Annotated in this window: 94 protein-coding genes, 1 pseudogene and 2 riboswitches; of the genes and pseudogenes, 49 read left to right on the forward strand and 46 right to left on the reverse strand. The window is 65.6% G+C overall.

Annotation, left to right across the window (positions count from 1 at the left end):
* The first annotated feature begins 26 nt into the window (after nt 1-26).
* Nucleotides 27-458, forward strand: a complete 432-nt coding sequence (locus NJH59_RS18190; RefSeq protein WP_043861374.1) for a hypothetical protein — start codon at nt 27-29, stop codon at nt 456-458.
* Nucleotides 459-510: 52 nt separating this feature from the next.
* Here NJH59_RS18190 and NJH59_RS18195 read toward each other — a convergent pair whose 3' ends face one another.
* Complete coding sequence (locus tag NJH59_RS18195) at nt 511-1,257, reverse strand: hypothetical protein (RefSeq protein ID WP_253087137.1); 747 nt, start codon at nt 1,255-1,257, stop codon at nt 511-513.
* Nucleotides 1,258-1,423: 166 nt separating this feature from the next.
* On the opposite strand from NJH59_RS18195, the gene NJH59_RS18200 reads away from it, so the two are divergent.
* From NJH59_RS18200 to NJH59_RS18220, 5 genes are all read left to right on the forward strand, one after another.
* Nucleotides 1,424-1,933, forward strand: coding sequence for a sigma-70 family RNA polymerase sigma factor (locus tag NJH59_RS18200; RefSeq protein WP_043861372.1), 510 nt, complete (start codon nt 1,424-1,426; stop codon nt 1,931-1,933).
* On the forward strand, nt 1,930-2,895 hold the full coding sequence (locus NJH59_RS18205) for a DUF4880 domain-containing protein (protein WP_043861371.1): 966 nt from the start codon (nt 1,930-1,932) through the stop codon (nt 2,893-2,895). The genes NJH59_RS18200 and NJH59_RS18205 overlap by 4 nt, the downstream gene beginning before the upstream one ends.
* A gap of 110 nt (nt 2,896-3,005) precedes the next feature.
* Complete coding sequence (locus NJH59_RS18210) at nt 3,006-5,411, forward strand: TonB-dependent siderophore receptor (RefSeq protein WP_253087138.1); 2,406 nt, start codon at nt 3,006-3,008, stop codon at nt 5,409-5,411.
* A 166-nt stretch (nt 5,412-5,577) separates the two neighbouring features.
* Nucleotides 5,578-6,675, forward strand: coding sequence for a carboxynorspermidine decarboxylase (gene nspC, locus NJH59_RS18215; protein ID WP_043861418.1), 1,098 nt, complete (start codon nt 5,578-5,580; stop codon nt 6,673-6,675).
* A 26-nt stretch (nt 6,676-6,701) separates the two neighbouring features.
* Entirely contained in the window at nt 6,702-7,937 is a 1,236-nt protein-coding gene (locus NJH59_RS18220; RefSeq protein ID WP_043861369.1) for a saccharopine dehydrogenase family protein, read from the forward strand.
* Between the two features lie 201 nt (nt 7,938-8,138).
* On the opposite strand, the gene NJH59_RS18225 is transcribed toward NJH59_RS18220, so the two are convergent.
* Nucleotides 8,139-9,851, reverse strand: a complete 1,713-nt coding sequence (locus tag NJH59_RS18225; protein WP_043861368.1) for an amidase — start codon at nt 9,849-9,851, stop codon at nt 8,139-8,141.
* A gap of 217 nt (nt 9,852-10,068) precedes the next feature.
* Between NJH59_RS18225 and NJH59_RS18230 the strand changes: the two genes are divergently transcribed.
* From NJH59_RS18230 to NJH59_RS18265, 8 genes are all read left to right on the forward strand, one after another.
* A complete protein-coding gene (locus tag NJH59_RS18230) occupies nt 10,069-11,412 on the forward strand; it encodes a gluconate:H+ symporter (protein WP_210014905.1) in 1,344 nt (447 codons plus the stop codon).
* 37 nt (nt 11,413-11,449) lie between these two features.
* The gene (locus tag NJH59_RS18235) at nt 11,450-12,802 is read left to right on the forward strand and encodes a D-serine ammonia-lyase (RefSeq protein ID WP_253087139.1); all 1,353 of its coding nucleotides are present in this window, start codon (nt 11,450-11,452) and stop codon (nt 12,800-12,802) included.
* 14 nt (nt 12,803-12,816) lie between these two features.
* Nucleotides 12,817-13,755, forward strand: a complete 939-nt coding sequence (gene dsdC, locus NJH59_RS18240; protein ID WP_054914605.1) for a DNA-binding transcriptional regulator DsdC — start codon at nt 12,817-12,819, stop codon at nt 13,753-13,755.
* Between the two features lie 37 nt (nt 13,756-13,792).
* Nucleotides 13,793-14,290 carry a VOC family protein gene (locus tag NJH59_RS18245; RefSeq protein WP_058540117.1) on the forward strand — a complete coding sequence of 166 codons (498 nt, stop codon included), beginning with the start codon at nt 13,793-13,795 and terminating at the stop codon, nt 14,288-14,290.
* A 161-nt stretch (nt 14,291-14,451) separates the two neighbouring features.
* Complete coding sequence (locus NJH59_RS18250) at nt 14,452-15,168, forward strand: AzlC family ABC transporter permease (protein WP_043861363.1); 717 nt, start codon at nt 14,452-14,454, stop codon at nt 15,166-15,168.
* Nucleotides 15,158-15,466 (forward strand): AzlD domain-containing protein, encoded by a 309-nt coding sequence (locus NJH59_RS18255; protein ID WP_043861362.1) that lies wholly within the window; start codon nt 15,158-15,160, stop codon nt 15,464-15,466. The genes NJH59_RS18250 and NJH59_RS18255 overlap by 11 nt, the downstream gene beginning before the upstream one ends.
* Nucleotides 15,467-15,591: 125 nt before the next feature.
* The gene (locus NJH59_RS18260) at nt 15,592-16,566 is read left to right on the forward strand and encodes a quinone oxidoreductase (RefSeq protein ID WP_058540118.1); all 975 of its coding nucleotides are present in this window, start codon (nt 15,592-15,594) and stop codon (nt 16,564-16,566) included.
* Between the two features lie 27 nt (nt 16,567-16,593).
* The gene (locus NJH59_RS18265; protein WP_253087140.1) at nt 16,594-17,532 is read left to right on the forward strand and encodes a LysR family transcriptional regulator; all 939 of its coding nucleotides are present in this window, start codon (nt 16,594-16,596) and stop codon (nt 17,530-17,532) included.
* Between the two features lie 3 nt (nt 17,533-17,535).
* Here NJH59_RS18265 and NJH59_RS18270 read toward each other — a convergent pair whose 3' ends face one another.
* Nucleotides 17,536-19,017, reverse strand: coding sequence for a PucR family transcriptional regulator ligand-binding domain-containing protein (locus NJH59_RS18270; RefSeq protein ID WP_253087141.1), 1,482 nt, complete (start codon nt 19,015-19,017; stop codon nt 17,536-17,538).
* Nucleotides 19,018-19,193: 176 nt separating this feature from the next.
* Between NJH59_RS18270 and NJH59_RS18275 the strand changes: the two genes are divergently transcribed.
* The 4 genes from NJH59_RS18275 (at nt 19,194) to NJH59_RS18290 (ending at nt 22,984) form a co-directional block, all read left to right on the forward strand.
* Entirely contained in the window at nt 19,194-20,225 is a 1,032-nt protein-coding gene (locus tag NJH59_RS18275; protein WP_043861358.1) for an ABC transporter substrate-binding protein, read from the forward strand.
* A complete protein-coding gene (locus tag NJH59_RS18280) occupies nt 20,222-21,628 on the forward strand; it encodes an FAD-binding oxidoreductase (protein WP_054914599.1) in 1,407 nt (468 codons plus the stop codon). Before NJH59_RS18275 ends, NJH59_RS18280 begins: the two co-directional genes overlap by 4 nt.
* Nucleotides 21,629-21,637: 9 nt before the next feature.
* Complete coding sequence (locus NJH59_RS18285; RefSeq protein WP_043861356.1) at nt 21,638-21,985, forward strand: cupin domain-containing protein; 348 nt, start codon at nt 21,638-21,640, stop codon at nt 21,983-21,985.
* 105 nt (nt 21,986-22,090) lie between these two features.
* The gene (locus NJH59_RS18290; RefSeq protein WP_054914598.1) at nt 22,091-22,984 is read left to right on the forward strand and encodes an AraC family transcriptional regulator; all 894 of its coding nucleotides are present in this window, start codon (nt 22,091-22,093) and stop codon (nt 22,982-22,984) included.
* Nucleotides 22,985-23,049: 65 nt separating this feature from the next.
* Here the strand turns inward: NJH59_RS18290 and NJH59_RS18295 are convergent, their stop codons facing one another.
* Both NJH59_RS18295 and thpR read right to left on the reverse strand, forming a co-directional pair.
* Entirely contained in the window at nt 23,050-23,760 is a 711-nt protein-coding gene (locus NJH59_RS18295) for a hypothetical protein (protein ID WP_253087142.1), read from the reverse strand.
* Nucleotides 23,761-23,804: 44 nt separating this feature from the next.
* Complete coding sequence (gene thpR / locus NJH59_RS18300) at nt 23,805-24,347, reverse strand: RNA 2',3'-cyclic phosphodiesterase (protein ID WP_043861354.1); 543 nt, start codon at nt 24,345-24,347, stop codon at nt 23,805-23,807.
* Between the two features lie 125 nt (nt 24,348-24,472).
* Between thpR and NJH59_RS18305 the strand changes: the two genes are divergently transcribed.
* Nucleotides 24,473-25,495 (forward strand): hypothetical protein, encoded by a 1,023-nt coding sequence (locus NJH59_RS18305; RefSeq protein ID WP_054914596.1) that lies wholly within the window; start codon nt 24,473-24,475, stop codon nt 25,493-25,495.
* Nucleotides 25,496-25,504: 9 nt separating this feature from the next.
* On the opposite strand, the gene NJH59_RS18310 is transcribed toward NJH59_RS18305, so the two are convergent.
* On the reverse strand, nt 25,505-26,578 hold the full coding sequence (locus NJH59_RS18310) for an NAD(P)-dependent alcohol dehydrogenase (RefSeq protein WP_043861352.1): 1,074 nt from the start codon (nt 26,576-26,578) through the stop codon (nt 25,505-25,507).
* Between the two features lie 319 nt (nt 26,579-26,897).
* On the opposite strand from NJH59_RS18310, the gene NJH59_RS18315 reads away from it, so the two are divergent.
* Together NJH59_RS18315 and NJH59_RS25610 are read left to right on the forward strand one after the other, a co-directional pair.
* Nucleotides 26,898-27,227, forward strand: a complete 330-nt coding sequence (locus NJH59_RS18315) for a hypothetical protein (protein WP_043861351.1) — start codon at nt 26,898-26,900, stop codon at nt 27,225-27,227.
* 34 nt (nt 27,228-27,261) lie between these two features.
* Complete coding sequence (locus tag NJH59_RS25610) at nt 27,262-28,884, forward strand: ankyrin repeat domain-containing protein (RefSeq protein ID WP_253087143.1); 1,623 nt, start codon at nt 27,262-27,264, stop codon at nt 28,882-28,884.
* 67 nt (nt 28,885-28,951) lie between these two features.
* Here the strand turns inward: NJH59_RS25610 and NJH59_RS18325 are convergent, their stop codons facing one another.
* From NJH59_RS18325 to araD1, 4 genes are read right to left on the reverse strand one after another with little or no spacing between them, the layout of a single operon-like run.
* Nucleotides 28,952-30,538: an aldehyde dehydrogenase (NADP(+)) gene (locus tag NJH59_RS18325; protein ID WP_253087144.1), complete on the reverse strand. Its 1,587-nt coding sequence runs from the start codon at nt 30,536-30,538 to the stop codon at nt 28,952-28,954.
* A 31-nt stretch (nt 30,539-30,569) separates the two neighbouring features.
* Entirely contained in the window at nt 30,570-32,126 is a 1,557-nt protein-coding gene (locus NJH59_RS18330) for a UxaA family hydrolase (RefSeq protein WP_054914593.1), read from the reverse strand.
* Nucleotides 32,127-32,156: 30 nt separating this feature from the next.
* Complete coding sequence (locus tag NJH59_RS18335) at nt 32,157-33,479, reverse strand: MFS transporter (protein ID WP_054914592.1); 1,323 nt, start codon at nt 33,477-33,479, stop codon at nt 32,157-32,159.
* Between the two features lie 57 nt (nt 33,480-33,536).
* Nucleotides 33,537-34,535, reverse strand: coding sequence for an AraD1 family protein (gene araD1 / locus NJH59_RS18340; protein WP_253087145.1), 999 nt, complete (start codon nt 34,533-34,535; stop codon nt 33,537-33,539).
* 112 nt (nt 34,536-34,647) lie between these two features.
* On the opposite strand from araD1, the gene NJH59_RS18345 reads away from it, so the two are divergent.
* Nucleotides 34,648-35,565, forward strand: coding sequence for a LysR family transcriptional regulator (locus tag NJH59_RS18345; protein ID WP_043861345.1), 918 nt, complete (start codon nt 34,648-34,650; stop codon nt 35,563-35,565).
* A gap of 80 nt (nt 35,566-35,645) precedes the next feature.
* Here the strand turns inward: NJH59_RS18345 and NJH59_RS18350 are convergent, their stop codons facing one another.
* From NJH59_RS18350 to NJH59_RS18370, 5 genes are all read right to left on the reverse strand, one after another.
* Nucleotides 35,646-36,461 carry a gamma-glutamyl-gamma-aminobutyrate hydrolase family protein gene (locus NJH59_RS18350; protein ID WP_043861344.1) on the reverse strand — a complete coding sequence of 272 codons (816 nt, stop codon included), beginning with the start codon at nt 36,459-36,461 and terminating at the stop codon, nt 35,646-35,648.
* A gap of 306 nt (nt 36,462-36,767) precedes the next feature.
* On the reverse strand, nt 36,768-37,229 hold the full coding sequence (locus NJH59_RS18355) for a hypothetical protein (RefSeq protein WP_253087146.1): 462 nt from the start codon (nt 37,227-37,229) through the stop codon (nt 36,768-36,770).
* Nucleotides 37,230-37,259: 30 nt separating this feature from the next.
* Nucleotides 37,260-37,898, reverse strand: a complete 639-nt coding sequence (locus NJH59_RS18360) for a glycine zipper domain-containing protein (RefSeq protein WP_058540130.1) — start codon at nt 37,896-37,898, stop codon at nt 37,260-37,262.
* 37 nt (nt 37,899-37,935) lie between these two features.
* Nucleotides 37,936-39,576: a hypothetical protein gene (locus NJH59_RS18365; protein ID WP_054914588.1), complete on the reverse strand. Its 1,641-nt coding sequence runs from the start codon at nt 39,574-39,576 to the stop codon at nt 37,936-37,938.
* Nucleotides 39,577-39,578: 2 nt separating this feature from the next.
* The gene (locus tag NJH59_RS18370; protein ID WP_253087163.1) at nt 39,579-40,370 is read right to left on the reverse strand and encodes a hypothetical protein; all 792 of its coding nucleotides are present in this window, start codon (nt 40,368-40,370) and stop codon (nt 39,579-39,581) included.
* A gap of 197 nt (nt 40,371-40,567) precedes the next feature.
* On the opposite strand from NJH59_RS18370, the gene NJH59_RS18375 reads away from it, so the two are divergent.
* On the forward strand, nt 40,568-42,298 hold the full coding sequence (locus NJH59_RS18375; RefSeq protein ID WP_253087147.1) for a zinc finger-like domain-containing protein: 1,731 nt from the start codon (nt 40,568-40,570) through the stop codon (nt 42,296-42,298).
* A 158-nt stretch (nt 42,299-42,456) separates the two neighbouring features.
* Complete coding sequence (locus NJH59_RS18380) at nt 42,457-42,750, forward strand: hypothetical protein (RefSeq protein WP_058540134.1); 294 nt, start codon at nt 42,457-42,459, stop codon at nt 42,748-42,750.
* Between the two features lie 99 nt (nt 42,751-42,849).
* On the opposite strand, the gene NJH59_RS18385 is transcribed toward NJH59_RS18380, so the two are convergent.
* The 6 genes from NJH59_RS18385 to NJH59_RS18410 all read right to left on the reverse strand — a co-directional run bounded on the left by NJH59_RS18385 (nt 42,850) and on the right by NJH59_RS18410 (nt 48,120).
* On the reverse strand, nt 42,850-43,638 hold the full coding sequence (locus tag NJH59_RS18385) for an amino acid ABC transporter ATP-binding protein (RefSeq protein ID WP_290445943.1): 789 nt from the start codon (nt 43,636-43,638) through the stop codon (nt 42,850-42,852).
* Between the two features lie 19 nt (nt 43,639-43,657).
* The gene (locus tag NJH59_RS18390; RefSeq protein ID WP_043861425.1) at nt 43,658-44,902 is read right to left on the reverse strand and encodes an FAD-binding oxidoreductase; all 1,245 of its coding nucleotides are present in this window, start codon (nt 44,900-44,902) and stop codon (nt 43,658-43,660) included.
* A 24-nt stretch (nt 44,903-44,926) separates the two neighbouring features.
* Nucleotides 44,927-45,637 carry an ABC transporter permease subunit gene (locus tag NJH59_RS18395; protein ID WP_253087148.1) on the reverse strand — a complete coding sequence of 237 codons (711 nt, stop codon included), beginning with the start codon at nt 45,635-45,637 and terminating at the stop codon, nt 44,927-44,929.
* On the reverse strand, nt 45,634-46,353 hold the full coding sequence (locus NJH59_RS18400) for an ABC transporter permease subunit (RefSeq protein WP_043861427.1): 720 nt from the start codon (nt 46,351-46,353) through the stop codon (nt 45,634-45,636). Before NJH59_RS18400 ends, NJH59_RS18395 begins: the two co-directional genes overlap by 4 nt.
* A gap of 109 nt (nt 46,354-46,462) precedes the next feature.
* Complete coding sequence (locus tag NJH59_RS18405; RefSeq protein WP_253087149.1) at nt 46,463-47,221, reverse strand: transporter substrate-binding domain-containing protein; 759 nt, start codon at nt 47,219-47,221, stop codon at nt 46,463-46,465.
* A gap of 29 nt (nt 47,222-47,250) precedes the next feature.
* A complete protein-coding gene (locus NJH59_RS18410; protein WP_043861429.1) occupies nt 47,251-48,120 on the reverse strand; it encodes a MurR/RpiR family transcriptional regulator in 870 nt (289 codons plus the stop codon).
* Nucleotides 48,121-48,268: 148 nt separating this feature from the next.
* On the opposite strand from NJH59_RS18410, the gene NJH59_RS18415 reads away from it, so the two are divergent.
* From NJH59_RS18415 to NJH59_RS18455, 9 genes are all read left to right on the forward strand, one after another.
* Nucleotides 48,269-49,285 (forward strand): Ldh family oxidoreductase, encoded by a 1,017-nt coding sequence (locus NJH59_RS18415; RefSeq protein WP_054914582.1) that lies wholly within the window; start codon nt 48,269-48,271, stop codon nt 49,283-49,285.
* Between the two features lie 137 nt (nt 49,286-49,422).
* Nucleotides 49,423-50,625: an amino acid aminotransferase gene (locus tag NJH59_RS18420; RefSeq protein WP_253087150.1), complete on the forward strand. Its 1,203-nt coding sequence runs from the start codon at nt 49,423-49,425 to the stop codon at nt 50,623-50,625.
* A gap of 228 nt (nt 50,626-50,853) precedes the next feature.
* Nucleotides 50,854-52,131 carry a serine/threonine transporter gene (locus tag NJH59_RS18425; RefSeq protein ID WP_043861432.1) on the forward strand — a complete coding sequence of 426 codons (1,278 nt, stop codon included), beginning with the start codon at nt 50,854-50,856 and terminating at the stop codon, nt 52,129-52,131.
* A 152-nt stretch (nt 52,132-52,283) separates the two neighbouring features.
* Nucleotides 52,284-52,784, forward strand: a complete 501-nt coding sequence (gene tpx, locus NJH59_RS18430; RefSeq protein WP_043861433.1) for a thiol peroxidase — start codon at nt 52,284-52,286, stop codon at nt 52,782-52,784.
* A gap of 256 nt (nt 52,785-53,040) precedes the next feature.
* On the forward strand, nt 53,041-54,327 hold the full coding sequence (locus NJH59_RS18435) for an MdtA/MuxA family multidrug efflux RND transporter periplasmic adaptor subunit (protein WP_043861434.1): 1,287 nt from the start codon (nt 53,041-53,043) through the stop codon (nt 54,325-54,327).
* A complete protein-coding gene (locus tag NJH59_RS18440; RefSeq protein WP_253087151.1) occupies nt 54,324-57,422 on the forward strand; it encodes an MdtB/MuxB family multidrug efflux RND transporter permease subunit in 3,099 nt (1,032 codons plus the stop codon). Before NJH59_RS18435 ends, NJH59_RS18440 begins: the two co-directional genes overlap by 4 nt.
* On the forward strand, nt 57,419-60,526 hold the full coding sequence (locus NJH59_RS18445) for an efflux RND transporter permease subunit (RefSeq protein ID WP_043861436.1): 3,108 nt from the start codon (nt 57,419-57,421) through the stop codon (nt 60,524-60,526). Before NJH59_RS18440 ends, NJH59_RS18445 begins: the two co-directional genes overlap by 4 nt.
* A complete protein-coding gene (locus NJH59_RS18450; protein ID WP_253087152.1) occupies nt 60,523-62,025 on the forward strand; it encodes an efflux transporter outer membrane subunit in 1,503 nt (500 codons plus the stop codon). Before NJH59_RS18445 ends, NJH59_RS18450 begins: the two co-directional genes overlap by 4 nt.
* A gap of 229 nt (nt 62,026-62,254) precedes the next feature.
* Complete coding sequence (locus tag NJH59_RS18455) at nt 62,255-64,333, forward strand: EAL domain-containing protein (RefSeq protein ID WP_058540139.1); 2,079 nt, start codon at nt 62,255-62,257, stop codon at nt 64,331-64,333.
* Nucleotides 64,334-64,342: 9 nt separating this feature from the next.
* On the opposite strand, the gene NJH59_RS18460 is transcribed toward NJH59_RS18455, so the two are convergent.
* Nucleotides 64,343-64,600, reverse strand: coding sequence for a DUF1652 domain-containing protein (locus NJH59_RS18460; protein ID WP_043861439.1), 258 nt, complete (start codon nt 64,598-64,600; stop codon nt 64,343-64,345).
* Nucleotides 64,601-64,878: 278 nt separating this feature from the next.
* Nucleotides 64,879-65,526, reverse strand: a complete 648-nt coding sequence (locus NJH59_RS18465; protein WP_054914577.1) for a DUF1345 domain-containing protein — start codon at nt 65,524-65,526, stop codon at nt 64,879-64,881.
* A gap of 81 nt (nt 65,527-65,607) precedes the next feature.
* On the opposite strand from NJH59_RS18465, the gene NJH59_RS18470 reads away from it, so the two are divergent.
* From NJH59_RS18470 to yiaY, 4 genes are all read left to right on the forward strand, one after another.
* The gene (locus tag NJH59_RS18470) at nt 65,608-66,279 is read left to right on the forward strand and encodes a DUF3313 domain-containing protein (protein WP_253087153.1); all 672 of its coding nucleotides are present in this window, start codon (nt 65,608-65,610) and stop codon (nt 66,277-66,279) included.
* A gap of 158 nt (nt 66,280-66,437) precedes the next feature.
* Nucleotides 66,438-66,890: a PACE efflux transporter gene (locus tag NJH59_RS18475; protein ID WP_043861441.1), complete on the forward strand. Its 453-nt coding sequence runs from the start codon at nt 66,438-66,440 to the stop codon at nt 66,888-66,890.
* A 190-nt stretch (nt 66,891-67,080) separates the two neighbouring features.
* Nucleotides 67,081-68,643: a threonine ammonia-lyase, biosynthetic gene (gene ilvA / locus NJH59_RS18480; protein WP_043861442.1), complete on the forward strand. Its 1,563-nt coding sequence runs from the start codon at nt 67,081-67,083 to the stop codon at nt 68,641-68,643.
* Nucleotides 68,644-68,721: 78 nt separating this feature from the next.
* Nucleotides 68,722-69,870 (forward strand): L-threonine dehydrogenase, encoded by a 1,149-nt coding sequence (yiaY, locus tag NJH59_RS18485; protein WP_054914574.1) that lies wholly within the window; start codon nt 68,722-68,724, stop codon nt 69,868-69,870.
* 80 nt (nt 69,871-69,950) lie between these two features.
* Here the strand turns inward: yiaY and NJH59_RS18490 are convergent, their stop codons facing one another.
* Both NJH59_RS18490 and NJH59_RS18495 read right to left on the reverse strand, forming a co-directional pair.
* Nucleotides 69,951-71,303, reverse strand: coding sequence for a GntP family permease (locus NJH59_RS18490; protein WP_043861444.1), 1,353 nt, complete (start codon nt 71,301-71,303; stop codon nt 69,951-69,953).
* A 100-nt stretch (nt 71,304-71,403) separates the two neighbouring features.
* On the reverse strand, nt 71,404-71,943 hold the full coding sequence (locus NJH59_RS18495) for a gluconokinase (RefSeq protein ID WP_043861445.1): 540 nt from the start codon (nt 71,941-71,943) through the stop codon (nt 71,404-71,406).
* A gap of 207 nt (nt 71,944-72,150) precedes the next feature.
* Here NJH59_RS18495 and NJH59_RS18500 point away from each other — a divergent pair, with 207 nt between their 5' ends.
* Entirely contained in the window at nt 72,151-73,170 is a 1,020-nt protein-coding gene (locus NJH59_RS18500; protein WP_054914573.1) for a LacI family DNA-binding transcriptional regulator, read from the forward strand.
* An 89-nt stretch (nt 73,171-73,259) separates the two neighbouring features.
* The gene (locus tag NJH59_RS18505) at nt 73,260-74,579 is read left to right on the forward strand and encodes a PAS domain-containing methyl-accepting chemotaxis protein (protein WP_058540141.1); all 1,320 of its coding nucleotides are present in this window, start codon (nt 73,260-73,262) and stop codon (nt 74,577-74,579) included.
* A gap of 8 nt (nt 74,580-74,587) precedes the next feature.
* On the opposite strand, the gene NJH59_RS18510 is transcribed toward NJH59_RS18505, so the two are convergent.
* From NJH59_RS18510 to NJH59_RS18535, 6 genes are all read right to left on the reverse strand, one after another.
* Nucleotides 74,588-77,884, reverse strand: a complete 3,297-nt coding sequence (locus tag NJH59_RS18510; RefSeq protein WP_253087154.1) for a transporter substrate-binding domain-containing protein — start codon at nt 77,882-77,884, stop codon at nt 74,588-74,590.
* 7 nt (nt 77,885-77,891) lie between these two features.
* Nucleotides 77,892-78,506 carry a response regulator transcription factor gene (locus NJH59_RS18515; RefSeq protein WP_043861449.1) on the reverse strand — a complete coding sequence of 205 codons (615 nt, stop codon included), beginning with the start codon at nt 78,504-78,506 and terminating at the stop codon, nt 77,892-77,894.
* A gap of 295 nt (nt 78,507-78,801) precedes the next feature.
* The gene (cobM, locus tag NJH59_RS18520; RefSeq protein WP_253087155.1) at nt 78,802-79,548 is read right to left on the reverse strand and encodes a precorrin-4 C(11)-methyltransferase; all 747 of its coding nucleotides are present in this window, start codon (nt 79,546-79,548) and stop codon (nt 78,802-78,804) included.
* 28 nt (nt 79,549-79,576) lie between these two features.
* Nucleotides 79,577-79,981 carry a cobalamin biosynthesis protein gene (locus tag NJH59_RS18525; RefSeq protein WP_253087156.1) on the reverse strand — a complete coding sequence of 135 codons (405 nt, stop codon included), beginning with the start codon at nt 79,979-79,981 and terminating at the stop codon, nt 79,577-79,579.
* Nucleotides 79,981-80,670, reverse strand: a complete 690-nt coding sequence (locus tag NJH59_RS18530) for a CbtA family protein (RefSeq protein ID WP_054914568.1) — start codon at nt 80,668-80,670, stop codon at nt 79,981-79,983. The genes NJH59_RS18525 and NJH59_RS18530 overlap by 1 nt, the downstream gene beginning before the upstream one ends.
* Nucleotides 80,671-80,681: 11 nt before the next feature.
* The gene (locus NJH59_RS18535) at nt 80,682-80,867 is read right to left on the reverse strand and encodes a CbtB domain-containing protein (protein ID WP_043861453.1); all 186 of its coding nucleotides are present in this window, start codon (nt 80,865-80,867) and stop codon (nt 80,682-80,684) included.
* Between the two features lie 112 nt (nt 80,868-80,979).
* Nucleotides 80,980-81,209, reverse strand: a riboswitch (cobalamin riboswitch).
* A gap of 56 nt (nt 81,210-81,265) precedes the next feature.
* A riboswitch (cobalamin riboswitch) is annotated at nt 81,266-81,465 on the forward strand.
* A 97-nt stretch (nt 81,466-81,562) separates the two neighbouring features.
* Between NJH59_RS18535 and cobW the strand changes: the two genes are divergently transcribed.
* The 4 genes from cobW to NJH59_RS18555 are packed head-to-tail and all read left to right on the forward strand — an operon-like array spanning nt 81,563 to nt 88,066.
* Nucleotides 81,563-82,633: a cobalamin biosynthesis protein CobW gene (gene cobW / locus NJH59_RS18540; RefSeq protein WP_043861454.1), complete on the forward strand. Its 1,071-nt coding sequence runs from the start codon at nt 81,563-81,565 to the stop codon at nt 82,631-82,633.
* Between the two features lie 3 nt (nt 82,634-82,636).
* Nucleotides 82,637-86,386 carry a cobaltochelatase subunit CobN gene (gene cobN / locus NJH59_RS18545; RefSeq protein WP_253087157.1) on the forward strand — a complete coding sequence of 1,250 codons (3,750 nt, stop codon included), beginning with the start codon at nt 82,637-82,639 and terminating at the stop codon, nt 86,384-86,386.
* A gap of 7 nt (nt 86,387-86,393) precedes the next feature.
* The gene (locus tag NJH59_RS18550; protein WP_054914566.1) at nt 86,394-87,401 is read left to right on the forward strand and encodes an ATP-binding protein; all 1,008 of its coding nucleotides are present in this window, start codon (nt 86,394-86,396) and stop codon (nt 87,399-87,401) included.
* On the forward strand, nt 87,398-88,066 hold the full coding sequence (locus NJH59_RS18555; RefSeq protein WP_253087158.1) for a VWA domain-containing protein: 669 nt from the start codon (nt 87,398-87,400) through the stop codon (nt 88,064-88,066). The genes NJH59_RS18550 and NJH59_RS18555 overlap by 4 nt, the downstream gene beginning before the upstream one ends.
* A gap of 117 nt (nt 88,067-88,183) precedes the next feature.
* Here the strand turns inward: NJH59_RS18555 and NJH59_RS18560 are convergent, their stop codons facing one another.
* A complete protein-coding gene (locus NJH59_RS18560) occupies nt 88,184-88,450 on the reverse strand; it encodes a hypothetical protein (RefSeq protein WP_054914565.1) in 267 nt (88 codons plus the stop codon).
* Between the two features lie 323 nt (nt 88,451-88,773).
* Between NJH59_RS18560 and NJH59_RS18565 the strand changes: the two genes are divergently transcribed.
* Nucleotides 88,774-90,099, forward strand: a complete 1,326-nt coding sequence (locus NJH59_RS18565) for a sigma-54 dependent transcriptional regulator (RefSeq protein WP_043861458.1) — start codon at nt 88,774-88,776, stop codon at nt 90,097-90,099.
* Between the two features lie 88 nt (nt 90,100-90,187).
* Here NJH59_RS18565 and NJH59_RS18570 read toward each other — a convergent pair whose 3' ends face one another.
* The 9 genes from NJH59_RS18570 to NJH59_RS18610 form a co-directional block, all read right to left on the reverse strand.
* Nucleotides 90,188-91,474, reverse strand: a complete 1,287-nt coding sequence (locus tag NJH59_RS18570) for a hypothetical protein (protein WP_123752581.1) — start codon at nt 91,472-91,474, stop codon at nt 90,188-90,190.
* Nucleotides 91,475-91,521: 47 nt separating this feature from the next.
* Nucleotides 91,522-92,262 (reverse strand): hypothetical protein, encoded by a 741-nt coding sequence (locus tag NJH59_RS18575; RefSeq protein WP_054914563.1) that lies wholly within the window; start codon nt 92,260-92,262, stop codon nt 91,522-91,524.
* Between the two features lie 33 nt (nt 92,263-92,295).
* Nucleotides 92,296-92,976, reverse strand: coding sequence for a C39 family peptidase (locus tag NJH59_RS18580; RefSeq protein WP_043861461.1), 681 nt, complete (start codon nt 92,974-92,976; stop codon nt 92,296-92,298).
* Between the two features lie 60 nt (nt 92,977-93,036).
* The gene (locus NJH59_RS18585) at nt 93,037-94,032 is read right to left on the reverse strand and encodes a hypothetical protein (RefSeq protein ID WP_043861462.1); all 996 of its coding nucleotides are present in this window, start codon (nt 94,030-94,032) and stop codon (nt 93,037-93,039) included.
* 65 nt (nt 94,033-94,097) lie between these two features.
* Complete coding sequence (locus tag NJH59_RS18590; RefSeq protein ID WP_253087159.1) at nt 94,098-94,670, reverse strand: adhesin; 573 nt, start codon at nt 94,668-94,670, stop codon at nt 94,098-94,100.
* Between the two features lies 1 nt (nt 94,671).
* The gene (locus NJH59_RS18595) at nt 94,672-95,085 is read right to left on the reverse strand and encodes a hypothetical protein (RefSeq protein WP_054914659.1); all 414 of its coding nucleotides are present in this window, start codon (nt 95,083-95,085) and stop codon (nt 94,672-94,674) included.
* A gap of 334 nt (nt 95,086-95,419) precedes the next feature.
* Entirely contained in the window at nt 95,420-95,971 is a 552-nt protein-coding gene (locus NJH59_RS18600; RefSeq protein WP_253087160.1) for an AAA family ATPase, read from the reverse strand.
* Nucleotides 95,968-96,534: a nicotinamide riboside transporter PnuC gene (gene pnuC / locus NJH59_RS18605; protein WP_100632791.1), complete on the reverse strand. Its 567-nt coding sequence runs from the start codon at nt 96,532-96,534 to the stop codon at nt 95,968-95,970. Before pnuC ends, NJH59_RS18600 begins: the two co-directional genes overlap by 4 nt.
* Nucleotides 96,535-96,685: 151 nt before the next feature.
* The gene (locus NJH59_RS18610; protein ID WP_043861500.1) at nt 96,686-98,320 is read right to left on the reverse strand and encodes a methyl-accepting chemotaxis protein; all 1,635 of its coding nucleotides are present in this window, start codon (nt 98,318-98,320) and stop codon (nt 96,686-96,688) included.
* 284 nt (nt 98,321-98,604) lie between these two features.
* Between NJH59_RS18610 and NJH59_RS18615 the strand changes: the two genes are divergently transcribed.
* Together NJH59_RS18615 and NJH59_RS18620 are read left to right on the forward strand one after the other, a co-directional pair.
* Nucleotides 98,605-99,435, forward strand: a complete 831-nt coding sequence (locus NJH59_RS18615) for an undecaprenyl-diphosphate phosphatase (RefSeq protein WP_054914658.1) — start codon at nt 98,605-98,607, stop codon at nt 99,433-99,435.
* 1 nt (nt 99,436) lies between these two features.
* The gene (locus NJH59_RS18620; protein WP_054914559.1) at nt 99,437-99,838 is read left to right on the forward strand and encodes a DUF1294 domain-containing protein; all 402 of its coding nucleotides are present in this window, start codon (nt 99,437-99,439) and stop codon (nt 99,836-99,838) included.
* A 63-nt stretch (nt 99,839-99,901) separates the two neighbouring features.
* Here the strand turns inward: NJH59_RS18620 and NJH59_RS18625 are convergent, their stop codons facing one another.
* Both NJH59_RS18625 and NJH59_RS18630 read right to left on the reverse strand, forming a co-directional pair.
* Complete coding sequence (locus NJH59_RS18625; RefSeq protein ID WP_043861467.1) at nt 99,902-100,261, reverse strand: MmcQ/YjbR family DNA-binding protein; 360 nt, start codon at nt 100,259-100,261, stop codon at nt 99,902-99,904.
* Nucleotides 100,254-101,162 carry a LysR substrate-binding domain-containing protein gene (locus tag NJH59_RS18630; protein ID WP_043861502.1) on the reverse strand — a complete coding sequence of 303 codons (909 nt, stop codon included), beginning with the start codon at nt 101,160-101,162 and terminating at the stop codon, nt 100,254-100,256. The genes NJH59_RS18625 and NJH59_RS18630 overlap by 8 nt, the downstream gene beginning before the upstream one ends.
* Nucleotides 101,163-101,290: 128 nt before the next feature.
* On the opposite strand from NJH59_RS18630, the gene NJH59_RS18635 reads away from it, so the two are divergent.
* Nucleotides 101,291-101,902 (forward strand): FMN-dependent NADH-azoreductase, encoded by a 612-nt coding sequence (locus NJH59_RS18635; RefSeq protein ID WP_054914558.1) that lies wholly within the window; start codon nt 101,291-101,293, stop codon nt 101,900-101,902.
* Nucleotides 101,903-102,059: 157 nt separating this feature from the next.
* On the forward strand, nt 102,060-103,067 hold the full coding sequence (locus NJH59_RS18640) for a dienelactone hydrolase (protein ID WP_236066269.1): 1,008 nt from the start codon (nt 102,060-102,062) through the stop codon (nt 103,065-103,067).
* On the opposite strand, the gene NJH59_RS18645 is transcribed toward NJH59_RS18640, so the two are convergent.
* The 3 genes and pseudogenes from NJH59_RS18645 to NJH59_RS25615 form a co-directional block, all read right to left on the reverse strand.
* Nucleotides 103,061-104,254: an MFS transporter gene (locus tag NJH59_RS18645; RefSeq protein WP_054914556.1), complete on the reverse strand. Its 1,194-nt coding sequence runs from the start codon at nt 104,252-104,254 to the stop codon at nt 103,061-103,063. The two genes, NJH59_RS18640 and NJH59_RS18645, sit on opposite strands and share 7 nt — an antisense overlap.
* 171 nt (nt 104,255-104,425) lie before the next feature.
* Nucleotides 104,426-106,012 carry an ABC-F family ATPase gene (locus NJH59_RS18650; RefSeq protein WP_043861471.1) on the reverse strand — a complete coding sequence of 529 codons (1,587 nt, stop codon included), beginning with the start codon at nt 106,010-106,012 and terminating at the stop codon, nt 104,426-104,428.
* Between the two features lie 71 nt (nt 106,013-106,083).
* Nucleotides 106,084-106,395 (reverse strand): annotated as a pseudogene (locus NJH59_RS25615) (integrase).
* Between the two features lie 225 nt (nt 106,396-106,620).
* Between NJH59_RS25615 and NJH59_RS18655 the strand changes: the two are divergent.
* Nucleotides 106,621-106,791, forward strand: coding sequence for a hypothetical protein (locus NJH59_RS18655; RefSeq protein WP_167400192.1), 171 nt, complete (start codon nt 106,621-106,623; stop codon nt 106,789-106,791).
* Nucleotides 106,792-107,016: the final 225 nt, after the last annotated feature.

Here is a 107,016-nt window from a genome sequence, read left to right on the forward strand (position 1 = left end):
GCCGGCTCCTACAAGGAAGAACCGTTATGGCAGGTGAATACAATCTGGCGCTGGTGATTGCCGCGGCGCTCAGCGCGCTGGCGGCCGTGCTGCACGTGGGTACGATCATCGCGGGGCCGTCCTGGTATCGCCTGTTCGGGGCGGGTGAGCGCTTCATCCGGGCGGCGGAGGCGGGCCGGACCTTTCCGGCGGTGGTCACGGCAGCGATTGCGCTGGTGCTGCTGAGCTGGGCGGCCTTTGCATTGTCGGGGGCGGGCGTGATCGCGCCGCTGCCGTTGCTGCTGCCGGCGTTGTGCGCGATCACGCTGGTGTACCTGCTGCGCGGTATCGCCGGGCCCTTCGTGCTGGCCAATACCGGGCGCAGCCAGCGCTTCATCGTGGTGAGCTCGCTGGTGTGCCTGGGGTTCGGGGTGGTGCACCTGGTGGGGCTGGTGCAGGTCTGGGGCCGCCTGGGCTGATCCGCGAATGGCCGGGCGGGGGCGCCGGGCCGGTGCCGCCACCCGGTCGGCCTCAGGCCTGTGCAGCCACACTGGCCATGAACAACCCCAGTTTTTTCTGGAAGTCGGCCACCTGCTGGTTGCCGGTGTCCTCGTTGCAGCGCAGCTCCCATTTCAGGCGTGATACCTGGCGCTGCACCGTATCGCACTCGGTATCCAGTTGCACCAGCCGGTTCAACTGTTCGCTGCGTTGCCCGGCCTGCTGGCTCAGCTCCACGAACCGCCAGGATTTGCCCGGCTGGATGTGGGTCTTGCGATAGCTGACCTGCAACGTGGGGCGTTCATCGTGCAGGTTGAGGTTGAGGTAGAACTTGATCTGCTTTTTCAGCACGCTCTGCAGGTTGAGATCGTCCACCACCTCGCGACGACCGCTCAGGTAGTCCTCGATGAACGGCAGGTTGTCGCGGTTCTGCTCACTGAAAGTCGCCGGTTCGATCAGTGCCGGGGTCAGGTTGACGGCAATCTTCTCGAACTCCAGAAAGTAGGTGTGGATGTCGTCGAGCAGCGCCTTGCGCTCGTCGTGAAGCCGCTGCAGGTGCTGTTCGCTGTCGTGCAGTGCCTGGGCCAGCGCCGGCGATGTCTTGTCCGGGCTGTGCTTGCCCTGCAACGAGCGGAAGGCATAGCGGGCGAGGAAGTCGGACAGTGCCTCTTCCCCCCGGGCCGCCAGTGCCACTGCCTGGGCCTGCAGGTCGGCGGCCGCGCCCTCGAGGTCGCAATTGCGGAGCTTGGTCAACAAGGTGGTGAGTGTCGCTTGATCCATATGCAGCCCTCCCTTTGGCTGCCTCGCACAGTACTGCACCTGAGCGCTGGCCTGCCAGTGTCGGTGAAGCAGGTTGTTTCGGCGGCAATCATAAAAATCCACCGCAAGCTAATGAGAAGTATTACCATGCACGGCTCCCGTCAGCCTGCGTCCCGGAACCCTGCCGATGCATCCACTTTCCAGCACCCACCATGCGGTGGGCGAACTCTACGTTCAACACCACAGCTGGTTGACGCAGATGCTGCGCCGCAAGCTGGGCAACCGGGAGCAGGCGCTGGACCTGGCGCAGGACACCTTCGTGCGCATCCTGCGCAGCGAGGCACCGCCGGTGTACCGCGAGCCGCGCGCCTACCTCACCACCGTGGCCAGCCGCCTGTGCATCCAGTACTTTCGGCGCCATGCGCTGGAGAAGGCCTACATGGAGTCGCTGGCGCATCTTGAACCGGCGCTGGTGCCGTCCCCGGAAACTCGCCTGCTGGTGCTCGAGGCGCTGGATGCGGTGGGCCAGGTGCTCGATGGGCTGGGCAGCAAGGTGCGCGAGATCTTCCTGCTGTCACAGCTTGACGGTCTGACCTACGCGCAGATCGCCGAACACCAGGGCCTGACGGTGAACGTGGTGCAAAAGGCCATGCTCAAGGCCTACCGCCACTGCTATGCGGCGGTCTACGGCGCATGAGCCGCTTCGCCCGGATCGACAACCAGCCGCTGGACCCCGGCGTGGTAGAGCAGGCCATGCTGTGGATGGTCACCCTGCAGTCGGGTGTCAGCAGCCTGGCCGAGCAGCAGGCCTGCCAGCACTGGCGCAATGAAAACCCCCAGCATGAACTGGCCTGGCAGCGTCTTGCCGGGCTCACCCATGACCTGCGCCAGGGCACCAGGACGTTACCGGCCGCCGGCGCGCGCGGATTGCTGCAGGCACGTGGCACTGCGTCGCGGCGCAATGTGCTCAAGGGCTTCGCCGGGCTGGGGGTGGTACTGGCGGCTGGCCTGAGCGTGCGTGAGCGGGTGCTGCTGCCGGAACTGTTCAGTGACTACCGCACCACCACCGGCGAGCGTCATCACGTGGCGTTGTCTGGCGAGGTGGAGCTGACCCTGGATACCCGCACCGGCGTGGATGCGCACGCAGACGTGCTGGCGCTCAACCTGGGGCGGATCATGCTCACCCTGGGGCAAGGTGCTTCGCTGGCGGTGCGCACCGCCAATGGCTGGGTACGCCCCGAGCCCGCCTCGCGGCTGGTGGTCAGCCAGGGCCTGCCCGGGGTGTCGGGTACCCAGGTGCAGGTGCTGGCAGGCAGTGCCTCGATCGCCTGGGCCGGCAGCACCCGCATGACCTTGAGCGCCGGCCAGCAGGTGGCGTTCGGGCAGCAGGTCGGCAGTGTCGAACCCCTCGACGCGGGCGCCCAGGCCTGGGTTGACGGCCTGCTGATTGCCGAGCGCATGCCACTGGGCCAGGTGTTGGCCCAGCTCGACCGCTACCGGCGCGGCGTACTGCGCTGCGATCCGGCGGTGGCGGCCTTGCAGGTGTCGGGTTCGTTCTCCCTCGATCGGCCCGATGCCAGCCTCGACCTGCTGGCCAGTGTGTTGCCGATACGGGTACAGCGTGTGTTCGGCTACTGGGCAAACGTGGTCGTGGCCTGAGAACGATTATTTTTAACAGCGGCGGCAGTTTTTTCCATCTCATGCATCAAGACCAGGGAAGACGCTGAAAAACAGCGCATCGCCAACACCCTCAACCCATGGAATTGTTTATGCACAGCCGCCTCACTCCGCTTGCCGGTGCCTTGCGCACGGCCATCCTCGGGCTTTCCCTCGTGTGCGCCAGCCAGGGCGTACTGGCCGGCGCCGATGCCCACGCCACCCACGCCTTCCATATCGGCGCCGGCAACCTCGATCGCGTGCTCGGCGCATTCGGCCAGCAGGCCGGGGTGATGATCGCGGTCGACTCGGCCCTGACCCAAGGCATCCACAGCAGCGGCCTGGACGGCAGCTACGCAATCGCCGAGGGCCTTGAGCGACTGCTCGCGCCCCAGGGCCTGCAGGCGATGCCCGAAGGCGAGGGCTACCGGGTAATGCCAAGGCTGGCCACCGGCAGTGCGCAGCTGGAGCTGCAGGCCACCGAAGTCAGAGCCAACCAGCTGGGCACCATCACCGAAGGCACCGGCTCCTACACGCCGGGCACCATCGCCACCGCCACGCGCATGGTGCTGACCCCGCGGGAAACCCCGCAATCGATCTCGGTGGTCACGCGCCAGGCCATGGACGATTTCGGCCTGAACGCCATCGACGATGTGATGCGCCACACCCCCGGCATCACCGTGTCGACCTACGACAGTGAACGTACCAACTACTATTCGCGCGGCTTCTCCATCGTCAACTTCCAGTACGACGGCATCCCGACCCTGCGTGACGCGCAGTACTCGGCCGGGCAGACCCTTACCGACATGGCGATCTATGACCGGGTCGAGGTGCTCAAGGGCGCCACCGGCCTGCTCACCGGCGCGGGCGGCCCCGGTGGCACGATCAACCTGATCCGCAAGAAGCCGACGGCCGACTTCAGGGGGCATGTGGACCTGGGCGCCGGCTCCTGGGACAACTACCGCTCGGAGATCGACCTCAGCGGCCCGCTGACCGACAGTGGCAACGTGCGGGGCCGGGCGGTGGCCGCCTATCAGGACAAGCACTCGTTCATGGACCATTACGAGCGCAAGACCAGCGTGTACTACGGCATCCTGGAAGTGGACCTGGACGAAGACACCCTGCTGACCCTGGGCGCCGACTACCAGGACAGCGACCCCAGGGGCTCGGGCTGGTCGGGCAGCCGTCCGGTGTACGACTCCCAGGGTAACCCCATCAGCCTGCCGCGTTCGTTCAACAATGGCGCCAAGTGGAGCAGTTGGGAGCAGTACTCGCGCACGCTGTTCGCCACCCTGGAGCATCGCCTGGCCAATGACTGGGTCATCAAGGGTCAGTACAACCACCAGATCAATGGTTATGACGCGCCACTGGGCTCGGTGTCGCCCGACACCCCGACCGTGTCGTCGATCTATTCGCGCAAGTACACCGGCGAAACCACCAGCGACAGCGGCGACCTCTACGCTACCGGGCCGTTCAGCCTGTTCGGGCGCGAACACCAACTGGTGGTGGGTGGCTCGGTGTCCAGCTCGCACTGGAAGGGCGACAACTACAACAACGTCACCTACTTCGACAACGAATACGATCTGGAGAGCTGGCACGGCCAGGCCATCGAGCCGGACTGGGGCTCGGTGACAAAGCGCAACGACGAAACCACCCGGCAAAGTGGCGGCTACCTGACTGCGCGCTTCAGTGTCACCGATGACCTTTCGCTGCTGCTGGGCAGCCGCCTGGCAAACTTTCAGGTCACCGGCACCAGCGACAGCCAGGAGAGCGGACGGCTGGTGCCCTATGCCGGGGTGGTGTACGACCTCAACAGCAACTTCTCTGCGTATGCCAGCTACACCGATATCTTCCTGCCGCAGACGGCCTACCGTGACAGCCGCAACAGGATGCTCGAGCCCAACGAGGGCCAGAACTACGAGGTGGGCATCAAGGGTGAGTTCTACGACGGTCGCCTGAACACCAGCCTGGCCTACTTCGAAGTGCACGAAGATAACCGCCCGCAGGCCGACACGTTCTACAACGCCAGGCCAACCAACCCCGACATCGACTACGCCTACATGGGCATCAAGTCCAGAACCAAGGGCTACGAGGCAGAGGTGTCCGGGGAACTGGCGCCCGGCTGGCAGGTGCAGGCCGGCTACACGCACAAGGTCAGCCGCGACCAGGGCGGGGCCAAGGTAGCTACCTGGGAGCCCGAAGATCAGCTCAACCTCTACACCACCTACAAACTTGGCGGGCGCCTCGACAAGCTCACCGTGGGGGGTGGGGCACGCTGGCAGGGCAAGGGCTGGCAGGTCCTCAACAACTACGCCAAGGGCACCAATGACACTTTCACCCAGACCCCGTACTGGCTGGTCGACCTGATGGCGCGCTACCAGTTCACCGAGCACCTGTCGGCGTCGGTCAACGTCTACAACCTGTTCGACAAGTACTACTACACCAACATCGGCTTCTATAACTCCTCGTACTACGGTGACCCGCGCAACGTGATGTTCAGCACTCGCTGGGACTTCTGACGTCCAGGCCCGCTCCCAGGGTGATCGTGTGGGGGCGGGCTCGACCTGCGATGGGTGCACCCGAAAAATCCGCGTCGGGCAAAAATCACTTCCGAGCTTTCGATTCCCGTGCAGTGAAGGCACAATGCGTGTCCTTTTTTTGGCCGGCCTTGCCGGGGGCCTCGAAATGATCAAGACGCCGTACTACCTCATCGACAAAACCAAGCTGCTGCACAACATGCAGAAGATCGCCTATGTGCGCGAACAGTCCGGGGCCAAGGCCCTGCTGGCGCTCAAGTGCTTCGCCACCTGGTCGGTGTTCGACCTGATGCAGCAGTACATGGACGGCACCACCTCGTCCTCGCTCTACGAGCTCAAGCTCGGCCGCCAGAAGTTCGAAGGCGAGACCCACGCCTACAGCGTGGCCTGGGCCGACGATGAAATCGACGAGATGATCGAGAACTGCGACAAGATCATCTTCAACTCCATCGGCCAGCTGCAGCGCTACGCCCAGGCCACCGAAGGCAAGGTGCGCGGCCTGCGCGTCAACCCGCAGGTGAGCAGCTCGGACTACCTGCTGGCCGACCCGGCGCGCCCGTTCAGCCGCCTGGGCGAATGGGACCCGGTCAAGATCGATGCGGTCATGTCGCAGATCTCCGGCTTCATGTTCCACAACAACTGCGAGAACGGCGATTTCGGCCTGTTCGACCAGATGCTCAACACCATCGAAGAGCGCTTCGGCGAGCTGCTGCACAAGGTCGAGTGGGTGAGCCTGGGCGGCGGTATCCACTTCACCGGCGAAGACTATGCACTGGATGCATTCTGCGCGCGCCTGAAGGCGTTCTCGCAGAAGTACGGCGTGCAGGTGTACCTGGAGCCGGGCGAAGCGGCGATCACCCAGAGCGCTTCGCTGGAAGTGACCGTGCTCGACACCCTGTACAACGGCAAGCACCTGGCCGTGGTCGACAGCTCCATCGAGGCGCACATGCTCGACCTGCTGATCTATCGCCTCAACGCCAAGCTGGCGCCCAGCGAGGGTGAGCACACCTACATGGTATGCGGCAAATCCTGCCTGGCCGGGGATATCTTCGGCGAGTATCAATTCGATCGTCCGCTGGCCATCGGCGATCGGCTGTCGTTCATCGACGCGGCAGGCTACACCATGGTCAAGAAAAACTGGTTCAACGGTTTGAAGATGCCATCCATCGTAGTGAAACAACTTGACGGTACTGTCGAGGTGGTTCGCGAATTTGGTTTTGACGACTACCTGTCCAGCCTCTCGTAAGCTGGCGGAAAGGAGAGATAAAGAAATTGAAGAAAAACGTTCTTATCATTGGTGCAGGAGGTGTCGCCAAGGTGGTGGCCCACAAGTGCGCGCAGCACAACGACGAACTCGGTCGTATTGCCATCGCGTCACGCAACATCTCCAAATGCCAGGCCATCATCGACAGCGTCAAGGCCAAGGGTAGCCTGAAGGTACCCGCCGACATCACGGCCTTTTCGCTCAATGCTCTGGATGTCGAGGCAACCAAGGCGCTGATCCGCGAAACCGAATCGCAGATCGTGATCAACGTCGGTTCCGCCTTCCTCAACATGTCGGTGCTGCGTGCCTGCATCGATACCGGCGTGGCCTACCTGGACACCGCCATTCACGAAGAACCGGGCAAGATCTGCGAGACGCCGCCCTGGTATGGCAACTACGAGTGGAAGCACCTCGAGGAATGCCAGCAGAAGAACATCACCGCCATTCTTGGCGTGGGCTTCGACCCGGGTGTGGTCAATGCCTATGCAGCACTGGCGCAACAACAGTATTTCGACCGCATTGATTCGATCGACATTCTCGACGTCAATGCCGGCTCCCATGGCAAGTATTTCGCCACCAATTTCGACCCGGAAATCAATTTCCGTGAATTCACCGGACAGGTGTGGAGCTGGCAGAACAGCCAGTGGACCAGCAACACCATGTTCGAAGTCAAGCGTACCGACGACCTGCCGGTGGTGGGTTCGCAGAACCTGTACCTGACCGGCCATGACGAAGTGCACTCGCTGTCCAAGAACCTCGACGTGCCGAACGTGCGTTTCTGGATGAGCTTCGGCGAGCACTACATCAATGTGTTCACCGTACTGAAGAACCTGGGCCTGCTGTCCGAGCAACCGGTGAAGACCGCCGAGGGCCTGGAAGTGGTGCCGCTCAAGGTGGTCAAGGCCGTGCTGCCGGATCCGTCTTCGCTGGCGCCGGGCTACACCGGCAAGACCTGCATTGGCGACCTGGTCAAGGGCACCAAGGACGGCCAGCCACGCGAAGTGTTCATCTACAACGTGGCTGATCACGAAGAGGCCTATGCCGAGACCGACAGCCAGGGCATCTCCTACACCGCGGGCGTGCCGCCGGTGGCGGCGGCCCTGCTGGTGGCCCGTGGCGAGTGGGACGTGCAGCGCATGGCCAACGTCGAGGAACTGCCGGCCGAGCCGTTCCTGAAGGCGCTGGACGTGATGGGCCTGCCGACCCGCATCAAGGACGAGAACGGCGATCGTCCCTGGAACTGATGGGTTCAGGCTGACAAAAAAAGGGGGGCGCCGTGATGGCGTCCCCCTTTTTTGTCTGATAGTTCGTGGCGATCGGTCTTGCGAGCGCTGCGCGCTCGATCGCGGGTCAAGCCCGCTCCCACAGGAAATGTGCGCTGGGTTCGGTCCCAGTGATGTTCTCTGTGGGAGCGGGCTTGACCCGCGATAGGCACCAACGTCTATCTATTTACGGCGTGCCAGCATCGGGGTTCGCGGCGGTATCAAGCGCTTTGAACCCGTAGCCTCGAACGCCGAGGCCAGGCGCAGCAACGCCGAGTCATCATACGCCCGCCCGGCAAAGGTCAGCCCCACCGGCATGCCGATGTCCGCCATCACCCCCATCGGCACCGTCACCGTCGGCACCCCAAGGTGACGGATCGCCAGGTTGCCGTTGGCCACCCACACCCCGTTGCTCCAGGCAATATCCGCCGAGGCGGGGTTCACATCGGCATCGGCCGGGGCCACATCGGCCACCGTCGGGAACAGCACCGCATCCAGCCCCAGCCTGTCCATCCAGTCTTCCAGGTCGATGCGCCGCGTCTGCTCCAGCCCGCGCAGGCCATCGGGCAGGGTAGCGATCTGGTCCCACGGCGTGATGCCGCGCTCGGCCATGCGCACATACTCGTCCATGCCCGCCGCCAGGTCGCCCTCGCGGTTGGGCAGGGTGCCGGGGTCGTGGGGGAAGATCTTCGGCCCGTCCACGTCCACCAGGCGGTTGAGCTGCGGGTCGCCGTTGGCCTGCAGGAAGTCGTCGAAGGCCCAGGCCGTCAGGTCCCACAGTTCATGGTGCAGGAATGCCTTGGACACCAGGCCGCGATTGAACACGGTGGGCGCACCTGGGCGGTCGCCCTCGCAGTTCGATACCAGCGGGAAATCCACTTCGAGCACCTCGGCACCGGCCGCTTCCAGTGCCTTGCGCGCCGCCTCCCACAGTGCGATCACCGAAGGCCGCGTGTTGATGCGCTGGCCGGTCGGGCCGCCGATGCCGGGGCTGTCCGAGGTGCCGGCATCCGGGTCCTTGTTGATGTACATGCGCGGGATGCCGAAGCGCTTGCCGGCCAGCGCCGCGCTGTCCGCCGCTAGTTGCGGGTAGGCGGCGGGGCGCACCGAGGCCACGCTGGGGATCGGCACCCAGGGCTGCAGGCGCCACAGGTCGCCACGGGTGTCGGGGTCTTCGGCCACCACCACGTCGAGCACTTCGAGCAGGTCGGCCATGGTGCGGGCGAAGGGCACCACCACGTCCATGGTCGGCGTCAGCGGCCAGTTGCCGCGCACCGAGATCACCCCGCGCGAAGGGGTGTAGGCGCACAGGCCATTGTTGGAGGCCGGGCCGCGGCCGCTGGACCAGGTTTCCTCGGCCAGGCCGAACGCGGCGAAGCTGGCCGCCGTGGCCGTGCCCGCGCCGTTGGACGAGCCCGAGGCGAAGGGTGCGGTGAGGTAGGCGGCGTTGTACGGGCTTTCGGCCCGGCCATACACGCCGCGCTGCATGCCGCCGTTGGCCATGGGCGGCATGTTGGTCTTGCCCAGGCAGATCGCCCCGGCGCCGCGCAGGCGCTCGATGGTGAAGGCGTCGCGGTAGGCCACCAGGTTGGCGAAGGCCGGGCTGCCGGAGGCGGCGGTCATGCCCTTGACCAGGTAACTGTCCTTGGCGGTGTAGGGGATGCCGTCGAGCGGGCCGAGGGGCTTGCCCTGGGCACGACGCTCGTCGGATGCCTGGGCTTCGCGCAGGGCTTCGGGGTTGCGCACCACCACCGCATTGAGCGCGGTGGGCGTGTCTGCGCCGTCGTAGGCATCGATGCGGGCGAGGTAGGCCTTCACCAGCTCGACCGAGGTGGTCTGGCCCGATTCGAGGGCGGCGCGCAGCTGCGCAATGGAAACTTCGGTGACTTCGATCATGCGGTGGTTACCAGCGGCCAAAGGGGTCATGAGTGATGGCGGGAATCATAGCGGTTTAAGGTTCAGGTGTCCGCCCGGCGAGGGCCCTGGCAGATGACCTCAGATCACCTGTGCGCTGAAAAACCATCCTTTGTAAAGGCCTGCCTGCGTGCCGCCTAATCGCCTCCGACCGCGCCCTGCGCGGCAATCGCTCACTAAAACAAATAAAGGCGAAGTCATGCACGAAGACGCAGGTTTGTTACTGATATTGATGGCGGCCATCGGCCTGATCGTGGTGCTGGTGGTCAGGTTTCGGGTGCACTCGTTCCTGGCCCTGATGCTGGCCAGTTTTGTGGTGGGCGCCGGGGCCGGCATGCCGCTGCCGGCCATCGCCGATTCGTTCGAGAAGGGCATGGGCGGCACCCTGGGTTTTCTTGCGGCGGTGATCGGCCTGGGCAGCATCCTGGGCAAACTGCTGGAGGTGTCGGGCGGCGCCGAACGCATTGCGCGCTCGCTCCTCGACGCCCTGGGTGAACAGCGCACGGCGTGGGCCATGATGCTGGTGGGCTTCGTGGTGGGCATACCGGTGTTTTTCGAAGTCGGTTTCGTGTTGCTGATACCACTGATCTACGTGGTGGCCCGCCAGACCCGGCTCAACATCCTCTACGTCGGCCTGCCACTGGCCGTATCGCTGATGACCGTGCACTGCATGCTGCCGCCGCACCCGGCGGCAATGGCCATCACCCAGCTGCTGGGGGGCGACGTGGGCAAGGTGATCCTGTACGGGCTGATCGTCGGCCTGCCGACCGCGGTGATTGCCGGCCCGGTATGGGCCACGCTGGTGTGCCCGCGGCACGCCGCGCCCGACGCGCAGGCCGCGGCAGAGCCTGCCGCCACGCCAGCCGCTGGCCAGTCGATGCCGGGCCTGGGCCTGACCCTGCTGGTGATTCTGCTGCCGCTGCTGCTGATGGTGGGCAAGACCCTGGCCAGCATGACCCTGGCGCCCGAGGCCGGGCTGTACCGGCTGATGATGTTCCTCGGCAACCCGCTCACTGCCCTGGCCATCGCGGTGTGCTTCGCCTACTGGGCGCTGGGCCTGCGCCGTGGCCTGGGCATGGCCCGGTTGCAGGCGCTGACTGCCGGCTCCTTCACCCCGCTGGCCAGTATCCTGTTGATCATCGGTGCCGGCGGTGCCTTCAATGGCGTACTGATCGACAGCGGGGTCGGCAAGGTGCTGGCCAGCACCCTGTCGCAGTGGGACCTGAACCCGATCCTGCTGGCCTGGTTCGTCGCCGGGCTGATGCACCTGGCGGTCGGCTCGGCCACCGTGGCAATGGTCAGCGCCGCCGGCATGGTGCTGCCGCTGCTGGACGCGATGCCGGGGCAGAACCGCGAGATCGTGATCATTGCCATTGGCGCCGGCGCGATTGGCTGGACTACCGTCACCGACTCGGCGTTCTGGGTGGTCAAGGAATACCTGGGCGTGTCGCTGGGCGAGGCGCTCAAAAAATTCACTGCCGCGACACTGCTGGCTTCGGTCGTGGCCCTGGGCATGACCCTGCTGCTGTCGCACTGGGTATGAGCCTGCCCGTACTACCGTCACTTTTCTGGAGAACCGCATGATTCACGACAAGACCCTGGACCAGTGGCAGCACAGCCACCCCTTGATCGCCGACCTGGTGAGCCTGCAACCGACCACCTGGTTCAACCCGGGCCTGGCCCCGACAGCGCAGGCGCTGGGCGACGTGCCGCTGACCCTGGCCGATGTGGACGACGCCAGCGCGCGGCTGGAACGTTTTGCCAGCTACATTGCCTCGGCCTTCCCGCAGACGGCGGTGAGCAAGGGCATCATCGAGTCGCCCCTGCTGCCGTTGGCGCAGGTGCAGGCCGCGCTGTGCGCCGAAGCGCAGGTACCCGTGCAGGGCGCGCTGTGGCTCAAGGCCGACAACCTGCTGCCGATCTCCGGCTCGATCAAGGCGCGTGGCGGTATCTACGAGGTGCTCAAGCACGCCGAAGACCTCGCATTGGCGGCGGGCATCCTGCAGCCTGGGGATGACTACGCCAGCCTCGACAGCGACCGCGCGCGGGCATTTTTCGGCCAGTACAGCGTGGCGGTCGGCTCCACCGGCAACCTGGGCCTGTCCATCGGCATCATGAGTGCGAGCCTGGGCTTCAAGGCCAGCGTGCACATGTCGGCCGACGCCCGGCAGTGGAAGAAGGACCGCCTGCGCAGTTGCGGGGTGGAGGTGATCGAGTATGCGTCCGACTACAGCGTGGCGGTGGAGCAGGGGCGCCAGCAGGCCGAGGCCGACCCGCGCTGCCATTTCGTCGATGACGAAAACTCCATCAACCTGTTCCTCGGCTACGCGGTGGCGGCGCGTCGCCTGCAACGCCAGCTCGAGGCGGCGGGCATCAGGGTGGATGCCGAGCACCCGCTGTTCGTCTACCTGCCATGCGGCGTTGGTGGCGGCCCTGGCGGGGTGGCATTCGGTCTGAAGCAGATCTTCGCCGACGCGGTGCACTGCGTGTTCGCCGAGCCGACCCATTCGCCCTGCATGCTGCTGGGGGTGTACACCGGGCTGCACGAGCAGGTCAGCGTGTACGACTTCGGCATCGACAACCGCACCGCCGCCGACGGCCTGGCGGTGGGGCGCCCGTCCGGGTTTGTCGGGCGCTCCATGCAGCGCCTGATCGACGGCTACTACACCGTTACCGACGAGCAGCTGTATCGGCAACTGGCGCAACTTGAAGCCATCGAGGGCCATCGCCTGGAACCCTCGGCGCTGGCCGGGCTGCCGGGGTTCCTGCGGGTGACCGGGGAACGGCAGGGCTATCGCCAGCGCCTGGGCCTGAGCGCGCAGCGCCTGGCCAATGCCACGCACCTGGTGTGGGGCACCGGCGGCAGCATGGTGCCGGACGATGAAATGCAGGCGTACCTGGCGCAGGGCCGTACACTGCTGGCCGGACACTAGCGGAACCTGCCCCAATGCTGAACCTGCCCCCGCGTTTGAGCGCACGCCTGAACAGCTCGCAATTTGCCAACCTGCACACCTTTCTGGTGGCGGCGCGGCACCTGAGCTTTGCCCAGGCAGCCGAGGAGCTGTGCCTGACCCCCAGTGCGGTGAGCCACCGTATCGCCCGCCTGGAGCAGGCCCTGGCGCTGCGCCTGTTCGAGCGGCTGACCCGGCGCATACGCCTGACAGCCGAGGGCGAGCGGGTGTTCGCGATACTGCAGGGGGTGATGGAGCAGCTGGGCGATGCCCTGGAGCCATCGCCCGAGGCCGAGCTGCGCGGGGCGGTGGCGTTGTACGCGCGCCCGTCCGCAGCGCAATGCTGGCTGGTGCCGCGCCTGGCCGACTTCCACCAGCGCTATCCGAACATCGCGCTGGACGTGCGGGTGGGCAACGATGCGGTCGACTTTCGCACGCACAACATCGACCTGGCGCTGCTGTACGCCAATGGCGAGTTTCCCGGCCTGGTCAGCCATGCGCTGATGAGCGAGACCATCGCCCCGGTGTGCAGCCCGCGCTATGCCGAGCTGCACCAGCTGTTCGACAACCCTGCCAATCTGCGCCAGTGCACCTTGCTGCACGATGCACTGGCCTGGGAGAACGCGGTGTTCGATGCCGAGTGGCAATTGTGGGCTGGCCAGCAGGGGCTGCTGGACGCCTTGCCGCAGCGCGGCCTGACCTTCGACCGGTCGGACCTGTGCGTGACGGCGGCCATCCACCACGCCGGTATCGCCATCGGCCGCCAGCGCCTGGTGCAGGCGCGTATCGACCAGGGCGAGCTGGTGCTGCCGTTCGGCGGGTTTTCCCAGCCGGGGCGCTATGACTACTTTCTGGTTCACCCGCCGCGCGACCCGTTGCCCCGGCGGGTGCAGGTACTGATCGACTGGCTCAAGGGTTGCGCCGCGGGCGACTAGACTGCAGAGGTCTGTCGCTTTTCTGTGGAGAACCACGATGAACAGCAAGAACACGATCTGCCTCTGGTACGACGGCGCGGCGCTGGAGGCTGCCACCTTTTACGCCAGCATCTTTCCCGACAGCGCGGTGGGCGCCGTGCACCGTGCCCCCGGCGACTTCCCTGCCGGCAAGCAGGGCGATGTGCTGACCGTGGAGTTCACGGTCATGGGCATCCCGTGCCTGGGACTCAATGGCGGCTCGGCCTTCCATCACAGCGAGGCGTTCTCGTTCCAGGTGGCCACCGACGACCAGGCCGAGACCGACCGCCTGTGGCAGGCGATCATCGGCAACGGCGGCCAGGCCAGCGTGTGCGGCTGGTGCAAGGACAAGTGGGGGCTGTCGTGGCAGATCACCCCGCGCGCGCTGACCGCCGCGATCACTCACCCCGACCCGGCTGCGGCCAAGCGTGCCTTCGACGCGATGATGCAGATGGACAAGATAGACATCGCCGCCATCGAGGCCGCCTTGCGACCCCAGGCACCGACGCGAGAGTAAATTCGCCGACAACTGCACAACAGGCTTTGTGACGCGCGTGTGTGCGGGCATAGTAGCGCCCGCACGCCAGCGCGCGCGTGCGTCACTATAAAACGAGCGGTTCGGCATGCGCCCCTTCGGGCCGGTGCATGACAAGATCGCCACACGAAGGAGGCTGTGCCTTGTCAACCGTAGAGAAGCATCTATCCAGGCTTGCGTGGAGCGACGTCTGGGCTGGCTTCAAGCAACTCTTGCCGATTTCCCTGTTCGTCGTGGTGTTCGGTGTGGCCTTCGGCCTCGCTGCAGCCCAGACCGGGCTGGGGGACGCGGCGACCCTGCTGATGAGCGCACTGGTGTTCGCCGGCGCTTCGCAGTTCGCCGCGCTGGAACTGTGGGGCGAGCAGGTACCGCTGGTGCCGCTGATTATCACCGTGTTCGCCATCAATGCCCGTCACCTGCTGATGGGCGCCACGCTGTACCCGTGGCTGCGCGAGCTGCCCACTGCCCGGCGCTACGGCGTGATGCTGGTGGTGTCCGACGCCAACTGGGCGATGGCCATGCAGGCATTGAACGCCGGCAAGCCGGGCCTGGGCCTGGTGCTGGGCGGCGGTATCGCGCTGTGGTCGGCGTGGTGCCTGGGCAGTTGGCTGGGGCTGCATTTCGGCAATGCGATCCACGACCCGGTCAGCCTGGGCCTGGACATGGTGATGGGCTGCTTTCTGCTGGCGATGGTGCTGGGCGGGCACAAGAGCCTGCGCATGCTGATGATCTGGATCGTGGCGGCCGGTTCGTCGCTGCTGGCCTACTGGTACCTGCCGGAGAACAGCCACGTGGTGGTGGGCGCGCTGGCGGGCGGCATTCTGGGTGTGGTGTGGATGGAGAACAAGCATGAACGTTGAAACTGCAGGCGCCGGCACGCTGCTGCTGGTGGTGATCATGGGCCTGGTGACCCTGGCCACCCGTTGGGGGGGTGTGTTCGTGATGTCGTTCGTGCCCATCAACTACCGCGTGCAGCAGTTCATCAGCGCGATGTCCGGCTCGGTGCTGGTGGCGGTGCTGACGCCGTTGGCGGTGAACGGCGACAACGGCGCACGCCTGGCGCTGCTGAGCACGGCGGTGGTGATGCTGCTGGTGAAAAAGCCGCTGCCGGCGATTGCGGCAGGCATTGTGGCAGCGGCGCTGGTGCGGGCGCTGTAGGGGGCCGAAGGGCACCTGGAATTGCTGCATCAGGTGCACATATGTTCGGCAATGGCGCTGTATTGTCGTTTACGGGTGCGCTAATTAGCCTTTGCAGACCTTCAACCACTGCAAGAGGCAACATCATGGTGACTTCAATCACGCTCCAGGCGGTAGGCGCCCCCGAGGTGATGCAGCTTCAGGCCGGCGCCGTGCAAGCGCCAGGCCCGGGCCAGGTGTGGCTTGAACAGGCCGCGATCGGCGTCAACCCGTTGGACATCAACCAGCGCAAGGGCACTGTGCCGATTGCGTTGCCGTCCGCGCTGGGCCTGGAAGGTGCCGGCACCGTGCGGGCGCTGGGGGCGGGCGTGACCGAGGTGGCCGTGGGCGACCGTGTGGCCTATGCCACCGGGCCGCTGGGTGGCTATGCCAGTGCACGCCTGTACCCGGCCGAGCGCCTGGTCAGGCTGCCCGCTGCCGTGTCGTTCGAAGACGCGGCTGCCGTGCTGTTCAAGGGCATTACCGCCCAGTACCTGCTCAAGGCGAGCTACCCGGTAGGCCCCGGCACGCGTGTGCTGATCTACGGTGCGGCGGGGGCGGTAGGGCAGATCATGGTGCCGTGGGCCAGGCACCTGGGCGCCCATGTGATTGGTGTGGTGTCCAGGGCGCAAAGCGTCGAGCGCGCCAAGGCGGCCGGCTGCAATGCGGTGCTGGTGTTCGACGCAGCCACGTTGGCGGCCCAGGTGAGCGAGCTGACCCAGGGCCACAAGGTCGATGTGGTCTACGACTCGGTCGGCCGGGTGAGCTGGGAGGCGTCGCTGGACAGCCTGCGCCCGCGCGGCACGCTGGTGTCGTTCGGCGCCACCAGCGGCGTGCCCCCAGCGGTCGAGGTGGGCACGCTGAACGCCAAGGGCTCGCTGTTCCTCACCCGGCCGTCACTGGCGGCACATACCGCCAGCCCCCAGGAGTACCAGCAGCGCGCACAGGATGTGCTGGATGCACTGGCGGCGGGTATCATCCAGCCGCACATATGGCAACGCTACCCCCTGGCCGACGTGGCCAGCGCCCATGCTGCCATCGAGCAAGGCCGGTCCCAGGGGGCGGTCGTGCTGATCCCCTGACCGACGCGCACGAGGCCGACCTCACCGATGGACCCTTTCGACAGCCGTCAGGCCGATGAATTTGCCACCTTGCTGGCGCTGCACGAGCACGGCTCGTTCGCTGCCGCCGGCCGGGTGCTGCAACGCCATGCCTCGGTGCTGTCCAAGCGCCTGGCGGCTCTGGAGCAGCGCCTGGGTATCCGCCTGGTGGAGCGAACCACCCGGCAACTGCGCTTCACCGACGAGGGCACGCGGCTGGTGGAGCGCCTGCAGCATGCCGCCAGCCTGATCAGCACGGCCGAACTCGAGGCCTGCAACGGTGCGGCGCAGGTGCGCGGGCGGCTACGCGTGGCGCTGCCGGGGGCGATGGGCCGGCGCTGGCTGAGCCCGCTGGTGGCCGGGTTTTCCCTGGCCTACCCCGAGGTGACCGTCGACGTCGACTATGCCGACCGCTTCGTCGATATCGTGGGCGAAGGCTTCGACGTGGCCGTGCGCGTCGGCGAGCTGGCCGACAACCGGCTGGTGGCGCGCAAGCTGTGCGAGCACACGCGCATCCTGTGCGCTGCGCCGGCCTATCTGCATCGTCACGGCGCACCGCAACGGCCAGCCGACCTGGCCGGGCACAATTGCCTGGGTTTCAGCGGCTTGCGTTCGTTCCCCGACTGGCGCCTGAACGGGCAGGGCGGGCAGCAGACGGTGCGGGTGCAGGGCAGCCTGATCAGCAATGACAATGAAGCACTGCTGGTGGCAGCGCGCAGCGGCGTGGGGATTCTGGCCGGTGGCGACTGGATGATGCACCAGGACCTGGCCGAGGGGCGCCTGGTGCGGGTGCTACCCCAGTGGCAGCTGGACTCGGCGTCGGGCATCTACCTGATGCGGCCTTCGGCGCGCTTCACCACGGCCACTACCCTGGCGTTCAAGCACTGGATGGAGGCGGCCTTCGCCAAGGGGGCGCCATGGCAGCGCGCTGGGGCGTCTGCCGCATAGCACTCAGGCCAGCCCCGCCATGCGCGCCGCGCGCAAGGCGAACCACAGCGTGGCCACGTCCTCGGTACTGTCCAGCGAGCGGCCGGTGATCTCTTCGATGCGGCGCATGCGGTACACCAGCGTCTGCTTGTGCACGTGCAGCTGCGCGGCCGCCGCCAGCCACGAGCGGTTGTGTTGCAGAAACACCTGCAGGGTGTGCAGCAGCTGGGTGTTCTGCTGGCTGTCGTAGTCGGCCAGCGGGCCCAGTACGTTGCGGAAAGTACGTTCGGCTTCATCCAGGCTCTGCGCCAGCCACGGTACGCTGGCGCCGGCCTGGGCGTAGGTCACCAGCGGTTGCGCGGCGCTGGTGTGGGCCAGTGCCAGGCGCGCCTCGCGCAGCGCCTCGACACTGCGCCCGGCGTGGCCCAGCGGGTTGCTCACCCCCAGCGGCGCCTGCAGTTGCGCCTGCAACTGCGGGATGCACTCGGCGGCGCCGAGCACGATCAGGTCATCGCCCTGAACCCGAATCAGCACGCGACGACCCTGGCGTTGCAGGGCTTCGTCGCAGGCCGCCGGTGACACCCCGGCGGCGCGGCCGAGCAGCAGGCAGGCCTGTTCGGCGCCGATGTCGAAGGCGGCCAGGCGCTGTTGTGCCTGATGCGCCGGCAGACGCTGCTGCAACAGGTCGTCCAGCAGCTCGGAGCCCAGGCGCAGGTTGCGCTCGTTGTCGACCCGCAGGCGCTCCAGCTCGATGCCCAGCACCGCCACCACATGGTGCAACAGGCCGTAGTCGAGCAGCCCGTCACCTTCGGCCACCAGCAGGCAGTCGGCCTGGGACGGCAGCGCCATCACCAGCAGCTCGCCCGCCTCCAGCGCATGGCGCTGCACCACCGGTCGGTTGCCCGAGGTGTCGCGCTGGCGGGCTGCCAGCCATTGGCGCTGGCTTGCCGGCAGGCCGCCCAGTGCGTCGCGCCAGGGCGCGAGCGAGGCGGCGTCGAGCAGGGTCAGGCGCGCCTGCACGTCCTTTTCCAGGCGCTTGAGCAGTGCGCCCAGGCCCAGCCCCTGGATGCTCATGCGGGCACTTTCGTAGACCCGGGTGATGGCATTGCGGCGCGCCTGCTCCTCCTGCTGGCCGGCATCGACGATGGCCCGCGTGACGGCGGCGAAGGGCACGCCGTAGTGGGTGAACATCACCGCAAAATCCAGGGCGTCGGCCCGCTCCATCAAGGCCTCGAGGTTGGCCGGGGCCTGCATGTTCTCGCCGATCATCATGCCCGCCAGGCCAGCGCCCGCGAGGTTTTCCACGTACGCGCGCTGGGCATCGGCATCGGCGGGTATGCCGATGCCGGTGGTCATCAGCAGGTCGGCGTCGCCCAGCCATTCGCTGGGGTCGGCCAGTTCGCACACGTGGGCCCAGCGCACCGGCTTGCCCAGCCCTCCGGCACCGCTGATGACGCGGGTGCGCAGTTCGGGCAGGGCGATGATGTCGCTGACAGACAGGGCCATGGGGCAGCTTCCGGGGCAGGGTGACGACCAGTGTAACCGGGCATGGCGCGCCTTTGAACGGCTTTGTACGAACGTATGAAGGTGCGCGGCTGAATCTTGTTTGCGTCTGATTGTGGCGACTCGGCTGCGGCTCGACACTTGGCCTACTGAGCCATCCCGACCCGGAGAACATAACAATGCACAAGAATCTGGCCTTTTCGCTCACCCTGATCGCTGCCGCTGCGTGCAGCACATCGGCGCTGGCCGACCTCACCGTGGTGTCCCACGGCGGGGCCAACAAGGCCGCACAGGTGGCGGCCTTCTATGACACCTACCAGGCACAGACCGGCACCCGCATCGTGGCCGGCGAGTTCAATGGCGAGATGGCCAAGGTCAAGGTGATGGTCGATACCGGCAGCGTCTCGTGGGACGTGGTCGAGATGGAGATGCCCGAGCTGGCACGCGCCTGTGAAGAAGGCCTGCTCGAAGAGTTCGCCCCCGACCCGGCCGTGGCCGCGCAACTGCTGCCCGGTGCGGTACAGCCGTGCGGCGTGGGCTTTTTCGTGTGGTCGACGGTGATCGCCTACAACGCCGACAAGCTCAAGGTGGCCCCCACCAGCTGGGACGACTTCTGGAACCTGGAGAAATTCCCCGGCAAGCGCGGGCTGCGCAAGGGCGCCATGTACACCCTGGAATTCGCCCTGCTGGCCGACGGCGTGCCGGCGGCCGATGTCTACACCCTGCTGGCCACCCGTGAAGGCCAGGACCGCGCCTTCGCCAAGCTCGACCAGATCAAGTCGAGCATCCAGTGGTGGGAGGCCGGCGCCCAGCCGCCGCAATACCTGGCCTCGGGCGACGTGGTGATGAGCTCGGCCTACAGCGGCCGGATCAGCGCGGTGCAGAGCCAGACCCCGCTGCGCATCGTGTGGAATGGCGGCATCTATGACATGGACGCCTGGGCCATCCCGCGTGGGGCCAAGAAGCGCGACGAAGCACTGAAGTTCATCAACCACACCCTCAAGGCCGAGCAGCAGAAGGGCTACGCCGAACAGATCGCCTACGGGCCGGTCAACCGCGAGGCCCTGGGCCTGCTGAGCGAGCAGCGGGTCAGCGAGCTGCCCACCGGCAGCCCCAACCTGCAAGGCCAGTTGCCGATGAACGCAAGCTTCTGGGCCGACCACGGCGAACTGCTCGAACAGCGCTTCAATGCCTGGGCGGCACGCTCATGAAACTGACCCCCAGCGCACCGCTCAAACGCAGCTACTGGCTGGAAAGCGCCGAGCCCAGCCTCAAACCCGGCCCGGCGCTGCAGGGTGAGCACGACGCCGATGTGGTGATCGTCGGTGGCGGCTTCGTCGGCCTGTGGACCGCCCTGACCCTCAAGGAACATGAGCCGGATATCCGTGTGATGGTGCTGGAACAGGACGTGTGCGGCGGGGGCGCCTCGGGGCGCAACGGCGGCTTCGTGATGTCGTGGTGGCCCAAGGTCGGCACCCTGGCGAGCTTCTGCACCCCGGAGCAGGCGCTGTTTCTGGGGCACAGCGCCGAGCGCGCGATCAGCGAGCTGGGCGAGTTCTGCCAGCAGCACCAGATCGACGCGCACTTTCGCCAGAAGGGCTGGCTGTGGACGGCCACCAGCCCCGCGCACATCGACACCTGGAACGCCACGCTGGCCGCCTGTGCCCGCCTTGGGGTGACGCCGTTCGAGCGGGTGCCGGCTGCCGAGGTGGCGCGCCGTTGTGGCTCGAAGGTGCACCTGGCCGGCGTGTTCGAACGCAGCAACGCCACCGTGCAACCCGGCGCCCTGGTGCGCGGCATGCGCCGGGTGGCGCTGGAGGCGGGGGTGGTGATTGCCGAGGGTACCGCGGTCAGCGATATCCAGCCCGGCACACCGGTGCAGGTGCTGACCCCGCAGGCGCGCATCCGTGCCGGCTCGGTGGTGCTGGCCACCAATGCCTGGGCGGCTGCCTTGCCGCAACTGGCGCGCCTGATCACCCCGGTCAACAGTTCCATCGTGCTCACCGAGCCGGTGGCGACCCGCCTGGAACAGATGGGCTGGACCGGCGCCGAGTCGATCACCGATTCGCAACTGATGGTCGACTACTACCGCACCACCGTGGATGGCCGTATCGCCTTCGGCAAGGGCACCGGGGCGATAGCCTACGGCGGCAGGATCGGGCCGGTGTTCAGCCACGACCCGGGCAGCATCGCGCTGACCGAGGCCGACCTGCGCCGTACCTACCCGATGCTCGATGACGTGCGCATCACCCATACCTGGTCGGGGCCCATCGACCGCACCTACGACAGCCTGCCGACCTTCGGCGGCCTGGGCGAGCAGGGCAACATCCACTACGGCATCGGCTGGAGCGGCAACGGCGTGGGCCCCAGCCGCCTGGGCGGGCGCATCCTGGCCAGCCTGGCCCTGGGGCGCAAGGATGCCTGGAGCACCTGTGCACTGGTGGGGCGCAACTGCAAGGCCTTCCCGCCGGAGCCGCTGCGGTATGTGGGCGGTTCGCTGGTGCGCAACGCCGTGATACGCAAGGAGCGCGCCGAAATGGCCGGCCACACCGCCGGCCGTCTCGATTGCATGCTGGCCCGCCTGGCCCCGGCCGGGCTTGAAGACAAATCCTGAGGACTGCACATGAACCCTGTACTGATTCACCTTGAAGACGACACCGCCTTCGGCCCCAGCGCGGCAGTCGGCGCCCCCCTGGGCGAGCCGGTAGCCATGGCGCGTACCGCGTTGCACCAGGAGCTGGCCGGGCAGGGCGCCAGCACCGGCTTGTGGGAATGCACGCCGGGGCGCTTCCGGCGCCAGGTGGTGCAGGCCGAGTACAGCTACATCATCAGTGGCGAGGGCAGCTTCACCCCCGAGGGTGGCGAACCTATCCCGTTCGGTGCCGGCGATGCGCTGTACTTTGCCGCCAACAGCCAGGGCACCTGGGACGTGCGCCAGACGGTACGCAAGACCTACCTGATCCTGGGTTAATGCTCCGATAGTCATGCCTGATCCTCCGGGATCGGGCGTGCGGTAGTGGCGGTGGGCAGCGAATCTGCGATGATGCGCGTGTCTGATCCTCTGATGCGGTACCCCATGCAGCTCACCTGCCACGCCGATGCCAATGCCACGCTTTGCGCCCTGATCCAACCCCTTGCCACCCGCCCGGGCCCGGTCGACACCCACCTGCCGCAGGTGCAGGTGTTGTCCTGGAGCCACTACGTGGCGAGCAGCCCGCAGATCTACGAACCTAGCCTGATGATCCTGGCCCAGGGCAGCAAACTGGCCCGGCTGGGGCCGCGCACCCTGGAATATGGGGCTGGCCACTACCTGGTGCAGGCACTGTCGGTGCCGTTCATGTGCGAAACCTTCGCCACCGAAGATGAACCCCTGCTGGGCGTGTCGGTGGCGATCGACCGCACGGTGCTGAGCGAACTGGTGCAGAGCATGGGGCTGGGGGCTGGGCAGGTGGTGGCGGCGCAGACGCCCGAGTCCATGACATCAGCGGCGCTGGATGCGCCGATGCGCGAGAGCGTGGAGCGGCTGCTGCGTTGCCTGCACGACCCGCTGGAAAGCCGGGTGATGGGGGCGGCGCGAGTGCGCGAGGTGTTGTACGTGGCCTTGCGTGGGCCGCAGGCCGGGGTGCTGCGGGCGCTGGTGGAGCAGCAGGGGCATTTTGCGCGCATCGCTGCAGCCCTCAGCCATTTGCGCGAGCATTACGCCGAGCCGTTGAGCGTGGAGGCGTTGGCGGGGCGGGCGAACATGAGTACCTCGACGTTTCATGAGCACTTCAAGCGCTGCACGTTGCTGTCGCCGATCCAGTACCTCAAGCGGTTGCGTTTGCTCAAGGCGCAGCAGATGTTGATAGGCGAGGGGTTGGGTGTGGCGCAGGTGGCGCATCGGGTGGGGTATCAGAGCACGTCGCAGTTCAGCCGCGAGTACAAGCGGCATTTCGAGCGCAGCCCGGGGCGGGAGCAGGCTTATCTCTAGGGCGGCGAGCGCGTGGCGCTCGTTCGCCGGCAAGGCCGGCTCCTACAATAGAGGTGGGCCACTCCTCATTCGGTGTAGTAGTAGCTCTTCAAGAACCGGAACTCATGCGCCTGCGCCTCGCACCACTGGGCAAACCCCACCGCCCGATCACCCGCCTGATACTGCGCCCAGGCCTCGAGCATTTCACGCAGGCTGCACACTTCACCATCAATGTAACTGCGGGTCGTCTCGGCCACGATCAACCGCGCCAGCGCACTGGCACGCGCAAGCTTCGTCGCCGCAACGGTAACGTCACCCAGAAACACCGACTCATGCAGGTGATGAACCATGAAATCAACCTCGCCCAGCTCATCCAGCGCCAACTGCCGCAACGCCACCTGATCCTGCGGGTCGTGCGCCAGTGCCGCCTGGAGCCACGCCGACTCGCCCGTCAGCTTGCCCATCCAGCGATAAGGCTCGGCCAACGCCGGGCCCTCGTCGCACCAGGCTCGCAGCACCTGCCTGAGGTAGCGGGTCAAGGCATGCGACAACAACTGGTGCGCACCACTGTTGCTGAAGGCAAGGTCGGCAATCTCGCAGACAATCGCCCGCTGCTGGCCCACCTCCCGCTGACGCGCACCGTCGAGAAACTCGTCCAGCGCCTTGAGCGCCGGCTTTTTCAGGCCCTGTTCGCGCAGCAGGCAATACCGCGAGAAACCGGCAAAGCCTTCACGGGAGGCATAGACCTCGCCAATGCGCCTGAGGCCTTCGAAATTGTCCTTGTTCCAGTAATACATGCTCTTCCTTGCCAGTCAGCGCCGACACTACGGTCGGCAGGGGTTCACGCCAGCGGCCACTGCGCTATCGGCTTGTAGCGGCCGCCACTGGACTCGAACAACACGAAATCGTCGATGTTCAATCTGAACGCCGGTGGCTCCGGCGTCTCCGGTACATCACCCGGGTAGTCGCGCACCAGCGTCAGGTGCGCACGAAACTCACGCACGCTGTCTTCCACGCCCAGCGGCAGCAACGCCTGCTGCAGGGCATACACCCATTGACGCAAGGCCACCGGCGTCTGCGTGGGCTCCAGCACCAGTGCATCAGCGCGGTGCCATGCGACCAGCCGGTCCAGCTCCAGGCGCAGCGGGCCTTCGGGGCGCGGCACCGCCGCCATAGCGTCGCACAGCGCAGGCAGGCGCGAGACGCCGACTTCCCCAAGGAACATCAGCGTCAGGTGAAAATTGGCCGCAGGCACCGGACGACCACGGGTGATCCCCAGTGTGCTGCGCCATTTGCCGATGGCCCGGCATTGCTGCTCGGTACAGGGCAGGGCGATGAACAGGCGCTTGAACGGCTCGCCCGGGGTTCGCAGTTCACCTCGCATGGAAGCTCCCTTGAATGTGTGCAGGTGCCGACAGGGTACCGAGCAGCGCCGACCAAGGCCAGCCGTGGTTCCCGCGCCGCTCGCTATACTCCAGGCAAGCGCTTCACTGCACCGGGGGGCCGACCTTGAACCAGCGCATCCTGCTCGCCCTGTGCACCCTTGCACTGTTGCTGGCCATCGGCGGTTGCGCCCGGTCCCGGCCGACACCAGCGCCGCAACCCCCGGTGGTGCTGTCCCAGGCCGCCTGGCAACGTGTCGACTGGGACATCATCGACGCCTCCGAGGGCGCCAGCCGTTCCGCCCAGGACTATGCGCGACGCTCCATGAAGGTATGGAAAGACGCAGTGCACGCGCGTACCGAGGCGGACTTCATTCCGTGGTTCACCGGTTACTGGACCCAGCAGTGGCTGACCCTCAAGGTGGCCTGGTACAAGGTCAGCAAGAACCAGCAGACCGCGCCCGGCGAGGACCGCCTGGCGCTCTACCTGCAGGAGCAGTACCGCGAACGGGTGCTGGAGCCGGTGGCCAGGGAAATCAACCCGCAGCTGATCCGCGAGCGCGCCACCCAACTGTACGTGCAACTGCTCGGCCAGCAGCTGCAAGGTATCGGCCAGCGCTACCGCGCCGCCCCCGACCAGTTCGCCCTGCACCTGAACCGCATTCCCGCCATCGCCCTCGGCCCGCCGGCCGCACGCGACGCCTCGGTGCATCAGCTGATCACGGCCCAGCCACTGCTGAGCCTGCCGGCCTACCTGGCGTTGAACGAGCAGATCCAGAAGGCTGCGGTGGCGGCAGGCCAGGCGCCGTCCGACACGGGCTTGTCGTCGGTGGCCAAGCGCGCCAGCGCCCAGCTCGAAGCAACGCTGGTGCCGCGCGGCGCGGCCAGCGCGGTGGCGGCTGCGGTGGGCAAGGCGGTGGGGGCGCTGATCTCGGTGGCCTCGGCGGGCATCGGCGCGATGATGCACGAAAGCGAGCGCCCGGCCATGGTCGAGCAGCTGCGGGTGATCCTCAATGTGGCGCTCAACGAGGAATGGCAGGGCCTGATGCAGAACCCCGCCACCGGGGTGATGGCGGGGGTCAATGCGCTGTCGGGGCAGATCCGCGACAGCCTGGTGCTCAGCAGCGGCTTGCCGGCGATGCAGCCCTGATGGCGGTGCTCATGGAGTGATCGCGACTTTCATCACGCCGTCGCGCTGGTGCGCGAACAGTTCGTAGGCCGCCTCGATGTCGTCGAGCTTGTAGCGGTGGGTCACCAGCGGCTTGAGGTCGACGCTACCGCTGGCCACCACCTCCATCAGGCGGCGCATGCGCTCCTTGCCGCCGGGGCACAGGGTGCTGACGATGCTGTAGTCACCAAGCCCGGCGCCAAAGGCCGACAGCGGGATGGTCAGGTCGGAGGAATACACCCCCAGGCTCGACAGCGTGCCGCCCGGGCGCAGGATGCGCAGCGCCGACTCGAAGGTCGACTGGGTGCCCAGCGCCTCGATGCTCACGTCTACGCCACGGCCGTGGGTGAGGGCCATGATCTGGTCCACCACGTTGCCCTGCTTGAAGTCCACCACATGGGTGGCGCCCAGCTGGCGGGCTACCGAAAGACGCGCGGGCACGGTGTCGACGCCGATGATGGTGGTGGCGCCCATCAGCTTGGCCCCGGCCACCGCGCACAGGCCGATTGGCCCCAGGGCGAACACTGCCACCGTGTCGCCGATACGCACGCCGCCGCGCTCGGCCCCGGAGAACCCGGTAGACATGATGTCGGGGCACATCAGTACCTGTTCGTCACTCAGCCCGTCCGGGATCGGCGAGAGGTTGGCCATGGCGTCCGGCACCAGCACGTATTCGGCCTGGCAGCCGTCGATGGTGTTGCCGAACTTCCAGCCGCCGGCCGGCTTGAAACCGTGCGGCGTGCCGGGGCCGTCCTGGGACGAACAGCCACACAGGCAGGCATAGCTGTGGCCGCTGGGGGTGATGGCGCCGGCGATGACGCGCTGGCCCTCGGTGAAGCCCTTAACCTGGGCGCCGAGCTTTTCGATGATGCCGACCGGTTCATGGCCGATGGTCAGGCCCTTTTCCACCGGGTACTCGCCGCGCAGGATATGCACGTCGGTGCCGCACAGGGTGGTGGTGGTGATGCGGATCAGGGCGTCCGAGGGGCCGACCTCGGGGATCGGTTTTTCATCGAGCACGATGCGGTTCTTCTCGACAAAGATTGCAGCTTTCATGCGGGCCATGGTCGTTTCTCCTCAAGGGGGTACACGCGCAACTTCATGGGGCAGGGTGCGCCTGCACCGGCGGCGGGCTGTTGATCCGGGTCAAGCTGATGAGCATAGGCCATGGCGGGGCTCATCTGCGTAGGAAACAAATCATCGGGTTCCCAGGCTATTATCATGATCTTTCGTTCTAAAACAGATAGTTAGGTAAATAATCTAAAGTTGTTTATGAAGTGAACTTAAATTGTAGGACAGGGTCATAGGTTGCTCATGCTGGCAGGTTGATATGAAAGTGCCAGCGTGCAACCCACAAGACAGATACGTGCTAAGGACTCGGTTAATGAAAATCATCAAGACGCTGGTGCTCACCTCGCTGTTCGCCGCCCTGGCCGGCTGCGGCAGCGATGCCATCGAAGGCAAGTTCAACGTGCAGGCCAGCGTGATGGGCTTCAAGAGCAACGTGGGTACCGCAGAGCTGGACGAGGACTACATCACCCTGCTGGGCGACAAGTACGAGATCGACGAGTGGAAGCGTGACGGTGACACCGTCGTCGCCCGCGACAAGAACGGCACCGCGGTGATGAACGCGCGCGTCGAAGACAACGGTAACCGCCTGGTGGTGCTGGACGGCGGTGAGCTGGTCAGCATGACCCTGACCCGCATCAAGTAACTCCCCACGCCACATTCAACTCCAAGGACGTTCTGTGAAAAAAGTACTGGCTGTATCAGGCATTGCCGCGTTGCTGGCTGGCTGCGGGTCGAGTTACCAGTGGGACGAGGTCACCACCTCCAAGGGCAGCAAGGGCAAGCCCACTGCCATCTATGTGGACAAGAAGACCAAGGAGCCGGTGTCCGGCACCATCATCTGGAAGGAAGGCGACACGCTGATCTCCGAGTTCAAGGTCAAGAACGGCAAGGTCCAGGGCGACTGGGTTACCCACAATGCCGACGGCTCGGTGGCCATCGAGGCGCAACTGGATGACGGCCAGCTGACCGGCACCACGACCGTGTATTGCAGCGGCGGCGAGAAAAAGCCGCAGCAGCGCATCGTCATCACCGGCAAGAAGCAGACCGATAGCCAGTTCGACTGCGCCAGCGGCCTGCAGACCCGCGAACAGGTCACGGTGCACGAAGAGGGCAGCAAGCAGAACGGTCGCACCCTGGCCCAATCGGCCTGGCGCGTGGTCAATGGCGAGCAGGTGCCGGCCGTGGTCGCCAACTATGACAAGGACGGCAGCGGCCAGCTCGATGGCGTGCAGGAAACCTTCTACCCGACCGGCCAGGTGCAGGAGCGCAAGCACTACAACCAGGGCAAGCTGGAGGGCCTGCAGGAGGAGTTCGTGCTGCTCGACGACGGCACCTACCGTCTGCGTAAGGTCACTGCCTACAAGGATGGCCAGCGCGATGGCGATTCGATCCAGTACTTCGCCTCGCCCGACTGGCCGGAAAAGACCGTCGAAAAACGCGAAACCTACGCGGCGGGGCAGGACACCGGCAAGACCGTGATCTACCGCGAGCTGGATGTACAGGTGCTGGTGCCGTACCAGGACGTGCCGCCCAACCACTACAAGCTCAAGGAAGCGCTGGCCGGCAAGTCTACCCGTGACGGCTACGTGGCCGATGTGGAGTCGCTCAAGTACCTGCTGCAGGCCTCTGACATCGACCTGAACAAGCCGCTGGTCGCCGAAGCCGAGCTGCCGGTCCACTATGTGGCCGAGAATGCCTACGACATGCTGGTGAGCCTGGGCGCCGACCCGCTCAAGACCACCGCAGAGGGCAATACCCGGCTGATGATGTGCCTGAAGAACGCGTGGCGCGATTGCTCGGACGCGCACTTCGACCAGCTGCTGGCCTTGTCCAATGCCAAGACGGCCAACCTGTTCGGCAACACGCCGCTGCACGAGCTGTGCAAGAGCAACAGCCTGACCAAGGAGCGCCCGGAACTGGGCCAGCGCCTGATCGCCAGCCAGGACATCAACGCGGTGAACTACGCGGGCCAGACTGCCTTGCACTACTGCATCACGCAGCGTGACAAGACCGTGGCCAATGCGCTGATCGCGGCCGGTGCCGATCTGGACAAGGCGGACTATTCGGGCGTTACCCCGGTGCAACTGGTGTTCCTGCGCGACCCGCGCCTGGGCCGTCAGAAGCAGGTGAGCTGGGACGCGGCGCGTATCCAGTACGTGGGCGGGCTGCTGGGCAAGTCCACGTTCAACTTCGAAGCGCCGTTCCCGGGCTTCGACAAGAGCCTGAAGCAGCTGATGATCGAAGCCAGCGATGCGCAGAGCGCAATGCTGGTTGACAGCCTGGCTGCCAACAAGGGTTGACCCCAGTCGCCGGGAAGGCTGGCCCCTGCAGGTGCAGGAGCCGGCCTTGCCGGCGAAGGCGCCCGCATCAGGCGCCGACAGCCTCGCGGCTCATGACGCCATCGACCAGCCGCTGGATTCCCAGCGGATTGGCATTCTGCAACGCTTCGGGCAGCAGTGCATCGGGGTAGTTCTGCAAGCACACCGGGCGCAGGAACCGGTCGATCGCCAGTGAACCCACCGAGGTGCCCCGGGCATCGGACGTGGCCGGGTACGGTCCGCCATGCACCATCGCATCGCACACCTCGACCCCCGTCGGATAGCCATTGAGCAGAACCCGCCCGACCTTTTCCACCAGCAACTCACCCAGCCAGCGGTATTCGAGCAACTCGGCCTGCTCGCCGATCAGGGTGGCGGTCAGTTGTCCGCGCAGCCCTTGCAATGCCAGCGCCAGCTGCGCATCGTCCTCTACCTCGATAACGATGGTGGCTGGGCCGAACACTTCTTCCTGAAGCAAATCATCACCTTGCAGCAACAAGTTCACATCGGCCTTGAACAGCTGGGGTTGCGCCTGGCGCCCGTTCTGCGCGGCCCCTGCCAGGTGCGTGAGGCCAGGATGGCGGTGCAGGTGCTCCAGCCCCTTGGCATAACTGGCCAGTGCCCCGGCATTGAGCATGGTCTGTGCAGGCTGTTCGGCCATCTGTGCGACGAAGGCGTGCACAAAGTCACTGAACGCCGGCGAGCGCACGCCGATGATCAGGCCGGGGTTGGTGCAGAACTGCCCGCAGCCCAGGGTCACCGAACCGGTCAGCTCGCGGGCGATGGCCGCCCCACGCACCTGCAGCGCCTGTGGCAGCAGGATGACGGGGTTGATGCTCGACATCTCGGCGAACACCGGGATCGGCTGCGGGCGCTCGGCGGCCATTTTGCACAGGGCGTTGCCGCCCTTGAGCGAGCCGGTGAAGCCCACCGCCTGGATCGCCGGGTGGCGCACCAGCCATTCTCCCACGCCTGCGCCATAGATCATGTTGAATACCCCCGCCGGCATGCCGGTGCGCTGCGCAGCGCGCAGGATCGCATCGGCCACCCATTCGGCGGTGGCCATGTGCCCGCTGTGAGCCTTGAACACCACCGGGCAGCCGGCGGCCAGCGCCGAGGCGGTATCGCCGCCGGCCGTGGAGAAGGCCAGCGGAAAGTTGCTGGCGCCGAACACCGCCACCGGCCCCAGGCCGATACGGTACTGGCGCAGGTCCGGGCGCGGCAGTGGCTGGCGCTCTGGCAGCGCGCGGTCGATGCGTGCCCCGTGGAAGTCGCCACGGCGCAGCACGTTGGCGAACAGGCGCAGCTGCCCGCTGGTGCGCCCGCGTTCGCCCGAGATGCGTGCAGCGGGCAGGGCGGTTTCGCGGCATACCGTGGCGATGAAGTCATCGCCCAGGCCGTCCAGCTCGTCGGCGATGGCATCGAGAAATTCGGCGCGCCGCGTCGCAGGCAGCGTACGGAACTGCGGGTAGGCGCTGGCGGCAGCCTTGGCGGCGGCGTCCACTTCTTCGGCAGTGGCCTGGATGAAGGTGCACGCCAGCGCTTCGCCGGTGCTCGCATCCAGGCTCTGCAGTACGGTGGTGCCGGCAGCGCTGCGCTGGCCGGCGATGTAGTTGTGGCCGAGAACAGAGGTCATTGCGGGGTCCTTGTCGGTTGAGGGCAGGGGCTCAGGTGATGGCGCCGATCTGCCAGGGCACGAATTCGTTCTGGCCGTAGCCATGTTGTTCGCTCTTGCTGCGCTCGCCCGAGGCAATGCGCAGCATCAGGCGGTAGATGTGTTCGCCGCGTTCCTCGATGGTGGTGCTGGCGTCGGCGATGCCGCCGCAGTTCACGTCCATGTCGTCTTCCTGGGTTTCCCACAGGCGGGTGTTGGTGGCCAGCTTGATCGAGGGCGACGGTGCGCAGCCGTAGGCCGACCCGCGCCCGGTGGTGAAGGCGATCAGGTTAGCGCCGCCGGCGACCTGGCCGGTGGCCGATATCGGGTCGTAGCCGGGGGTGTCCATGAACACCAGGCCGTGGGCACGCACCGGTTCGGCGTATTCGTAGACGTCCATCAGGTCGCTGGAGCCGGCCTTGGCCACGGCGCCCAGGGATTTTTCGAGAATGGTGGTGAGCCCGCCGGCCTTGTTGCCGGCCGAGGGGTTGTTGTTCAGTTCGGCGCCCATGCGCTCGCAGTAGGCTTCCCACCAGTGGATGCGCGCGATCAGCTTTTCGCCCACTTCGCGGCTGACCGCACGGCGCGTGAGCAGGTGCTCGGCGCCGTAGATTTCCGGGGTTTCGGACAGTATCGCGGTGCCACCGGCCGCCACCAGGCGATCCACCGCATTGCCCAGTGCCGGGTTGGCGGTGATGCCCGAATAGCCGTCGGAGCCGCCACATTGCAGGCCGACGGTCAGGTGCCTGACGCTGACCGGCTCGCGACGTACCTGATCGGCTTCGGCCAGCAGCGACTTGACCTGGGCGATGCCGCTGGCAATGGTGCGCGTGGTGCCGCCGGTGCCCTGGATGGTGAAGGTGCGCAGGGTGTGGCTGCTGTTCAGGCCCTGGGCGGCCAGCAGGTCGGGGATCTGGTTGGTCTCGCAGCCCAGGCCGATCATCAGCACCGAGGCGAAGTTGGCATGCACCGCGTACCCGCCCAGGGTGCGCTGCAGCATCGCCAGCGCCTCGCCGCCAGGGTCGACCGCGCAGCCCACGCCGTGGGTCAGGGCCACCACGCCGTCCACGTTGGGGTAGGGCGCGAGCGCCTCGGGGTGGATGTCGCGGCGAAAATGGTCGGCGATGGCGCGTGCCACGGTGGCCGAGCAGTTCACCGAGGTGAGGATGCCGATGTAGTTGCGCGTGGCCACCCGGCCGTCGGCGCGCACGATGCCCATGAAGGTATCGTCGGTGCTGGCCGGTGTGCCCCTGGCGTCCACGCCGAAGGCGTAGTCGCGGGCAAAGTCGCCCATGGCCAGGTTGTGCACGTGCACATGCTCGCCGGCGGCGATGGGCTGGCTGGCAAAGCCGATGATCTGCCCGTAGCGGCGCAGCGGCTGGCCGGGGGCAATGGCGCGCACCGCCACCTTGTGCCCGGCCGGGATGGCCTGCAGCACCTCGATGTGCTCGGCCTGCAGGTGCAGGCCCTTTGGCAGGGGCTGGCGGGCGATCAGCACGTCGTCCAGCGGGTTGAGGCGGATCACGGCGTTGGCGGCGCTGTCGCTGCCTGTTGTTGTAATGAGTTGCATCTCAGTCATCTCCAGAGGCGTGGGCCGGGCTTACGCCAGGCCGCGCTCGCGATAGTCGATCAGGCCGGAGAACAGCATCAGGCCGAAGGCCATGACCACGAAGAAGATCAGGGCCAGGAAGTAGGAGCCGGTGAACTGCACGATCAGGCCGATCAGGATCGGCACCAGTACGCCGACCATGTTGCCGCAGAAGTTCATGCTGCCGCCCAGGATGCCGGCCTTGGACTTGCCGCCCAGGATCGCCGGCAGGCACCAGTACATGCCGCACCAGCGGATGAAGAACAGCGCGACGCACAGCAGGGCGATGACCCGCGCGGCATCCGGGGTGTAGGCCACCAGCAGGATGCACAGGGCAGCCACGGCGGCGGAGCCTGCGAACATGCTGCGCATCACGGTGTTGGGCTGGCCGCCGCTGGCTTTCCACTTGTCGGCGATCCAGCCGCCGATCAGCTCGCCGACGAAGCCGCACATGAAGATCAGGAAGGTGGCGCCGCCCATGGCCTTGATGTCCAGGTTGTGGGCCTGGTGCAGGTAGCTCGGCATCCAGGTCAGCAGGCCGTAGAACACGCTGTTGTAGCAGGCATAGCCGGCGAACATGGCCAGTACCGAGCGGCTCTTGAGCAACTCCTTGAGGATCGCCTTGCGCCCGTTGCCGTCGCTGGCCACCGCGTTGGCCTGGTTGATGTAGTCCAGCTCGGCGGCGTTGACCTTGGGGTGCTCGCAAGGGTGGTTGCGGATGTACCACCAGGCCCAGATGCCGACCACGATGGTGCCCACCCCGGCGATCACGAAGGCGATGCGCCAGGAGTCGAACCAGGTGATCAGGCCGGCGATGATGATCGCGCCGAATGCGGTGCCCAGCGGCGCGCCGCCGTCCACCAGGGTGGCGCCACGCCCACGCTCGTTGGGGGTCAGCCAGGCGCCGTTGAGCTTGGCCCCGGCCGGCATGATCGGCGATTCGGCCACACCCAGGCCGACGCGGGTGATCAGCAGGGTGATCCAGTTGTGCGCGCCGCCGGCCAGTGCCTGGAAGGCGCCCCAGCCGATGGTGGCGGCGCCGATGATGTTGCGCACCTGGAAACGGTCCAGCAGCATGCCGCTGGGGATCTGCATCAGTGCGTACGACCAGAAGAACGCGCTGAGAATCAGGCCTTCCATGGCCGGGGTCAGTTCGAATTCCGCCGAGATCAGCGGCAGCGCCACCGACAGCGAGGCGCGGTCGATGTAGTTGATCGCGGCCAGCAACAGCAGGATCAGGAAGATGCGCCAGCGCACGGTGGTGGGCCGCTGGGCATCGGTGGCAGCCAAGGCAGGTGCCGGGGCGGCCTGCAAGGAGGTGTCTTTCATGCTCATCTCACTCTTATGGTTGTTATGAAATGCCGCGGCGGCGCGCGGGGCGCCGCCTGCGGTTCAGAGCGCTTTCACCTCGCCGGGTGAGATGGCCGAAGGCGTCACGCTGATGCCATTGCGCAGCGGGGCGCCGAACTCGGGCAGGCTGATTTCGAACACGTCGCCGGGCGCGGCCTTGACCTGGTCGGCGAACGACAGGGTCGCGGTGCCGAAGAAGTGCACGTGCACATCGCCCGGACGCAGGAACTGGGTGTACTTGAAGTGGTGGTACTCCAGGTTCTCCAGCGAATGGCACATGTTGTCCTCGCCGCTGAGGAATTCCTTTTCCCACAGCAGGTTATCACCGCGGTGGATACGGCTGACGCCGCCCAGGTGAGCGGGCAGCTCGCCGACCCGCAACTCGGGGCCGTAGGAGCAGTTGCGCAGCTTGGAGTGGGCCAGGTACAGGTAGTTGCGCCGCTCCATCGCATGGTCGGAGAACTCGTTGCCGATGGCGAAGCCTACCCGGTAGGGCTGACCGTCATCGCCGATCACGTACAGGCCGGCCAGTTCGGGCTCTTCGCCGCTGTCTTCGGCAAAGGCGGGGCTCTGGAACGGCTGGCCGGGGCGTACCACGATCGAGCCGTCGCCCTTGTAGAACCATTCCGGCTGCACACCGGCGGTGCCGGAGGGCGGGCGGCCGCCTTCGATGCCCCACTGGAAGATGCGGGCGGTGTCGGTCAGGGCGGTGCTGTCGTCGATTTTCTGCTGGTGCATCTTGTCGCGGGTCGAGGCGCTGCCCAGGTGGGTCAGGCCGGTGCCGCTGATCAGGCAGTGGGCGGGGTCGTCGTGGTCCAGCGGCGGCAGCACCCGGCAGTCGGCCAGGGCCTGGGCGTAACTGTGGGCGGTGGCGTCCAGGCCGCGGGCGAGCACTTCGTCGCACAGGCTGCGGGCGTTGCGAATCGCGGCCAGGGCCAGTTCACGCATGGTGCGGGTATTGCGTACCACCTGGATCAGGTCGCCTTCGATGACGCCGACGTGACGCGCGGCTGCAGGGGTTTCGAATTGGATCAGACGCATGCTGACTCCTGATTGTTCTTGTGGGGAGGGCTGTTGTCCGACACTTTAAATTTGCGTGGCTTTGCTGCCTAATGACAGCTGTTGACCGAGGGATAACCAAAAGTAATCACCTATGCTGCCACCCCTGACTACCATGGCTTCGCGCCTGCGCATGCGCCAGTTGCGCCTGCTGATCAGCCTCGACGAGCTGGGCTCGATCCACAAGGCCGCCCAGGCCCTGTCGATTACCCAGCCGGGCGCGACCAAGGCCCTCAATGAAATCGAATCGACCCTGGGCGCGGTGCTGTTCGAGCGCACCAGCAAGGGGCTGGAGGCCAATGACCTGGGGCGCTGCGTGGTGCGTTATGCGCGCCTTATCAATACCGACCTGGCGCACCTGCGCGAAGAGATGATCGGTATTCTGCAGGGCCACGGCGGGCGGCTGTCGGTGGGGTCGATCATGGGGGCGGTACCGATGCTGGTGGAGGGCCTGGCGCGTCTGCGCGAGAGCCAGCCGGACCTGTCGGTATCGATCGTCGAGGACACCAGCGACCGCCTGCTCAGCTTGCTCGATCAGGGCCGTCTGGATGTGGTGATCTGCCGAACCAGCGTGAGCCCGCGACCGGGCGCCTATGTGAGCCGGGCCAGGCATCAGGAGCAGTTGGTGGTGGTGGCCAATCTGCAGCACCCGCTGGTGGGGTGTGCCGAGTTGAGGCTCGAGGCGTTGGCCGATTCACGCTGGGTGGTGTTCCCGGTGAACATGCCGATGCGCTTGACGCTGGAGCGTGAATTTCGTGAGGCGGGTTTGAGCTTTCCACTGTATCCCATTGAAACTTCATCAACTTTTACCACGCTCACGTTGCTGTTGCAGGACCGTGGGCTGGTGGCGGTGATGCCGTGGGACTCGGCCAGGATCGCGCTCGAGCATGGGATGCTGGCGCAACTGCCGCTGGAATTGAACTCGCGCAGCGAGCCCTATGAGGTGGTCACGCGCAAGGGGGTGGAACTGCCGGTGCCGGCGCAGTTGCTGATCGAGGCGCTGGGGGTGTGAGGTGACAGGCCGGGCCCGTCGCCGGCAAGGCCGGCTCCTGCGGCAGGAGCCGGCCTTGCCGGCGAAGCGGTTGGCGCGAATCAGGCCGTAGAGCCGACCTTCTTTGCCGCCTGACCTTTGGCTGCCTGCTGGCGGCAGGCCTGGCCGAAGGCTTCGAACATCTTCACCGAGTCCGGGTTCTGCGCCGCCTGCCATTCCGGGTGCCATTGCACCGCGAACAGGAACGGCGACAGGCTTGGTGCATGGATCGCTTCCACCAGCCCGTCTTCGGCACGTGCCAGTGGCTCGAGGCCTTCACCCAGGGTCTTCAGGCCCTGGCCATGCAGCGAGTTGACGCGGATTTCATCGCTCTGCAGCAGTTCGCGCAGCCAGCTGCCGGCCTCCAGGCGCACGCTGTGAACCTGGCTGTACTGCACATCAACCGGATCGTCGGGGTTCTCCCGGTGATCGTTGAAGCCTGGCTCGGCATAGACCTTCTGGTAGATGTCGCCGCCCAGTGCCACGTTGATTTCCTGCATGCCGCGGCAGATACCGAAGATCGGCAGGCCACGGGCGATGGCCAGTTGCACCAGCGGCAGGTCGAACAGGTCGCGGTCGCGGTCCTGGGCCTTGCCCGGGGTTTCGTTCTCCTGGCCATACAGCGCCGGGTCGATGTTGCTGCCGGCACCGGTCAGGTACACGCCGTCGGCCATGTCCAGGTACTGCTCGAGGTCTTCGGTACCGCAGCAGGTCGGAACCAGAACCGGCACGCATCCGGCATGGTCGACTAGGGGTTGGATGTATTTGTGGGTCATTACCTGGTAGGCATGGCCCTTGCGTTCCTGGGCACCCATGGTCATGAGCACGACAGGCTTGCGCAGGGTCTGATTCTTATTGCCAATGTTGCTGTTGGGCATATGTCACCTTGGGACAGGCTCGGCCTGTCATTGTTGTGCAGGCGCATCGGGAACCGCTGACGCTACCTGAGGTTTCGAGCACTGCCGAGAGCGCCTGGAAGGACGACTCCCGGTCGAAACCTGTGACATAGCTTGCCAGAGCCGTTAAATATGTCAAACGGCTTTACCCTGTGGCAGGCTAATTTCATTATGTTGTTTCTAGGAATACAACCCAATACCTTGTTTTATAAGGATTAATGTCAATTGTTAGCGTGCTTGGTAGTTCATTATATTTAACGTACGACTTTCGGCGTAGGCAACCAGGCCTCAGCTGGCCGGCTGGCCCTTGCGCCAGCGCCGCATGCCGATGGTGATTGCATACAGCAGCCAGACAGCCCAGCCGACCAGCACGAACCAGCCGAACACGAAGGGTATGCCGATGACGCCCACCCCCAGCAGCAACAGGCCGATCCAGAACATGCGGATCTGGAAGGTGTAGTGGCTGCGATCCAGGTCATTGGCGCCAGCGCGGCTCTGGTAGGCGTAGACCAGCCCGGCAGGCGCGGTGACCACCACCAGCAGGCTGATGAGGTACAGCACGTAGACCAGCATCGGGCCGTTGTCGCTGCTGCGGGTGTAGGTGCTCTGGTTCTGCTGCGCCTGGCGGTGGCGGGGCTTGTAGTAGGCCGTGTGGTCGGTGCTGTCGGGCTGCTGCGGTTGGCTTTGCGGCTTGCTCTGCGGCTTTGCGCGGCCATCCGGGTCGGGGCGTTGAATCTTGAAATCCTGCATGCTTGCTGTTCTCCACTGGAGTTGGAAGGCTTAAGCCTGGGCGTCGTGCATGACCTGAATCGCCGACTGGGTGCCGCGGGTCTGCTCGCGGTACTGGTAGGTGACCTTGTCGGTGGCGACCTTGCCGTTGTAGCCGCTCTTGATGGTTCTGACGATGTAGTTGAAGTCGCCCTTGCTGCGGGTGGTGACCACCACATTGGCCTTGCTGCGGGCACCGGACACGTAGCTGCCGACGCGGCCCAGGGGCTCCTTGAGGCGCTTGTCGCGCTTGTTGACCAGGGCCTGGGGTACGTTCACCTGCATGGAGTCGACGGCATCGATGCTGGCGGCGCCCACCGCATTGCGCTCGTCGGCCGGCACCGCGACCTGGCGGGTACTGACCTGCACGGCGGCTACGTCGGCAGACTGGCGCTCGATGTCGGCCTGCACCTGCCGGGCCTGCTGCAGGTCTTTCTGGCGGCCGATGTAGTAGCCACTGGGGGCGCCCAGCGCGGCACCAATGGCGCAGCCCACACCGGGCTTGCCGCCGGTGCCGACCGCAATGATCGCGCCGCCCAGGCAGCCGGCAGCACCGCCCAGTGCGGTGCTGCCCATCTGCGAGTTCTGGCAGCCGCCGAGCAGCACGCTGCCAGCCAGTAGTACAAGGGTAAGGGTGGTCGAGCGGGTCAAGGTGGGGCTCCTTTCAGGCCGTGGCGGGGCGCTGTCATCAATCGTTGTCGTGGTAGCCGTAGCTCAGGCCTTGCAGCAGGTGCAGGCGTATCGCTTCGTTGAGCGGGTAGAACAGCGGCTGCACCTGGGCGGTCCACTGCGCACCGTGGGCGATCACCCAGCCCATGGCGCCCAGGGTGCTGGCGCCTCGCTGCTTGAGGGTGAGAAACAGCGGCTGTTCGGTGACCTTGTTGCTGAACGGCATCGGCAGCGCCAGCACCACCACCGCGTACACCGCCAGCGCACCCCAGTAGGCGCGGCGCGGCACCGGGCGCACGGCGCGCAGGGCGAACAGGGTGCACTTGAACAGGTGGGTGAAGGCCCCCAGCAACGAGAACAGCAGGGCGATCATCGGCACGATCAGGGCGCGGTAGCTGTCGCGGCCGATGTCGGCCTTGTCGTTGCGCTCGCCATAGCGGGCCGGCTCGACCAGGCGTTCTTCGAGCAGTTGCTGGGCATCCAGGCGCAGGGTCGGGCGGTAGATCGCCTGTTCATAGGCGTCGAGCGACCAGTCGGGCTTGAGTGACAGGCTGTCGGGCAGGTACAGCGCGCTACGCCAGCGCTGCTGGATCGCCGGGTCGGCGAAGAACCCCTGGCGCGACAGGCCGGGTTTGATCCAGTCGCCCTGGATATGCTTGAACAGCTCGGTGCCGTAGGCGCCGCTGGCATGGCCCTGCACGCGCTTGGCCACGGCCAGGTTGAAGCCGGCGCGGTCGCCGGGTTGCCAGTTGTCACTCACCTGAATGCCCTTGTCATCCAGCATGCGGCGCACCTGCGGCCAGTGTCGGCGCGGCACGTTGCCTGGGGTCAGGCGGCGATTGCGCTGCTTGAGGGTCTGTACGTAATCGTCCCAGGCCTGTTGCTGATGCCGGGCGATGGCGGCCGGGCTGGTGGCGTCCAGGTAGCGCTGGCTGCCCTGGCGGTAGTTGCCGTACAGCTCGTCCAGCTCGGCCAGGGCCTCGCGGTAACGCTGGTAGTTGTCGGCCAGCGGGCCGCGGCGGGTTTCGGCGAACAGTTCGAAGAAGGCCAGGCCCTGCTGGCGCACTCGCTCTTCGAGGCGATCGACCGACTGCAGCAGGATCGGCAGGGTGGCCAGCAGGGTCTTGCCCTCGGGGCGCTTGTAGTCGTCGGTGCCCAGCTCCAGCCCCTTCAGGCCGAACTCGCGATGCACCAACAGGTAGCTGATGGGCACGCCCAGCACGGCGCGGGCACGCTCCTGCGGGGTGGAGGTGGCGACCAGGTGGTTGATCAGGGCCAGCTGCGCATAAAACACCACCAGCAGGCAGCTGCCCACCGTCAGCGCAGACCAGGCCAGCGTGCGGCCCAGGCTCCAGTACTGGCTGCAGGCCTTTTTCAGTACCCAGCCCAGGCCCAGCAGGGCCACGGCGGTGCCGGCGATCAGGCGCCCGTAGACTTCGATCGACTCGACCTGCGCGGGGCTGGCCAGCCCGCCCACCACATCCAGCAGGCGTGCGTTGAAGCCCATCTCGACGAGCAGGTAACACAGCGTCAGCCCCAGCATCAGGCGGGCCACGAAGCGTTGCTGCTGGCGGGGCGTTGACGCACGTGCCACGACAGGCCGGCGCAGCCACCCGCGCCATGGCCGGCCCGTCAGGTCGGGCGACAGGCGGCTGTTCACGGCTAGTGTTCCAGCTCGGAGGTCAGGTCGAGCGTCACCCGGCGCTGGGCCGGCGCCGCGGTTTTGGCGCGGCCGACCACTTCAGTGGCGACCTGGGGCGTGACCTGCGGCGCGGCCGATGGCGCTGCTGCCGGGGCAGGCGTTGGCGGTTTGGCTTCGACCCTGGCCACTGCGGGCGCGGGCCTGGGTTGCGGCGGGGGCGTCGGGGCCACGGCGTGCTGGACGGGTGCAGGGCGTGGCGCTGCGGCCCTGGCAGGGGCTGGTGTCGCCTTGGCCAGGCCCTTGAGCAGGTTCGGCAGGTCGACCCGCAGCGGGCCGCGGAACTGCCGGTCGAGCGACGAGTAGGTCCAGGCCGCCGACTGCGTGCCGTTGAGCTGCATCGCCACCAGGCTTTTGCCGTCTTCGGCGCGCTGCAAGGCCAGCATGTCGGAACAGCCGCCCAGGCGGTAAGGCCCCCACGCCGAGGTGCCGGACAACACCACCAGCGCGCTTTGCGAGTCGCATTGCGGCGTGCGGTAGCTGAGCACCACGGCGGTTTCGCCCTGCAGGTCGTAGGTGCCCTCCACATTGGTTTCGCGCCACTGCGCTGGCAGCTGCAATTGCAGCTTGCGCTGGGGCAGCGTGAGGTAGGCGTGCCCCTGCGGGGTTTCCATGTGGTTGATCGGGCCGGCAGCCGAGGGGTGGGTGCCGATCAACTGGTCGGCCAGCGCGCCGGATGCCTGGAAGGCGAGCCCGGCCATTAGCCAGCAGGCCAGGGCGAGTGCGCTGAAACGTGAGGGGGTGTGGTGTTTCAAAGAGTGCTTCCCTGTACTGATGGCGCGCGTGACCCGCTGCGCGGGATGGTAGCACAGGGCTACATATTGGGCAGTTTCCTACAAGAATTGCTGACAACCGAAACGTGACGCGTAGCGCACGCCAGGGGCGGCGTGGCATTCTGTGGCGTTACGCCAGCAGGCGAAAACAGGACGCGCGCATTGAGACGGAGTAGACGATGACCCAGGCATTCACCCGCACCGTGGAGCAAGCACTGCGCAGCCGCCTGCAGGGGTGCGGCTATGACACCTCCGATCTCGAGCTGACCGTGCAGCAGGTCGAGGACAAGGGGCGCGCGGTGAGCGTGAGCCGGCGCTGGAGCCTGGTGACCGAAGTGCGCCGCGAGTCGGCTTCGGTGGGGCTGCGGATCAATTCGGTGAGCGAACACCAGCTCGAGCAGTCGATGGCCGAGCAGCGTCAAGTGCTGCTGGGCAGGGGCGCGGCGCATTACAAGAACCGTGTGCTCAAGGGGCTGGGCAGCAATCCCGCGCATTTTCTGCGCAGCCAGCAGGTGAAGCTGTTTGCCCTGGACCCGCTCTACACCAGCCATACCTGCGGCACCTGCAGCGGTTACGGCAAGCAGCGCTGCACCGTGTGCAACGGCAGTTGCAAGCTAAGATGCAGCAGTTGCAGCGGCAAGGGCCGCACGCAGTGCTGGGGCTGTGGCGGCTCCGGCCGCACCGGCAGTGGCAGTTGTGCCTACTGCATGGGCGCAGGCGGCGACAACTGCCCCAGTTGTGTGGGCGGCTCTGTGGCGTGCGGCTGCATGGGGGGGCAGGTGACCTGCGGCGGCTGTTTGGGCGACAAGTTCATCTGCACCCGCTACACCCTGGAGGTGTCGGCCAAGGCGGTCGGCAATTCGGTGCACCTGAAGTCCAACGATACCTGGCTCAAGCCTTACGTCGACGAGTGGGGGGATGAGCCCGAAACCATCGAGCGGGCTGCCGAAGGGTTCGCCGCGCCCTATTACCCGGACAACACACCCGAGAAGGGCGACCTGGTACTGAGCGTGGACGGCACCTGCTATTACAGCCAGGCCCAGGTGCGTGCCGGACGGCGCAGCATCCGTTGCAACATGTTTGGCCGCTACCGGCATGTGGTGTTCGATGACGGGCTGGCCGCCAGCTACTTCGACAGGGTGATCGAGCAGTTGGAAAACCCGGCAGACATCGAACAGGTGGCCCTGGCCAGCGAGCGTTCGGTGGCCCGGCGCATGATCGAGGAGTCTGGACACGTGAATTACGTCAGCCAGCTGTCGGACGTGAAAAACGGCACGGTCAGCCCCGAGCAGGCCAATCGCTTCTTCGCGTTGCGCAAGAACGCCTCGGACCAGCAGACGGCCCTGCGCAGCAAGTTGGAGCCCAGGCTGGTGCTGCGCCGCGCGCTGGGTTACTTCTGGCGGCTGAGCCTGCTGATGCTGGTGCTGTTCTTTTTCAGCGCGGGCAAGCTTCTGGAGGTGAAATTCGGCGGGCCGCAGGTGCTGTTCAGGGCCGATGGCCCGGCCACGGTGTGGGCCATGTTCAAGCATTACCTGGTGCTGCCGTTCACCAGCCCGATCAACGGGGTGATGCTGGTGGGCGTGGGGCTGCTGTGCACCTGGCTGTTCAAGGACATGCTGTGGCACCGCATGAACCGCTTCATGGGCAAGGGCCCGGGCAATCGGCTGCTGGCCGCCGTGGTGCTGGCCTTCTGCCTGATGCCGCTGCTGGCGTTGTTCCCGGACACGCCGATCGCCCTGCTGCGGGACGGGCCACGCCTGCAGCACATGCTGCCCAATGCGCTGGTCGGCATGCTGGGGGCCTTGCCCACGCTGGTGCCGCTGTCGCTGCTGCTGGCCCTGGTGTTCAACCGCGCGCTCAACGCGCCGGCCATCGATGCGCGGCTGCGGCGCATGAACTTCGACGTGTGAGGGGGCAAGGGCAGGGCGTGTACCTGTCCTATACTTCGCGTATCCGCAACAGCTGGCTGTCGTTGATCGGATCGAGACGTCTCGATGCCGCCGGTAGTGCCTGTAGTCGTAGTCGCAGCTGAGCCGTCACTCAATCAGCGCTGCGCAGGGGTATAGCCATGGACATCGTGAGTCTGGTCATTCAGGTCATCAGTGGTGTGGTAGGCGGCAATGCCGCCGGCATGAGCAAGCAGAGCATGGGGCCGTTGCTCAATTCGATCTTCGGCGGGGTGGGCGGGGTGATCGTGGGCCAGATACTGGCCGCGATCACCGGTGAGCCCGGGGCCGGCATGGGGGCTGGCGGGTCGCTGGACATGGCGGCGATCATCAGCAGCATCGTCGGCGGTGGTGCCGGCGGCGCAGTGCTGACGTTCGTGGCCGGGTTTATCAAGTCGAAGATGCAGGCGCGCTAGGCGTAGTACGTGTTGGGCTCTTCGCGGGGCAAACCCGCTCCCACAAGGCCGGCGTGAGCCCCTGTGGGAGCGGGCGTGACCCGCGAAAGGCCAGCGGCTTCAGTGCAGAATCTGCGCCAGGAAGCCCTTGGCCCGATCACTCTGCGGGTTGTTGAAGAACGCCTCGGGCGGGGCATCCTCGATGATCTGCCCGCCGTCCAGAAACAACACGCGCTCGGCCACCTGTCGCGCAAAGCCCATTTCGTGGGTCACACACAGCATGGTCATGCCGGTGTCGGCAAGCTTGACCAGCACATCCAGCACTTCGGCGACCATCTCCGGGTCCAGTGCCGAGGTCGGCTCGTCGAACAGCATGATCTTTGGCTTCATGCACAGCGCCCGGGCGATTGCCACGCGCTGCTGCTGCCCGCCCGACAGCTGGCTGGGATACTTGCCCGCCTGGCTCTCGATGCCCACCTTGTTCAGGTAGAACCGTGCCCGCTCCTCGGCCTCCTTGCGCGACAGGCCGCGCACGCTCATCGGCGCCAGGGTGCAGTTGTCGAGCACGCTCATGTGCGGGAACAGGTTGAAGTGCTGGAACACCATGCCGATCTCGCTGCGCACCTCGGCGGCCTGGCGCGTGGTCAGCGCCAGGTCGGTGTCGTTGACCAGCAGGGTGCCTTTTTCGGCGATCTCCAGGCGGTTGATGCAGCGGATCAGGGTCGACTTGCCCGAGCCGGACGGCCCACACAGCACGATGCGCTCACCTTCACGCACCTTGAGGTCGACGTCGCGCAGTACGTGAAAGTCGCCATAGAACTTGTTCATCCCGTCGATGCTCACCACGACCTTGCGCGGGTCGGGGTGCGTGTCGGGGCGTGCAGCGGCAAGGCTCAGTGGTGCGGTCATGTTGTTGTTCTCCGCGATCTCAGTGTTCGAAGCGGTCGGCGCCATAGGGCGTCGGGTCGGTAAAGGTGTTCTCGCCGGTAATCATTTCTGCCAGCAGGCGCCCGCATACCGGGCCCAGGGTGAGGCCGTGGTGGGCGTGGCCGAAGTTGAACCACAGGCCCTTGTGCCGCGGCGCCGGGCCGATCACCGGGCGCATGTCCGGCAGGCAGGGGCGTCGGCCCAGCCACGGCGCGTCCTGGGTGCGCTCGCCCAGCGGGAACAGCTGGCGGGCGATGGCTTCGCAGCGCTGCAACTGGACCTCGTTGGCCGCATCGTCGCTGGCGGCGAACTCGATGCCGGTGGTCAGGCGAATACCCTGGGCCATCGGTGCCAGCACGAAGCCGCCCTGCACGTCGCACAGTGAATGCTTGAGTGCAGCACCGGCCTTGGCATGAAAATGTACGTGATAGCCGCGCTTGACCTCCAACGGGATATCGTAGCCCAGCGGGCGGAACAGCTCGCCGGCCTGCGGGCCCAGCGCGATCACCGCCTCCGGTGCAGTGACCGGGCCCTGGCGGGTGTCGACCTGCCATTCGCTGGCCACCTGGCGCAGGGTGCGCGCATCGCCCTGGATGAACTGCCCGCCGCGCTTGACGAACAGCGCCGCGTAACCGCGGGTGAGGCCGCCGGGGTTGCTCACGGTCTTGGGGTCGAGCCAGTGGATGCCGCCCACGGCGTTGGCGCTCAGGTCCGGTTCGCGCTCGTGCAGTTGCTGCTTGTCGAGAATCTCGAACTGCAGGCCGTAGGGCTTGAGCGCCTGGGCATCGGCCACGGCCTGGGCCAGGGCAGGCTGGGTGCGGTACACCTCGATCCAGCCCTTGGCCTGCACCATGGCGCCCAGTTCGGCGGCCTCGATCAGTGCGTCGTGTTCCTCGACGCAGCGCTGCACCAGCGGCAGCATGGCGCGGGTGGCCTCGGCCAGGGGCGCCGGGGCGGAGTTCTTCCAGTACTGCAGCAACCAGGGCGCGGCCTTGGGCAGGTAGCTGAAGCTGTAGCGCACGTCGGGCTGGCGGTTGAGGCCGTAGCGCAGCAGCTTGGACAGCTCGCGCGGGAAGGCATAGGGGATCACGCTGGAGCGCTCGATCAGGCCGGCATTGCCGTGGCTGGTGCCGCTGCCCGGTTCGTCACGGTCGATCAGGATCACCTTGCGCCCGCGTGCTTGCAGGTGCAGGGCCGTGGAAACACCGACGATACCGGCGCCCAGAACGATGGTTTGGCAATGCATGAAAAAATCCTCTACGGCTACGGTTCAGCGCAGGTGGCGGCCCAGTCGGGCTTCTATGTGTTTGAGGCTGCGGCGCACGATCTCCACGATCAGCAGGTAGAGCACCGCGGCCCACAGGTAGATCTGGAAGTCGAAACTGCGCGAGAAGGCCAGCTTGGTCACGCCCATCAGGTCGTAGATGGTCACCAGCGAGGCGATTGCACTGGCCTTGATCATCAGAATCAGCTCGTTGCCCAGCGGGCCGATGGCCACGATCAGCGACTGCGGCAGGATCACCTTGAAGAAGGTGGTCGAGCGCTTCAGGCTCAGTGCCCTGGCCGCCTCGTATTGCCCGGGGGCCACGGCCATCAGGCTGCCGCGAAAGATCTCGGCCTGGTAGGCGGCGGTGTTCAGGGTGAAGGCCAGCAGGGTGCAGTACCAGGCTTCGCGGAAGAACCACCACATGCCGACGTCCTGCCAGAAGCTCTTGAGCGAGCCCAACCCGTAGTACAGCAGAAACAGCTGCGCCAGCAGCGGCGAGCCCCGGAAGAAGTAGATGTAGCCGGCGCTCAGGCGTTGCAGCAGCATGTTGTTCGACAGCCGCGCCAGCGCCAGCAGCAGGCCCAGCAGGGCGCCCAGGGTGAAGGAGATGGCCACCAGTTTGCCGGTGACCAGCAGCCCGTCGATAAAGCGCGGGCCGTAGCGTTCGAGCAGGTCGGGGTCGACGAAGAACGCCAGCAGAGCATCGAGATTCATGTGCGTGCACTCCGCAGGTGACGGCTGGTGTGGCGTTCGATATAGGCGAAGACCCGGCCCGACAGCGCCGAGAACAGCAGGTAGCCCAGGCAGGCGACGGTGTAGAAGAACATCGGCTCCTTGGTCACGCTGACGGCCAGGTTGGTCTGGCGCATCAGGTCGACCAGCGAGATGGTCGACACCAGCGAGGTGTCCTTGAGCAGCGACAGCCAGTTGTTCGACAGGCCCGGCAGGGCGATGCGCACCAGCTGCGGGAACACCACCTTGCGGAAGGTGGTGGTTTTGCTCAGGCCCAGCGCGGCCGAGGCCTCGTACTGGCCCTTGGGAATGGTCTTGAACGCGCCCAGCCAGATTTCACTGGAAAACGCGGCGAACACCAGGCTGAAGGCAATCATGGCGGCGAGGAAGGTATTGATCATCACCTCGCCCTCGTAGCCCATGGCGGTGAGGATCTTCTGCGCGGCGATCTGGCAGCCGTAATAGATGATCAGTAGCGTGAGCAGTTCGGGCAGGCCGCGAAATACCGTGGAGAACACGGTGGCCCAGGCGCGCGGAAAGCGTTTTTTCGAGCGGGCGGCCAGCGCCACGCCCAGGCCCAGCGGCAGGCCGATGGGCAGGCAGGCCAGGGCCAGGGAAATGGTCACCAGGGCGCCGGCCAGCAGGGCCTGGCCCCAGCCACCGCTGGCAAAGGATAACAGGGACAGTTGTTCGATCATGCGCGAACCCTCGGCAAGACAACAGGGCCTCTTCGCCGGCAAGCCGGCTCCCACAGGGTCGCGGTTGACGCAAAACCCTGTGGGAGCTGGCTTGCCAGCGAATGCGGTCTTACTGGTAGATATCGAAGTCGAAGTATTTGCTGGAGATCTTCTGGTAAGTCCCGTTGGCGACGATCTCGTCCAGGGCCTTGTTCAGGCGCTCGCGCAGCGCGTCGTCTTCCTTGCGCACGGCGATAGAGGCATCGGCGGTGGTGCCCTTGACGTCACCCAGGATCTTGCAGCAGTCCTTGCCTGCCTTGCCCAGCCATTCGAGCAGCGGGAACTTGTCGGCAATCACCCCGTCCAGGCGCCCGGCGGCGAGGTCCGCGTTGGCTTCGTCCAGGGTCGGGTACAGCTTGACGTCGGCACCGGCCTTGCCATACACGTCTTCGGCGTAGATCGCCTGGGTGGAGGAGGACTGCGCGCCCACCGTGTAGCCCTTGAAGTCGGTCTGCGCGTCGGTGATCTCGCTGTCCTTGGGCACTGCGACCGACAGCGGCGTCTTGTAGTAGTGGTTGGTGAAGGCGATTTTCTTGCGGCGCTCTTCGGTGTTGATCATCGAGGCCACCACGGCGTCGTACTTCTTGGCCATCAGCGCCGGGATGATGCCTTCCCAGTCCTGGGCCACCACGGTGCACTCGACCTTCATCTGTTCGCACAGGGCCTTGGCGATGTCCACGTCAAAGCCGTGCAGCTGGTTCTTGGAGTCGACGTAGTTGAACGGCGGGTAGGCGCCTTCGGTGGCGATCTTCAGGGTTTCGGCCTGGGCCGAGGTGATGCCGGCGAACAGCAGCGCGCATGCGCCTGCAAAGCGGAGGACGGGTTTCATGAAACACCTCGTGGTTGATTGCACTCTTGCTATTGTTTGCTCGTTGACGTGTAGCCAACGAATTCGTTGTGTAGAGCGGCAGTTGCTTCCAAGCGTTTTTCAACATCCGGCCCGAGCTTCTTGCAGACCTCGTTGACCATCAGGTGTACCCACGACAGCATCGTCGCGGTGGACTCCCAGAACAGATTGAATTCGGTGGGGATGCGAAACACCTCGTCGGCGTTGGCATCGGCCCAGTCACAGAAGGTGTCGGTAACCAGTGTTACCGGGATGCCCGCTTCGCGCGCCTTGCGACACAGCACCAGGGCGTGGCGCGAGTAGCGGCGCGCCTCGAACACCACCAGCGCGCAGTCGTGCGAGGCGCTGAGCAGCACTTCGCCGAAGTGCCCGGCGCTGCCGTCCACCACCTGCACGCCATCGCGCAGGTATTGCAGCAGGTGGCTCATGCACTGGGCGATACCGCGCTCGGTCTGGAACCCGGCAATGAATACCCGGCGCCGTTCGGCCAGGCGCCGGGCCACGGTGTGCCAGGCCTCGGTGCGGCTGTACTCGTAGACCCGCACCAGGGCGGCGACCTCCAGCTCGAGGCTGCGCGCGCGGTCGATGTCGTCCTTGCCCTGTTGTTGGCGAAATTCTTGCAACCGATCACCGACCAGCCATGGGCCATCGCCCAGGTCGTCCTTGAGATCGTGCTTGAGGGCCTTGAGGTGCTCGTAGCCGAGCGAGCGGCAGAAACGCCCGACACTCGATTCGCTGACGCCGATTTTTGCCGCCAGGCTGGCCGAGGTCTCGAAGGGCAGGTCGGTGAAATGGGCGAGCATGTACGTGGCGATCTTGCGACCCGAGGCCGCCGCATGTTGCAGGCTGTTTTCCAGGCGTTGCTTGATCGGTTGGCTCACGGACGATTCTCGACGGCGGTTGCGCTGGGAATAGAAAATGAATGTTTTCTGTCATCAAGTCAACATTTGACAGTTTGCTGTCAATCGGAGGAAAGTCCGCTATCGCTCACTGCTGTCGCCCATACCAATTCCAACAAGGGAGCTTCAGATGTCCGCAGCTGTTCACCACTTGCCCCAGGCCGATCTCGAGCGCCTGTTGCAGCAGATTTTCGTGCGCCACGGCACCAGCGAATCGGTTGCCCGCACGCTGGCCGCCAACTGCGCCAGCGCCCAGCGCGACGGCGCCCATAGCCACGGGGTATTCCGGATTCCCGCCTATGTGTCGACCCTGGCCAGTGGCTGGGTCAACGGCACGGCGGTGCCCCAGGTGCAGGACGTGGCCAGCGGCTACGTACGGGTCGATGCCGGGGGCGGTTTTGCCCAGCCGGCGCTCGAGGCGGCGCGGGCGCTGCTGGTGGAAAAGGCCCGCAGTGCCGGCATTGCGGTGCTGGCGATACACAACTCGCATCACTTCGCGGCCCTGTGGCCGGATGTCGAGCCCTTTGCCGAAGAAGGCCTGGTGGCCCTGAGCGTGGTCAACAGCATGACCTGCGTGGTGCCGCATGGCGCGCGCAAGCCACTGTTCGGTACCAACCCCATCGCGTTCGCCGCACCCTGTGCCGGGCATGCGCCGATCGTGTTCGACATGGCCACCAGCGCCATCGCCCATGGTGACGTGCAGATTGCCGCGCGCAAGGGCGAGCGGTTGCCCGAAGGCATGGGCGTGGACCGCGACGGGCAGCCGACCTGCGATCCGCAGGCGATTCTCGACGGCGGTGCCTTGCTGCCCTTTGGCGGGCACAAGGGCTCGGCGCTGTCGATGATGGTCGAGTTGCTGGCCGCGGCGCTGACCGGCGGCAACTTCTCGTTCGAGTTCGACTGGTCGCAGCACCCGGGCGCCAAGACCCCGTGGACCGGGCAACTGGTGATCGTGATCGACCCGACCAAGGCCGAAGGCAGCCGTTTTGCCGAGCGCAGCCGTGAACTGGTGGAACAGATGCAGGCGGTAGGCCTGACCCGCATGCCCGGCGAGCGGCGCTTGCGTGAGCGCGAGGCGTCGGCGCGGGACGGGGTGAGCGTGACGGCGCAGGAGTTCGAGCAGTTGCAGGTGTTGGCCAAGGGGTGACCCGCGGCCTTTTCGCCGGCGGATGCATGCGCAGCTGCACTGATCAGTTGCATCCAGGGTCATGTCACAAATCGGCGGCTACAGGTATCCTCGGCAGCGTCTTTCACGATTTGCCCAGACCCAAGGAGCTGCACGCTGTGTTCAAACATGTCGATGCCTATGCCGGCGATCCGATTCTCTCCCTGATGGAGACCTTCAAGGCCGATCCGCGTGCCAACAAGGTCAACCTGAGCATCGGCCTGTATTACGACGCCGCCGGTGTGGTGCCACAGCTGGCGGCAGTGGGCGAGGCGGAAAAACGCCTGGCCGACCAGCCCCACGAAGCCTCGCTGTACCTGCCGATGGAAGGCCTGGGCAGCTACCGCCAGGCGATCCAGGCGCTGCTGTTCGGCGCCGATCACCCGGCCGTGGGTGGCGCACGTGTGGCCACCGTGCAGACCGTGGGCGGCTCGGGTGCGCTGAAGGTCGGTGCCGACTTCCTCAAGCGCTATTTCGCCGACTCGCAGGTATGGGTCAGCGACCCGACCTGGGACAACCACCGCGCGATCTTCGAAGGCGCCGGGTTCAAGGTCAACACCTACCCGTACTTCGACCCGGCCACCCGTGGCCTGGACTTCGACGGCATGGTCGCCACCCTGCAGACCCTGCCGGCCAACAGCATCGTGCTGCTGCACCCGTGCTGCCACAACCCGACCGGGGTCGACCTGAACCAGGCGCAATGGCAGCAGGTGATCGAGGTGGTCAAGGCGCGCGAGCTGATTCCGTTCCTCGACATCGCCTACCAGGGCTTCGGTGAAGGCCTGGACGCCGACGCCTACGCCATTCGCGAGTTTGCCCGCGCCGGCGTGCCGTGCCTGGTCAGCAACTCGTTCTCCAAGATCTTCTCGCTGTATGGCGAGCGGGTTGGCGGCCTGTCGGTGGTCTGTGACGACAGCGCCACCGCGCAGAGCGTGCTGGGCCAGCTCAAGGCGACCGTGCGTCGCAACTACTCCAGCCCGCCCAACTTCGGTGCGCAACTGGTTGCGACGGTGCTTGGCGATGCCGGCCTGAATGCCCAGTGGCAGGCTGAAGTGGAGGGGATGCGCCTGCGTATCCTGGACATGCGCCAGGCGCTGGTGGATGCACTGGCGGTGCTGCTGCCGGGTCAGAACTTCGACTTCTTCCTGAGCCAGCGCGGCATGTTCAGCTACACCGGCTTCAGCGTGGAGCAGGTACGCCGGCTGCGTGACGAGTTCGGCGTGTACCTGATCGACAGCGGCCGGGTGTGCATGTCGGGCGTGCGCCCGGACAACCTGCAGCAGGTGGCCGAAGCGTTCGCGGCGGTGCACAAGACCGCATAACGGCCAGTCGCGGCTCAAGCCCGCTCCCACACGTACAGTGATGGCCTTGTGGGGGCGGGCTTGACCGGCGCTGCGTTGCCGGCAGGTGCAACCACTCCTCGGCAAGGGCTTTGCAAGTGCAACCAAAGCGCGCACAATCGCGCCCCTCTTTTACAGCTGGGGTGCGCCGATGCGTCTGTTTGGCCACTCCCAGCGATGTTGCAGTCTTGCGAGCGGAGTTGCACCCGGATGAATGAGCAGGCCCCGAGCGTTGATCAACGCTTCGAATCGACCCCCGCCGCCCTAGGTAGCTGGGCCCGGCAGGACACCACCTGGATGCTGGGCCTGTTCGGTACCGCCATCGGTGCCGGCACGCTGTTCCTGCCAATCAACGCCGGCCTCGGCGGCTTCTGGCCGCTGCTGATCCTCGCGCTGCTGGCCTTCCCGATGACCTACTACGCACACCGTGGCCTGACCCGCTTCGTGCTCTCGGGGCGTGACGGTGCCGACATCACCGAAGTGGTGGAGGAGCATTTCGGCCTCAGCGCCGGCGCCTGCATCACCTTGCTGTACTTCCTGGCCATCTTCCCCATCCTGCTGATCTACAGCGTGGCCCTGACCAACACGGTCAGCAGCTTCATGGAGCATCAACTGCACATGGCGCCGCCGCCGCGGGTGCTGCTGTCGTTCGTGCTGATCCTGGGCCTGCTGGTCATCGTGCGCTGCGGCGAGCAGGCCACCGTCAAGGTCATGAGCCTGCTGGTGTACCCCTTCATCGTGGCCCTGGCATTGCTGGCGGTGTTCCTGATACCGCACTGGAACGGCGGCATCCTCACGACCGCCACCGAGCTGCCATCGGGGTCGGCATTCGTGCACACCCTGTGGCTGGCGATTCCGGTGATGGTGTTCTCGTTCAACCACTCGCCGATCATTTCGGCCTTTGCCGTGGACCAGAAACGCCGCTACGGCGAGCACGCCGACGAGCGCAGCGGGCAGATCCTGCGGCGCGCGCACCTGTTGATGGTGGCGATGGTGATGTTCTTCGTGTTCAGCTGCGTGCTCACCCTGAACCCGGCGCAACTGGCCGAGGCCAAGGCGCAGAACCTGTCGATCCTGTCGTACCTGGCCAACCACTTCAGCAACCCGACCATCGAGTTCGCTGCACCGCTGATTGCCTTCATCGCCATCGCCAAGTCGTTCCTGGGCCATTACATCGGTGCCAGCGAAGGCCTCAAGGGCCTGGTGCTCAAGACGGGCAAGCGGCCGGGTGCCAAGGCCCTGGACCGGTTCACCGCAGCCTTCATGCTGGTGATCTGCTGGGTGGTGGCCACGCTCAACCCCAGCATCCTGAGCATGATCGAGTCGTTCGGCGGCCCGGTGATCGCGGCGATCCTGTTCCTGATGCCGATGTACGCCATCCGTCGCGTGCCGGCGATGCGCAAGTACAGTGGCGCGCTGTCCAACGTGTTCGTGGTCGTGGTGGGCCTGGTGGCCATCAGCGCCATCGTCTACTCGCTGGTCGGCTGAGGCTGGGGGCGGGCAGGGGTGCACACCCTTGCTCGCTCTTTGTCCACAAAAACTCTCTGGATATTCAACAATTTATCGCTGCCCCATAGGTGTCGGGGCACTTTCATGCTTAACTCTGGTCCTTTACTCACCCCCGCATAAGGACTTCTTTCATGGCTCAAGTGACTCTCAAAGGCAACCCGGTTCAGGTCAACGGCGAACTGCCGAAAGTCGGTGCCCAGGCACCTGCGTTTTCCCTGGTGGCGGGCGACCTGTCCGACGTGACCCTGGCTTCCTTCGCCGGCAAGCGTAAAGTGCTGAACATCTTCCCGAGCGTCGACACCCCGACCTGCGCCACCTCGGTGCGCCAGTTCAACGCCAAGGCCAACGAACTGGCCAACACCGTGGTACTGTGCATCTCGGCCGACCTGCCGTTCGCCCAGGCACGCTTCTGCGGCGCCGAAGGCCTGGAAAACGTCAAGAACCTGTCCACCCTGCGTGGTGCCGAATTCATCCAGAACTACGGCGTGGCCATCGCCGACGGCCCGCTCAAGGGCCTGACTGCCCGTGCAGTCGTGGTACTGGACGAAAACGACAAGGTGCTGCACGCCGAACTGGTCAAGGAAATCGCCGAAGAGCCGAACTACGACGCGGCGCTGGCGGTACTGAAGTAACGCATTCAGGCACCGCGAGTTTTCATGCACCGCATGGATGCCTTCGCTGGCAAGCCAGCTCCCACAGGGGGGCGGTGCTGAAATAGAAAGGTTATTTGAAAAAAGTTGTAACGGCCTGGCCTTAGCCCAGGCCGTTTTTATTTATAGTTCAGCACTTTGCCAACGTCAGCTCTAGGTAAATAGCCGGTAAAGGCGCTTTGCTAAAACCGCTCTACTGCTTATCGTTCAGCCTCCTCAAGAGAAGTCTTTCCGCACAATGGCCGATCAACCGATGCAAACCGCCCGTCCTCGTCACTCCCGTCGCTGGCTGCTGAGCCTGCTGGTCCTGCTGCTGATTGCCGGCCTGTGCTGGGTATTCTGGCCTTCATCGCCGGCGAACAAGGCCCCGGGCGCAGGCAAGCCGGGGGGCGGGCGGCCAGGTTTCGGCGCGTTCGGCGGGCCGGTACCGGTGCGTGTGGCGCCGGCCACCGTGGGCGACTTCCCGCTGTACTACAAGGCCCTGGGCACCGTGACCGCGACCAACACGGTCAACGTGCGCAGCCGCGTGGGCGGCGAGCTGGTCAAGATCAACTTCAAGGAAGGCCAGCGGGTCAAGGCCGGCGACCTGCTGGCAGAGATCGACCCGCGCAGCTACCAGATCGCCCTGCAGCAGGCCGAAGGCACCCTGGCACAGAACCAGGCGCAGCTGAAAAACGCCCAGATCGACCTTGAGCGCTACAAGGGCCTGTTCGCCGAAGACAGCATCGCCAAGCAGACCCTCGATACCCAGGCCGCGCTGGTAGCCCAGTACCAGGGCACCATCAAGACCAACCAGGCGGCGGTGGGCGATGCCAGGCTCAACCTCGACTTCACCAGGATTCGTGCCCCCATCAGCGGGCGCCTGGGCCTGCGCCAGCTGGACGTCGGCAACCTGGTGGCGGCCAACGACACCACGGCACTGGTGGTGATCACCCAGACCCAGCCGATCACCGTGGTCTTCACCCTGCCGGAAACCGAGCTGAGCACCGTGCTGTCGCGCTACCGCAGCGGGGCCCAGCTGCCGGTACAGGCGTGGGACCGCGGCGACACCCAGCAGCTCTCGGTGGGCGTGCTGAGCAGCCTGGACAACCAGATCGACACCACCACCGGCACCCTGAAGTTCAAGGCCGGGTTCGAAAACCAGGATGAAATGCTGTTCCCCAACCAGTTCGTCAACGTGCGCCTGCTGGCCGACACCTTGAAGGACGTGGTGCTGGCGCCATCGGCCGCGATGCAGTTCGGCACCAACGGCACCTTCGCCTACGTGATGGACGGCGACAACAAGGTGACCATCCGCAGCCTCAAGCTCGGCGCCAGCGACGGCGACCTCACGGTGGTCAAGGAAGGCCTGGCCAAGGGCGAGCGCGTGGTGCTCGAAGGCACCGACCGCCTGCGTGACGGCAGCGAGGTGGAAGTGGTCAACGACAGCAGCGACGTGCCCGCCACCCCAGGCCAGCACCTGCAGGGCCAGGACAAGAAAGACCTCTCGGCCACGCCGGGCGAGCAGGGCAAGGCTGGCGCATGAACCTTTCGCGGCTGTTCATCCTGCGCCCGGTCGCCACCACGCTGAGCATGCTTGCCATCGTGCTGGCCGGCCTGATCGCCTACACGTTGCTGCCCGTGGCGGCCTTGCCCCAGGTCGATTACCCGACCATCCGGGTCATCACTCTGTACCCCGGTGCCAGCCCGCAGGTGATGACCAGCGCCGTCACCGCGCCGCTGGAGCGCCAGTTCGGGCAGATGCCCGGGCTTACCCAGATGGCCTCGACCAGTTCGGGCGGTGCCTCGGTACTGACCCTGCGCTTCAGTCTCGAAATGAACATGGACGTCGCCGAGCAGCAGGTGCAGGCGGCGATCAACGCGGCCAGCAACCTGTTGCCCAGCGACCTGCCGGCGCCGCCGGTGTACAACAAGGTCAACCCGGCCGATACCCCGGTACTGACCCTGGCCATCACCAGCAAGACCATGCTGCTGCCCAAGCTCAACGACCTGGTCGACACGCGCATGGCGCAGAAGATCGCACAGATCAGCGGTGTGGGCATGGTCAGCATCGCCGGTGGCCAGCGCCAGGCGGTACGCATCAAGGTCAACCCTGACGCACTGGCCTCGGCCGGGCTGAACCTGGCCGACGTGCGCACCCTGATCGGCGCCTCCAACGTCAACCAGCCCAAGGGCAACTTCGACGGCCCCACGCGGGTCTCGATGCTCGACGCCAACGACCAGCTGCGCTCCCCCGAGGAATACGCCAACCTGATCCTGGCCTACAAGAACGGTGCGCCGCTGCGCCTGAAGGACGTTGCCGAGATCGTCGACGGCGCCGAGAACGAGCGCCTGGCGGCCTGGGCCAACCAGAGCCAGGCAGTGCTGCTGAACATCCAGCGCCAGCCTGGGGCCAACGTCATCGAGGTGGTCGACCGGATCAAGGCGCTGCTGCCGTCGATCACCGACAACCTGCCGGCGGGGCTGGACGTGGTGGTGCTCACCGACCGCACCCAGACCATCCGTGCTTCGGTCAAGGATGTGCAGCATGAGCTGCTGATCGCCATCGTGCTGGTGGTGCTGGTGACCTTCCTGTTCCTGCGCCGGGCCAGCGCCACCCTCATCCCGTCGATCGCCGTGCCACTGTCGCTGATCGGCACCTTCGGCGTGATGTACCTGGCCGGGTTCTCGATCAACAACCTCACGCTGATGGCCCTGACCATTGCCACCGGCTTCGTGGTGGACGATGCCATCGTGATGCTGGAGAACATCTCGCGGCATATCGAGGAGGGCGAGACGCCGATGCAGGCCGCGCTCAAGGGCGCCCGGCAGATCGGCTTCACCCTGATCTCGCTGACCTTCTCGCTGCTCGCGGTACTGATCCCGCTGCTGTTCATGGCCGACGTGGTGGGGCGGTTGTTCCGCGAGTTCGCCATCACCCTGGCGGTGGCGATCCTGATCTCGCTGGTGGTGTCGCTGACCCTCACGCCGATGATGTGCGCGCGCCTGCTCAAGCGCGAGCCCAGGGAAGAGGAACAGGGGCGCTTCTACCGCGCCAGCGGTGCCTGGATCGACTGGATGATCGCCCACTATGGTCGCGGCCTGCAGTGGGTGCTGCGCCACCAGCCGCTGACCCTGCTGGTGGCGGTGGCGACCCTGGGCCTGACCGTGCTGCTGTACCTGGCGGTGCCCAAGGGCTTTTTCCCGGTGCAGGACACCGGGGTGATCCAGGGTATTTCCGAAGCCCCGCAATCGATCTCGTTCGCCGCCATGAGCCAGCGCCAGCAGGAACTGAGCGCGGTGATCCTGCAGGACCCGGCCGTGCAGAGCCTGTCGTCGTACATCGGCGTCGACGGCGACAACGCCACGCTCAACAGCGGCCGGTTGCTGATCAACCTCAAGCCCCACGGCGAGCGCGACATCACTGCCTCGCAGGTCATCACCCGTTTGCAACCGCAACTGGACAAGCTGGTGGGCATTCGCCTGTTCATGCAGCCGGTGCAGGACCTGAGCATCGAAGACCGCGTCAGCCGCACCCAGTACCAGTTCAGCCTGTCGTCGCCGGATGCCGACCTGCTCGCGCAGTGGAGCGGCAAGCTGGTGGATGCGTTGCATGATCGCCCCGAGCTGACCGATGTGGCCAGCGACCTGCAGGACAAGGGCCTGCAGGTGTTCCTGGTGATCGACCGCGACGCCGCCAGCCGTCTGGGCATCAACGTGTCGGAAATCACCAATGCGCTGTACGACGCCTTCGGCCAGCGCCAGATCTCTACCATCTATACCCAGGCCAGCCAGTACCGCGTGGTGCTGCAGGCCGCTGCGGCGGCCGACCTTGGGCCCAGGGTGCTCGACCAGATCTACGTCAAGACCACCGATGGCGCGCAGGTGCGCCTGTCGAGCCTGGCCCATGTGGAGCAGCGCCAGGCGCAACTGGCCATTGCCCACATCGGCCAGTTCCCGGCGGTGATGATGTCGTTCAACCTGGCCGAAGGCGTGTCGCTGGGCGAGGGCGTCAAGGTCATCGAACAGGTGCAGCAGCAGATCGGCATGCCGCTGGGCGTGCAGACCCGCTTCCAGGGCGCGGCCGAAGCCTTCCAGGCGTCGCTGTCGAGCACCCTGCTGCTGATTCTGGCGGCGGTGGTGACCATGTACATCGTGCTCGGCGTGCTCTACGAGAGCTACATCCACCCGGTGACCATCCTTTCGACCCTGCCTTCGGCCGCAGTGGGCGCGCTGCTGGCCTTGATGATCAGTGGCAACGACCTGGGCATGATCGCGATCATCGGCATCATCCTGCTGATCGGTATCGTCAAGAAGAACGCGATCATGATGATCGACTTCGCCCTGGAGGCCGAACGCAACCAGGGCATGGACCCGCAGACGGCGATCTACCAGGCGGCGCTGCTGCGCTTCCGGCCGATCCTGATGACCACCCTGGCGGCGCTGTTCGGGGCCATCCCGCTGATGCTCGCCACCGGCTCGGGCGCCGAGCTGCGCCAGCCGCTGGGCCTGGTGATGGTGGGCGGGCTGCTGGTGAGCCAGGTGCTGACGCTGTTCACCACGCCGGTGATCTACCTGTACTTCGACCGCCTGGCGCGTCGCTGGCGCCGTCAGCCTGACCCGCAACAGGCCGACGCATGAACCTCTCCGGCCCGTTTATCCGTCGCCCGGTGGCGACCATGCTGCTGAGCCTGGCCATCATGCTGCTGGGCGGGGTCAGCTTCGGCCTGCTGCCGGTGGCGCCGCTGCCGCAGATGGACTTCCCGGTGATCGTGGTGTCGGCCAGCCTGCCCGGGGCCAGCCCCGAGGTGATGGCCTCCACCGTGGCAACCCCGCTGGAACGCTCGCTGGGCAGCATCGCCGGGGTCAACACCCTGACCAGCCGCTCCAGCCAGGGCTCCACGCGGGTGATCCTGGGCTTCGACATGGGGCGCGACATCGATGGCGCCGCACGCGAGGTGCAGGCGGCCATCAATGCCACGCGCAACCTGCTGCCCAGCGGCATGAAGAGCATGCCCACCTACAACAAGTTCAACCCGGCCCAGGCACCGATCATGGTGCTGTCGCTGACCTCCGATGTGCTGCAGAAGGGCCAGCTCTACGACCTGGCCTCCACCATCCTGTCCCAGAGCCTGTCCCAGGTGCCGGGTGTGGGCGAGGTGCAGATCGGCGGCAGTTCGCTGCCGGCGGTGCGCATCGAGCTGGAGCCGCAACTGCTCAACCAGTACGGCGTGAGCCTGGACGATGTGCGCCAGACCATCGCCAACGCCAACGTGCGCCGGCCCAAGGGCTTCATCGAGGACACCCAGCGCAGCTGGCAGGTACAGGCCAATGACCAACTGGAGAAAGCCAAGGACTACGGCCCGCTGGTGATTCGCTACCAGGACGGCTCGGTGCTGCGCCTGAGCCACGTGGCCAAGGTCACCGATGGCGTGGAGAACCGCTACAACAGCGGCTTCTTCAACGACAAGGACGCGGTGCTGCTGGTGATCAACCGCCAGACCGGCGCCAACATCATCAAGACCATCGAGAGCATCAAGGAGCAGTTGCCGGCGTTGCAGGACCTGATGCCGGCCAGCGTGCAACTGAACGTGGCCATGGACCGCTCGCCGGTGATCAAGGCCACCCTCAAGGAGGCCGAACACACGCTGCTGATCGCCGTGGCGCTGGTGATCCTGGTGGTGTTCCTGTTCCTGGGCAACCTGCGCGCCTCACTGATCCCGACCCTGGCGGTGCCGGTGTCGCTGGTGGGCACCTTCGCGGTGATGTACCTGTGCGGGTTCTCGCTCAACAACCTGTCGCTGATGGCGCTGATTCTCGCCACCGGGCTGGTGGTGGACGACGCCATCGTGGTGCTGGAGAACATCTCGCGGCATATCGACGAAGGCGTCGCGCCGCTGGCCGCGGCCTTCCTCGGCGCCAAGGAGGTGGGCTTCACGCTGCTGGCGATGAACGCCTCGCTGGTGGCGGTGTTCGTCTCGATCCTGTTCATGGGCGGCATCGTCGAGTCGTTGTTCCGCGAGTTCTCCATCACCCTGGCGGCGGCCATCCTGGTGTCGCTGGTGGTGTCGCTGACGCTCACGCCGATGCTCTGCGCGCGCTGGCTCAAACCTCACGCCCCCGGCGAGCAGACCCGCCTGCAGCGTTGGAGCGAGCGTCTCAACCAGCGCATGATGGCCGGCTACGACCGCAGCCTGGGCTGGGCGCTGCGCCATCGCCGCCTGACGCTGCTGAGCCTGCTGGTGACCATCGTGGTCAACGTGGCGCTGTACGTTGTGGTGCCCAAGACCCTGATGCCGCAGCAGGACACCGGCCAGTTGATGGGCTTTGTGCGGGGTGACGATGGCCTGTCGTTCGCGGTGATGCAGCCGAAGATGGAAATCTACCGGCGCGCCTTGCTCAAGGACCCGGCCGTGCAGAGCGTGGCCGGTTTCATCGGCGGCAACAGCGGCATCAACAACGCCATGGTGCTGGTGCGCCTCAAGCCGATCAAGGAGCGCAAGGAGTCGGCGCAGAAGATCATCGAGCGCCTGCGCAAGGAGATGCCCAAGGTACCCGGCGGGCGGCTGTTCCTGATGGCCGACCAGGACCTGCAGTTTGGCGGTGGCCGCGAGCAGAGCAGCTCGCAGTTTCTCTACACCCTGCAAAGTGGCGAGCTGACGGCGTTGCGCGAGTGGTACCCGAAGGTGGTGGCGGCGTTCAAGGCGCTGCCGGAGCTGACGGCCATCGACGCCCGCGAAGGCAGCGGCACCCAGCAGGTGACCCTGGTGGTCGATCGCGAGCAGGCCAAGCGCCTGGGCATCGACATGAACATGGTCACCGCCGTGCTCAACAACGCCTACAGCCAGCGCCAGATCTCGACCATCTACGACAGCCTCAACCAGTACCAGGTGGTGATGGAGGTCAACCCCAAGTATGCGCAGGACCCGCGCACCCTGGAGCAGGTCCAGGTGATCACCGCCGACGGCGCACGCGTGCCGCTGTCGACCTTTGCCCATTACGAGAACAGCCTGGCCGAGGACCGTGTCAGCCACGAGGGGCAGTTCGCCTCCGAGGACATCTCGTTCGACCTCGCAGAAGGCGTCAGCCAGGACGTGGCGCTGGCCGCGGTGGAGCGCGCGGTGGCCAAGGTCGGCCTGCCCGAGGACGTGATCGCCAAGCTTGGCGGTACCGGCGATGCCTTCACCAAGAGCCAGGAGGGCCAGCCCTGGATGATCCTCGGCGCCTTGCTGGCGGTGTACCTGGTGCTGGGGATTCTGTATGAAAGCTACATTCACCCGCTGACCATCCTCTCGACCCTGCCGTCGGCCGGGGTAGGGGCGCTGCTGACGCTGTACGTGGTCGGCAGCGAATTCAGCCTGATCTCGCTGCTGGGGCTGTTCCTGCTGATCGGGGTGGTGAAGAAGAACGCGATTCTGATGATCGACCTGGCCCTGCAGCTGGAGCGCCATGAAGGGCTGAGCCCGCAGGAGTCGATTCGTCGGGCCTGCCTGCTGCGTCTGCGGCCGATCCTGATGACCACCCTGGCGGCGATCCTGGGCGCCTTGCCGTTACTGCTGAGCACCGCCGAGGGCGCCGAGATGCGCCAGCCGCTGGGCCTGACCATCATTGGCGGGCTGGTGTTCAGCCAGATCCTCACGCTTTACACCACTCCGGTGGTCTACCTCTATCTGGACCGCCTGCGCCATCGCTTCAATCACTGGCGTGGCGTGCGTACCGACGCTGCTTTGGAAACCCCGCTATGACCCGACCTGCCGATGTTTGTCCACCTTCCCTGCAGCGCGTGCTGGCGGCCCGTGGTTCGCGCCTGCTGACCTCGGCCCTGTGCCTGGCGATGCTCAGCGCCTGTACCCTGAGCCCCGACTACCACCGGCCGCAGGCGCCGGAGCCGGTGGCGTTCAAGTACGCCGAGGGCTGGACCCAGGCCAACCCGTCCGACGCCCTGGCGCGCGGGGCCTGGTGGGAGCTGTACGGCGATGCGCAGCTCAACGGTCTGGTCGAGCAGCTCAATGCCAACAACCAGACGGTGGCCCAGTACGAGGCGCAATACCGCCAGGCCCAGACCCTGGTGCGCAGCGCCCGGGCTTCGCTGTTTCCCAGCCTCGACCTGAGCGCCGGCAAGACCCGCTCCAGCCAGGGCACCGGCAGCAGCAGTTCGAGTCTGAGCAACAACAGCAGCGGTATCCGCGACACGTATAGCGCCCAGCTGGGCGTGAGCTGGGAAGCCGACCTGTGGGGCAAGCTGCGTGAGGGCCTGAACGCCAACGAGGCGAGTGCCGAGGCGAGCCTGGCGGACCTGGCGGCGATACGCCTGAGCCTGCAGTCGGAGCTGGTGCAGAACTACCTGCAGCTGCGTGTGATCGACGAGCAGAAGCGCCTGCTCGAGGCCACGCTGGCGGCCTATCAGCGTTCGCTGACCATGACCCAGAACCAGTACCGCGCCGGGGTTTCGGGCAAGGACGCGGTGGCCCAGGCACAGACCCAGCTCAAGAGCACCCAGGCCGACCTGATCGACCTGATCTGGCAGCGGGCGCAGTTCGAGAATGCGATTGCCGTGCTGATGGGCAAGGCGCCGGCCGAATTTGCCCTGGCGCCGAGCACCACCATACCGGCCTTGCCGCAGATCCCGCTGGCGCTGCCGTCGCAGCTGCTGGAGCGCCGCCCCGACATTGCCTCGGCCGAGCGCAAGGTGATGGCGGCCAACGCCAATATCGGCGTGGCGCGGGCGGCGTACTTCCCGGACCTGACCCTGAGCATGAGCGGTGGCTACAGCAGTAGCAGCTTCAGCGACTGGATCAGCTTGCCGAACCGCTTCTGGTCGGTGGGGCCGCAGTTGGCCGTGACCCTGTTCGATGCCGGCAAGCGCTCGGCCGAGGTCGACCGTACCAAGGCCGTGTATGACCAGACTGTGGCGCAGTACCGTCAGAGCGTGCTGGATGGCTTCCAGGAGGTGGAAAACTACCTGGTGCAGCTGAAGGTGTATGCCGATGAGGCGCAGGTGCGCGATGAGGCGCTGGCGTCGGCGCGCGAGTCGCTGCGCCTGACCGAGAACCAGTACAAGGCGGGCCTGATCGGGTATCTGGACGTGGTGAACGTGCAGACCACCGCGTTGAGCAATGAACGCAGCGTGCTGAACCTGCTGCAGGGCCGGCTGGTGGCCAGCGTGCAGTTGATTGCGGCGTTGGGGGGTGGCTGGGAGGCAGCCAGCCTTGCTGCTGAAGACCGTACCGCGATCGGCAGGTAGTGTGCGTCGAGGCGTTCGCCGGCAAGGCCGGCGCCTACAGGCCGCGGTGTGATTGTAGGAGCCAGCCTTGCTGGCGAAGGCCGCGACGCGGTTCCAAAGCCTGATGGCCATTCGCCAAAAACATCCCGCCATCCCTCGGAAACTCCGTGCGTTTCGCTAAAGGTTGAGTACAATCATCGGTTTTTCACCGGGCCGGGACAGCGCCCGTCAACCGGGCCTTGGAACCTTCATGCTCAACGGTAGTTATTCCTCCTCGCTGGTCCTGATTTCGCTGTGCGTGGCGATTCTGGCGTCCTACACGGCGCTGGACCTGACCGGGCGCATCGCCACCGCCAAGGGCCGTGCCGCGTACCTGTGGATGGTCGGCGGTGCTCTGGCCCTGGGCACCGGGATCTGGTCGATGCACTTCATCGGCATGCTTGCCTTCAGCCTGCCCATCGAGCTGGGCTACGACCTGAGCCTCACCGCGCTGTCGCTGGTGATCTCGGTGCTTTCGTCGGGCTTCGCACTGTGGCTGGTGAGCCAGCCGAGCCTGCCGGGCCGCGTGCTGGCGCTGGGGGCGCTGATCATGGGCGCGGGCATCAGCAGCATGCATTACACCGGCATGGCTGCCATGCAGATGCAACCGGGCATCGACTACGACCCGCTGCTGTTCGCCGCCTCGCTGTTGATTGCAGTAGGCGCGTCGGTGGCCGCACTGTGGATCGCCTTCCGCCTGCGCCGCAATACCCCGTATGTACGCCAGATTCGCGGCGGCGCCGCCGTGGTGATGGGCATTGCCATCGTCGGCATGCACTACACCGGCATGGCAGCGGCCAATTTTGCCGACGGCAGCTTCTGTGGCGCGCTGGACGGTGGGCTCAGCGGCAGTGGCCTGGACTACCTGGTGCTGATCACCACCCTGGCAGTGCTGGCGGTGGCGCTGCTGACCTCGGTGCTGGATGCACGCCTGGAGGCGCGCACTGCGGAGCTGGCGCAATCGCTGACCCTGGCCAACCAGGAGCTGACCCAGCTGGCGCTGCACGACACCCTCACCGGGCTGCCCAACCGCAGCCTGCTGACCGACCGCATCGAGCAGGCCATCGCCAAGGTGGCCGAGCAGGGCGGCTGCTTTGCGCTGATGTTCATCGACCTGGACGGGTTCAAGCCGGTCAACGACGCGTTCGGCCATCACACCGGCGACCAGTTGCTCAAGGAGGTGGCGATGCGCCTGCGCGGCCACCTGCACAGCCAGGACACCCTGGCGCGCATCGGCGGTGACGAGTTCGTGCTGCTGGTGGAACTGGACGAGCCTGAAGACGCGGTGGGGGTGGCCGCCAAGCAGGTCAACCTGGTATCGCGCCCGTTTCGGGTGGCCGAGCAGAGCCTGCAGATCTCCGCCAGCGTCGGCATCGTGTTGTACCCCGGCAACGGCGCCGACCAGATGGAGCTGCTGCGCAATGCCGACGCGGCCATGTACCACGCCAAGAGCGCCGGCAAGAACGCCTACAGCTTTTTCGATGTGTCGATGAACAGCAATGCGCGCCTGCAGCTGCAGTTGCTGCAGGACCTGCGCATGGCGCTGGAGCAGCGCCAGTTGCGCCTGTTCTACCAGCCCAAGTTCGATGCGGTGGGGCGCCAGCCTATCGGTGCCGAGGCCCTGCTGCGCTGGGAGCACCCGCAGCACGGCATGTTGCTGCCCGATCGCTTCATCCAGCTGGCGGAAAAAACCGGGTTGATCATCCCGATCGGCGAGTGGGTGCTGGACGAGGCCTGCCGCCAGATGCGCAGCTGGATGGACCAGGGCTATGAAAACTGGCGGGTTGCAGTGAACCTGTCGGCCATCCAGTTCTGCCATGCCGGGCTGGTTGACAGCGTGGCGTCGGCCTTGCAGCGCCATCGCCTGCCGGCCAACAGCCTGACCCTGGAGATCACCGAAACCACCGCCATGCACGACGCCGATGCGAGCCTGATGGTGTTGCAGCGCCTGTCGGACATGGGCGTGGACCTGTCCATCGACGATTTCGGTACCGGCTACTCCAGCCTGATGTACTTGAAGCGCCTGCCGGCCAACGAGCTGAAGATCGACCGTGGCTTCGTGCGCGACCTGGAGCAGGACAGCGACGATGCCGCGATCGTGTCGGCCATCGTGGCGCTGGGGCAGGCACTGGGGTTGAGGATTGTTGCCGAAGGGGTGGAAACCGACCGCCAGCAGGACTTCCTGACCCGTCTGGGGTGTGATTCGCTGCAAGGGTACCTGCTCGGTCAGCCGCTGCCGGCCGAGCGTTTCATGGCTGATATCGAGAGACTGGCGGTGGGGCAGGCCTGAGCGCCAGCGTCAGGCCGAGCGCAGCGCACACGAGGGCTGGAACGCTTCAAGCTCGTCTTCCACCGCTTCGATGATGCGCTCCACATCCGACGCCGCCATCAGTGTGGCGCACGGAATGCCGGCAATCGCCAGCAGGGTTTCGCCGGTGGCGCGGTCGAACACGCGCGCCACCATGCTGCGCGGTGCATCCATGCTGGCTTCAAAGCCCAGGGGATGGAAGTGCCAGCGCATCATCTGGCAGGCGTTGGGAAACGTGAGCTTGTTCATGCCGGCCTCCTTTTACAGCTGACCCCGATTCGCTGAGCATGCCTGTACCCGGGACACGCTGCCCAGGGAAGGCCAAGACCCTAACCATAGCACCGATGCGGCCGCTGTCCGCCGCTTGTTTGCGCCCCGTTGCAGGATGTTTGACCTGCGTCACAATGGCTTTTTGCTATGTGTGGGTTGCGCAAGCGTTTGCGTGGTCCGCATTGCGGCGGGTGAGGCTGTCATGGCCGCTGAAGCGGGCAGGGTGGGGCCACGGGTATTTCAGACCAGCGGCGGGCTCAGCTGAGCAGGCCGGCGGCGATGTTGATGGTGAAACCCAGAATCGCGGTGTTGAACACGAAACCGATCACCGAGTGGGCCAGCACCACGCGGCGCAGTTCACGCCCGGCGACGCCCACATCGGAGGTTTGCACTGCGACGCTGAGGGTGAACGAGAAGTAGTGGAAGTCCCAGTAATCGGGGTTGCGCTCCTCGTCTGGAAAGCGCAGCAGCGGCTGCTTGGCGGTGCTGGTGTAGAACAGGCGCGCATAGTGCAGGCTGAAGATGGTGCCGATCAGCAGCCACGAGCCGGCCACGGTGAGGCCGGTGTACAGGTAGTGCAGGGCCTGGGTGCTGCCGGTCAGGCCCTTGCTGCTGGCCAGTTGCAGGGTGACTGCGGCAAGGCTGGCGATGGCCGCGATACTCACGGTAAACAGCACCAGCCCGGCATTTTCGTCCTCGATGCAGGCCACCTTGCGCACCTGGCCCGGTTTTGCCCGCAGGGTCAGCCAGAACACCAGCAGCAGGTACAGCCAGACCCCGAGGTTCCAGCCCGCCAGGATGTGTTGCACCAGGTTGTCTGCCGGGATGAACACGCCGCCCAGGCAGCCGACCAGTGCGGCGGCGCTGAGGCGCGGGTGGGTATGGGCCAGTTTGTGGAATGCCATGTTGCCTCACGTCGATGGATGCACCGCCAACTGTAGCCTATACCTAGGAAGCCTTTCTTCAGGCGCCACTGGAGCGACCGCATGAAACACGCATTGATCATCGGCACCCTGTGCCTGGCCGGGCTGGGCCTGGCCGGTTGTTCGAGCAGCACCGTGCAGCCCGACGAGTACTCCGGGTTCCTCAAGGACTACAGCCGTCTCAAGCAGACCACCTCGCCCTCCGGTGCCACGGTGATGCGCTGGATCGACCCGAACCTCAAGCTCGACCGCTACACCAGCGTATACATCGAGCCCAGCCAGCTGTATCCCAAGCCGCAACCTACCGCGCGGATTCCGCAGAGCACCCTGCAAGGCATCACCCACTACTACGACCAGGCGCTCAAGCGCGAGCTGGGCAAGTCGTTGCCGCTGGCCACCGGCCCTGGCCCGGGGGTGATCGTGGTACGCCCGGCGATCACGGCCGTCAGCAGCAAGACCGAGGGCCTGAAGGCATACGAAGTGATTCCGGTGGCGCTGGTGGCGGCAGCGGTGAGCACGGCCTCGGGCATCCGCGACCAGGAGACCGATATCGCCACCGAGGCGCAGTTTCTGGATGGCGGCAGCAACAAGGTGCTCGCCCAGGTGGTGCGCAAGGGCAGTGGCAAGCCGCTGGAAAACGACAGCCAGGTGATGAAGGCCGACGATGTGAAGGCAGTGCTCGATGGCTGGGCGTCCGACCTGCACCAGTCCTACCTCAAGCTCAAGGGCCATTGAGCCCTGTGCCAGGCCATTTCGGGGAGCCTCGCAATGGCCTGGCAGCGTGTTGGCCGGTCTGCCGGCCCCAGCGGGCCGACGACAGTTGACCGCTTCACCATTGAAACCCGGCTTCAATCAGCCTAGCCTGCGCGGCATACCGTTGAAAGGAGCCCGTCATGCAAGGCGTTACCCGCAAGATCACCCAGGCCATTCTGTACGAAGTCATCGCGGTGGCCTGTGTCGCACCGGCCCTGGCATTGGCCTTCGATGAGGGCATGGCCCATTCCACCGTGCTGTCGGTGATCATGTCGGGCATGGCCCTGGGCTGGAACATGCTCTACAACTACCTGTTCGAGTTCTGGGAGGCACGTCAGGCCCGACGCAGCCGCACCTTCGTACGGCGCCTGCTGCATGCCATCGGCTTCGAGGGCGGGCTGGTGCTGATCCTGCTGCCGGTGGTGGCCTGGTGGCTGGACATCAGCCTGTGGGCGGCACTGGGCACCAACCTTGCGCTGTTCGTGTTCTTCTTCGTGTACGCCTTCGTGTTCCAGTGGGGCTTCGACCGGGTGTTCGGCGTGCCCGAATCGGCGCACGAACGCGGCGTGCAAGCCTGCACGAGCGCAAAATGAATGATTGACTTGAAAAAGGCCCTGGGCTAGTTTCGCTGCCATGACCTTATTCGCAGCGTTGCCTTCGCACAGCATTATTACCGCCATTATCAGATTGGCGGGCTAGCGAGCACCTTGCACCTAACCCGCCCTGGAGGCGGGTTTTTCCTTTCTGACTCCTGGGCACTTCAAAAAAAACCAGGAGTCACCGATGACCAGCCTTACCGTCTGCCCCAGCACCTCGACCAGCGCCACCAGCCTGCTGTCGGACTATGTGCGAAGGATTCTTGCCGCACCGGTATATGACCTGGCCATCGAGACGCCCCTGCAGCCCGCCCGGGCGCTGTCCGAGGCCCTGGGCAACAACGTGCTGCTCAAGCGCGAAGACCTGCAGCCGACCTTTTCCTTCAAGATCCGCGGGGCCTACACCCGCCTCAGTCGTCTGAGCACCGAGCAGCGCGAGCGCGGGGTGATCACCGCGTCTGCCGGCAACCATGCCCAGGGCGTGGCGCTGGCTGCTCGTGAACTGGGCATGCGCGCCACCATCGTGATGCCCACCACCACTCCGGCGCTGAAGATCGAAGGGGTGCGCTCGCGTGGCGGCAATGTGGTGCTGCACGGTGACAGCTTCCCGCGGGCGCTGGCCCATGCGCTGCAACTGGCCCAGAGCGAAGGCGCCACGTTCGTGCCACCGTTCGACGACCCGGACGTGATTGCAGGGCAGGGCACCGTGGCCATGGAGATCCTGCGCCAGCAACCGGGCGAGCTGGACGCGATCTTCGTGCCGGTGGGCGGCGGCGGCCTGATCGCCGGCATCGCCGCCTACGTCAAATACCTGCGCCCGCAGGTAAAGGTGATCGGCGTCGAGCCGCACGACTCGAACTGCCTGCAGGCCGCGCTGGCCGCTGGCGAACGGGTGGTGCTCCCCCAGGTCGGCACCTTCGCCGACGGCGTGGCGGTGGCGCAGATCGGCGCGCATTGCTTCGAGGTGTGCCGGCATTACGTGGACGAAGTGGTCACGGTCAGCAGCGACGAGCTGTGCGCGGCCATCAAGGACATCTACGACGACACCCGCTCGATCACCGAGCCTTCCGGTGCGCTGGCGGTGGCGGGGATCAAGAAGTACGTGGCCAGCCGCGGTGTGACAGGCCAGACCCTGGTGGCGATCGACTCCGGTGCCAACGTCAACTTCGACCGCCTGCGCCATGTGGCCGAACGCGCCGAACTGGGCGAGCAGCGCGAGGCGGTCATCGCGGTGACCATCCCCGAGCAGCCGGGCAGCTTCCGTGCCTTCTGCCAGGCCCTGGGCCAGCGCCAGATCACCGAGTTCAACTACCGCTACCAGCCCGGCAAGGAGGCCCGCCTGTTCGTCGGCGTGCAGACCCACCCGCACACCGACCCGCGCGCGCAGTTGCTGGCCAGCCTGGCCGGGCAGGGCTACGAGGTGCTGGACCTGACCGAGAACGAGCTGGCCAAGTTGCATATCCGCCACACCGTGGGCGGCCACTCGGCCCCCTCGCTCGACGAGCGGGTGCTGCGCTTCGAGTTCCCGGAGCGTCCTGGCGCCTTGCTGGGCTTTCTGGAGCGCCTGGGCAAGCGCTGGAACATCAGCCTGTTCCACTACCGCAACCACGGGGCTGCCGAGGCGCGGGTGTTCGTGGCGCTGCAGGTGCCGGACGATGAGCTGGCGCAGTTGCCAGGCACCCTAGACGGCATGGGCTATCGCTACTGGGACGAGACCGACAACCCGGCCTATCGGCTGTTTCTTGGCTGACTTTGCGCTGGATCAACATGCCCTGCGGCCCACGGGCGGATCCTTGAGGCAGAGATATAAAGCCTGAGGAATACCGCCATGAGCAGCACGTTTTTCATCCCAGCCGTCAACATCATGGGCATCGACTGCCTGGACGAAGCCATGACCGCCATTGTCGGCTATGGCTTTGCCAAGGCGTTGATCGTCACCGATACCGGGCTGGCCAAGGCCGGCGTGGCACAGCGAATCGCCGAGCAGCTGGCGATGCGTGACATCGACTCGGTGGTGTTCGACGGCGCCAAGCCCAACCCGAGCATCGCCAACGTGGAGCAGGGCCTGGCGATGCTCAAGCGCGAGCACTGCGACTGCGTGATTTCGCTGGGCGGCGGTTCACCCCACGACTGCGCCAAGGGCATTGCCCTGTGTGCCACCAATGGCGGGCACATCGGCGACTACGAAGGGGTCGACCGCTCCGCCAAGCCGCAATTGCCGCTGATCGCGATCAATACCACGGCCGGTACGGCCAGCGAGATGACGCGCTTCTGCATCATCACCGACGAGGCACGCCACGTGAAAATGGCCATCGTCGACCGCAACGTCACCCCGTTGCTGTCGGTGAACGACCCGGCGCTGATGGTCGGCATGCCCAGGTCGCTGACGGCGGCCACCGGTATGGATGCACTGACCCACGCCATCGAGGCCTATGTATCCACGGCGGCCACGCCGATCACCGACGCCTGCGCACTCAAGGCCATCGAGCTGATCAGCCGCAACCTGCGCCAGGCGGTGATCGACGGGCAGGACCTGACCGCGCGGGAGAACATGGCCTATGCGCAGTTCCTCGCCGGCATGGCGTTCAACAATGCTTCGCTGGGGTTCGTGCATGCGATGGCGCATCAGCTCGGTGGCTTCTACGACCTGCCGCACGGGGTGTGCAACGCGGTGCTGCTGCCCCATGTGCAGCGGTTCAATGCGGCGGTGAGCGCGGCGCGCCTGCGTGATGTGGCACAGGCGATGGGCGTGGCGGTGGAGGGGCTGAACGCGGCGCAGGGTGCCGATGCGGCGATCCAGGCCATCGTGCAACTGAGCGACGATATCGAGATCCCGCCGGGGCTGGAGGTGCTGGGTGCGCGGGTGGCGGATGTGCCGACCCTGGCGGCCAACGCGCTCAAGGATGCCTGCGGCCTGACCAACCCGCGGCGGGCCAGCCAGGCCGAGATCGAGGCGATCTTCAAGGCAGCCTTCTAGCGCATCTTCGCTGGCAAGCCAGCTTCCACAGGGTTCTGCGGTACAGCCAGAACCTGTGGGCTGGCTTTGCGGCGAAGCCGTCAGACCACCAGCGACAACAGCATGATGAAGATGATGCCCACCACCGACAGGATGGTTTCCATCATGCTCCAGGTCTTGAAGGTTTCGGCCACGGTCATGTTGAAGTACTGCTTGACCAGCCAGAAGCCCGCATCGTTGACATGCGACAGGATCAGCGAGCCGGCCCCCGTGGCCAGCACCAGCAGCTCGCGGTTCACGCCCGGTATCATGCCGATCACCGGGGCCACGATACCCGCACCGGTAATGGTCGCCACCGTCGCCGAGCCCGTGGCGATGCGAATCACCGCCGCCACCAGCCAGGCCAGCATGATCGGCGAGATCTGCGCCTGCACCGCCATCTGACCGATCACGTTGCCCACACCGGTATCCACCAGCATCTGCTTGAAGCCGCCCCCAGCCCCCACGATCAGCACGATTGCCGCCGTAGGCGCCAGGCTCTGGTCGAGCATCTTCATGATCTGCTGGCGGCTGAAGCCCTGGGCCGAGCCGAAGGTGTAGAAGGCCAGCAGCAGGGCGGCCAGCAGCGCCGTGATCGGGTGCCCGATCAGGTCCATCCACTGGCGAAAGATGTGCTCGGCCGGCAGTACCACGTCGGCGAAGGTCTTGAGCAGCATAAGGAACACCGGCAGCAGGATGGTTACCAGCGTGATGGCGAAGCTGGGCAGTTGCGTGCGCTCGGCTTCGCGGGCGATCTGGTCCATCAGCTCCTGGGACGGCGAGCCGGGGATGTACCGCGAAATGAACGTGCCGTACAGCGGCCCGGCGATGATCGCCGTGGGCAGCGCCACGATCAGCCCGTAGAAGATGGTCTTGCCGATGTCGGCGCCGAACACGCCGATGGCCAGCAGCGGGCCCGGGTGCGGCGGCACCAGCCCGTGCACCACCGACAGCCCGGCCAGCAGCGGAATGCCGATCTTGATCAGCGATACCCCGGTGCGCCGGGCAACGATGAACACCAGGGGTATCAGCAGCACGAAGCCGATTTCGAAGAACAGCGGGATGCCCACCAGGAAGGCGGCGAACATCATGGCCCAGTGCACCTTCTGCTTGCCGAAGGCGCGAATCAGGGTTTGCGCGATCTGGTCGGCGCCGCCGGAATCGGCCATCAGCTTGCCGAGCATGGTGCCCAGTGCCAGCACTATCCCGACAAAGCCGAGTACGCCCCCGAAACCGTCCTGGAACGACTTCATCACTTTGGCTACCGGCATGCCGGAGGTCAGGCCCAGAAAGCCCGCGGCCAGGGTCAGCGCCACGAAAGGGTGCACCTTGAAGTGGGTGATCAGCAGCACCAGGCCGATGATGGTCACCAGTGCATCGAGCAAGAGGTAGGTATCAGTTGCCAGACCGAACATGGTTCAGTGCCTCGTGTTGTCATTGTTGTGGGCGGAACTTTTACAGCGTGCAGCAGTCGAGACAGCGCTATCTTTGGTGAGCCGGAAAACTGCCGGAAAATCAGGCAGTTCGCGCCAGCGCCGACTCACCGCAGGGCTTTAGCCAGGTGTCTACCTGACGGGCCAGCTGGGCGATGGGTTGGGTGGCGTCCAGGGTCAGGGTCAGGGTTTCGCCGCGCGGCGACTCCAGGGCGGCGAACTGGCTGTCGATCAGGCTTGCCGGCATGAAGTGGCCGGGGCGTGCCAGCACGCGGCGTTCGGCTTCCTGGGGCGTCAGTTCGAGGAACACGAAGCCCAGGTCGGGTACGGCGTGGCGCAGGGCGTCGCGGTAGCGCTTTTTCAGCGCCGAGCAGGTGAGGATCGGCCGTTCGCCGGCCTTGAGGGTGGCCTGCAGCTCTTCGCCCAGGCGGATCAGCCAGCCAGCGCGGTCGTCATCGTCAAGGGGAATGCCGGCGCTCATCTTCTGGATGTTGGCGGCAGGGTGAAAGGCATCGCCTTCGATCAGGCGGCCGCCGCTGCAATCGGCGATGGCAGAACCGACGCAGCTCTTGCCGCAGCCAGCCACGCCCATCACCACAATAGCGGACAGGGGAGAGTTCATCGGTACCTCCTGCGGGGCGAGATAGCGCTATCTTTGGCCGAGGCTGACAACGCCTCGGCGGCTTCCCACCCGGTTGTTATTGGTTTTGTAAAAGCAGTCTGGGCGCTCATCGCCGTGCACCTGCAGTTATGCATTGCCTGACGTCTGAGACAGCGCTACCTTAGTGCCCGTTCCCTTCTCTTTGCAAGCCGAAAAATAAAAGCCCCCATGACCCGCATTGGCTCCCGTACTACCGGTCGTCCCACCCTGGCTGAAGTGGCCAGGCTTTCCGGGGTTTCCCCGATCACCGCCTCGCGCGCCCTGCGCGGCATCAGCACGGTTGCCCCGGAACTGGTGCAGAAGGTCAAGGATGCTGCCGCAGCGCTGGGCTATGTCGCCAACCCGGCAGCCCGCGCGCTGGCGTCGGCACAGAGCCAGTCGGTGGTGGTGCTGATTCCGTCGCTGTCCAACCAGCTGTTCATCGAAACCCTCGAAGCCATCCACGACGTGATGCGCCCGCGCGGCCTTGAAGTGCTGATCGGCAACTTCCACTACGACGTGGCCGAAGAGGAGAACCTGATTCGCAACTACCTGGCCTACCAGCCGTGCGGCATGCTGCTCACCGGTTTTGACCGCACCGAGGCGTCGCAGCAGATGCTGGCCGCCAGTGGTGTGCCCTGCGTGCACATGATGGAGCTGGGTGGGCCGGACACGGCCACTTCGGTCGGGTTTTCCCAGCAGCAGGCCGGGCGCGCGGCTGCCCGGCACCTGATCGAACGCGGGCGGCGGCGTCTGGGCTTCATTGCCGCGCAGCTCGATCCGCGGGTGATGCAACGCGCCGACGGGTTCCGCCAGGCGCTCGACGATGCAGGGCTGTATGACCCGGCGCTGGAAATGCTCGCACCGCAGCCGTCATCCATCGGCCTGGGCGGCGAGCTGTTCAGCCAGTTGCTCGAGCGTCACCCGGAGGTGGACGGGCTGTTCTTCTGCAACGACGACCTGGCCCAGGGCGCGATTCTGCAGGCCTTGCGCCAGGGCATCGAGGTGCCGGGGCAGGTGGCGATGGTGGGCTTCAACGACCTGCCGGCATCGGCTCACCTGGTACCGCGCCTGACCTCCATTCGCACCCCGCGCGCTGCCGTGGGGCGGCAGGCTGCGCAGGCGCTGCTGGCGTTGCTCGACGGCAAGGGCGGGCAGCCGCGCACCCAGGACCTGGGCTTCGAACTGATGGTGCGCGAAAGCAGTTGACGTGGGGTGATAAACGGTGATGGCAGTTGGCTTGCAGGGTACAGAAGTGCATCTATGCTGAGCAAAAACCGCCAATGGAGTGGTAACCAATGTTTAACGCCCATCGCAAGTCTGACCTGGCTGAAATCGAGCGTTGCACCCAAGCGTTACACCACTCCAATGCCAAGCTTGCGGCCATAGGTCGCTCGATGGCCATGATCGAGTTCAGCCCCGACGGGGTGATTCTCGAAGCCAACGAGCGTTTCTGCTCCACCCTGGGCTATGCCGCCGAGGAGATCATCGGCAAGCACCACCGCATTTTCTGCGAGCCCGACTACGTCAAGAGCGATGCGTACCGCACCCTGTGGCGCGACCTGGCGCGGGGCGAGGCCCACAGCGGTACCTTTCTGCGGCGCGACAAGGCCGGGCACGATGTATGGCTGGAGGCCAGCTACATGCCGGTGTTTGGCGCCAACCAGCAGGTCACCAGCGTGATCAAGGTCGCCTCCGACATCACCCGGCGGGTGGTCGAGGAGCATGAGAGCGACAGCCTGATCAATGCCATCAGCCGTTCCATGGCGATGGTCGAGTTCACCCCCGAAGGCAATGTGATCCGTGCCAACGAGAACTTCCTCAAGACCATGCATTACCGGGCCGAGGAGGTCATTGGCCAGCACCACAGCCTGTTCTGCCACCGCAGCGAAAGCGAGTCGAGCGCCTACAAGGCATTCTGGGCCTCGCTCAATCGCGGCGAGTACCATTCCCATCGTTTCGAGCGCAAGAACAAACTCGGGCAGATGGTGTACCTGGAAGCTTCCTACAACCCGATCTTCGATACCCGTGGCCGCCTGTACAAGGTGGTCAAGTTTGCCAGCGACATCACCCACCAGGTGTGTACCCAGCAGACGGCAGCCGAAGCGGCCCACGCCACCTCGGTGCAGAACGATGCCTGTGCGCGCAAGGGCTCGGAGGTGGTGCAGCATACGGTGCAGGTGATCGAGGAGATCTCCCGCGAGCTCAATGCCGCAGCCCGCAGCATCGATGCGGTGAGCAAGCAGTCGGAACTGATCGGGCAGATCGTGCAGACCATCCGCAGCATTGCCGACCAGACCAACCTGCTGGCCCTGAACGCCGCCATCGAGGCGGCGCGGGCAGGTGAGCACGGCCGCGGCTTTGCCGTGGTGGCCGACGAGGTGCGCAGCCTGGCGGCACGCACCAGCAAGGCGACCCTGGAGATCGTCGATGTGGTGCGCCAGAATCACGACCTTTCACTCAATGCGGTGGCCAGCATGCAGTCGAGCCTCAGCCGCACCGGGCTGGGGGTGGAACTGGCCAATGAGGCGGGGGAAGTGATCCTGGAAATCCAGCAGGGTTCGCAGCACGTGGTGGACGCCATCAGCCAGATCAACTCGACCCTGCAGCTGCACTGAGCCTCATCTCAACCGGCGGCGATGGATCGCTGCAGGTGTTCATGCAGATCCTTCAGGCTCTGTTCCAGCGCCGCCAGCAACGCCTCGATGGCCTTGTCCGGGGCCTTGCCGGTACAGGCCTGCTCCAGCGCATCGCAGTGCCCCACCAGGCCATGGGCCTTGAGCATCTTGGCGCCGCCCTTGATGCGGTGCGACAGGCTGCGCAGTTGCTGTCGACTCGCGCCTGAGCCCAGGGCACGCAACGCCTCGAGGTCTTCGGCGCTGCTGCGCTCCAGCTCCGTCAGCAGACGCTTGATCAGCCGTGGGTCACCCAGGGTCAGGTGCTTGAGGTTGTCGATGTTGAAACCGCTGTTGTCCTCGGCGCGGGGCTCGGGTGGCGCCTGCGGCTCGGGGGTATCCACCCCCGACAGGTGACGGCTCAAGGCGCCCAGGCCGATCGGCTTGAACAGGCAGTCATCCATGCCCGACGCCAGGCAGCGCTCGCGTTCGTCGGCCTGGGCGTTGGCGGTCAGGCCCAGGATCAGGCAGGGCGGGCGATTCGCCTGGGCTTCCTGGGCGCGAATCTCGCGCGCCAGCTGGTGGCCGTCCATGCCGGGCATGTTGCAGTCGGTGATCACGGCGTCGAAGCGCCCGGCCTGCCAGGCCTGCAGGCCGCCCGCGCCGTCGCTGGCCTGGGTCACCCGATGGCCCAGCACGCTCAGCTGCTTTTCCAGCAGCATGAGGTTGGCGGGGTAGTCGTCGACCACCAGGATGTTCAGCCGCTGGCTGGCCTGGGCCGTTGGCTCCTGGGCCGGTTCCTCGGGTTGACTGGCGGTGCTGGCCAGCATCAGCGGCAGGCTGACCGTGACCTGGGTGCCATGGCCCGGGGTGCTGTGCAGCTCCAGGCTGCCCTGCATCAGTTCGCACAGGGTCCGGCTGATCACCAGGCCCAGGCCGGTGCCCTGGCGAGCCGGCTGGCTGCCGGCCTGGATGAAGGGGTGGAACAGGCGCTGCTGGTCCGGCTGGCTGATGCCGATGCCGCTGTCCTCGACGGCCAGGTGCATGTGCACCTGCTTGCCGCACGGCGTGGGCTGGCACTGCAGGCGCACGCTGACGCCACCGCGCTCGGTGAACTTGATGGCATTGCCCAGCAGGTTGGACAGGATCTGGCGAAAACGCAGCGGGTCGATCTCCACCAGGGCGGCGGGGGGCTGCAGGTCCTGGGTCAGGCTGATGTCCTTGAGACGGGCGCTGCTTTCGAACACCTGCACGGTGCTGCGTACCAGCGCACCCAGGTCGGTGGGTTGTGGCGCCAGGCTCATGTGTCCGGATTCGATGCGGGCGATGTCCAGCACGTCGCCGATCAGCTCCAGCAGGCTGCTGGCCGAATCGAATGCCACCTGCAGGGAGTGCTCGTCGGTGCGGCCCTGGGCGGCATCCTTCAGGGCAAGCTCGAGCAGGCCGATCACCGCATTCATGGGGGTGCGGATCTCGTGGCTCATGGTGGTCAGGAAGGTGCTCTTGGCGTGGTTGGCGCTGTCGGCCTGTTCTTTGGCCACATGCAGCTCTTCGAGCAGGTGTTCGCTGATGCGCAGCTGCAGTTGCAGGGCCTGCTCGGCCTCGGCGCGTTGCTGCATCAGCTTGCGCAGGTAACGGTTCCACAACGCTATGGCAAGCACCAGCGCCACCGCGATGCCCAGAATCTGCAGCACCAGCGAGCGGTAGTTGCGCCAGGGCGTGTCGCTGATCAGGGCGTTGATGCGCCAGCGATTGACCAGCTGGGTCATCTGCTCGGGCGGGATGCTGAGCAGGGATTTTTCCAATATCGCATGCAGTGGCGAAGAACGTTCGGTGGCGAAGGCGGCGAGGGCCGGGGTGTCGTCCAGCAGGGTGGCGATGCGCAGGCGGTCCTTGAACATGCGGCTGATGAAGTAGGCGGCGTTGATCTGCGAACTGAGCGCCGCGTCCGCGCGGCCCTGGGCCACGTACTCCATCAGTGCCAGCGGGTCGTCGACTTCGATCAGGCTGATGGCGGGATAGCGCTGGCGCAGTTCGGCGCTCACCGGTGTACCGCGAATGATCGCCAGGCGCTTGCCGTCGAGCTGGTCGGGGTGGCGGATCGATGTATCGCGCACGCTGGTCACCAGCACCCGCGGGTTGGCCAGGTAGGGCCGGGTGAAGGCCAGGGTTCTGGCGCGCTGCTCACCATAGTTGAGCGCGCCGACGACCTCGGCTTCGCCCTGTTCGACCATGCTGATCATGGTGGGCACCGAGTCGGTCTCGATGATCTGGAACTTCAGCCCGCTGCGCAGGCTGATCTGCGCCAGCACGTCGGCGGTGATGCCGCGAAAGTGCTGGTTTTCGTCGAAGAAGCTCAGGGGCGCGAAGTACTTGTTGATGACCACGCGCACGCTGGGATGCTGCGCGATCCAGTGTCGCTCTTCGTCGGTCAGCGCGATGTCCGCCCGGTTGAGCAGGATGCTGCTCACGCCGCTGGTCCAGCGGCGCATCACGTTCAACCGGTCGCTGTCGGTGATGCTGCCCAATGCCTTGTTCACCAGGTCCAGCAACGCGGTGTTCTCGCGCACCAGGGCAAAGCCGAAGGAAGAGCGCTGGGGTTTGACGTAGTGGGAGATCTGCAGGCTTTCGCGGTAGTTCTTGCCGATCAGGTAGTCGGAACTGATCGCGTCGCCGATGAATGCATCGGCCTGGCCCAGGGCCACCGCCGACAGGGCCGACATGGTCGAGGCGTACAGTTGCAGGTTCGCCCGGGGGTAGAGCTGGCGGACCAGCGACGGTGGCAGGTAGTGTTCGACCATCGACAGCGTCAGCCCGTCGAGCGGGTCGTCTGGGTCATGGGTCACGCCGACGGGGGTCGCGATGATCGGCTGGTCGTCGGCGTAGGGCTGGCTCATCACCAGTGCGCTGTCGGCGGCTTCGTAGCCGTTGGCGCTGCCCAGCAGGTCGATCTGGCCACTGTGCAGGGCGGCGATGGCCTGGATACGGTTCGAGAACTGCAGCACCTGCACCGGGATCTTCAACTGCTCGCCGATCAGGCCGGCGAAGTCGGCGCTGACCCCTTCATAGTCGTGCTGGCTCACATTGATGTCGAAGGGCGGGTAGTCCGGCGCCGAGGTGCCCAGGCGCAGCACCTGCTTGTGCTTGAGCCACCGACGTTCGGCGAGGGTCAGCGGGGGTGGCGCACTGCTGCTGACCGAGCGCCCGAGCAGTTGGCGGGCAACCCCCGGCTCCTGTGCCATGGCGCTTATCGCCAGCCACTGCACCAGGCAGGCGAGCAGCAGGGCAGGCAGGCAACGCTTGGTCATGGGCGGCTCAGGTCAGTGCGTTGCGGTTGGCCACATCGATCAACTCAACCAGCGATACCACCCCGAGCTTTTCCATGATGCGGGTCTTGTAGGTGCTGATGGTCTTGGCGCTGAGGATCATCGCCGTAGCGATTTCGCCATTGCTGGCGCCCTTGGCCAACTGGCGCAGCACCTCGAACTCACGGTTGGACAGCTTGTCCAGGCGCTGGAGTTCCGAGCTTGACCGGTCATTGAAGCGTGACGCATCGGGCAGGTAGGAGTAGCCGTTGAGCACGGCCTTGAGGGCGGCGCTCAGGATATCGAGGTCTTCGTCCTTGCGCACGAATGCCGAGGCACCGGACTCGATGCAACGGCGGGCGAACAGCCGGGGTGGGCGGCCGGTCAGTACCAGGATGCGTGGCGGGTTGGTCAACTGGCTGAGCCGCTCCAGCACGCTCAGGCCATCCAGGCGTGGCAGCCCCAGATCGAGGATCACCACGTCAGGCTGCAGCTTGCGCGCCAGTTCGACAGCACTGGCGCCGTCTCGGGCTTCACCGACGATGTTGTAGCCATCGCGCTCCAGCAGGGTGCGGATGGCGAAGAGGATGGTGGTGTGGTCATCAACGATCAAGACTTTGGGCATCGCGCAACTCCTTGTCAGAGAGGTGATCCAGGCCCCGAACCGTTCGGGGCGACGCCTGCCCAGGCTCTGGCAAGGCGGCCAAGATACGTGGAAACGCTCAGCAGGAGTACGTCCAGTATAGAAGTGAGGAAGAAATCAGTTCGATTAGAGGATTTTTCTTACAAGGCGCTCGAAAGTTCTGTAGCCGATTTCCTATCGTCTGGGCCGGTTATCGCTAGCAGAGGCGGTTGAATTGGCAGGCGCGCCCATGGGAACGCGCCGGGCATGGGGCCGGGAGGGACGCCGTCAATGGCCGTCAAGGTCGGTACAGGTGCGCATGCCCGGCGCGGTAGAGCGCCGACTCGCTGAAGGTATCGCTGCCCAATACCCGGCCCACCAGGATCAGTGCGGTGCGTCGAAAGCCCTTGGCCTGCACCCGTTGCACGATGTCGTCCAGGCTGCCCAGCACCCAGTCCTGATCTGGCCAGGTGGCGCGGTGCACCACGGCGATCGGGCAGTCCCTGCCGTAATGCGGGCGCAGTTCCTCGACGATTCTGGCCAGGTGCTTGACCCCCAGGTGAATGGCCAGGGTTGCCTGGTGGCTGGCCAGGCTCCCCAGCGATTCGCCCGGCGGCATCGGCGAGGTGTCGCCGTAGCGCGTCAGGATCACACTCTGGGCGATGTCCGGCAGGGTCAGCTCGCATTCGAGCAGGGCGGCACTGGCAGCCACGGCGGTCACGCCGGGGATGATCTGGAATGGGATACCCAGTTCACGCAGGTGGCGGATCTGTTCGCCGATCGCACCGTACAGCCCAGGGTCGCCGCTGTGTACGCGGGCCACATCCTGGCCGTTGGCGTGGGCCGTGCGCATCAGCTCGATGATCTGCCCCAGGTGCAGTTCGGCGCTGTTGATCACGGTTTCGGCGCGGTGGCCTTCGAGCACGGCGGCGGGCACCAGCGAGCCGGCATAGATGATCACCGGGCAGCTGTGGATCAGGCGCTGGCCCTTGACGGTGATCAGCTCGGGGTCGCCCGGGCCGGCACCGATGAAATAGACGGTCATGATGAATCCTTGGAAAGATTGCGCGGCATTATCCGTCAAACGGCGGGGCCCAGGCCAATGCCAGGGTGGCGGCGCCTTGCACGGTGCGTGGCAGGCGCAGTGCGGCATTGGCGCCGCCGCGTTGCTCGGCCAGGGCCAGCGCGGCGCTTTCGGCCACCCCATGGCAGCCGCTGAGGGCGAACGCCGTGGGCGAACGGTGGCTCAGGCGGCTTTCGAAGGGGGCCAGTTGCGCGGCCGAAAAGAACACCAGCGGCAACCCCAGTTGCCTGGCCAGTTCATGCAGGCCGGGTTCGCCGGCCTTGAGGTCGATGCTGGCCAGCCCGGCGAGGGCAGAGGCGGGCAGGTGATGGGCGAACAGGGTCTGCTGGAGCAGGGCGGCCAGTTCGCGGGCCAGGCAGCCGCGACGACAGCCCAGCCCGGCATACAACTGCATCAGGCTGGCTGGCGACGGTACAGCCAGGCACTGAGCAGGCCCAGGGCCAGCCAGAACGCGGCATTGGTCAACAGCGACGCCACCTTGAACTGCGCCTCCAGTGCTTGCGGCGCCAGGCTCTCGTGCACCTCCGGCTGCGGCGCACCGATCACGTGCGGAACAACCAGCAATGCCACACCCAGCGCCTTGAGCAGCCAGTTGTGCGCAAACACGATCAGGGCCAGGCCGGCAGCGGTGGCAGCCGCGGCGCCCACCCACCACAGTTGACGCTGCGCCAGGTCGGCGGCGGCAGTGCCCGGCAGCTCTGGCGGCAGCCCGAGGGTGGGCGCCAGGCAGAATACCGCGAACCCGGCAAGCCCCCAGGCTGCGCCGGTGGCGGTACGGCCCGGCGCACGCAGGGTGTACAGCGCAGCCAGGATCAGGGCAAAGCCGACCGCCACCACCAGGTTGCCACCGGTGGTCGACAGCACGCGCTGCCAGCCGTCTTCAGGCGACCAGGCCTCGGCATCGTGGTGGTGGCCTTCACCCGCGGCGTCGGCATGCTCATGGGTTTGGGCGGCCGGTGCCGGGTTCTCGTAGGTTTCGGCCTGCAGAATCAGCGGTGCGACCCAGAAGCTTTGCAGCAGGGTCAGCAGCAGGGCGGCGAGCAGGCCGGTAAAGCCTGCGGTGCGGGCAATGCGCTTGATCATCGGGGCAGGTCTCAGTGGCAAGGGAACGCGGCGCTGTGGCGGGTATCGTGGGCAGCGTTGTGCACCGCCTCGATGTGCGAGAAGCCGGCGAAGTAGACCAGGCAAAGGCCCAGCAGCGAGGCACCGATGGCGACGGCCAGGCGCTGGCTGAGGGTAGTGGGGGTGACGAGGGGCTGGCTGGCGGTACTGATGGGCATGGCGCGTTCCTTTTGCTGTTGTCGTGTCGTCGGGGCTATCGGCAACAGGCAAGCGCGGCCAACCCCTGCGCGAGGCTCGCCCAGGGGTTCAACAGCGCCCGCCCACCGCGGGTTTGTCATGACTGTATCGGGCCGGTCTCCGGGCTTGCGAGGGCTGGCAGCATGCTCAGCCTGAGGGCGTCACCTTCCCATGCCGCACAGCTGGCACAGTGGTAAAGACGCTTTCCTCGCTTACCGTTGCGGGGGCAGCACCGGATTTGTCGCTGCTTCTTTGCAGAAGCGGCTGACGCACCGGTTTCCCGTTTCACCTTGTAAAAAGGCACCCGAACGAATGCGGCTAGCAAATCATGCGCGCCGGCATCCGTCAATACAGCGGTTGACCTGCCCCGGACCACTGCGTAGCCTAGCCGCTTCGAGGTTCTGCGGCCCTGGCTGCAGCTAAGACGGGAATACGGTTCAAGCCGTGGCTGCCCCCGCAACTGTAAGCGTTGAACGGCATCGGCCGTGCCACTGCCCCGGGCGGGAAGGCGTCGATGCAGCCGGCAGGCGTGCCGGCACAGCGCGAGCCAGGAGACCTGCCTCGAACAGTTTCCGACTTTCAACCGGGCGGGGTGATCCGGTGGCGAATGCGCTCAGGCAGCAAGGCTCCTGCGGCTCTCGTCCTGCATGCCCGCCATCCTGCCAAGGGCACCCCCATGAAAACACTGGCCAAACTCCCCGTCACCATCGTTACCGGCTTCCTCGGCTCGGGCAAGACCACCCTGCTGCGGCACATGCTCGACAACGCCCAGGGCCGCCGCATCGCGGTGATCGTCAACGAGTTCGGCGAGCTGGGCATCGATGGCGAGATCCTCAAGCAGTGCAGCATCGGCTGCACCGAGGAAGAAGCCAGCGGGCGCGTCTACGAGCTGGCCAACGGCTGCCTGTGCTGCACCGTTCAGGAAGAGTTCTTCCCGGTGATGCGCGAGCTGGTGGCGCGCCGTGGCGACCTGGACCATATCCTCATCGAAACCAGCGGCCTGGCGCTGCCCAAGCCGCTGGTGCAAGCTTTCCAGTGGCCGGAAATCCGCAACGCCTGCACGGTCGATGCGGTGATCACCGTGGTCGACAGCCCGGCCGTGGCCGCCGGCACCTTCGCTGCCTACCCCGACCAGGTGGACGCCCAGCGCAAGCTCGACCCGAACCTGGACCACGAGTCCCCACTGCACGAACTGTTTGCCGACCAACTGGCCAGCGCCGACCTGGTGGTGCTGAACAAGGCTGACCTGATCGCTGCCGACGACCTGGCCAGGGTGCGCGCCGAGGTGGCCGAGGAACTGCCGCCTGCGGTCAAGGTGGTGGAGGCCAGCAGCGGCCGCCTGCCGTTGGACGTATTGCTGGGCCTGGGCGCCGAATCCGAGCAGCACATCGACGCGCGCCGTACCCACCACGATTCGCACCATGACGGCGATGACGACCACGACGATCACGACCATGATGCCTTCGACTCCATCTCCATCGAGTTGCCCCAGGCCGACGAAAGCCTGCTGCTCGATGCCCTGACCCAACTGGTGGTGCAGCACGGCATCCTGCGCGTGAAGGGCTTCGCGGCCATTCCGGGCAAGCCGATGCGTCTGCTGGTGCAGGGCGTGGGTACGCGCTTCGACAAGCACTTCGACCGCGCCTGGCGCAGCGACGAGCCACGTACCACGCGCCTGGTGCTGATCGGCCAGGACCTTGACGCCGTGCAACTCGAAGCCAGCCTGCGCGCCGCACTGGGCGCCTGACCCATGCACCTGCTGCGGACCCAGCCCGGCGGCTTTGTGCCGGACGACAGCATCGCCGACCTCGGCCAGACCCCCGCCGACCTGGTGATTCTCTGCAGCGGTGATTCGCACCTGGCACTGCTGGCCGAAACCGCCCAGCAGTTGCCGGACGACTACCCCAGCCTGCGCCTGGCCAACCCGATGCAGGTGCAGAACCATGCTTCGGTCGACCTGTATGTGGACGAAGTGCTGCGCCATGCCAAGGTCATCCTGGTGTCGCTGCACGGCGGCATCGGTTACTGGCGCTATGGCGTGGAGCAACTGGTGGCGCTGGCGGGGCGGGGCGTGCAACTGATCCTGGTGCCGGGCGACGACCGCCCGGACCCTGAGCTGACCAGCCTGAGCACGGTGCCCGCTGCCCAGGCCGAACGGTTGTGGCACTACCTGCGCCAGGGCGGCAAGGCCAATGCGCTGAACCTGTTCCAGTGCCTGGCCAGCCAATGGCTGGGCCGCGACTACCGCTGGGACGAGCCGCAGCAGTTGCCGCGCACCAGTGTCTATCACCCGCAACACCCCCAGGCGAGCGTGGACAGCTGGCGTGCCCTGTGGCAGCCCGGCCAGCCCGTGACGCCGATCATCTTCTACCGCTCGCACCTGCAGGCCGCCAACACGGGGTTCATCGATGCGTTTTGCGAGCGTCTGCAAGGCGCGGGGCTCAACCCGCTGCCGATTGCCGTGGCCAGCCTCAAGGAGGCAGCCTGCCTGGACCAGGTCGAGCAATGGCTGGACCAGGTCGACGCGGCCCTGATCATCAATACCACAGGCTTTGCCCAGTCCAGCCCGCAGCAGCCGCATTTGCGCCCGTTCCGGCGCGACATCCCGGTGCTGCAGGCCATCTGCGCACAGGACAACCAGCCGGCCTGGGAGGCCAGCGAACAGGGCCTGGGGGCCCGCGACCTGGCCATGCACATTGCCCTGCCGGAACTGGACGGGCGCATCATCAGCCGGCCGATCAGCTTCAAGGACCTGGCCTGGCGCAGCGAACGCAGCCAGTCGGACGTGGTGTGCTACAAGCCGCACCTGGAACGCATGGATTTTGTTGCGGAACTGGCCCGGCGCTGGTGCGAGCTGGCGCGCCTGGACAACCCGCAAAAACGCGTGGCGCTGATTCTGGCCAACTACCCGACCCGCGACGGGCGCATCGGCAACGGTGTGGGGCTGGACACCCCGGCGGCGGCGCTCAACATACTGCGCGCCATGCAGGCCCAGGGCTACCCGGTGGGGCCTTTGCCAGACAGTGGCACGGCGCTGATCCAGGCCCTGCTCGGCGGGGTCAGCAACGACCTCGACACGCTCGACCAGCGCCCTTGTGCCCAGAGCATGGCGCTGGACGATTACCGCGCCGCCTTCGCCCTGTTGCCCCAGGCCAACCAGCAGGCGGTGCGCGAGCGCTGGGGCGAGCCGGAGCAGGACCCGATGTTTCGCAGCGGGCGCATGATGGTCGCCGGCCTGCGCCTTGGCCTGACCTTCGTCGGTATCCAGCCGGCGCGCGGTTATCAGGTCGACCCCAGTGCGGTGTACCACGACCCCGACCTGGTGCCGCCGCATGGCTACCTGGCGTTCTACTTCTGGCTGCGCCACGCCTATGCCGCCGATGCGCTGATCCACGTGGGCAAGCACGGCAACCTGGAGTGGCTGCCGGGCAAGGGCGTCGGCCTGTCGGCCGGGTGCTGGCCGGACGCGTTGCTGGGGCCGCTGCCGAACATCTACCCGTTCATCGTCAACGACCCGGGCGAGGGCGCCCAGGCCAAGCGCCGCACCCAGGCGGTGATCATCGACCACCTGATGCCGCCGTTGACCCGCGCCGAAACCTACGGGCCGTTGCGCGACCTGGAACTGCTGGCCGACGAGTACTACGAGGCGCAACTGCTGGACCCGCGCCGGGCCCGTGAACTGCAGCGCGACATCCTCAACCTGGTGCGCGACAACCACATCGACCGCGAGCTGCAGCTGGAAGGCGCGCTGGACGATGCGGCGGTGTGGCTGCCGCGCCTGGACACCTACCTGTGCGACCTCAAGGAGTCGCAGATTCGCGACGGCCTGCATGTGTTCGGCCAATCGCCGGACGGTCGCCTGCGGATCGACACGCTGCTGGCCCTGCTGCGGGTGGAACGTGGTGATGGGCGCGGCCCCAATGCCAGCCTGCTGCGCGCCCTGGCCCGCGGCCTGGGGCTGGGCTTCGACCCGCTGGACTGCGACCTGGGCCTTGCCTGGGAAGGACCACGGCCGCCCAGCCTGGCACAGGTGAGCAGCGAGGCCTGGCGGACCAACGGCGACACCCGCGAGCGGCTTGAACTGTATGCCGCCCGCCTGATCGAGCAGACCCTCGACGGGGCGCCGGCCAGCCACCAGCACAGCGCCGACGTCGAGGCCGTGCTGCAGGCGCTGCGGGCCCAGGTGGCGCCGCAGCTGGATGCCTGCGGCCCGGCCGAAATGCAGGGCCTGCTGGCGGCGCTGGACGGGCGTTTCGTGCCGGCGGGGCCGAGCGGGGCGCCCAGCCGCGGGCGCCTGGACGTGCTGCCCACCGGCCGCAACTTCTACACCGTGGATGTGCGCAACCTGCCCACCGCCACGGCATGGCGCATCGGTTTCGCCTCGGCCAACCTGATTCTGGAACGCCACCTGCAGGACCACGGCGACCACCTGCGCCAGCTCGGCCTGTCGGTATGGGGCACGGCCACCATGCGCACCGGCGGCGACGACATCGCCCAGGCCATGGCCCTGCTCGGCGTACGCCCGGTATGGGCCAGCGGCAGCCAGCGGGTGGACGACTTCGAGATCCTGCCGGTGAGCCTGCTGGATCGCCCACGGGTAGACGTGACCCTGCGCGTTTCGGGGTTCTTCCGCGATGCGTTCGGCAACCTGATCAAGCTGTTCGACGCGGCGGTGCAGGCCGTGGCGGCACTGGATGAGCCGGATGACCTCAACCCCCTGGCGGCCAAGGTGCGCAGCGAGCGTGCCGAACTGCTGGCCGCTGGCCTGAGCCCCGAGCAGGCCGAGCGCCAGGCGGGCTGGCGGGTGTTCGGCTCCAAGCCCGGTGCCTACGGCGCCGGGGTGCAGAACGCCATTGACGGCCGTCTGTGGCACAGCCGTGAAGACCTTGCCGAGGTCTACCTCAACCATGGCGCGTATGCCTATGGCGCCTCGGACGACGGCACCGCCGCGCGCGAACCCTTTGCCCGGCGCCTGAGCCAGGTGCAGGCGGTGCTGCAGAACCAGGACAACCATGAGCACGACCTGCTCGATTCCAATGACTACTACCAGTTCCAGGGCGGCATGCTCGCGGCGGCAGAAAGCCTGGCCGGCGCCGGCGTTGCCAGTTACCACGGCGATCACAGCCAGCCGGATCGCCCGCGCATTCGCACCCTCAAGGAAGAACTGAACCGGGTGATCCGTGCGCGCGCGCTCAACCCCAAGTGGATCGACGGGGTCAAGCGCCATGGCTACAAGGGCGCGTTCGAGATGGCTGCGACGGTCGACAACCTGTTCGCCTTCGATGCCACCACGCACCTGATCGACGATCATCATTACCAGTCGCTGGCCGAGGCCTATGTGCTCGATGCCGCGACCCGCGAGTTTATCCGCCAGCACAACCCCGAGGCCCTGCGCGACATCACCGAACGTTTGCTGGAGGCCCAGCAGCGCGGGCTGTGGCAGGCTCCGGGCGAGTATCGACAGGCCCTGGAAGAGCAACTGCTGGACGCAGAGGAATAAGCCAGACATGAGCGAACCCGTACATTTTCCGCTGGCCGCCGTGGTCGGCGCCCACGACCTGAAGCTGGCGCTGTGCCTGACGGCCATCGACCCCAGGATCGGCGGCGTGCTGATCGAAGGCCCGCGCGGCATGGCCAAGAGCACCCTGGCCCGGGGCCTGGCCGACCTGCTGGGCGAGGGGCCCTTCGTGACCTTGCCGCTGGGCGCCACCGAGGAGCGCCTGGTCGGCACCCTGGACCTGGATGCTGCGCTGGGGCAGGGCCGCGCCCAGTTCTCGCCGGGTGTGCTGGCCAAGGCTGATGGCGGCGTGCTGTACGTCGACGAGGTCAACCTGCTGCCCGATCACCTGGTCGACCTGCTGCTGGATGTGGCTGCCAGCGGCACCAACCGGGTAGAGCGCGATGGCATTTCCCATCGGCACAGTGCGCGCTTCGTGCTGATCGGCACCATGAACCCGGAGGAGGGCGAACTGCGTCCGCAGTTGCTCGACCGTTTCGGCCTGAATGTGGCCCTGCAGGGCCAGCCGCTGCCCGAGGCGCGAGGCCAGATCATCCGCCGCCGGCTGGACTTCGACAGCGACCCGCAGGCGTTCTGCGCGCAGTGGGCCGATGCCCAGGCCGAGCTGCGCCAGCGCTGCCAGCAGGCACGCGAGCGCCTGGAACAGATTGCCCTGGATGACCAGGCCCTGACGCAGATCACCCAGCGCTGCTTCGAGGCCGGGGTCGACGGCCTGCGCGCCGACCTGGTCTGGTTGCGTGCCGCCCGTGCCCATGCGGCCTGGCGCAGTGCACCGGGCATCGAGGCCGAGGATATCGAGGCGGTGGCAGAGTTTGCCTTGCGCCATCGGCGCCATGACCGGCCCGCCGAGCAACCGCCTCGCCCCGACGCTCAGCCCCAAGGGCAATCGAGCCCGTCGAGCGAGCCCCAGGGCAGTGGCCAGTGGGGTGAGCTGCCAGGCCAGCCGGTGGCTGTGGGCGCTCGGCGCGAGGTACCGCGCTGGCCAAAAAAGCCTTGAGCATCCGCCCGCGCTCGCACCCGGCGGCGGATGCCAGGCCCCGTGCAGGCAAGCTCGACCGGGGCCCGCGCGGGCGTGCCCGGGCAGTCGGGCAGGGCAGCGTGGCCTGGCCTGCCACCCTGCTCAAGGGCCGCCCGCGCCAGCGCGACGAGCTGTGCTGGGCGCAGCGCACCGCCGCGCCGACGCAGCTCTGGCTGGTGATTGTGGATGCGTCGGCGTCTACCCGGCGTTACCAGGCACTGAGCAAGGCCAAGGGTTTGCTGGCCGAACTGTTCGACCAGGCGTACCGGGCCCGCGCCAGGCTCGCCCTGCTCACGGCCAGCGGCCGCGAACCGCGCTGGCAGCGCCACGGCCTGAAGGCCTCTGCCGCGCTGCAGCCCTGGCTGGCGGAGCTCGGCGCCGGCGGAGGCACGCCACTGCTCGAGGCACTGCAGCAGGCCCGGCAATGGCTGACCCAACGCCAGCGGCGCTACCCCAATGAGGTGCAGCACTGCCTGATCCTAACCGATGGCCGGCTCAAGGCCTGGCCGGCGCTGGAGGCACTGCCGTGCAGCAGCCTGCTGGTGGACATGGAAAGCGCACCGGTTCGCCTGGGCCGCGCCAGGCAAATGGCGCTGGAACTGGGTGCGCAATACCAACACCTGGAACAGTTCAACTTGCGTTGAAACAAGTACTTGGGCCGTAAACTGCGGCCAACTGCCGCAGCCGCCGGCGCACACTTCACAAACAAAAAAAGTGCACCCGGTGGGTGCACTTTTGCATGAACGGGGCAGGCCGGAAAGTTACTTCGGCATGCTCCACGGCTGCAAGTCATAACCTTTCTGGCTCAACTCGGCGCGCACTTCCTCGATCAGGTGTGCCAATTGCTGCGGGTCGGAATAGGTGCTGCTTGGAACTTGCTTGCTGCCGATACGGGTGCTGGTCCGGTCGATTACCGCCAGGCTGAGTTCGCCAGTGCCGTTAGGCACATCCCAGGCGACGCACTGGAAGGGTTCGAAGGCGTGGTCGGCAATCAGCAGTGCTTCGTTGACACGGAGCGGGGCGTTCATGGGTTCGGTCTCTCTGTGGTCCCAAACATTGAAAAAGTTGCGGCAAGGTGTGTTCCCTGCGGCAGGTTACTTGTACTGATGCACGCAGTAGTGGGTCAGGTCACACTGCAAGTAATGTTTTTTTAATCGGTGCTGACAATCTGCATTCATTGGCAACATCTGGGACGTTGAATTAACAGGAAAATTCTACCGAGTCGAAAGCAAGGCCGTATTTGCAGACGGACGGTAGTGGGCATTCTGACGTTGGTTGCTACTGTTACAGACGGGCCATACAACATGCTGTTTCTACTAACATTTCCAATAATTGGCGCCAAGGAAAGGTCATGCTGGAACCGGTACCGAACCGCCGCTTGCTGATCGTTGACCCTTGTGACGATTGCCACCGCTTGTTGCCAGGCCTGCGCAGCGTAGGTTGGGACGTGCGCACCTGCACCCTTGCCACTGCCCTGGAGCACCCTTGCGATGTGGGGCTGCTGCGCCTGCACGCCAGCCACCTGCAGCACCCCGATGCGGTCAAGGACCTGATCAGCCGCAGCGGTACCGAGTGGATCGCGGTGCTCAGCGCCGAGGAGCTGCGCGCGCAGAACGTGGGTGATTTTGTGTGCGAGTGGTTTTTTGACTTCCATACGTTGCCATTCGATGTCTCCCGCGTGCAGGTGACCCTGGGTCGCGCTTTCGGCATGGCACGCCTGCGCGGCAAGGGCAACCTGCATGTGGATGAGCCCGAGCACGAACTGCTGGGTGACAGCCGCCCGATCCGCGAACTGCGCAAGTTGCTGAGCAAGCTGGCGCCCACCGAGTCACCGGTGCTGATTCGAGGCGAGAGTGGTACCGGCAAGGAACTGGTGGCGCGCACCCTGCACCGGCAGTCGCAACGCCACGACAAACCGTTCGTGGCGATCAACTGCGGGGCGATTCCCGAACACCTGATCCAGTCCGAGCTGTTCGGCCACGAAAAGGGCGCCTTCACCGGCGCGCACCAGCGCAAGGTCGGGCGCATCGAGGCTGCCAACGGCGGCACGCTGTTTCTCGACGAGATCGGCGACCTGCCGCTGGAACTGCAGGCCAACCTGCTGCGCTTTCTGCAGGAAAAGCATATCGAACGGGTGGGCGGCAGCCAGCCGATTGCGGTGGACGTGCGCGTGCTGGCTGCGACCCATGTCGACCTGGAGAGCGCGATCACCAGCGGGCGTTTTCGCGAAGACCTGTATTACCGGCTCAACGTGCTGCAGGTGGTGACGGCACCGCTGCGTGACCGGCATGGCGACCTGTCGATGCTGGCCAGCCACTTTTCGCGTTTCTACAGCCAGGAAACCGGCCGGCGCCCGCGCACCTTCAGCGAAGACGCGCTGATGGCGATGGGCAAGCATGATTGGCCGGGCAATGTGCGCGAACTGGCCAACCGCGTGCGTCGCGGCCTGGTGCTGGCCGAAGGGCGGCAGATCGAGGCCCAGGACCTCGGGTTGCAGGGCGCGCAGGTCGAGATGACGCCGATGGGTACCCTGGAAGACTACAAGCACCGCGCCGAGCGCCAGGCGCTGTGTGACGTGCTCAATCGTCACAGTGACAACCTCAGCATTGCGGCCAAGGTGCTTGGGGTGTCGCGGCCTACGTTCTACCGGTTGCTGCACAAGCATCAGATTCGCTGAAGATCCCACGCTACGTCCATTCGCCAGCAAGGCTGGCTCCTACCCGAAGGTAGGAGCCAGCCTTGCTGGCGAATGGCGTCGGCGCAGATCAGAAGTAGTAAGGGAATTTGAGGCTGAAGGTGAAGTCCGGCGCATCGTCGGTCAGTCCGATCGACAGGTTGGGCACTATGGTCAGGTTGTCGGTGGCGGCCAGGGTCATGCCCACGTTGAAATAGGCGGCGTTGGCATCACTGCTGGGTACCGAGGTCCAGCTGTCGCCGGTTTCGGCCGACTTGATCTTGGATTTGCGCGCGATCAGGTCGGACACCGAGAACGACATGCTCATCTTCTCGTTCAGCGCAAAGGCGATACCGGCGCCGATCTGGAAGCTGTCGCCCAGCTTGACCTTGCCCGGCACCTTGACCCCGGACGTGGAGCTGACGTCACTGAACGACTCTTCCAGGGTATGGGTATAGGACAGGCTGCCGAACAGTACTGCCGGGTCGAACGTCTTGACCAGCGAGATGCCCGGGCTGATGGACCATACGCCGTTGCCGGTGGGCAGGTCTTCGGGGTAGGCGAGGCTGTCGTTGTTCGGGTCCTGGATCAGCTTGATGCCGAACGGGTCCTTGCCGGTGGGTGCCTTGACCCGCAGGGTGAGCACCGCATCGGGGCTGTTTTCCGATTCGTCGAGGAACTTGTAGGCCACGCCGAAGTTGACATCCCCCAGGGTCGGGTCGCGGGTGACGGTCTGTTCGGTCACGCCCTGGGCGTTGTTGCCGGCGCCCCCGGACTGGTAGGTGGACTCGCGGTAGACGATGGGGGCGTTGATATCGAACTGCCAACGCTGGTCGAGGTTGTAGCGGGCAGTCAGGTCCAGGGTCCAGTTGTCGGCCTTGATGCGGTCCAGGTTGATGTTGCCCAGGAAAATCGAGTCCAGCGCGAGGAAACCGTTGAGGATCAGTTGGCGGGTGTCGTAGCGGGCGTAGGTGATGCCGGTCTCGACGCTGAACTTGCCGCCACCGAAGAAGCCGCTGGCCTCGTCGTACAGGTTGGACACGCTCTGCGCAGGTTCCGAATCGCCCTTGAGCGCTTCGCCGTAGGAACTGCCGGTGCCGGGGGCCGCCCCGGATGCAGTAGCCACCTGGCCTGACCGGGTGGAGGCCGCTGGCGAGCGGGTCAGGCGCTGAGGGGGTGCCGGGGGTTGCTCTTCAACCTGGCGGACCCGCTGCTCGAGCACCATCAGTGCCTGCTGCTGGGATTCATAACGTTGCTTGAGTGCCTGCAACTCCTGTTTCAGGGCCTCAACTTGCGGGTCTGGCGCCGCTTGCAGCAGCGCTGAAGACGCCAGCGTGCTCACACAGACCACTGCCTTCAACGAAAACGATCGATGCATGGGTTAGCCGTCCCTTCCAACTGCGGTGAATTGAGACAGAGCGTAGATCAATATCCGGAAATACGAAGGCCTTTGAGTTGATCCAGGTTGCAGTTCAAGGCCCCGGCAGTAGGCAGGTTGTTGCGCAGTACCACATTGAGCTGGGTGATGTTGTTGACGGCGTTGTTGCCGCCCAGGAGCGTGGTGGCCTGCAGCAGCCCGCCCTGGGCCAGGCGCTGCACCGTATTGCCCTGGTTGTTGTTGGCCTGGATACCCAGCTGGATGCCCTTGCCGGTGGAGGAAACGCTCAGCGTGCCGGCGCCATTGCTGCCGGTGATGGTCTGCCCGCTACCCAGCAACTGACCCTGTGGCTTGCCCGCCGCCGGGGCGCTGTTGGCTTCCTTCACGTTGATCGAGACATTGTTGTAGGCCGTGTTGTAGTCGCCCGCTGCGCGTACCGACTGGGTAACGCCCTGGGTCGTGCCAAGGCCGGCCCCGCCGGTGACGGTACCGTTGCCCTGGGTTACCGGGGCGCCGTTGCCGTCGCGCGTGTCGAGCGAGACATAGAACTGCGGCTTGAACGAGGACTGCTGCACTTGCATGCTGGCGGTGGCGCCGATGCTGTCGCCGCGGGCGTTCTGCCAGGTGCTGCTCATCACCACGCCAAAGCTGATGATGCGCCCTGGCATCACATAGCGTCCGCGCAGTTCGGACAGTTCCTGGTCCTTGATCTCGATGGGCTTGAACTGCGCATGGGCAGGCAAGCTGGCGGCCAGGCAGGCGGCAACCAGCCAGGTTGAAGTCTTCATCGGGTGCTCCCCGGAGCTTCATGCCCCTTCTGATTAGAAGAAATCACTTTGTATGAAACCAAAATCCATCAACTGCGCATCGTCTACCGGGCTGAACCCGTTGATCTTGTTTTTTGCAGTCAAGGGTTGTGGCGGGTCGAGCAATGCGTTGGCCTTGTCATAGCCAGGGCCGATGACGGCAAAGATGATGCCGTTCCAGCCTTTGACGAAATCATCGAACTTGTAGCGTTTGTGGCCCAGAACCGGGTCACCGATGTACACCCAGTCCTTTTCGGTGCGTTGCAGCACCACGAAGTGCTTGTAGCCGCGAATGTCCATCAGCACCACCACCGGAATGGTGACGCTTTGCAGGCTCTCGGGCGGGATCCGATAGCCCCGGGCACGCATGCCGATGCTTTCCACGTATTTCTTCATGTCCAGCATGGAGAAGCCCTGGGTCTTGACCACTTGCTGGTCGGCGTGGGCGAGCATGCCGTCGATGATGTGTTCTTCGTCGACGTCCAGCCAGTAGGCCTGCTTGAGGACGGTGGCCAGGGCGGCGGCGCCGCAACTGAAATCGGTTTTCTGTTGTACAAGGTCGGCGAAGCGTCGTTCGCGAATGCTCTGGATGGGCTTGTAAATGACATTGCCGCCCGGCAGGGCAGCGATGGGCATCTGTGCGGCCTCGGCCAGGCTGGCCAGAAACAGCAATGCGGCAAGCAGGGCAATGCGCATGGTCTTCGCACCGTGTAGATGGCAGGAAAGGGGCCCCTGGGGGCCCCGTCCTTTTTCAGCTTACAGGCAGGCGCGGCAGCCTGCTGCGATGGACAGCGAGTTGCTCTGCTGGTTGCCCGAGCCGGCCGACACGTTGGCGCCCACGTTGCCCGACACGCCATTGAGCGAGTTGCTCATGTTGGCGTTGTTGACCACAGGGTTGGCCCAGCCGGTAGGTTTGAGCACCTGGTAGGTGTAGACACCACCGAGTACGAAGCTGCCTTCTTCGGTGAAGGTAAGCTTGTCTTTCTGTGGTTTGTTGCCGCCACGATCATCCCAGCCACCGTTGTGCCCGGGTTTGTCGTCTTTGCGTTCCACGTAGCCGTGGCCTTCGCCTTCGTACTGGCCATAGGCGGCAAAGGCGCCACCGAGGGTTTCCTTGGTGTAGGTACGGTCGGCCTTGTTGTTGACGCTCAGGCCGGAGGTGGACTGGTTGGCGGCTGCGCTGGCCACGGCCACACGGCCGCCGGACACGGCGATTGCCAGGTTGTTTTTCTGTTGGTTGAAGTCGCCGGCGGTCACGTTGACACCGATGTTGCCGGAGCTGTTGTTCGCCGAATTGGTGAGATTGGCGTTGTTCTGGGTAGAGAAGTTGTTGACGATGTTGCTGGTGTTGGTCTGGGTGGCGCTGGAAACAGCAACCGCACTGCCGAAGATGAAGCGTTCGTCGGCGGTGGCGATGGCGGCAACGTTGTCTTGCTGGTTGCCGTCACCGGCTGCCACGTTGGCGCCCAGGTTGCCTTGAGAGCCGTTTGCCGAGTTGTCCATGGTGCCGTTGTTGCGGGTGTTCTCGTTGAGCACACCGTTACCACCGTTGCCCTGGGTATCGATCACGGTGGCGCCAGCGCCGGCGTTTACCAGCAGGGCGAGCAGCGCGCTGGAATTGTTGTTGCCGCCGTTATTGCCGCCATTGTGTCCGCCGTTGTGACCACCGTTGTTTCCGCCCGCTTGTGCAGCAACTGCCATGACCGCTGCGAGTGCGAATACCAGAGGCTTGAGTGCCATTGTGGGTTTCATGGTGTTTCTCCGCATTGTTTTTAGTTGTTAAGTGTTGTGTTGTGCTGCGTTGTGAACTGCTCGGGTCAATCTGCAACCCGTACGCTCAGGGTGTTGGCCATTCGGTTCCCGACCCCGGCGCTCTGGTTCAACTGGATCACCCCACGGCTGCCGGTGAAGGCCTGATCGCTGGTAGCGACCTGGCGACTGCCGGGGGTTTGACCTGTCGAGCCTGAGCCGTTTGACAGCGCCACGTTCTGCTGGTCGAGGACGCTGTCGTCGATGCTCTGCGCGGTGGCACTGATGCTTACCCGCACGGCATTGACTTGTTGTGTGTTGGCACCGGCCGACTGGTTGATCCCAATCATCCCGTTACCGTTGGTGAAGGCGTCGCCACCGATGCTGGCGCGGGCATTGATCGCGCTGCTGGCAGGGGTGTCGATGCGCTGGCGCACCTGGGTGGTGGCGGTGGCATCGGGGTTGATGGCAATGGCGCGGCTGTTGTTCTGTTGCTGCTGGTCGCCAGCCGCCTGGTTGATGGTCACGTTGCCCTTGTAGCCCTGGCCGCTGGCGTTGATGGTGGCGTTGTCATTGACCGGTTGGGCCGCCAGGGCCGACGCGCTGCAGGCCAGCGCCAGAAACAGCAGTGAGTGGTTCATCTCAACGGCCCCCGGTCAGGATCTGCAGCGGCGCAAGGCCACGCTGCACGTTCTGGTTGACCGAATTGGAGATGCTGTTGGCGCCCCCTGCGCCAGGGCCGGAGCCGCCACGCAGGCCCGGCAGGCTGGTGGGCACCGCCCCCATGCCGCGGATGTTGCCGGACGCGTCGGGCATCAACACCCGGTTTACACTTGCACCGCTGGCCACACCGGCAAAGTCGCCATCGCTGAGCTCGTTGGTCTGGCTCAGGATGCGTGGCGACTGATTGGCATTGACGGTCATGGGGCGGGGGTCGGGGGTGCCGGTCGGGCGAACGGCCGAACGGGGCTGAACCTGGCGCTGGATGATGATGGTGCCGTCGCCGGCGGCCAGTATCGGCAGGCTCAGGGTGCTGGCGCCCAGCGCACAGCCCATGACGAAAAGACTCAGCAGCTTGTTGGTGTGATTCCCCACGGCAGCGATTCCTTCTTCGGTGCGCTGGCCCTATCAGCGTTGCGAGAAGGAGAGCAGAAGCTGTGCCGCTTTTGCTTTGTGCCAGCGAATCAAGGGCATAGCGCACGGGGCAGGGGCTGGTCGGAAAACCTGTATCACCGGTGATACAACCGCTGGTCCTTTTTACAGGCCTTGCAGCAGCGCAGATGCCCGGCATGCTCCGAGGGTGGGTGTATCACCGGCTTAACACGTCACCGCGTGTTGGTCGCAAGTGCTCTGGATCGGCGGTTGAGGTGGCCAGGTGTGTAACGCCGGGTTAACACTCGGTGGCGCAGGCCGGGGGCTTTCCTTCCAGCAGCGCCTGTACGGCCGCCAGTACCGTCGATTGGCGGTATGCCCAGTCGCCCTCGATGACCTGCATGGGTTGGCCATGCCGTTGCAGCCATTGGCGGCTGGCCTCGAAGAACGCCTGGCGCTCCTCCAGCCGTGGCTGACAGCGCTGGCCGTCGCCGACCCAGGGCACGCCTGCGGGGCTGAGCAACAGGTGCAGGTCGTAGCGCCGTGCCAGCAGCGCCTGTTCCAGCCACGCCGGGCAGTCGTTGAACAGTACGCGGCTCCACAGCATGTTGCTCAGCAGGTGCGTATCGAGTATCAGCAGCTCGGGCTGGCGCCCGCGGGCCGCATCCTCCCACACCAGCTGCCCGCGGGCGATGGGGTCGATGTCGGCGTAGCAGGTGTCGCGTCGCTGCTCGTCGATGAAGTGGCGTACGTACTCGCCCACCAGTTCGCCACCGAAATGCGCCTGGATTTCGCCGCCCAGCCAGCTCTTGCCACTGGATTCCGGGCCCGCCAGTACCAGGACCTTCATGGGCTGGCCAATGCCGGGTCACGTCGCCAGCTACGCCAGCCCTGCAGGGCGATCAGGGTGAACAGCGCATACAGCGCGGCGGTGATGTACATGCCTTTGTAGAGGAACAGGCCGACGAAGATTACGTCCAGCACGATCCACAACGGCCAGCATTGCACGCGCTTTTGCGCCATCCAGAACTGCGCCACCAGGCTGAAGGCGGTGAGGGTGGCGTCCAGCCAGGGCTCTGCAGCATCGGTCCAGGTGGCCATGGCCGCACCGAGGGCCAGGCTGGCCAGCAGGCCCACGCCCAGGCCCGACAGCAGCGGCGCGGTACCCAGGTAGGTCACCTGCCGGATCGGGCGATCCTCGCCGGGGCGTGTCCACTGCCACCACCCATAGAGCTGGAACACGGCAAACGCCAGTTGCAGCAGCATGTTCGAATACAGCTTGAAGTCGAAGAAGATCCAGCTGTAGAGCAGCACCACCAGCAGGCCGATGGGCCAGCACCAGGGGTTCTGGCGGGTCGTGAGCCATACAGCGATGACGCCCAGCACGGCAGCGTACAGTTCCAGGCCGGACATCGGCGTTCCTTGAAGGGGGGCAGGGCGGCGATTGTACCTTGTGGCACGTCAGGTGCCAGCCTTGGGTGAGCACTTCGCCGCCAAGGCCGGCTCCTGCTGAGGCAATGTCGAGCCTTGCAGAAGCCGGCCGCCGGCGAGGTGCAGGCTGCGGTCAGACCCGGAACTGCCTCAGCAACTGCCCCAGCTGTTCGCTCAACTGGTTCAATGCGGCCCCGGCACTGCTCGACTGGTGCGCCGCCACGGCCGTCTGACGCGACAGCTCGGCCGTCTGGGTGACGTTGTGGTTGATCTCTTCCACCACATGCGACTGCTGCAGCGTGGCACTGGCAATCGAGGCATTCAGCGCGCTGAGGTTGTGCAGTGCCTGGCTGATGGCATCCAGGCTGGCACCGGCCTCGCTGGCCTGTTCGACCGTCTCGCGCGAGGCCAGGCTGCTGGCATCGATCGCCTTGACCGCAGCCTCGGACTGGCCCTGAAGGTGCTCGATCATCTGCTGGATCTCGGCCGTCGACTGCTGGGTGCGTTGCGCCAGCAGGCGCACTTCGTCGGCCACCACGGCGAACCCGCGACCCTGTTCACCCGCCCGCGCGGCCTCGATGGCGGCGTTGAGTGCCAGCAGGTTGGTCTGCTCGGCAATCGAACGGATCACCTCCAGCACGCTGCCGATACGCGTGCTCTGGCCCGCCAGGGCCTGGATCACCTGCACCGCCTGGTCGATGGTGCCCGACAGCTCGTCGATTTTCAGCAGGCTGCCATGAATGCTTTGCCGGCCCTGTTCGGCCCGCTGCTGGGCGTCCTGCATCTCGCTGGAGGCGTGCTCGGCGTTCCTGGCCACGTCCTGCACCGCATAACTGACCTCGTTGATTGCGGTGGCCACCTGTTCCATCTGCTGCGACTGCTGTTCGCTGCGCTGGTGCGCCTGGCCGGCGTTGCTGCCTACGTCCCCGGCCGAATGGCCCAGGGCCTGGGCAGCGCCCTGCAACTGGGTCACCACCTGCTGCAACTTGGCGGTGAAGGTGTTGAAGTGCAGGCCCAGCTGGGTGACTTCATCCTGCCCATGGGTGTCGAGGCGACGGGTCAGGTCGCTTTCGCCGCTGGCGATGTTGCCCATGGCATCCACGGCTTCCTGCAAGGGGCGGGTGATACTGCGGGCGATCAGCATGACCACCAGTGCCATTATCAGCGCGATGACCACCCCCAGCAGCGATGCGTCGCGAAGCTGGCGCACGAACTCGGCGTGCATGTCGTCGATGTACACGCCAGAGCCGATCACCCAGCCCCAGGGTTTGAACAGCTGGATGTACGAGGTTTTTTCCACCGGCTCGCTGGCACCGGGCTTGGGCCAGCGGTAGTCGATGCTGCCGGCGCCCTGGGCCTTGGCCAACGCGACCATTTCGTTGAACAGCGCATAGCCGTCCGGGTCGCGAATGCCGGAGAGGTCCTGGCCTTCGAGCTTGAGGTTCATGGGGTGCATGATCATCTTCGGGCCCAGGTCGTTGATCCAGAAGTAGTCGTCCTGGTCATAACGCAACCCGCGCACCGCACTCAGCGCCTGTTGCTGGGCGGCCTCGCGGGTAAGGGTACCGCTGGCTTCCAGCCCCTGGTAATAGGCCAGTACGCCGGCTGCGGTTTCGACCACGTGCCGGGTCTTTTCGGCCTTTGCCTGGTACAGGTCACCGTGGATCTGACGCAGCATCAGCAGCCCCAGGGTCACCAGCATCAGCACCGCCACCACCAGGATGAGCCACAGCCGACGGCTGATCGACATACTGCGTAAAGTCTTCATGAAGGTCACCCTATGTTCTTGTTATTGTCCGCATCCAACCACGCTTTACCGAAACAACCTACTCGACCAAGGGCTAAGTGATTGATTAGTAGAGCGCTGTCGCGTCGAGCGGCAGCGTTTGCACGAGCGCTCTGTTAGGATTTCGGCCTTCACGGGGCAGTTCTGAAGGCCGGGGTAGCATTTCCTTCGGTTTTGCGACGGAGTGTCGCCGTAATATGCCCGGTTTCGGGCAATCAAATAACGAATGATGAGACCTGCCAGCGGCAATGTCTTACGGGGGAATGATGGATTTTTGGACCGCCATGCAGGCTGTGATTCTCGGCATCGTCGAGGGTCTGACGGAATTTTTGCCCATTTCGAGTACCGGTCACCAGATCGTGGTCGCCGACCTGATCGACTTTGGCGGCGAACGCGCGATGGCGTTCAACATCATCATCCAGCTGGGCGCGATCCTGGCGGTGGTGTGGGAATTTCGCCGCAAGATCCTGGACGTGGTGGTGGGCCTGCCCCGCCAGGCCCGGGCCCAGCGCTTTACCCTCAACCTGCTGATCGCCTTCATGCCCGCCGTGGTGCTGGGCGTGCTGTTCGCCGACCTGATCCATGAGTACCTGTTCAACCCGATCACGGTGGCGGTGGCCCTGGTGGTGGGCGGGGTGATCATGCTGTGGGCCGAGCGCCGCCAGCACGTGGTGCGTGCCGAGGAGGTCGATGACATGCGCTGGACCGATGCGCTGAAGATCGGCTGCGCGCAGTGCCTGGCAATGATTCCGGGGACTTCGCGGTCGGGCTCGACGATCATCGGCGGGCTGTTGTTCGGCCTGTCGCGCAAGGCCGCCACCGAGTTCTCGTTCTTTCTGGCGATGCCGACCATGGTCGGGGCGGCGGTGTTCTCGGGCTACAAGTACCGTGACCTGTTCCAGCCGGATGACTTCCCGGTGTTCGCCATCGGCTTTGTGGTGTCGTTCATCTTCGCGATGATTGCGGTGCGCGGCTTGCTCAAGTTCATCGCCAGCCACAGCTACGCGGTGTTTGCCTGGTACCGTATCGCATTTGGCCTGGTGATCCTGGCGACCTGGCAGTTCGGCTGGGTCGACTGGGCCGTGGCGCACGGCTGAGATGGCCCGCATCGAAACGCGCCCGCCCATGCGCCACCTGCGCCTCAAGTTGCTGGCATTCGTGGCCCTGTGCCTGCTGCCGGTGCTGGGCGCACTGAAGCTGGGTGTGGGCACAGGCAACTGGTTGTGGCTGGCGGCCTATGGGCTGGCGAGCCTTGGCTGTTTCGGGCTGTATGGCTACGACAAGCGTCAGGCGCGCGGCCAGGGGCAGCGTACCCCCGAGAAGGTGCTGCATGCCTGCGAACTGGCCGGTGGCTGGCCAGGGGCGCTGCTGGCGCAGCAGGTGTTCCGGCACAAGACACGCAAGTTGTCGTATCAGCTGGTGTTCTGGGTGATCGTGCTGGGGCATCAGGTGTTCTGGGCCGACTACCTGTTTCTTGCCGGGCGATTGTTCGGGTTCTAGAGCGCTTTCGCCGGCAAGGTCGGCGCCTTCAGGGGCCGGCCTTGCCGGCGAAAGCCATCGGCCTCAGAGCAGCAACCCGACCTGTACGCGCTTGGGCAATCGCCGCACCACCAGTTGGTGCGAGCGGCGCAGCAACTCTTCCAGTTCCCCACGCCCCATCGCATAAGGCTGCGCCACACTGATCCAGTGTGCCCGCGCCAGGTACGGCGCCGGTCGCACCCCGGGGCGGTCCACGTAGCCCAGGAACAGCTCGGTGTCGACCTTGAACGACAAGCCTGCACCCGCCAGGTCCATCACCGCGAACATCTTGTTGCCGGCCACCGAGAACACGCGCACGCCACCCCATTTGTAGTCTTCCTGCACACCGGGCAGGCCCAGGCAGAATGCCGCCACCTGTGCCTCGGTCATTTTTCGCTCAGACATAACGCTCTCCGCATTCCTCGAACGAGGCTACCAGGTGATCGATCCACGCCCTGACCGCCGGCAGCACGCCGCGCCGGTGCGGGTACACCGCCTGCAGGTAACCGCCCGGCAGTGACCAGCCCGGCAGCAGGCGTACCAGTTCGCCGCGCTGCAGTTCGGCCTCGCAGTGCATGATAGGCAGCGTGGTGAAGCCCAGGCCCGCCAGGGTGGCGGCCTTGCGCACCACGAAGTCGTCGATGGCCAGGCGCGCTTCCAGGGTCAGGTCCTGCTTGTGGCCCTGCTCGTCGAGCAGGCGCAGGTGCACCAGGCGGTCGGCCTCGACCGCGCCCAGTACCGGCACCCTGGCCAGGTCGGCAGGGGAGCTGACAGGGTGCCGGGCGGCAAACTCAGGTGCGGCCACCAGCAGCATCTGCGCCTGGCGCAGGCGGCGGGTGACCAGTGCCGGGTCTTCGTCGCCCAGGTCGCGCACACGCAGGGCCACGTCGATGCCCTCGGTGATCAGGTCGACCCGGCGGTTGAGCAGCACCATGTCCAGCTGTACCTGCGGGTACTGTTGCAAAAATGCGCTGATCACGCCGGGCAGGAACTCATGGGCCAGGCCCACCGGGCACGACACCCGCAAGCGCCCGCGCGGTTCGCTGGTCATGCTGGCCACCGCCTCGTCGGCCATCTCGGCCTCCAGCAGCATGGCCTGGCAATGGCGCAGGTAGCGCTCGCCCACGGCGGTGAGCTTGAGTTGCCGGGTGGTGCGCTGCAGCAGACGCGTGCCCAGGCGCTCCTCCAGTTCGGCAATGCGCCGCGACAGCCTGGATTTGGGCACACCGAGCAGACGCCCGGCTGCCGCGAAGCCGCCGGCCTCCACCACGCGGGCGAAATAGAACAGATCGTTGAGGTCTTGCATGCCGGTCATGGGCATTGTCCTGCCAGTGGGACGAAGAAGTGCGAATTTGCGATCTTATCAGCTATTGGCTATCCCGGTAGCATCCTCCCCATCGTGATCGCCAGCCGATCCTCATTCAGGAGAGCCCCATGAAACTGTTGCACATCGATTCCAGCATCCTCGGCGACAACTCCGCTTCTCGCCAGCTCAGCCAGCGCGTGGTCGCCGCCTGGCAAGCGGCAGAACCTTCGGCGCAGGTGGTCTACCGGGACCTGGCCGCCGATGCCATCAGCCATTTCTCGGCCGCGACCCTGGTTGCCGCCGGCACGCCTGACGAGCTGCGCGATGCGGCGCAGCAACATGAAGCCAGGCTCAGCAGTGAAACCCTCCAGGAGTTTCTGGCGGCCGATGCGGTGGTGATCGCGGCGCCCATGTACAACTTCACCGTGCCGACCCAGCTCAAGGCCTGGATCGACCGCATTGCCGTCGCCGGCCAGACCTTCCGCTACACCGAAGCCGGGCCTGAAGGCCTGTGCGGCAACAAGAAGGTGATCGTGGTGTCGACCTCCGGCGGCCTGCACGTCGGCCAGCCGACCGGTGTGGCCCACGAGGAATTCCTCAAGGTGTTCCTGGGCTTTATCGGCATCACCGACGTCGAGTTCGTTCGCGCCCATGGCCTGGCCTACGGCGACGAGCACCGCAGCAATGCCATGCAGGCCGCCCAGGCGCAGATCGACAGCGAGCTGTTCGCGGCTGCCTGAGCCCCTGTCGAAAAGCCGACTTGCGGTCACCCCGCAAGTCGGCTTTTTCATGCACCTTTCATCCAGCCCGGCCTGGCCCGCTCTATGCTTGCCAGTACCGGTCACAGGTGCGGGCCGGGCAGGGTGAGCAACGATGCGGTGGGTTCGAACATTTTTGATGCTGGTGCTGTGGAGCTGCTGCCTGCTGGTGCAGGCCGAGCCCGCACAGCACTGGAGTGTCGGCCTGCATCGCATGGCTGTGACCGACCCGGTGGACGGCCAGCCGATGCAGGCGCTGGCGTTCTACCCATCCAGCGACGCCGCCCGGTGGCATCAGGTCGACGGCTATCGGGTCCACGTGGCCGAAGAAGGCGCGGTGGTAATGGGCCGCTTCCCGTTGCTGATGTTGTCCCATGGCAATACCGGCACGCCACTGGCGCTGCATGACCTGGCCAGCGCCCTGGCACGCCGGGGCTTCGTGGTGGTGGCGGTGGTGCACCCGGGAGACAACGCTCGCGACCACAGCCGGCTTGGCACCCTGAGCAACCTCTATGGTCGGCCCCTGCAGATCAGTGCCGCCTTGACCGCGACCCTTGCCGATCCGTTGCTTGCACCTTACGTCAGCGACGGGCAGGTGGGCATGATCGGTTACTCGGCCGGTGGCGAGACAGCGTTGATCCTGTCCGGTGCCCGACCAGACCTGCAACGCCTGCGCCGCTACTGCCAGCAGAACCCGCTGGACGCCGATGCCTGCAAGGCCCATGGGGTGCTGGTGGCAGACCGTGACGACCTGCTGCCCCACGCCGACCCCAGGGTGCGTTCATTGCTGCTGATGGCGCCGTTGAGCCTGATGTTCGGACGCCACGCGCTGGCCGATGTGAAGGTGCCCGCGCTGATCTACAGCGGCGACCGCGACCAGTTGCTGGCCATCGACAAGAATGCCCAGGCACTGGCGCGCAAACTGCCGATCACCCCCAACTACCGCCTGCTGGCGGGTGCCGGGCACTTCGTGTTCATGGCCCCGTGCGACGCATCCCAGCTGCAGCACATGGCCACGCTGTGCACCGATGCCGAAGGGGTGGACCGCGCCGGCATCCACCTGTCGTTACAGGCCGAAGCCACGCGCTTCTTCACCCGCACCCTGGGGGGCGCCGAGCGTGTCGGCCTGAGTGCGGTCGATCACTGAGCCGTGGCGCGGCGCAACAGCACCAGGGTCAGGCCCACGCCGGCCAGTGACAGCAGCGCCGCCACACAGAAGATCGAGGCGTAGCCCAGGTGCGCAGCGATGGCGCCCATCACCGGGCCGGCAATCGCCAGGGCCAGGTCGAAGAACACTGCGTAGGCCCCCAGCCCGGCGCCGCGGCTGGAACTGGGCACCTGCTTGATCGCCTCGACCCCCAGTGCCGGGTACACCAGTGACAGGCCGAAGCCGCTCAGCCCCGCGCCGACCAACGCCAGCAGCGGTGACGGCGCCAGCCACAACAATGCCAGCCCCAGGGCCTCGACGCCCATGCAGGCAATTGCCACGCGGTAGCCGCCCCACTGGTTGACCGCGTTCACGAACAGCAGCCGCGACAGGATGAAGCACACGCCGAAGGCGCTCAGGCACAGGGCGGCGCCGCTCCAGCCGCGTTCTATATAGAAGAGCGTGACGAAGGTGGTCAGCGTGCCATAGCCGATGGAGGCCAGGGTAAGGCCCACGCCGCACGGTGCCACCCGCGCGAAGGCGGCCCAGAACGGCAGGCGCACGCCACGCACCACCGGCACCGAGGGCTTGTTGCGTATCACCAGTAGCGCCGCTGCCGCCAGCGCGGTCAGGCTCAGGCCCAGGGTGGCGAAGTTCAGTTCGCTGGCCACGATCACCCCCAGCGGTGCACCGATGGCGATGGCGCCATAGGAGGCGATACCGTTCCAGGAAATCACCCGCGCGGTGTGTTCGGCGCCCACCTGGCCGATGCCCCAGCTCAGGGTGCCCACGCCAATCAGGCCCTGCGCGATGCCCAGGGCCACCCGTGCAGCCAGCAGCACCGCCAGGCTCATCACTGGCAGGTGCACGGCCAGTGCCGATGCCCAGGTCAGCACGCCGCTCAGCGCGATGCCCAGCAGCCCGTAGATGATCGCGCGCTTGGTCCCCAGGCTGTCGGCCAGGCGTCCGGCCATGGGGCGGCTGAGCAGGGTGGACAGGTATTGCAGGCCGATGGTGATGCCGGCGATGACCGCGCTGAACCCCAGGGTGTCATGCACATGGCTGGGCAGCACCGCGATCGGCAGGCCGATGCAGAGGAAGGCGATGAAGGTGTAGAAGACGATCGACAGTATCTGTCGGGTAACCGACTCGTTACTGAGTGCAGCAGAAGGGGGCGGGGCAGACATGGGGCTCGTTCGCAGGCAAGCGGCTGGAGGCGACCATGATGGCGGGAGCGGGCAGGAAAAGAAAGCAGGCTAACGAACAAGCTGTGGCCAGCAAGGCCGGCCCCCACCCGGGTCGCGAAAACCACGCACCCTGCAGGAGCCGGCCTTGCCGGCGAAGCTTGTGTACGACGTTTAGATCAACACACCCTGGCTGCGCAGGTAGTCGTCATAGGTACCGCTGAAGTCGATCACGCCGCTGGGGCTCAGCTCGATGATGCGGGTGGCCAGCGAGGACACGAACTCGCGGTCGTGGCTGACGAACAGCAGCGTGCCCGGGTAGTTTTCCAGCGCCAGGTTGAGCGCCTCGATCGATTCCATGTCCAGGTGGTTGGTCGGTTCGTCCATCACCAGTACGTTGGGCTTTTGCAGAATCAGCTTGCCGAACAGCATGCGGCCTTGCTCGCCACCGGAGATCACCTTCACCGACTTGAGGATCTCGTCGTTGGAGAACAGCATGCGCCCCAGGGTGCCGCGGATGATCTGCTCGCCCTGCGTCCACTGGCCCATCCAGTCGAACAGGCTCAGGTCCTCTTCGAAATCGTGGGCGTGGTCCTGGGCGTAGTAGCCCACTTCGGCGCTTTCGGTCCATTTCACCTCGCCGGCATCCGGGGTCAGCTCGCCGACCAGGGTGCGCAGCAGGGTGGTCTTGCCGATACCGTTGGGGCCGATGATCGCCACGCGCTCGCCGGCTTCGACGGTGAAGCTGAAGTTCTTGAACAGGGTCTTGCCGTCGAAGCCCTTGGACATCTTCTCGATGGTCACGGCCTGGCGGTGCAGCTTCTTGGTCTGCTCGAAGCGGATGAACGGGCTGACGCGGCTCGATGGCTTGACCTCGGCCAGCTGGATCTTGTCGATCTGCTTGGCACGCGAGGTGGCCTGCTTGGCCTTGGAGGCGTTGGCCGAGAAGCGGCTGACGAAGGTCTGCAGCTCGGCGATCTGGGCCTTCTTCTTGGCGTTGTCCGACAGCAGTTGCTCGCGCGACTGGGTGGCGGCGGTCATGTACTCGTCGTAGTTGCCCGGGAACAGACGCAGCTCGCCGTAGTCCAGGTCAGCCATGTGGGTGCACACGCTGTTGAGGAAGTGACGGTCGTGGGAAATGATGATCATGGTGCTGTTGCGCGCCGTGAGGATGCTTTCCAGCCAGCGGATGGTGTTGATGTCCAGGTGGTTGGTCGGCTCGTCGAGCAGCAGCACTTCAGGGTCGGAGAACAGTGCCTGGGCCAGCAGCACACGCAGTTTCCAGCCTGGGGCGACTTCGGTCATGGGGCCGAAATGCTGTTCGAGGGGGATACCCAGGCCCAGCAGCAGTTCACCGGCGCGGGATTCGGCGGTGTAGCCGTCCATCTCGGCGAATTCGGTTTCCAGCTCGGCGACGGCCATGCCGTCGTCTTCGGTCATTTCCGGCAGCGAGTAGATACGATCGCGCTCGGCCTTGACCCGCCACAGTTCCTCGTGGCCCATGATCACGGTATCGATCACGGTGAATTCTTCGTAGGCGAACTGGTCCTGGCGCAGCTTGCCCAGGCGCACGTTCGGCTCGAGCATCACCTGACCGGCCGACGGCTCCAGGTCGCCGCCAAGGATTTTCATGAAGGTCGACTTGCCACAGCCGTTGGCGCCGATCAGGCCGTAGCGGTTGCCATTGTTGAACTTGACCGAGACGTTCTCGAACAAGGGCTTGGCGCCAAACTGCATGGTGATGTTAGCGGTAGAAATCAAGTGCTTATCCTGCGGGGTGTCCAGAGGTGTGTTTAGGTGCCGCTGACCTTTTGGGGCCGATTTTGGGCCCGTCAGATACGGGACGGCAGCTTCTCCAGCTCCTTCCAATCCGAGGAGGAGCTGATCCATTTTGCGTAGGTAGAGAGCAACATCTCGACGCTGTGGCCGAGTTGGTTCGCGATGAACGCAGGGTTCATCCCAGCCATTAGGCACATGGTTGCGTAGGTGTGGCGCGTGTCGTACTGCCGACGTTCACGGATGCTCAACGCCTTGGGCGCGAGCTTGAAGTGCCTGATTGTAACACCTGCCTGCCTGATCTACATCCCGCCTTTACCCGGCTGGAACACAAAAGGACTGGTGGGAGTGGCTGATTTCGATGCCATTTTGCGCAAACCCGGTACCACGGCCTGTTGCTCCCCAGCGTGCTCATCCCCGGGTTTCTTCCTTTTTGCCCGCATGCTTGTCTGCGGGCCGCTACTGCCGTCGTCCTTGCACGCCGCCGCAGCGGCCCGGCCAGTTCTTCGTTTGCCACGGCAACAGCTCTCCAGGCCCGCGCCTTTCGGCGAACTGATGTGTTATAAAAAAGTATGTCAAACAGGAGGTTAGATATGGCCAATAAAGCCAAACCGTTCTACTACGCTGCGGCGCCACTGATTGCAATCGGCGCTGCGTTCGCCGCAGTCGGCGCCTCTGGGCAAGCTGCTTTTGGCTACACCGCGGTCGGCTTTCTGGTGCCTGGTGTAGTGCTGCTCATTACCGGATATCGCCAGCGGGCTTGACGTGTGCGGTGGGGTCAAGCTGCAGGCCATTCAAGTACAAAGAAATTGGCGCAGGAACCGCAGACTACGAGGTGGTGGGCTCGAAAAACCTCTTGATTGATTTCTTGTTATTCGATTTGCATTACTTTTGCTTTGAGGATTTTGAATCGCCCCTGGTTTCCTAGACACTCTCCAAGCTCAGAAAATAGCGTTTCTCATACTCTACCGGCGACAGCTGATTGTTGA

This window comes from Pseudomonas sp. VE 267-6A (assembly GCF_024126555.1).
Taxonomy (GTDB): Bacteria; Pseudomonadota; Gammaproteobacteria; order Pseudomonadales; family Pseudomonadaceae; genus Aquipseudomonas; species Aquipseudomonas palmensis.

Bases quoted from the DNA above. Each gene is read 5' to 3' on its own strand.
- NJH59_RS18190 (WP_043861374.1), top strand. From the start codon at position 27: ATGGCAGGTGAATACAATCTGGCGCTGGTGATTGCCGCGGCGCTCAGC.
- NJH59_RS18195 (WP_253087137.1), bottom strand. From the start codon at position 1,257: ATGGATCAAGCGACACTCACCACCTTGTTGACCAAGCTCCGCAATTGC.
- NJH59_RS18200 (WP_043861372.1), top strand. From the start codon at position 1,424: ATGCATCCACTTTCCAGCACCCACCATGCGGTGGGCGAACTCTACGTT.
- NJH59_RS18205 (WP_043861371.1), top strand. From the start codon at position 1,930: ATGAGCCGCTTCGCCCGGATCGACAACCAGCCGCTGGACCCCGGCGTG.
- NJH59_RS18210 (WP_253087138.1), top strand. From the start codon at position 3,006: ATGCACAGCCGCCTCACTCCGCTTGCCGGTGCCTTGCGCACGGCCATC.
- nspC (WP_043861418.1), top strand. From the start codon at position 5,578: ATGATCAAGACGCCGTACTACCTCATCGACAAAACCAAGCTGCTGCAC.
- NJH59_RS18225 (WP_043861368.1), bottom strand. From the start codon at position 9,851: ATGATCGAAGTCACCGAAGTTTCCATTGCGCAGCTGCGCGCCGCCCTC.
- NJH59_RS18230 (WP_210014905.1), top strand. From the start codon at position 10,069: ATGCACGAAGACGCAGGTTTGTTACTGATATTGATGGCGGCCATCGGC.
- NJH59_RS18235 (WP_253087139.1), top strand. From the start codon at position 11,450: ATGATTCACGACAAGACCCTGGACCAGTGGCAGCACAGCCACCCCTTG.
- dsdC (WP_054914605.1), top strand. From the start codon at position 12,817: ATGCTGAACCTGCCCCCGCGTTTGAGCGCACGCCTGAACAGCTCGCAA.
- NJH59_RS18245 (WP_058540117.1), top strand. From the start codon at position 13,793: ATGAACAGCAAGAACACGATCTGCCTCTGGTACGACGGCGCGGCGCTG.
- NJH59_RS18255 (WP_043861362.1), top strand. From the start codon at position 15,158: ATGAACGTTGAAACTGCAGGCGCCGGCACGCTGCTGCTGGTGGTGATC.
- NJH59_RS18260 (WP_058540118.1), top strand. From the start codon at position 15,592: ATGGTGACTTCAATCACGCTCCAGGCGGTAGGCGCCCCCGAGGTGATG.
- NJH59_RS18265 (WP_253087140.1), top strand. From the start codon at position 16,594: ATGGACCCTTTCGACAGCCGTCAGGCCGATGAATTTGCCACCTTGCTG.
- NJH59_RS18270 (WP_253087141.1), bottom strand. From the start codon at position 19,017: ATGGCCCTGTCTGTCAGCGACATCATCGCCCTGCCCGAACTGCGCACC.
- NJH59_RS18275 (WP_043861358.1), top strand. From the start codon at position 19,194: ATGCACAAGAATCTGGCCTTTTCGCTCACCCTGATCGCTGCCGCTGCG.
- NJH59_RS18280 (WP_054914599.1), top strand. From the start codon at position 20,222: ATGAAACTGACCCCCAGCGCACCGCTCAAACGCAGCTACTGGCTGGAA.
- NJH59_RS18285 (WP_043861356.1), top strand. From the start codon at position 21,638: ATGAACCCTGTACTGATTCACCTTGAAGACGACACCGCCTTCGGCCCC.
- NJH59_RS18290 (WP_054914598.1), top strand. From the start codon at position 22,091: ATGCAGCTCACCTGCCACGCCGATGCCAATGCCACGCTTTGCGCCCTG.
- NJH59_RS18295 (WP_253087142.1), bottom strand. From the start codon at position 23,760: ATGTATTACTGGAACAAGGACAATTTCGAAGGCCTCAGGCGCATTGGC.
- thpR (WP_043861354.1), bottom strand. From the start codon at position 24,347: ATGCGAGGTGAACTGCGAACCCCGGGCGAGCCGTTCAAGCGCCTGTTC.
- NJH59_RS18310 (WP_043861352.1), bottom strand. From the start codon at position 26,578: ATGGCCCGCATGAAAGCTGCAATCTTTGTCGAGAAGAACCGCATCGTG.
- NJH59_RS18315 (WP_043861351.1), top strand. From the start codon at position 26,898: ATGAAAATCATCAAGACGCTGGTGCTCACCTCGCTGTTCGCCGCCCTG.
- NJH59_RS18325 (WP_253087144.1), bottom strand. From the start codon at position 30,538: ATGACCTCTGTTCTCGGCCACAACTACATCGCCGGCCAGCGCAGCGCT.
- NJH59_RS18330 (WP_054914593.1), bottom strand. From the start codon at position 32,126: ATGCAACTCATTACAACAACAGGCAGCGACAGCGCCGCCAACGCCGTG.
- NJH59_RS18335 (WP_054914592.1), bottom strand. From the start codon at position 33,479: ATGAGCATGAAAGACACCTCCTTGCAGGCCGCCCCGGCACCTGCCTTG.
- araD1 (WP_253087145.1), bottom strand. From the start codon at position 34,535: ATGCGTCTGATCCAATTCGAAACCCCTGCAGCCGCGCGTCACGTCGGC.
- NJH59_RS18345 (WP_043861345.1), top strand. From the start codon at position 34,648: ATGCTGCCACCCCTGACTACCATGGCTTCGCGCCTGCGCATGCGCCAG.
- NJH59_RS18350 (WP_043861344.1), bottom strand. From the start codon at position 36,461: ATGCCCAACAGCAACATTGGCAATAAGAATCAGACCCTGCGCAAGCCT.
- NJH59_RS18355 (WP_253087146.1), bottom strand. From the start codon at position 37,229: ATGCAGGATTTCAAGATTCAACGCCCCGACCCGGATGGCCGCGCAAAG.
- NJH59_RS18375 (WP_253087147.1), top strand. From the start codon at position 40,568: ATGACCCAGGCATTCACCCGCACCGTGGAGCAAGCACTGCGCAGCCGC.
- NJH59_RS18380 (WP_058540134.1), top strand. From the start codon at position 42,457: ATGGACATCGTGAGTCTGGTCATTCAGGTCATCAGTGGTGTGGTAGGC.
- NJH59_RS18385 (WP_290445943.1), bottom strand. From the start codon at position 43,638: ATGACCGCACCACTGAGCCTTGCCGCTGCACGCCCCGACACGCACCCC.
- NJH59_RS18390 (WP_043861425.1), bottom strand. From the start codon at position 44,902: ATGCATTGCCAAACCATCGTTCTGGGCGCCGGTATCGTCGGTGTTTCC.
- NJH59_RS18395 (WP_253087148.1), bottom strand. From the start codon at position 45,637: ATGAATCTCGATGCTCTGCTGGCGTTCTTCGTCGACCCCGACCTGCTC.
- NJH59_RS18400 (WP_043861427.1), bottom strand. From the start codon at position 46,353: ATGATCGAACAACTGTCCCTGTTATCCTTTGCCAGCGGTGGCTGGGGC.
- NJH59_RS18405 (WP_253087149.1), bottom strand. From the start codon at position 47,221: ATGAAACCCGTCCTCCGCTTTGCAGGCGCATGCGCGCTGCTGTTCGCC.
- NJH59_RS18415 (WP_054914582.1), top strand. From the start codon at position 48,269: ATGTCCGCAGCTGTTCACCACTTGCCCCAGGCCGATCTCGAGCGCCTG.
- NJH59_RS18425 (WP_043861432.1), top strand. From the start codon at position 50,854: ATGAATGAGCAGGCCCCGAGCGTTGATCAACGCTTCGAATCGACCCCC.
- tpx (WP_043861433.1), top strand. From the start codon at position 52,284: ATGGCTCAAGTGACTCTCAAAGGCAACCCGGTTCAGGTCAACGGCGAA.
- NJH59_RS18435 (WP_043861434.1), top strand. From the start codon at position 53,041: ATGGCCGATCAACCGATGCAAACCGCCCGTCCTCGTCACTCCCGTCGC.
- NJH59_RS18440 (WP_253087151.1), top strand. From the start codon at position 54,324: ATGAACCTTTCGCGGCTGTTCATCCTGCGCCCGGTCGCCACCACGCTG.
- NJH59_RS18445 (WP_043861436.1), top strand. From the start codon at position 57,419: ATGAACCTCTCCGGCCCGTTTATCCGTCGCCCGGTGGCGACCATGCTG.
- NJH59_RS18450 (WP_253087152.1), top strand. From the start codon at position 60,523: ATGACCCGACCTGCCGATGTTTGTCCACCTTCCCTGCAGCGCGTGCTG.
- NJH59_RS18455 (WP_058540139.1), top strand. From the start codon at position 62,255: ATGCTCAACGGTAGTTATTCCTCCTCGCTGGTCCTGATTTCGCTGTGC.
- NJH59_RS18460 (WP_043861439.1), bottom strand. From the start codon at position 64,600: ATGAACAAGCTCACGTTTCCCAACGCCTGCCAGATGATGCGCTGGCAC.
- NJH59_RS18465 (WP_054914577.1), bottom strand. From the start codon at position 65,526: ATGGCATTCCACAAACTGGCCCATACCCACCCGCGCCTCAGCGCCGCC.
- NJH59_RS18470 (WP_253087153.1), top strand. From the start codon at position 65,608: ATGAAACACGCATTGATCATCGGCACCCTGTGCCTGGCCGGGCTGGGC.
- NJH59_RS18475 (WP_043861441.1), top strand. From the start codon at position 66,438: ATGCAAGGCGTTACCCGCAAGATCACCCAGGCCATTCTGTACGAAGTC.
- ilvA (WP_043861442.1), top strand. From the start codon at position 67,081: ATGACCAGCCTTACCGTCTGCCCCAGCACCTCGACCAGCGCCACCAGC.
- yiaY (WP_054914574.1), top strand. From the start codon at position 68,722: ATGAGCAGCACGTTTTTCATCCCAGCCGTCAACATCATGGGCATCGAC.
- NJH59_RS18490 (WP_043861444.1), bottom strand. From the start codon at position 71,303: ATGTTCGGTCTGGCAACTGATACCTACCTCTTGCTCGATGCACTGGTG.
- NJH59_RS18495 (WP_043861445.1), bottom strand. From the start codon at position 71,943: ATGAACTCTCCCCTGTCCGCTATTGTGGTGATGGGCGTGGCTGGCTGC.
- NJH59_RS18500 (WP_054914573.1), top strand. From the start codon at position 72,151: ATGACCCGCATTGGCTCCCGTACTACCGGTCGTCCCACCCTGGCTGAA.
- NJH59_RS18505 (WP_058540141.1), top strand. From the start codon at position 73,260: ATGTTTAACGCCCATCGCAAGTCTGACCTGGCTGAAATCGAGCGTTGC.
- NJH59_RS18510 (WP_253087154.1), bottom strand. From the start codon at position 77,884: ATGACCAAGCGTTGCCTGCCTGCCCTGCTGCTCGCCTGCCTGGTGCAG.
- NJH59_RS18515 (WP_043861449.1), bottom strand. From the start codon at position 78,506: ATGCCCAAAGTCTTGATCGTTGATGACCACACCACCATCCTCTTCGCC.
- cobM (WP_253087155.1), bottom strand. From the start codon at position 79,548: ATGACCGTCTATTTCATCGGTGCCGGCCCGGGCGACCCCGAGCTGATC.
- NJH59_RS18525 (WP_253087156.1), bottom strand. From the start codon at position 79,981: ATGCAGTTGTATGCCGGGCTGGGCTGTCGTCGCGGCTGCCTGGCCCGC.
- NJH59_RS18530 (WP_054914568.1), bottom strand. From the start codon at position 80,670: ATGATCAAGCGCATTGCCCGCACCGCAGGCTTTACCGGCCTGCTCGCC.
- NJH59_RS18535 (WP_043861453.1), bottom strand. From the start codon at position 80,867: ATGCCCATCAGTACCGCCAGCCAGCCCCTCGTCACCCCCACTACCCTC.
- cobW (WP_043861454.1), top strand. From the start codon at position 81,563: ATGAAAACACTGGCCAAACTCCCCGTCACCATCGTTACCGGCTTCCTC.
- cobN (WP_253087157.1), top strand. From the start codon at position 82,637: ATGCACCTGCTGCGGACCCAGCCCGGCGGCTTTGTGCCGGACGACAGC.
- NJH59_RS18550 (WP_054914566.1), top strand. From the start codon at position 86,394: ATGAGCGAACCCGTACATTTTCCGCTGGCCGCCGTGGTCGGCGCCCAC.
- NJH59_RS18560 (WP_054914565.1), bottom strand. From the start codon at position 88,450: ATGAACGCCCCGCTCCGTGTCAACGAAGCACTGCTGATTGCCGACCAC.
- NJH59_RS18565 (WP_043861458.1), top strand. From the start codon at position 88,774: ATGCTGGAACCGGTACCGAACCGCCGCTTGCTGATCGTTGACCCTTGT.
- NJH59_RS18570 (WP_123752581.1), bottom strand. From the start codon at position 91,474: ATGCATCGATCGTTTTCGTTGAAGGCAGTGGTCTGTGTGAGCACGCTG.
- NJH59_RS18575 (WP_054914563.1), bottom strand. From the start codon at position 92,262: ATGAAGACTTCAACCTGGCTGGTTGCCGCCTGCCTGGCCGCCAGCTTG.
- NJH59_RS18580 (WP_043861461.1), bottom strand. From the start codon at position 92,976: ATGCGCATTGCCCTGCTTGCCGCATTGCTGTTTCTGGCCAGCCTGGCC.
- NJH59_RS18585 (WP_043861462.1), bottom strand. From the start codon at position 94,032: ATGAAACCCACAATGGCACTCAAGCCTCTGGTATTCGCACTCGCAGCG.
- NJH59_RS18590 (WP_253087159.1), bottom strand. From the start codon at position 94,670: ATGAACCACTCACTGCTGTTTCTGGCGCTGGCCTGCAGCGCGTCGGCC.
- NJH59_RS18595 (WP_054914659.1), bottom strand. From the start codon at position 95,085: ATGGGCTGTGCGCTGGGCGCCAGCACCCTGAGCCTGCCGATACTGGCC.
- NJH59_RS18600 (WP_253087160.1), bottom strand. From the start codon at position 95,971: ATGAAGGTCCTGGTACTGGCGGGCCCGGAATCCAGTGGCAAGAGCTGG.
- pnuC (WP_100632791.1), bottom strand. From the start codon at position 96,534: ATGTCCGGCCTGGAACTGTACGCTGCCGTGCTGGGCGTCATCGCTGTA.
- NJH59_RS18610 (WP_043861500.1), bottom strand. From the start codon at position 98,320: ATGAAGACTTTACGCAGTATGTCGATCAGCCGTCGGCTGTGGCTCATC.
- NJH59_RS18615 (WP_054914658.1), top strand. From the start codon at position 98,605: ATGGATTTTTGGACCGCCATGCAGGCTGTGATTCTCGGCATCGTCGAG.
- NJH59_RS18620 (WP_054914559.1), top strand. From the start codon at position 99,437: ATGGCCCGCATCGAAACGCGCCCGCCCATGCGCCACCTGCGCCTCAAG.
- NJH59_RS18625 (WP_043861467.1), bottom strand. From the start codon at position 100,261: ATGTCTGAGCGAAAAATGACCGAGGCACAGGTGGCGGCATTCTGCCTG.
- NJH59_RS18630 (WP_043861502.1), bottom strand. From the start codon at position 101,162: ATGCAAGACCTCAACGATCTGTTCTATTTCGCCCGCGTGGTGGAGGCC.
- NJH59_RS18635 (WP_054914558.1), top strand. From the start codon at position 101,291: ATGAAACTGTTGCACATCGATTCCAGCATCCTCGGCGACAACTCCGCT.
- NJH59_RS18640 (WP_236066269.1), top strand. From the start codon at position 102,060: ATGCTGGTGCTGTGGAGCTGCTGCCTGCTGGTGCAGGCCGAGCCCGCA.
- NJH59_RS18645 (WP_054914556.1), bottom strand. From the start codon at position 104,254: ATGTCTGCCCCGCCCCCTTCTGCTGCACTCAGTAACGAGTCGGTTACC.
- NJH59_RS18655 (WP_167400192.1), top strand. From the start codon at position 106,621: ATGGCCAATAAAGCCAAACCGTTCTACTACGCTGCGGCGCCACTGATT.